110 protein-coding genes and 1 tRNA gene (2 of these 111 only partly in view) are annotated in these 112226 nt (G+C 62.2%); 48 read left to right on the top strand and 63 right to left on the bottom strand.

What is annotated here, in order from left to right; all coding sequences use genetic code 11:
• Together ACN5AZ_RS11470 and ACN5AZ_RS11465 are read right to left on the bottom strand one after the other, a co-directional pair.
• On the bottom strand, positions 1-1026 hold the 5' portion of the coding sequence (locus ACN5AZ_RS11470; RefSeq protein ID WP_419429021.1) for a calcium-binding protein. Its footprint begins 30 nt before the window's first position; only the first 1026 of its 1056 coding nucleotides appear in the window; its start codon is at positions 1024-1026; the stop codon falls past the left edge of the window.
• A gap of 77 nt (positions 1027-1103) precedes the next feature.
• Complete coding sequence (locus tag ACN5AZ_RS11465) at positions 1104-1634, bottom strand: DUF1643 domain-containing protein (protein ID WP_419429020.1); 531 nt, start codon at positions 1632-1634, stop codon at positions 1104-1106.
• Between the two features lie 103 nt (positions 1635-1737).
• Here ACN5AZ_RS11465 and ACN5AZ_RS11460 point away from each other — a divergent pair, with 103 nt between their 5' ends.
• The gene (locus tag ACN5AZ_RS11460; RefSeq protein WP_419429019.1) at positions 1738-2703 is read left to right on the top strand and encodes a threonine ammonia-lyase; all 966 of its coding nucleotides are present in this window, start codon (positions 1738-1740) and stop codon (positions 2701-2703) included.
• A gap of 2 nt (positions 2704-2705) precedes the next feature.
• Here the strand turns inward: ACN5AZ_RS11460 and ACN5AZ_RS11455 are convergent, their stop codons facing one another.
• The 7 genes from ACN5AZ_RS11455 to ACN5AZ_RS11425 all read right to left on the bottom strand — a co-directional run bounded on the left by ACN5AZ_RS11455 (position 2706) and on the right by ACN5AZ_RS11425 (position 8410).
• Positions 2706-2888, bottom strand: a complete 183-nt coding sequence (locus ACN5AZ_RS11455; protein WP_419429018.1) for a Trm112 family protein — start codon at positions 2886-2888, stop codon at positions 2706-2708.
• A complete protein-coding gene (locus ACN5AZ_RS11450) occupies positions 2885-3535 on the bottom strand; it encodes an LON peptidase substrate-binding domain-containing protein (RefSeq protein WP_419429017.1) in 651 nt (216 codons plus the stop codon). The genes ACN5AZ_RS11455 and ACN5AZ_RS11450 overlap by 4 nt, the downstream gene beginning before the upstream one ends.
• A 27-nt stretch (positions 3536-3562) precedes the next feature.
• On the bottom strand, positions 3563-4477 hold the full coding sequence (gene trxA / locus ACN5AZ_RS11445; protein ID WP_419429016.1) for a thioredoxin: 915 nt from the start codon (positions 4475-4477) through the stop codon (positions 3563-3565).
• 94 nt (positions 4478-4571) lie between these two features.
• Positions 4572-5360, bottom strand: coding sequence for an exodeoxyribonuclease III (locus ACN5AZ_RS11440; protein WP_419429015.1), 789 nt, complete (start codon positions 5358-5360; stop codon positions 4572-4574).
• Positions 5361-5390: 30 nt separating this feature from the next.
• Entirely contained in the window at positions 5391-6431 is a 1041-nt protein-coding gene (locus tag ACN5AZ_RS11435) for a succinylglutamate desuccinylase/aspartoacylase family protein (protein ID WP_419429014.1), read from the bottom strand.
• A gap of 184 nt (positions 6432-6615) precedes the next feature.
• Entirely contained in the window at positions 6616-7593 is a 978-nt protein-coding gene (locus ACN5AZ_RS11430; protein WP_419429013.1) for an MrcB family domain-containing protein, read from the bottom strand.
• 163 nt (positions 7594-7756) lie between these two features.
• Entirely contained in the window at positions 7757-8410 is a 654-nt protein-coding gene (locus ACN5AZ_RS11425; protein ID WP_419429012.1) for a peroxiredoxin, read from the bottom strand.
• Positions 8411-8610: 200 nt separating this feature from the next.
• Here ACN5AZ_RS11425 and ACN5AZ_RS11420 point away from each other — a divergent pair, with 200 nt between their 5' ends.
• Positions 8611-10050, top strand: a complete 1440-nt coding sequence (locus ACN5AZ_RS11420; RefSeq protein ID WP_419429011.1) for an aldehyde dehydrogenase family protein — start codon at positions 8611-8613, stop codon at positions 10048-10050.
• A 55-nt stretch (positions 10051-10105) separates the two neighbouring features.
• On the opposite strand, the gene ACN5AZ_RS11415 is transcribed toward ACN5AZ_RS11420, so the two are convergent.
• From ACN5AZ_RS11415 to ACN5AZ_RS11395, 5 genes are all read right to left on the bottom strand, one after another.
• Positions 10106-10750 (bottom strand): RluA family pseudouridine synthase, encoded by a 645-nt coding sequence (locus ACN5AZ_RS11415; RefSeq protein ID WP_419429010.1) that lies wholly within the window; start codon positions 10748-10750, stop codon positions 10106-10108.
• 44 nt (positions 10751-10794) lie between these two features.
• On the bottom strand, positions 10795-11685 hold the full coding sequence (locus tag ACN5AZ_RS11410) for a homocysteine S-methyltransferase family protein (protein ID WP_419429009.1): 891 nt from the start codon (positions 11683-11685) through the stop codon (positions 10795-10797).
• A 72-nt stretch (positions 11686-11757) separates the two neighbouring features.
• Positions 11758-12384 (bottom strand): LysE family translocator, encoded by a 627-nt coding sequence (locus ACN5AZ_RS11405; protein ID WP_419429008.1) that lies wholly within the window; start codon positions 12382-12384, stop codon positions 11758-11760.
• Between the two features lie 24 nt (positions 12385-12408).
• Positions 12409-12867: a GAF domain-containing protein gene (locus ACN5AZ_RS11400; RefSeq protein WP_419429007.1), complete on the bottom strand. Its 459-nt coding sequence runs from the start codon at positions 12865-12867 to the stop codon at positions 12409-12411.
• 58 nt (positions 12868-12925) lie between these two features.
• Complete coding sequence (locus tag ACN5AZ_RS11395; RefSeq protein WP_419429006.1) at positions 12926-14098, bottom strand: acetyl-CoA C-acyltransferase; 1173 nt, start codon at positions 14096-14098, stop codon at positions 12926-12928.
• An 87-nt stretch (positions 14099-14185) separates the two neighbouring features.
• On the opposite strand from ACN5AZ_RS11395, the gene ACN5AZ_RS11390 reads away from it, so the two are divergent.
• The 3 genes from ACN5AZ_RS11390 to ACN5AZ_RS11380 all read left to right on the top strand — a co-directional run bounded on the left by ACN5AZ_RS11390 (position 14186) and on the right by ACN5AZ_RS11380 (position 16011).
• Positions 14186-14515: an STAS domain-containing protein gene (locus tag ACN5AZ_RS11390; RefSeq protein WP_419429005.1), complete on the top strand. Its 330-nt coding sequence runs from the start codon at positions 14186-14188 to the stop codon at positions 14513-14515.
• Positions 14516-14539: 24 nt separating this feature from the next.
• Positions 14540-14986, top strand: coding sequence for an ATP-binding protein (locus tag ACN5AZ_RS11385; protein WP_419429004.1), 447 nt, complete (start codon positions 14540-14542; stop codon positions 14984-14986).
• A 452-nt stretch (positions 14987-15438) separates the two neighbouring features.
• A complete protein-coding gene (locus tag ACN5AZ_RS11380) occupies positions 15439-16011 on the top strand; it encodes a DUF805 domain-containing protein (protein ID WP_419429003.1) in 573 nt (190 codons plus the stop codon).
• Between the two features lie 18 nt (positions 16012-16029).
• Here ACN5AZ_RS11380 and ACN5AZ_RS11375 read toward each other — a convergent pair whose 3' ends face one another.
• The 4 genes from ACN5AZ_RS11375 to ACN5AZ_RS11360 form a co-directional block, all read right to left on the bottom strand.
• Positions 16030-17400, bottom strand: coding sequence for a glutamate--cysteine ligase (locus tag ACN5AZ_RS11375; RefSeq protein WP_419429002.1), 1371 nt, complete (start codon positions 17398-17400; stop codon positions 16030-16032).
• Positions 17401-17464: 64 nt separating this feature from the next.
• Entirely contained in the window at positions 17465-17986 is a 522-nt protein-coding gene (locus ACN5AZ_RS11370) for a hypothetical protein (RefSeq protein ID WP_419429001.1), read from the bottom strand.
• Positions 17983-18834 (bottom strand): GNAT family N-acetyltransferase, encoded by an 852-nt coding sequence (locus ACN5AZ_RS11365; protein WP_419429000.1) that lies wholly within the window; start codon positions 18832-18834, stop codon positions 17983-17985. Before ACN5AZ_RS11365 ends, ACN5AZ_RS11370 begins: the two co-directional genes overlap by 4 nt.
• A 35-nt stretch (positions 18835-18869) precedes the next feature.
• The gene (locus ACN5AZ_RS11360) at positions 18870-19595 is read right to left on the bottom strand and encodes a 16S rRNA (uracil(1498)-N(3))-methyltransferase (protein WP_419428999.1); all 726 of its coding nucleotides are present in this window, start codon (positions 19593-19595) and stop codon (positions 18870-18872) included.
• A gap of 18 nt (positions 19596-19613) precedes the next feature.
• Here ACN5AZ_RS11360 and ubiA point away from each other — a divergent pair, with 18 nt between their 5' ends.
• The 5 genes from ubiA (at position 19614) to ACN5AZ_RS11335 (ending at position 24578) form a co-directional block, all read left to right on the top strand.
• On the top strand, positions 19614-20579 hold the full coding sequence (ubiA, locus tag ACN5AZ_RS11355; protein ID WP_419428998.1) for a 4-hydroxybenzoate octaprenyltransferase: 966 nt from the start codon (positions 19614-19616) through the stop codon (positions 20577-20579).
• A gap of 62 nt (positions 20580-20641) precedes the next feature.
• The gene (locus ACN5AZ_RS11350) at positions 20642-22708 is read left to right on the top strand and encodes an OmpA family protein (RefSeq protein WP_419428997.1); all 2067 of its coding nucleotides are present in this window, start codon (positions 20642-20644) and stop codon (positions 22706-22708) included.
• Positions 22709-22730: 22 nt separating this feature from the next.
• Positions 22731-23060 (top strand): hypothetical protein, encoded by a 330-nt coding sequence (locus ACN5AZ_RS11345; RefSeq protein WP_419428996.1) that lies wholly within the window; start codon positions 22731-22733, stop codon positions 23058-23060.
• Positions 23061-23152: 92 nt separating this feature from the next.
• The gene (locus ACN5AZ_RS11340; protein WP_419428995.1) at positions 23153-24025 is read left to right on the top strand and encodes a TIGR01459 family HAD-type hydrolase; all 873 of its coding nucleotides are present in this window, start codon (positions 23153-23155) and stop codon (positions 24023-24025) included.
• Between the two features lie 109 nt (positions 24026-24134).
• Positions 24135-24578, top strand: a complete 444-nt coding sequence (locus ACN5AZ_RS11335; protein ID WP_419428994.1) for a MaoC family dehydratase — start codon at positions 24135-24137, stop codon at positions 24576-24578.
• Positions 24579-24582: 4 nt separating this feature from the next.
• Here the strand turns inward: ACN5AZ_RS11335 and ACN5AZ_RS11330 are convergent, their stop codons facing one another.
• Positions 24583-25623, bottom strand: coding sequence for an NAD(P)/FAD-dependent oxidoreductase (locus tag ACN5AZ_RS11330; RefSeq protein WP_419428993.1), 1041 nt, complete (start codon positions 25621-25623; stop codon positions 24583-24585).
• A gap of 47 nt (positions 25624-25670) precedes the next feature.
• On the opposite strand from ACN5AZ_RS11330, the gene mnmD reads away from it, so the two are divergent.
• Both mnmD and ACN5AZ_RS11320 read left to right on the top strand, forming a co-directional pair.
• The gene (gene mnmD, locus ACN5AZ_RS11325) at positions 25671-26345 is read left to right on the top strand and encodes a tRNA (5-methylaminomethyl-2-thiouridine)(34)-methyltransferase MnmD (RefSeq protein WP_419428992.1); all 675 of its coding nucleotides are present in this window, start codon (positions 25671-25673) and stop codon (positions 26343-26345) included.
• Complete coding sequence (locus ACN5AZ_RS11320; RefSeq protein ID WP_419428991.1) at positions 26342-27214, top strand: DMT family transporter; 873 nt, start codon at positions 26342-26344, stop codon at positions 27212-27214. The genes mnmD and ACN5AZ_RS11320 overlap by 4 nt, the downstream gene beginning before the upstream one ends.
• Here the strand turns inward: ACN5AZ_RS11320 and ACN5AZ_RS11315 are convergent, their stop codons facing one another.
• The gene (locus ACN5AZ_RS11315; RefSeq protein ID WP_419428990.1) at positions 27215-29179 is read right to left on the bottom strand and encodes a lytic transglycosylase domain-containing protein; all 1965 of its coding nucleotides are present in this window, start codon (positions 29177-29179) and stop codon (positions 27215-27217) included.
• Between the two features lie 144 nt (positions 29180-29323).
• On the opposite strand from ACN5AZ_RS11315, the gene dapA reads away from it, so the two are divergent.
• On the top strand, positions 29324-30199 hold the full coding sequence (gene dapA, locus ACN5AZ_RS11310; RefSeq protein ID WP_419428989.1) for a 4-hydroxy-tetrahydrodipicolinate synthase: 876 nt from the start codon (positions 29324-29326) through the stop codon (positions 30197-30199).
• Between the two features lie 76 nt (positions 30200-30275).
• Here dapA and ACN5AZ_RS11305 read toward each other — a convergent pair whose 3' ends face one another.
• The 7 genes from ACN5AZ_RS11305 to ACN5AZ_RS11275 form a co-directional block, all read right to left on the bottom strand.
• Complete coding sequence (locus tag ACN5AZ_RS11305) at positions 30276-31592, bottom strand: M16 family metallopeptidase (RefSeq protein WP_419428988.1); 1317 nt, start codon at positions 31590-31592, stop codon at positions 30276-30278.
• The gene (locus ACN5AZ_RS11300) at positions 31589-32926 is read right to left on the bottom strand and encodes a M16 family metallopeptidase (RefSeq protein WP_419428987.1); all 1338 of its coding nucleotides are present in this window, start codon (positions 32924-32926) and stop codon (positions 31589-31591) included. Before ACN5AZ_RS11300 ends, ACN5AZ_RS11305 begins: the two co-directional genes overlap by 4 nt.
• A 110-nt stretch (positions 32927-33036) precedes the next feature.
• The gene (locus ACN5AZ_RS11295) at positions 33037-33567 is read right to left on the bottom strand and encodes a DUF3035 domain-containing protein (protein ID WP_419428986.1); all 531 of its coding nucleotides are present in this window, start codon (positions 33565-33567) and stop codon (positions 33037-33039) included.
• 107 nt (positions 33568-33674) lie between these two features.
• A complete protein-coding gene (lspA, locus tag ACN5AZ_RS11290) occupies positions 33675-34145 on the bottom strand; it encodes a signal peptidase II (RefSeq protein WP_419429157.1) in 471 nt (156 codons plus the stop codon).
• Positions 34146-34395: 250 nt separating this feature from the next.
• Positions 34396-35997 carry a bifunctional phosphoribosylaminoimidazolecarboxamide formyltransferase/IMP cyclohydrolase gene (gene purH, locus ACN5AZ_RS11285; RefSeq protein ID WP_419428985.1) on the bottom strand — a complete coding sequence of 534 codons (1602 nt, stop codon included), beginning with the start codon at positions 35995-35997 and terminating at the stop codon, positions 34396-34398.
• A gap of 18 nt (positions 35998-36015) precedes the next feature.
• A complete protein-coding gene (locus tag ACN5AZ_RS11280) occupies positions 36016-37764 on the bottom strand; it encodes a heparinase II/III family protein (RefSeq protein ID WP_419428984.1) in 1749 nt (582 codons plus the stop codon).
• Positions 37765-37878: 114 nt separating this feature from the next.
• Positions 37879-39120, bottom strand: a complete 1242-nt coding sequence (locus ACN5AZ_RS11275; RefSeq protein ID WP_419428983.1) for an RsmB/NOP family class I SAM-dependent RNA methyltransferase — start codon at positions 39118-39120, stop codon at positions 37879-37881.
• 83 nt (positions 39121-39203) lie between these two features.
• On the opposite strand from ACN5AZ_RS11275, the gene ACN5AZ_RS11270 reads away from it, so the two are divergent.
• Positions 39204-39404, top strand: a complete 201-nt coding sequence (locus ACN5AZ_RS11270) for a DUF1674 domain-containing protein (protein ID WP_419428982.1) — start codon at positions 39204-39206, stop codon at positions 39402-39404.
• A gap of 76 nt (positions 39405-39480) precedes the next feature.
• Here the strand turns inward: ACN5AZ_RS11270 and dapB are convergent, their stop codons facing one another.
• A complete protein-coding gene (gene dapB, locus ACN5AZ_RS11265; RefSeq protein ID WP_419428981.1) occupies positions 39481-40293 on the bottom strand; it encodes a 4-hydroxy-tetrahydrodipicolinate reductase in 813 nt (270 codons plus the stop codon).
• A gap of 89 nt (positions 40294-40382) precedes the next feature.
• Here dapB and rbfA point away from each other — a divergent pair, with 89 nt between their 5' ends.
• The 7 genes from rbfA to lpxK all read left to right on the top strand — a co-directional run bounded on the left by rbfA (position 40383) and on the right by lpxK (position 46359).
• Positions 40383-40775, top strand: a complete 393-nt coding sequence (rbfA, locus tag ACN5AZ_RS11260) for a 30S ribosome-binding factor RbfA (protein WP_419428980.1) — start codon at positions 40383-40385, stop codon at positions 40773-40775.
• Between the two features lie 7 nt (positions 40776-40782).
• Complete coding sequence (locus ACN5AZ_RS11255; protein ID WP_419428979.1) at positions 40783-41538, top strand: phosphodiester glycosidase family protein; 756 nt, start codon at positions 40783-40785, stop codon at positions 41536-41538.
• 135 nt (positions 41539-41673) lie between these two features.
• Positions 41674-43020, top strand: a complete 1347-nt coding sequence (locus ACN5AZ_RS11250; protein WP_419428978.1) for a TldD/PmbA family protein — start codon at positions 41674-41676, stop codon at positions 43018-43020.
• Positions 43007-43780, top strand: a complete 774-nt coding sequence (locus ACN5AZ_RS11245) for an inositol monophosphatase family protein (protein WP_419428977.1) — start codon at positions 43007-43009, stop codon at positions 43778-43780. Before ACN5AZ_RS11250 ends, ACN5AZ_RS11245 begins: the two co-directional genes overlap by 14 nt.
• A gap of 133 nt (positions 43781-43913) precedes the next feature.
• The gene (locus tag ACN5AZ_RS11240; protein ID WP_419428976.1) at positions 43914-44153 is read left to right on the top strand and encodes a DUF4170 domain-containing protein; all 240 of its coding nucleotides are present in this window, start codon (positions 43914-43916) and stop codon (positions 44151-44153) included.
• 5 nt (positions 44154-44158) lie between these two features.
• Entirely contained in the window at positions 44159-45364 is a 1206-nt protein-coding gene (locus ACN5AZ_RS11235; protein WP_419428975.1) for a 3-deoxy-D-manno-octulosonic acid transferase, read from the top strand.
• Positions 45364-46359, top strand: coding sequence for a tetraacyldisaccharide 4'-kinase (gene lpxK / locus ACN5AZ_RS11230; RefSeq protein ID WP_419428974.1), 996 nt, complete (start codon positions 45364-45366; stop codon positions 46357-46359). Before ACN5AZ_RS11235 ends, lpxK begins: the two co-directional genes overlap by 1 nt.
• Here the strand turns inward: lpxK and ACN5AZ_RS11225 are convergent, their stop codons facing one another.
• The gene (locus ACN5AZ_RS11225; RefSeq protein WP_419428973.1) at positions 46360-47226 is read right to left on the bottom strand and encodes an N-formylglutamate amidohydrolase; all 867 of its coding nucleotides are present in this window, start codon (positions 47224-47226) and stop codon (positions 46360-46362) included.
• Positions 47227-47383: 157 nt separating this feature from the next.
• On the opposite strand from ACN5AZ_RS11225, the gene ACN5AZ_RS11220 reads away from it, so the two are divergent.
• Together ACN5AZ_RS11220 and ykgO are read left to right on the top strand one after the other, a co-directional pair.
• A tRNA-Val gene (locus ACN5AZ_RS11220) sits at positions 47384-47458 on the top strand.
• 110 nt (positions 47459-47568) lie between these two features.
• Positions 47569-47694: a type B 50S ribosomal protein L36 gene (ykgO, locus tag ACN5AZ_RS11215; RefSeq protein ID WP_007792261.1), complete on the top strand. Its 126-nt coding sequence runs from the start codon at positions 47569-47571 to the stop codon at positions 47692-47694.
• An 83-nt stretch (positions 47695-47777) separates the two neighbouring features.
• Here the strand turns inward: ykgO and ACN5AZ_RS11210 are convergent, their stop codons facing one another.
• The 10 genes from ACN5AZ_RS11210 to ACN5AZ_RS11165 form a co-directional block, all read right to left on the bottom strand.
• Positions 47778-49517, bottom strand: a complete 1740-nt coding sequence (locus ACN5AZ_RS11210; protein WP_419428972.1) for a peptidoglycan-binding protein — start codon at positions 49515-49517, stop codon at positions 47778-47780.
• Positions 49518-49667: 150 nt separating this feature from the next.
• Positions 49668-50840, bottom strand: a complete 1173-nt coding sequence (locus ACN5AZ_RS11205; RefSeq protein WP_419429156.1) for a phenylacetate--CoA ligase family protein — start codon at positions 50838-50840, stop codon at positions 49668-49670.
• Positions 50800-51867: a phosphatase domain-containing protein gene (locus tag ACN5AZ_RS11200; protein WP_419428971.1), complete on the bottom strand. Its 1068-nt coding sequence runs from the start codon at positions 51865-51867 to the stop codon at positions 50800-50802. The genes ACN5AZ_RS11205 and ACN5AZ_RS11200 overlap by 41 nt, the downstream gene beginning before the upstream one ends.
• Positions 51868-51889: 22 nt before the next feature.
• Complete coding sequence (locus ACN5AZ_RS11195) at positions 51890-52714, bottom strand: ABC transporter ATP-binding protein (RefSeq protein ID WP_419428970.1); 825 nt, start codon at positions 52712-52714, stop codon at positions 51890-51892.
• Positions 52715-52896: 182 nt separating this feature from the next.
• Positions 52897-54189, bottom strand: a complete 1293-nt coding sequence (locus ACN5AZ_RS11190) for an ABC transporter substrate-binding protein (RefSeq protein WP_419428969.1) — start codon at positions 54187-54189, stop codon at positions 52897-52899.
• A 118-nt stretch (positions 54190-54307) separates the two neighbouring features.
• Complete coding sequence (locus tag ACN5AZ_RS11185; RefSeq protein ID WP_419428968.1) at positions 54308-55384, bottom strand: branched-chain amino acid ABC transporter permease; 1077 nt, start codon at positions 55382-55384, stop codon at positions 54308-54310.
• Positions 55385-55490: 106 nt separating this feature from the next.
• Positions 55491-55748, bottom strand: a complete 258-nt coding sequence (locus tag ACN5AZ_RS11180; protein WP_419428967.1) for a hypothetical protein — start codon at positions 55746-55748, stop codon at positions 55491-55493.
• A 57-nt stretch (positions 55749-55805) separates the two neighbouring features.
• A complete protein-coding gene (locus ACN5AZ_RS11175; RefSeq protein ID WP_419428966.1) occupies positions 55806-56759 on the bottom strand; it encodes a branched-chain amino acid ABC transporter permease in 954 nt (317 codons plus the stop codon).
• An 82-nt stretch (positions 56760-56841) separates the two neighbouring features.
• On the bottom strand, positions 56842-57657 hold the full coding sequence (locus tag ACN5AZ_RS11170; RefSeq protein ID WP_419428965.1) for an ABC transporter ATP-binding protein: 816 nt from the start codon (positions 57655-57657) through the stop codon (positions 56842-56844).
• A gap of 79 nt (positions 57658-57736) precedes the next feature.
• A complete protein-coding gene (locus ACN5AZ_RS11165) occupies positions 57737-59725 on the bottom strand; it encodes an AMP-binding protein (protein WP_419428964.1) in 1989 nt (662 codons plus the stop codon).
• Between the two features lie 203 nt (positions 59726-59928).
• Between ACN5AZ_RS11165 and ACN5AZ_RS11160 the strand changes: the two genes are divergently transcribed.
• Both ACN5AZ_RS11160 and ACN5AZ_RS11155 read left to right on the top strand, forming a co-directional pair.
• The gene (locus tag ACN5AZ_RS11160) at positions 59929-61821 is read left to right on the top strand and encodes a PAS-domain containing protein (protein ID WP_419428963.1); all 1893 of its coding nucleotides are present in this window, start codon (positions 59929-59931) and stop codon (positions 61819-61821) included.
• Complete coding sequence (locus ACN5AZ_RS11155; RefSeq protein ID WP_419428962.1) at positions 61818-62516, top strand: response regulator transcription factor; 699 nt, start codon at positions 61818-61820, stop codon at positions 62514-62516. Before ACN5AZ_RS11160 ends, ACN5AZ_RS11155 begins: the two co-directional genes overlap by 4 nt.
• A gap of 12 nt (positions 62517-62528) precedes the next feature.
• Here ACN5AZ_RS11155 and fdhF read toward each other — a convergent pair whose 3' ends face one another.
• Positions 62529-65309: a formate dehydrogenase subunit alpha gene (gene fdhF, locus ACN5AZ_RS11150; RefSeq protein ID WP_419428961.1), complete on the bottom strand. Its 2781-nt coding sequence runs from the start codon at positions 65307-65309 to the stop codon at positions 62529-62531.
• A 213-nt stretch (positions 65310-65522) separates the two neighbouring features.
• Here fdhF and ACN5AZ_RS11145 point away from each other — a divergent pair, with 213 nt between their 5' ends.
• Positions 65523-66386, top strand: coding sequence for a branched-chain amino acid aminotransferase (locus ACN5AZ_RS11145; RefSeq protein ID WP_419428960.1), 864 nt, complete (start codon positions 65523-65525; stop codon positions 66384-66386).
• A 167-nt stretch (positions 66387-66553) separates the two neighbouring features.
• On the top strand, positions 66554-67009 hold the full coding sequence (locus ACN5AZ_RS11140; protein ID WP_419428959.1) for a universal stress protein: 456 nt from the start codon (positions 66554-66556) through the stop codon (positions 67007-67009).
• A gap of 16 nt (positions 67010-67025) precedes the next feature.
• Here the strand turns inward: ACN5AZ_RS11140 and gdhA are convergent, their stop codons facing one another.
• Positions 67026-68372: an NADP-specific glutamate dehydrogenase gene (gdhA, locus tag ACN5AZ_RS11135; protein WP_419428958.1), complete on the bottom strand. Its 1347-nt coding sequence runs from the start codon at positions 68370-68372 to the stop codon at positions 67026-67028.
• A gap of 135 nt (positions 68373-68507) precedes the next feature.
• Here gdhA and ACN5AZ_RS11130 point away from each other — a divergent pair, with 135 nt between their 5' ends.
• The 10 genes from ACN5AZ_RS11130 to ACN5AZ_RS11085 all read left to right on the top strand — a co-directional run bounded on the left by ACN5AZ_RS11130 (position 68508) and on the right by ACN5AZ_RS11085 (position 78429).
• The gene (locus tag ACN5AZ_RS11130) at positions 68508-69071 is read left to right on the top strand and encodes a NifU family protein (RefSeq protein WP_419429155.1); all 564 of its coding nucleotides are present in this window, start codon (positions 68508-68510) and stop codon (positions 69069-69071) included.
• Between the two features lie 84 nt (positions 69072-69155).
• Complete coding sequence (gene tsaB / locus ACN5AZ_RS11125) at positions 69156-69797, top strand: tRNA (adenosine(37)-N6)-threonylcarbamoyltransferase complex dimerization subunit type 1 TsaB (protein WP_419428957.1); 642 nt, start codon at positions 69156-69158, stop codon at positions 69795-69797.
• Positions 69787-70200 carry a GNAT family N-acetyltransferase gene (locus tag ACN5AZ_RS11120; protein ID WP_419428956.1) on the top strand — a complete coding sequence of 138 codons (414 nt, stop codon included), beginning with the start codon at positions 69787-69789 and terminating at the stop codon, positions 70198-70200. The genes tsaB and ACN5AZ_RS11120 overlap by 11 nt, the downstream gene beginning before the upstream one ends.
• Before the next feature lie 116 nt (positions 70201-70316).
• Positions 70317-71321: a BMP family lipoprotein gene (locus tag ACN5AZ_RS11115; protein WP_419428955.1), complete on the top strand. Its 1005-nt coding sequence runs from the start codon at positions 70317-70319 to the stop codon at positions 71319-71321.
• 107 nt (positions 71322-71428) lie between these two features.
• Positions 71429-73030, top strand: a complete 1602-nt coding sequence (locus ACN5AZ_RS11110) for an ABC transporter ATP-binding protein (RefSeq protein ID WP_419428954.1) — start codon at positions 71429-71431, stop codon at positions 73028-73030.
• 83 nt (positions 73031-73113) lie between these two features.
• Positions 73114-74211: an ABC transporter permease gene (locus ACN5AZ_RS11105; protein WP_419428953.1), complete on the top strand. Its 1098-nt coding sequence runs from the start codon at positions 73114-73116 to the stop codon at positions 74209-74211.
• Positions 74211-75176 (top strand): ABC transporter permease, encoded by a 966-nt coding sequence (locus ACN5AZ_RS11100; RefSeq protein WP_419428952.1) that lies wholly within the window; start codon positions 74211-74213, stop codon positions 75174-75176. Before ACN5AZ_RS11105 ends, ACN5AZ_RS11100 begins: the two co-directional genes overlap by 1 nt.
• A gap of 142 nt (positions 75177-75318) precedes the next feature.
• Positions 75319-76233, top strand: a complete 915-nt coding sequence (locus ACN5AZ_RS11095; protein ID WP_419428951.1) for a sulfite exporter TauE/SafE family protein — start codon at positions 75319-75321, stop codon at positions 76231-76233.
• Entirely contained in the window at positions 76233-76994 is a 762-nt protein-coding gene (locus ACN5AZ_RS11090; protein ID WP_419428950.1) for a TIGR02186 family protein, read from the top strand. Before ACN5AZ_RS11095 ends, ACN5AZ_RS11090 begins: the two co-directional genes overlap by 1 nt.
• 220 nt (positions 76995-77214) lie before the next feature.
• Entirely contained in the window at positions 77215-78429 is a 1215-nt protein-coding gene (locus ACN5AZ_RS11085) for an EAL domain-containing protein (RefSeq protein WP_419428949.1), read from the top strand.
• Between the two features lie 7 nt (positions 78430-78436).
• Here ACN5AZ_RS11085 and ACN5AZ_RS11080 read toward each other — a convergent pair whose 3' ends face one another.
• On the bottom strand, positions 78437-79051 hold the full coding sequence (locus tag ACN5AZ_RS11080; RefSeq protein WP_419428948.1) for a response regulator transcription factor: 615 nt from the start codon (positions 79049-79051) through the stop codon (positions 78437-78439).
• A 335-nt stretch (positions 79052-79386) separates the two neighbouring features.
• Here ACN5AZ_RS11080 and ACN5AZ_RS11075 point away from each other — a divergent pair, with 335 nt between their 5' ends.
• Entirely contained in the window at positions 79387-80043 is a 657-nt protein-coding gene (locus ACN5AZ_RS11075; RefSeq protein ID WP_419428947.1) for a sugar transferase, read from the top strand.
• A gap of 17 nt (positions 80044-80060) precedes the next feature.
• Positions 80061-81035, top strand: coding sequence for a glycosyltransferase family 4 protein (locus ACN5AZ_RS11070; protein WP_419428946.1), 975 nt, complete (start codon positions 80061-80063; stop codon positions 81033-81035).
• On the opposite strand, the gene uvrC is transcribed toward ACN5AZ_RS11070, so the two are convergent.
• The 5 genes from uvrC to ACN5AZ_RS11045 form a co-directional block, all read right to left on the bottom strand.
• Complete coding sequence (gene uvrC, locus ACN5AZ_RS11065; protein ID WP_419428945.1) at positions 81032-82903, bottom strand: excinuclease ABC subunit UvrC; 1872 nt, start codon at positions 82901-82903, stop codon at positions 81032-81034. The two genes, ACN5AZ_RS11070 and uvrC, sit on opposite strands and share 4 nt — an antisense overlap.
• Before the next feature lie 310 nt (positions 82904-83213).
• Complete coding sequence (locus tag ACN5AZ_RS11060; RefSeq protein ID WP_419428944.1) at positions 83214-83999, bottom strand: SDR family oxidoreductase; 786 nt, start codon at positions 83997-83999, stop codon at positions 83214-83216.
• Between the two features lie 16 nt (positions 84000-84015).
• A complete protein-coding gene (locus tag ACN5AZ_RS11055) occupies positions 84016-84963 on the bottom strand; it encodes a calcium/sodium antiporter (protein WP_419428943.1) in 948 nt (315 codons plus the stop codon).
• Positions 84964-85154: 191 nt separating this feature from the next.
• On the bottom strand, positions 85155-85967 hold the full coding sequence (locus ACN5AZ_RS11050; RefSeq protein WP_419428942.1) for a S49 family peptidase: 813 nt from the start codon (positions 85965-85967) through the stop codon (positions 85155-85157).
• Between the two features lie 106 nt (positions 85968-86073).
• Positions 86074-88263: a primosomal protein N' gene (locus ACN5AZ_RS11045; RefSeq protein WP_419428941.1), complete on the bottom strand. Its 2190-nt coding sequence runs from the start codon at positions 88261-88263 to the stop codon at positions 86074-86076.
• Positions 88264-88469: 206 nt separating this feature from the next.
• Between ACN5AZ_RS11045 and fsa the strand changes: the two genes are divergently transcribed.
• Both fsa and ACN5AZ_RS11035 read left to right on the top strand, forming a co-directional pair.
• Positions 88470-89123, top strand: a complete 654-nt coding sequence (gene fsa / locus ACN5AZ_RS11040) for a fructose-6-phosphate aldolase (protein WP_419428940.1) — start codon at positions 88470-88472, stop codon at positions 89121-89123.
• Between the two features lie 152 nt (positions 89124-89275).
• The gene (locus ACN5AZ_RS11035; protein ID WP_419428939.1) at positions 89276-90001 is read left to right on the top strand and encodes a PRC-barrel domain-containing protein; all 726 of its coding nucleotides are present in this window, start codon (positions 89276-89278) and stop codon (positions 89999-90001) included.
• Between the two features lie 65 nt (positions 90002-90066).
• Here the strand turns inward: ACN5AZ_RS11035 and ACN5AZ_RS11030 are convergent, their stop codons facing one another.
• Both ACN5AZ_RS11030 and parA read right to left on the bottom strand, forming a co-directional pair.
• A complete protein-coding gene (locus ACN5AZ_RS11030) occupies positions 90067-90915 on the bottom strand; it encodes a DUF6206 family protein (RefSeq protein ID WP_419428938.1) in 849 nt (282 codons plus the stop codon).
• A gap of 31 nt (positions 90916-90946) precedes the next feature.
• The gene (gene parA / locus ACN5AZ_RS11025; RefSeq protein ID WP_419428937.1) at positions 90947-91585 is read right to left on the bottom strand and encodes a ParA family partition ATPase; all 639 of its coding nucleotides are present in this window, start codon (positions 91583-91585) and stop codon (positions 90947-90949) included.
• Positions 91586-91760: 175 nt separating this feature from the next.
• Between parA and ACN5AZ_RS11020 the strand changes: the two genes are divergently transcribed.
• Positions 91761-92396 (top strand): hypothetical protein, encoded by a 636-nt coding sequence (locus tag ACN5AZ_RS11020; protein WP_419428936.1) that lies wholly within the window; start codon positions 91761-91763, stop codon positions 92394-92396.
• A gap of 16 nt (positions 92397-92412) precedes the next feature.
• Here the strand turns inward: ACN5AZ_RS11020 and ACN5AZ_RS11015 are convergent, their stop codons facing one another.
• From ACN5AZ_RS11015 to ACN5AZ_RS11005, 3 genes are all read right to left on the bottom strand, one after another.
• Positions 92413-94704 carry a right-handed parallel beta-helix repeat-containing protein gene (locus ACN5AZ_RS11015; RefSeq protein WP_419428935.1) on the bottom strand — a complete coding sequence of 764 codons (2292 nt, stop codon included), beginning with the start codon at positions 94702-94704 and terminating at the stop codon, positions 92413-92415.
• A 162-nt stretch (positions 94705-94866) separates the two neighbouring features.
• Positions 94867-95289: a DUF4864 domain-containing protein gene (locus ACN5AZ_RS11010; protein ID WP_419428934.1), complete on the bottom strand. Its 423-nt coding sequence runs from the start codon at positions 95287-95289 to the stop codon at positions 94867-94869.
• Positions 95290-95403: 114 nt separating this feature from the next.
• Positions 95404-96981, bottom strand: coding sequence for a lysine--tRNA ligase (locus ACN5AZ_RS11005; protein WP_419428933.1), 1578 nt, complete (start codon positions 96979-96981; stop codon positions 95404-95406).
• Between the two features lie 104 nt (positions 96982-97085).
• Here ACN5AZ_RS11005 and ACN5AZ_RS11000 point away from each other — a divergent pair, with 104 nt between their 5' ends.
• Complete coding sequence (locus tag ACN5AZ_RS11000; protein ID WP_419428932.1) at positions 97086-97508, top strand: tellurite resistance TerB family protein; 423 nt, start codon at positions 97086-97088, stop codon at positions 97506-97508.
• 54 nt (positions 97509-97562) lie between these two features.
• Complete coding sequence (locus ACN5AZ_RS10995; protein ID WP_419428931.1) at positions 97563-98048, top strand: L,D-transpeptidase; 486 nt, start codon at positions 97563-97565, stop codon at positions 98046-98048.
• A 21-nt stretch (positions 98049-98069) separates the two neighbouring features.
• On the opposite strand, the gene dacB is transcribed toward ACN5AZ_RS10995, so the two are convergent.
• The 3 genes from dacB to ACN5AZ_RS10980 form a co-directional block, all read right to left on the bottom strand.
• A complete protein-coding gene (dacB, locus tag ACN5AZ_RS10990; RefSeq protein ID WP_419428930.1) occupies positions 98070-99575 on the bottom strand; it encodes a D-alanyl-D-alanine carboxypeptidase/D-alanyl-D-alanine-endopeptidase in 1506 nt (501 codons plus the stop codon).
• A gap of 73 nt (positions 99576-99648) precedes the next feature.
• Complete coding sequence (locus ACN5AZ_RS10985) at positions 99649-100251, bottom strand: nicotinate-nucleotide adenylyltransferase (protein WP_419428929.1); 603 nt, start codon at positions 100249-100251, stop codon at positions 99649-99651.
• Positions 100252-100318: 67 nt separating this feature from the next.
• Positions 100319-102610, bottom strand: a complete 2292-nt coding sequence (locus ACN5AZ_RS10980) for a methyl-accepting chemotaxis protein (protein ID WP_419428928.1) — start codon at positions 102608-102610, stop codon at positions 100319-100321.
• A gap of 199 nt (positions 102611-102809) precedes the next feature.
• Between ACN5AZ_RS10980 and ettA the strand changes: the two genes are divergently transcribed.
• From ettA to ACN5AZ_RS10965, 3 genes are all read left to right on the top strand, one after another.
• Positions 102810-104465: an energy-dependent translational throttle protein EttA gene (gene ettA, locus ACN5AZ_RS10975; RefSeq protein WP_419428927.1), complete on the top strand. Its 1656-nt coding sequence runs from the start codon at positions 102810-102812 to the stop codon at positions 104463-104465.
• Between the two features lie 358 nt (positions 104466-104823).
• Entirely contained in the window at positions 104824-105030 is a 207-nt protein-coding gene (locus ACN5AZ_RS10970; protein WP_419428926.1) for a cold-shock protein, read from the top strand.
• Positions 105031-105322: 292 nt separating this feature from the next.
• Complete coding sequence (locus ACN5AZ_RS10965; RefSeq protein WP_419428925.1) at positions 105323-105529, top strand: cold-shock protein; 207 nt, start codon at positions 105323-105325, stop codon at positions 105527-105529.
• A 284-nt stretch (positions 105530-105813) separates the two neighbouring features.
• On the opposite strand, the gene ureG is transcribed toward ACN5AZ_RS10965, so the two are convergent.
• The 8 genes from ureG to ACN5AZ_RS10925 all read right to left on the bottom strand — a co-directional run bounded on the left by ureG (position 105814) and on the right by ACN5AZ_RS10925 (position 111113).
• Complete coding sequence (gene ureG / locus ACN5AZ_RS10960) at positions 105814-106425, bottom strand: urease accessory protein UreG (protein WP_419428924.1); 612 nt, start codon at positions 106423-106425, stop codon at positions 105814-105816.
• Positions 106422-107084, bottom strand: a complete 663-nt coding sequence (locus ACN5AZ_RS10955) for an urease accessory protein UreF (RefSeq protein ID WP_419428923.1) — start codon at positions 107082-107084, stop codon at positions 106422-106424. Before ACN5AZ_RS10955 ends, ureG begins: the two co-directional genes overlap by 4 nt.
• Positions 107053-107520: an urease accessory protein UreE gene (locus ACN5AZ_RS10950; protein ID WP_419428922.1), complete on the bottom strand. Its 468-nt coding sequence runs from the start codon at positions 107518-107520 to the stop codon at positions 107053-107055. The genes ACN5AZ_RS10955 and ACN5AZ_RS10950 overlap by 32 nt, the downstream gene beginning before the upstream one ends.
• 144 nt (positions 107521-107664) lie before the next feature.
• Positions 107665-109389, bottom strand: coding sequence for an urease subunit alpha (ureC, locus tag ACN5AZ_RS10945; protein WP_419428921.1), 1725 nt, complete (start codon positions 109387-109389; stop codon positions 107665-107667).
• A 66-nt stretch (positions 109390-109455) separates the two neighbouring features.
• Positions 109456-109761, bottom strand: a complete 306-nt coding sequence (locus tag ACN5AZ_RS10940) for an urease subunit beta (protein WP_419428920.1) — start codon at positions 109759-109761, stop codon at positions 109456-109458.
• The gene (locus ACN5AZ_RS10935) at positions 109758-109919 is read right to left on the bottom strand and encodes a hypothetical protein (RefSeq protein ID WP_419428919.1); all 162 of its coding nucleotides are present in this window, start codon (positions 109917-109919) and stop codon (positions 109758-109760) included. The genes ACN5AZ_RS10940 and ACN5AZ_RS10935 overlap by 4 nt, the downstream gene beginning before the upstream one ends.
• Positions 109920-109978: 59 nt before the next feature.
• On the bottom strand, positions 109979-110281 hold the full coding sequence (locus ACN5AZ_RS10930) for an urease subunit gamma (protein ID WP_419428918.1): 303 nt from the start codon (positions 110279-110281) through the stop codon (positions 109979-109981).
• A gap of 4 nt (positions 110282-110285) precedes the next feature.
• A complete protein-coding gene (locus ACN5AZ_RS10925) occupies positions 110286-111113 on the bottom strand; it encodes an urease accessory protein UreD (protein WP_419428917.1) in 828 nt (275 codons plus the stop codon).
• 373 nt (positions 111114-111486) lie between these two features.
• On the opposite strand from ACN5AZ_RS10925, the gene urtA reads away from it, so the two are divergent.
• A protein-coding gene (gene urtA / locus ACN5AZ_RS10920; RefSeq protein WP_419428916.1) for an urea ABC transporter substrate-binding protein crosses the window boundary here: on the top strand, positions 111487-112226 show its 5' portion. 550 nt of this gene lie beyond the right edge of the window; 740 of the gene's 1290 nt are visible here — the first part of the coding sequence; its start codon is at positions 111487-111489; its stop codon lies off the right edge, out of view.

Genomic DNA, 112226 nt, shown 5'->3' with positions numbered 1-112226 from the left:
TTCGCCCACCAGCACCATGGCCTGTGGATCGGGCAGGTCGAGGGTCGGCATCTCGGCCAGAACCTGACCATCCAGCACGATTTCCGACATCTCCGGATCATTGGCAGAGGCGCGGGTCGTCAGCTCGGGGTCGGCCTCTGCGTCGCTGTCATCATAGACGATCACAAGCTGGTCCTCGGTGCTGTCGAAATCGGCCAGCGCCGCGCCCTGCCCTGTGATCCAGTGACCCAGAACCATCATATCCGCCCCGGCCCCGCCATGCAGCACGTCCTCGGACCCTGCGAGCAAACTGTCGTCCCCGTCGCCACCGTTCAGGTAATCCGCGCCGTCCATATCCGCGCCAAAGACATTTGGCGCGACACCGACCACCAGATCATCGCCCCAGCCTCCGAACAGGGTGTCCTCCCCCTCGCCACCGATCAGCGTGTCCGCCCCTTCGCGGCCGTGCAGCGCATCATCGCCAGTACCGCCGCGCAGCATGTCGCCGCCAAGGCCCCCATCGGCCACATCCGCGCCTGCGCCACCGTCCAAAATATCTGCGCCGTCATGACCAAACAGCGCGTCATCGCCCGCGCCGCCGGACAGGCGGTCATTGCCCGCCTCGCCATGCAGCGTATCGGCCCCTGCCCCGCCATCCAGTTGATCCGCACCGCCGAAGCCGTGCATCAGGTCGTCACCGCCCAAACCGATCAGGCGATCAGCGCCCTCTGCCCCGTCCAGAAGATCGGTATCAGAGCCGCCGGATTGCATGGCATCGACGGGCAGATCCGGGTCTGCCCCATCCACATTGATCAGCCCCAAACGGGCAAACAATGTCCCGCCTTCAGGGGCTTCCGCCGCAACTGGATCGGTCGGTTCTGCCACAGGGTCCACAGACGACGCCGCCTCCTCCGGCAGAACGACGTCCTGCACCGCCGGTGCGACGCCTTCATCCTCGATATATTCATCATCGTCGGACACGCTCGTGCTGGCGATCACAACCGACCCCAGTGCCATCATGCCTAAAACGCCCGCCAGAAAGAACATCCGATCCACCCCTGAACACAATGGTAAGGATGATCACAGATCACCCGAGTCGCGACAACGAAATATCGGTAAACAGGTTAAGGAACCTTCTGCGCCGCAGCGTAGCGGTCCTCGGGCAACCAAGGGCGCGGGGCAACATCATACGACACATACAGCGGATGGCGTGGATGCCCGTCCCGCGTCAGCCCCAGATGGCGCACATCCCCCTGCAGCTCTGCCGCGACCCGCAAGCCCTGACCCTTCAACGCCCCATGCACGCCCCAAGCGGCCAGAACCATCGAAACCTGTTGCGACCATTCTACCAGCAGGCCCGCGTTCTCCGGCCCTTCCGGCTGTGCCGCCTTTCGCAAATCGCGCGGGTCGGTGGCGCGCCACGCAAAAAGGTTGGCAATCCGCATGCCCCCAAAGCCCAGCCGCACAGCGCGCCGCTGACAGCGTTCAATCGTTGGATCGTTGGCCAGTTCCGTCGCAGTCGAGGGGTTGAGCATGACGTACAAAAGCTCATCACCTGCGCCCCACACCCGCCGCAGGCCGTAGCGGTAGTGCTCGCACGGGGAGTAATAGGCCCAGCTTTGGGTGCCACTGTCTTCTGCGCGCCGTTCGATCATCGCCGCACCTTGGCCCCCGCCACAGGCAGGTGCAAGCCCCGCAGGTGATTGACTTTGGTCAGAATGTCGCGTTGCGTGCGCGCAACCAAGGATCGAGGCCACCATGAACATTGACATGATCACCGCCGCTGCGGACCGCCTGCACGGCACAGCACGCGTCACCCCCTTGCTGTCCTCCCCGGCGCTGGATGCGTTGGCCGGCAGGCGCGTTCTGGTGAAGCCCGAATGTCTGCAACGCACCGGCAGTTTCAAGTTTCGCGGCGCCTACAACGCCTTGGCCGCCATGCCCGCTGAAAAAAGGGCGAAGGGCGTTCTTGCCTACAGTTCGGGCAACCATGCGCAGGGGATCGCCCACAGCGCGCAGCTGTTTGGCGTGCCCGCGGTGATTATCATGCCCGCCGACGCGCCACAGCTAAAGATCGAAGGGACGCGCAGCTACGGTGCCGAGGTTGTTTTGTACGACCGTGGCCGCGAAAGCCGCGAGGAGATCGGGGACCGGCTGGCCAAGGAGCGCGGCCTGACATTGGTGAAACCCTATGATGAGCCGCAGGTCATCGCCGGTCAGGGCACCTGCGGGCTGGAGATCGCGGATCAAGCGCAAGCCATGGGCGTCACCGAGGCCGAAGTGCTGGTCTGCTGCGGTGGCGGTGGGCTGACGGCAGGGATTGCCTTGGCGCTGCAGGACCGCGCCCCCGGTTTCACGCCCCGTCCGGTCGAACCCATAGGCTATGACGACACCGCGCGGTCGCTGAAATCGGGCCAGCGCGAGCGCAACACCAGCGAAGCCGGCGGCTTATGCGACGCCATTCTACCCCCCACGCCGGGCGAATTGACGTTCCCGATCCTGCAGACGCTTTGCGGCAGCGGGATCACGGTCACCGATCATGACGCGATGCGCGCCATGGCTTTGGCGTTTCAACATCTGAAGGTGGTGGCAGAACCCGGCGGAGCGGTGGCACTTGCAGGGGCGCTGTTTGATCCCACGATCCAGTCGGACACGGTGATCTGCACCATCTCCGGCGGCAATGTGGACCCGCAGATTTTCGCACAGGCCCTGACACGGATGTAGGGTCAGGGCTCGAGCCGGCGCGCCTCGTCCACCAGCATGACCGGAATGCCGTCGCGGATCGGGAAGGCAAGGTTTGCCGCCTTGCTGACCAATTCCTCACGCTCGGCGTCATAATCCAGAACGTCGTGGCTGACGGGACAGATCAGCGCTTCGAGCATGCGGCGGTCAAATTCCGGTTCGGTCATTGCATTATGTCTCCTTCACCGCCGCGTAGGGCGTATTCGATCAATGTCACCAGCGTTTCCCGACGGGTCGACAGGCTGGGGGCCTCTAGCAGAGCCTGCTTATCCTCGGGGCTGAAGTCCATCAACATGGCCAGCGAATTGATCAGCAACTCGTCATCTGCCTCGCGCATGGTCTCCCAATCCGCTGACAGATCGCGCGCTGTAAAATACCGGTCCAAAAGCCGCATCAAACTGTCGCGGTCAAAATCACTGTCCCGCTCGGCAGATCCCTGATCCCGCTCGAACCCTGTCCAGTCGACGCGGAATTTGCGGTAGGGGTGAAAGCCGTCGATCTCTCCGGTGGTGCGGAACCGCGAGATCCCCGTAAGGGTAATCATATACCGCCCGTCCTCGGTTTCCGAAAACTGCGTGATGCGACCGGCACAACCAATACGGTGCACCGGCGGGATGTCAGCGTCACCGGCGTTGCGTGCTGGCTGTGGCTGAATCATTCCGATCAGACGGCTTTCCGTCTTCAGGCAATCGTCGAGCATCTGCAAATAGCGCGGCTCGAAGATATGCAGGGGCAACCGCGCCCGGGGCAGCAAAAGCGCGCCGGGCAACGGGAATACAGGAAGGGTCTGGGGCAAGTCGCTGATGCGTGTCATGACCCGCTACCTAGACCGCTGGACCGATTAGACAAATATCATCGACGTCAATTTGCGACGTCCGTTCAACACCACGGGATCATTGGGTTTCAGCGCGTCGAAAATGGTAAACAACTGCGCCTTGGCGGCACCGTCGTTCCATTCGCGATCCCGGCGGAACAGCTCCAGCAGCTGGTCTACCGCAGCCTCTGCATCACCATTGGCGTGCAGCGCCTGCGCCAGATCGTAGCGCGCCTGATGATCGTCGGGGTTTGCTTCGACCTGTGCGGTCAGCTCGGCCACGGGTCCTGCGTTGGACGCCTGCTTTGCAAGCTCCAGTTGCGCGTGCGCCGCTTCCAGTTCTGCCGCGGCGGAAATCTCGGCAGGTGCGCCGTTCAGGACTGCCTCGGCCTGATCCAGATCACCGGCGGCGATATGACATTTGACCATCCCGGCATAGGCACGGGCGTTTTTGTCATCCTCGCCCAGAACGGCGGCGTAGATCTCGGCCGCATCGGTGGCCGCGCCCTGTTCCAGCATCTCGTCCGCAGTGTCCAGCGCCTCGTCCAGACCGCCGGAGGCATCACCGCCCGCCGCCTGCACCACCCGCTCCACAAAGGCTTTCAGCTCGGATTCGGGCAAAGCACCTTGGAACCCGTCCACAGGCTGCCCCTTGAAAAAGGCATAGACCGTCGGGATCGACTGGATGCGCAGCTGGCCTGCGATCATCTGGGCCTCATCCACGTTGACCTTGACCATGCGCACCGCGCCGCGCGCCTCGGTCACGACCTTTTCCAGCGCCGGACCAAGCGTCTTGCACGGGCCGCACCACGGCGCCCAGAAATCGACGATGATCGGCGTCTCCTGCGAGGCATCGACCACTTCGGCCATAAAGTCCGCTTCGGTGATGTCCTTGACCAGATCGCCCGGCTGTCCGCCCTGCGGCTGTAGGTTGAGGTCCATGATCTTTCCCCTTTGGGCTTTTGCGCATTTGCCCGATTAGATGGCGCAGCCCCCCTCGGGATGCAAGGGGAGCGCGCCGCAGGCCTGCGTGGTTTTACAGATCGAAGCTGGCAAAGACCGGCGCGTGGTCCGAGGGCTGCTCCCATCCGCGCGCATCGCGCAGGACACGCGACCCATGCCCCGCCGCCGCAATGTCAGAGGTCGCCCAGACATGGTCCAGACGCCGCCCCTTGTCCGCCGCCGACCAGTCGCGCGCACGGTAAGACCACCACGAATACAGCTTGCCTTCGGGGACGTCCTGCCGTGTCACATCCACCCATTGGCCCGCCTCCATCACAGCATTCAGCGCGTCAACCTCCACCGGGGTGTGGGACACGATCTTGAGCAGTTTCTTGTGATCCCAGACATCGTCCTCGCGCGGGGCGATGTTCAGATCCCCCACAAGGATCGCCTTCTCGGGACGTTCACTGTGGAACCAGTCGCGCATCTCGGACAGGTAATCGAGCTTCTGGCCAAATTTCTCGTTGATCTCGCGGTCGGGTTTGTCACCGCCCGCAGGGACGTAGAAATTGTGGATCGTCACGCCGTTGTCCAGCTTGGCCGCCACATGGCGCGCGTGGCCCAGACCGGCAAAGTCACGGTCGCCCACATCGGTGATCGGTAGCTTGGACAGGATGGCCACGCCGTTGTAGCCCTTTTGCCCCCGCGCGACCATATGGCCATACCCCAGAGCGGCAAAATCGGCCAAAGGGATCTGGTCGACCGGCGATTTGCATTCCTGCAGACAGATCACATCGGGGGCCTCTTCGCCCATCAGCCGTGCGACCAGACCGGCCCGCAGCCGGACCGAGTTGATGTTCCACGTCGCCAGAGTGAACGCCATGATGTCTCCTTTCGGCCACGAGGCCCGTCTTTAGATAATTTCGTCTTCGTCAAAGAGCGGCTGCCCGTCGAGATGCGCGTCAAAGCCCTCTTCGGCTGCGGCCTCGGCGTGTTTCTTCAGCGCAGGCTCGGCAATGTGGAACAGGGCGTCGCCTTCGTTCACCACCGGCAGGTTCGTGCGCCCCACGACGATCCCGTCCGCCTCGGCCAAGATCTCGGCCTCTTGCTCGCCAAAGGGGTCAGAGACGATGCCCAGCACAGTCCCCGTCTCGACCCAGTCGCCGCAGGCCTTCAACGTGCGCAGCAGCCCGCCCGACGGCGCGCGCACCCAGTAGGATTTCTCGCAAAAGACCGACAGGCCACGCGCCTTTGGCACGCCGCGATGGCCGATCATCCCGAGCCGTTCCATCACACGCAGGATGCCGGACACGCCGGCGCGTGCGGCAAATTCGTCAAACCGCAGCCCCTCGCCCGCCTCGTACAACAGCACATCCACACCGGCGACACCGGCCTCCAGCCGCAAGGACCCCTCGCGCACTTTCGATGTCATGGTCACCGGCGCACCAAAGGCCGCGCCGAGCTCGCGCAGACGCGCGCTGCCCGGCGTCAGGCGGATCTGCGGGAAATTGTCGCGCCCGACGGCGGCGGAATGCAGATCGACGCCCACATCGCAGCGCGCCACCACCTCTGTCATGAACAGATGCGCAAGGCGCGCCGCCAACGATCCCCGCTCATGGCCGGGGAAACAGCGGTTGAGATCACGGCGGTCGGGCAGGTAGCGGCTTTGGTTCAGAAACCCGAAGGAGTTGACGATCGGCACCGCGATCAGCGTGCCTGAAAGACGGCTCACTGGGCCCGCGCGCAGCAAACGACGTACGATTTCAACGCCAATGACCTCGTCGCCGTGGATTGCAGCCGAGACGAACATGACCGGCCCCGGTTTGCGCCCGTGCACCACATGCGCCGACAGCGTCACCGGCGTGTGATCCGACAGGACCGATACGGGCAGATCGACAGTCTTGCGGCTGCCGGGAGCGATGCTCTTCCCCCCGAGAATAAACGGCTCGCGCATGGCTGTTCCCCTGACTGAGCGGGTCAAGCCAGCCCGCCGCGTTTGGGTATAGCGGGGCGGTGGGTGGAGGGGAAGAGTGAGCACCCGGGGATTGGTGCGGTGACAGCTTCGATCTCTCGTTGAATACAGCGCTATCAGGCGACGCTTTGCTATAAAATGACATAACAGTGACAGATCGCAATTATCATTGAGTGAAGTACGCTACTTCCCGAGCAATTTTGAAGCGCAGCATCTTTTGAAGCTTCTTGAGGTCAGATGGCGCGCCAATCTTGTGGATCATGCGATGGCAGGTTGGGCACAAAACCATGAAATCATCCGGTATCGTATAGCGGCGAGTTTCGCCCTCTGCCAAGCCATTCAACGGTGCTGCATGATGAACGTCGAGCGGCGCTTCGTGAGCAGGCCCAGCAAATCCGTAGTCACGTTTGGGATCCAGCCCGCAGCACTCACAGATTGGCGGCTTAGCTTTTAGCACCGCTTTCCGAACCCTGGGCGAACGTTCAATACGGCGGGAAAGGATGTAGCGTCGGGTTTCTTTAATATCCTTTCCCCCAGCCTCTTCCTGCATCACCTCGCTTGGCGTAGTACCGCCTCGATTCACCAAAGCTTCGTAGGCAAGCAGCATTTCGTAGAGATCCTCAGAAAGCTGATCATCCGTGAGGCTACCGGCTTTATAAACTTTCCCAAAAGAATGCCCAGCTTCATAACCAGCAGGAAGCCCAGCCTCTGAGCCGAGATCAATTGCCTCTTCAGAAAAGCGCTTTGCAAACTCTGGAACGCGATCGGCCATATCGCGCGCCCTTCGCTTAAGCACATCACGGCCACGAGACTGTCCGAAATCTTTGTAGATATTAGTGGTCCCTTGATTCATCGAAAGCGTAACTGTCTGCGCGTCCGGATTAATTAGGAAAACAACGTAAAAGCCCGCCGTTGCCGTTTCAGTAATCAAAGGATCGAAAAAAGCGAGCCAAGGTACAGAGGCCCAAACACCTTGGCCAACGCTCGCTTTCACCTTCAGTTCAAATGGCCAAAGCATCAAAACCTTCTTGGCCTCTACAGCGATGTCGTGTCGAACAAATTCACCGAATTTCGAACCGGTGAAGGATTTAGCACGCTCATAAGAGTATTCAGTCGCGAGCCGGGATAAATATTCGGCGAGCATAACAAAGCCTTTTCAGAAATCCGGGTAATTTGGGTAAGCGTTAAATTTTTGAGACCAGCGCGGCAAGTTTTTTCCGGCGGTCCGTAGGGCGGGGTTATACCCCGCCTGCCAATGAAAACGGGCGCCCAAACCGGACGCCCGCAAGATATACGCTGTGCCGCAATCAGCCCGGGTTCTTTGCAAACCGCAGGTAGGGCAACTTGATGTCGAGATCGCCGTATTTCTCGGTTGCGGCGTCGTTGTCCAGCGACAGCGCCACGATCACATCCTGGCCCACTTCCCAGTTGGCGGGCGTGGCCAACGGCTGCTGATAGGTGCGCTGCAGGCCATCGAGCGCGCGCAGCACCTCGGCAAAGTTGCGCCCGACGGACATCGGGTAGGTCATCATCAGCTGCACCTTCTTGTCCGGCGAGACGATGAACACAGACCGCACGGTGGCGCTGTCCGCAGGGGTGCGACCGTCGGGCAGATAGGCGTCCGCAGGCAACATATCCAGCGCTTTGGCAACCTTCAGGTCATTGTCCGCGACAATCGGAAACCCAGCACCGGTGCCTGCGACTTTCTCGATGTCGCCTTTCCAGCCCTTGTGCTCTTCGACGCCATCAACAGAGATCCCCATGACCTTGGTGCCGCGCTTGGCCCATTCGTCGGACAGCTGCGCCACGGCGCCGAATTCGGTGGTGCAAACGGGCGTGTAATCCTTGGGGTGCGAAAAGAAGATCGCCCAATCGTCACCGATCCAATCGTGCAGATCGTATTCGCCAAGGTCTGTCACCACGTGCAGGTTCGGGATCTGGTCGTTGATGCGCAAAGCCATTGTTTGTCCTTTCGATTGACGTGTTTCAATGCCAGTTCAGGCAAAGGGTTCATTGCAATTTTCGCAGCTCAAAGCCTGCTTGCACCGCTTTCGCGGCGGTGACAAGGTGCCGCCAGACACCGGCCTATATGCCGGAAAATGACCTTGTGGGACGGCACGCTGTTCTGGCGCGACCTAACCACTGATCAGGAGGATCGGCAATGCTCGAGAAACGGCAATTCTACATCGATGGCGCTTGGGTAGACCCCAAGGAAGGCCGCGACCACCACGTGATCGACCCCTCCACCGAGGAGCCCTGCGCAGTCATCTCTTTGGGTGGAACCGCCGACACCGAAGCGGCAGTCGCCGCCGCCAAAGCCGCCCTGCCCGGCTGGATGGCCACGCCGCCCGAACAGCGCATCGCCGCGCTGGAGCGCGTGCTGGCGGAATACGAAAAACGCACCGAGGATCTGGCACAGGCCATGTCCACAGAGATGGGCGCCCCCATCGCCATGTCGCGCAGCTCGCAGGCCACGGCAGGCAGCTGGCATTTGGCCAACTTCATCAAAGCGGCCAAAAGCTTTGAGTGGGAAAAGCCGCTGGGCGATCATGCCCCTGACACGCTGATCCGCCACGAGGCTGTCGGCGTCTGCGCCCTGATCACACCGTGGAACTGGCCGATGAACCAGATCACGCTCAAGGTCGGCGCGGCATTGGTGGCGGGCAACACGATGGTTCTCAAACCGTCCGAGGAAAGCCCCATCGACGCGATGATCTTTGCCGAGATCATGGATGCCGCAGGCCTGCCCAAGGGCGTGTTTAACCTTGTGAACGGCGATGGCGCGGGCGTGGGCTCGCAACTGTCCGCGCATAAGGACGTGGATATGGTCAGCTTCACCGGATCGACCCGCGCAGGCACCGCGATTTCCAAGGCGGCAGCCGACACGCTCAAGCGGGTGCATCTGGAACTGGGCGGCAAAGGCGCGAACCTGATCTTTGTCGATGCTGACGACAAGGCGGTCAAGCGCGGCGTGTTGCACATGATGAACAACACCGGCCAGTCGTGCAACGCGCCCTCGCGCATGATGGTCGAGGCCCCGCGCTATGACGCGGTCGTCGAAGAGGCCGCAACCGTGGCGGCAGGCGTCACCGTCGGCCCCGCGTCTGACGATGGCCGCCACATCGGCCCCGTGGTCAACGAATCCCAGTGGAACAAGATCCAAGATCTGATCCAGAAGGGCATCGACGAGGGCGCGCGCGTCGTCGCCGGTGGCGTTGGCCGTCCCGAAGGGTTGAACAAAGGCTTCTTTGTGCGCCCCACGGTCTTTGCCGACGTGACCCCGGACATGACCATCGCCCGCGAGGAGATCTTTGGCCCTGTCCTGTCGATCATGAAATTCGACAGCGAAGAGCAGGCGGTCGAGATGGCAAATGATACGGTCTACGGCCTGACCAACTATGTGCAGTCCTCCGACCCGGAACGCCTGCGTCGCCTGTCGCGTCAACTGCGCTCCGGCATGGTCGAGATGAACGGCCAGTCGCGTGGGGCCGGTGCGCCCTTTGGCGGTATGAAACAGTCCGGCAATGGCCGCGAGGGCGGCGCATGGGGCATCCATGACTTTGTCGAGGTCAAAGCGATCTCGGGCTGGGTCGCGGAATAAACCGCCCACCATAACTCAGATCAGCGGCGCGCCCTCCGGGGGGCGCCGTTTTCGTCTAGAACGGCGCCTTGGCGCGAAAGCTCATGCCTTTGCCGTTTTCGGGGTGGTTCACGCGCAGCTCTTCGGCGTGCAACATCATGCGCGGATATTGATCCGCCGTCTCCGGCGCATAGAGTTCATCGCCAAGGATCGGATGGCCCAGCGCCAACATATGCACCCGAAGCTGGTGACTGCGCCCCGTATGCGGAAACAGCCGCACCCGCGATTCCAGATCCGAGGATTTCAGCACCTTGTATCCGGTCAGCGCCGGTTTGCCCGTGTCATGACAGACCATCTGGCGCGGGCGGTTGGGCCAGTCCACGATCAGCGGCAGCTCCACCTCTCCGGTCTTGGGCTCCAGCCGCCCCGTCACACGAGCCACATAGGTTTTCTTGGTTTTGCGGACCTCGAACTGCTGGCCCAGATGGCGCTGCGCATGGGCGGTCAGCGCAAAAACCATCACGCCAGAGGTATCGCGGTCCAGACGATGCACCAGCCGCACCGTGGGAAAGGCCCGCTCCAGCCGCGACAGCAGGCAATCGGCCAGCTCCGGCCCTTTGCCCGGCACGGACAACAGGCCGGACGGTTTGTCGACGATCAGCAGATCGCTGTCTTCATACAGGACGGGGATATCACCGGAGGGGGGGGCATAGTCACTCATGCCCCGCGCCTACCGCATCTTTGACGCGCTGCAAAGCCTGGAGCTCAGACGATCTCGTGCCCTGCTGCGCGCAACCGGCGGGCAAGCTCTGCGATATGGGCCGGGCCGGTCTCGCAGCAGCCGCCCAGAATCGTCGCGCCGTGATCGATCCATGACATGGCGTGGTCCGCATACCGCTCCGGCCCCAGATCACGGCGCGCGCTCAGCGCATCCACCGTCGGCGCATCCGCAAGAAAGGCCTTCGTAATCTGGGTGAAGGCATTGGCATAAGCCCCAAGCGGCAGCCCAGCAGGCCGCAGGATATCAAGCGCGGCAGGCATCGCCTCGGGGGCCGAGCAGTTGACCAGAACCGCATCCGCCCGCCCGTCCAGCATTGGTAACACATCGGCCAAAGCCTCGCCCGAGCGCAGGCGGCTGCCGTCCTCATCGTCCACAGACAGACCAAGCCAGATCGGCCGGTCGATCTGTTCCCCCGCCTGCAAAGCGGATTCGACGGTCAGCAAGGAGGCGGCCGTTTCAATCAGGATCAGATCGACACGCGGGGCCATCAGGCGCATCTTTTCCGCATAAAGCGGCACAGCCTCAGTCAGGCTTGGGTGTTTGTCGGTCCGGTAGCTTGCGCCCAGCGGGCCGGTGGCCCCCGCGATCCGGCCTGTTCCCGCATGCAGTTGTGCGGCCTCTGCCTCGTCCAGCGCGGCGGTGATCAACGCCTCATAGCGGTCTTCGGCACCGGCAAACGCCAGCCGGTCACGCAAAATGGCATAGGTGTTTGTCGTGGCCACCGTGGCCCCGGCGGCGAAATATTCGGCGTGTATCTGCTGCACCAGACCGGGGCGGTCGATCATCACCTGCGTCGACCACAGCGGCGTCGGCTGGTCCCCGGCACGATGGATCAGCTCTTGCCCCATGCCACCGTCAAGTAACGTAATCTGCATCTGTCCGGGGCTCCTGTGGTGTTGCGTTGCGCGGCGATCTAGCACGGCATCCGCACATCGCAAGCCTTCGTCTCAGAAGGGCAGTGCGGTCGCCCCGAGTGCCAGCCCGTAAAAGATGAAACACCCCGCCAGAACGCGCCGGATGGTGGTATTGGCCACCGCCGACATCGCCCGTCGGCCCAACCAAGCCCCAAGTCCGGTGTACATCGCATAGCTCATGGCCGTGATCGTCAGCGCTGTTGGCACGATGACCCACATCTGCTGGCCGATCGGCACGTCATCCATCACGAATTGCGAAAACGCGGCGAGGTAACCCGCCACGGATTTCGGATTGATCGTGGCGACCATAAAGGCGCGCAGCCAGATCAGCCGCGCCGGCTCCTGTGCGGCAACCTCATTCGCGGCCAATGGCTGTGCCGCCCGTCGCCAATTGCGCAAGCCCAGCCAGATCAGCAAAGCCGCGCCTGCGAGTTTGCCAATGAAAAATGCCGTGGGCGAGGCCGCAATCAGCGCGGTGATGCCCACTGCCGACAGCCCCAGAAACAGCGCCGCCTGACACAAGATCCCAAGCACGCCCCACAAGGCGCGTATAAATCCGTGGGTCATGCCGGTTTGAATACAGTTCGCCGCATTTGGTCCGGGCGATGTTACGAACAGCACCCAGAATGCGGCAAAGACCAACCACGCGTGAAACGTCATGACAGGCGCCCGGACTCGCGGCGTTTAGCGCGCTTCGGCAAAAACATCGTCCAGAATGGCCTGAAGGCGTATGGCGTCTTCCTGCGTGAAGGCCGCCGGATGATCGCTGTCGATATCAAAGACCCCCAACAACGTGCCCGCGGCGTTGCGCACGGGCAAAACCAGTTCGGACTGTGTGCTGCTGGCGCAGGCGATGTGCCCCGGAAAGGCATCAACGTCATCGACCAGCTGCACCTCTTGCGTGCGGGCACAGGCCCCGCAGACGCCACGGGCAAAGGGGATGACCAGACAGCCATGCCCGCCCTGATACGGGCCGATCTTCAAAAGCTCCGGGGCGACCACGCGGTAAAATCCGGTCCAGTGGAAACGCTCATCCGCGTGGTGCACTTCGCAAGCGACGGTGGCCATCAGGGCCACGCTGTCGGTCTCGCCCTCTGTCAGAGCGGCGATGGTTTTGGTCAAGGTATCGTAATCTATGCGCATGTGCCTGTATTGGCACGGCGCGCAGACGGGGACCAGCCCCCACCTGCGCGCGTTGTGCCTACATCCGCTCGATCGCAATGGCGGTGCCCTCCCCACCTCCGATACAGATCGCGGCCACGCCGCGTTTCAGGCCGCGCCGCTCCAGCGCGTTGAGCAATGTCACGATGATCCGCGCGCCCGATGCGCCGATGGGATGTCCCAGCGCGCAGGCCCCGCCGTTTACGTTGATGATGTCACGCGGCACGCCCATCTCGTGCATGAAGGCCATCGGCACCACGGCAAAGGCTTCGTTCACCTCCCACAGGTCCACATCGGACACCGACCAGCTCAGGCGATCCAGCAATTTGCGTGTGGCGGGAACCGGCGCGGTTGGGAAATCCTTTGGCGCCTGTGCATGGGACGCATGGCCAAGGATGCGCGCCCGTGGTGTTGCACCCCGTGCCTCTGCCGCTTCAAGGGTGCTTAGCACCAAGGCCGCGCCACCGTCGCTGATCGACGATGAATTGGCCGCCGTCACAGTGCCGTCTTTCCGAAAGGCCGGTTTCAACGTCGGGATCTTTTCCGGTCGCGCCTTTGCGGGCTGTTCATCGCGGGTGATAACGTCCTCGCCGTGGCGGCGGTGCAGGGTGACAGGACAAATTTCCGCGACAAAGGCGTCAGAGCGCTCTGCCTCCAGAGCGTTCGACAGTGAGGCCAAGGCATACTGATCCTGCGCTTCGCGGGTGAATTGAAATGCCTCGGCGCAATCTTCGGCAAAGGTGCCCATCAGCCGCCCTTTGTCATAGGCGTCCTCCAACCCGTCGAGGAACATGTGATCAACCACCGCGCCGTGGCCGATGCGTGCGCCACCGCGCATCTTGGGTAGAAGGTAAGGGGCTTCGGTCATCGACTCCATGCCGCCCGCGACCATGGTGTCCGCCTGCCCCAAGGCCAGCCTGTCCCACGCCATCATCGCGGCCTTCATCCCCGAGCCGCACATCTTGTTCAGCGTGGTTGCGGGGACCTCTTCGCCCAAACCGGCGGCAAAGCCCGCCTGACGGGCCGGGGCCTGCCCCTGCCCCGCGCCCAAAACGCAGCCCATCAGCACTTCATCCACCTGCGGTTGTTCCGCCTGCGCCAAGGCCGCCCGGATTGCCGCACCGCCCAAGGTCGAAGCCGCCACACCGTCAAAAACCCCCTGAAATCCCCCCATCGGCGTGCGGGCCGCGCCCGTGATAACCACATCTTTCATGATCTCTCTCCCATCTCCTGACACTTGCATACCGAATGGTAAGGAATGGCGTCTAGGGTCTGCGCCAAGCTGAAGGACAAGACCGCCATGCAACTCATCAAACAATCCGATGCGTCGGTCACCGTGATCACAGTGGACGCATCCCGTATCGACGCCGCCATCGCCATCCAGTTCAAGGACATGATGCGCGCGGAGCTCGCAGATGCGCAGGGCCGCCATATCCTGAATCTGGATCGCGTGGATTTTATTGATTCGAGCGGGCTGGGCGCCATCGTTGCCGCGATGAAGCTGATGCCTGCGGAGGAACGACTGGAGCTCGCCGGGTTACGCCCCGCCGTGGACAAGGTTTTTCGCATGACCCGCATGGATTCGATTTTTCAGATCCATCCGACGTTGCAAGTCGCACTGGACGCCTGACCCGTCCCATCGGGGAGACCCTGCATGCACGTTGATCGCACACCGTCCGGTGACATTGTGATCCAGGCACGCTTTGACGGAACTCCCCTCGCGGTGCGGGGTGCCTTGCTGGACCTACGAAAGGTTCTACACGGCACTGCGGCCGAACACTGTCCGCTTTGGGAAATCGTTCTGGCAGAAGCGCTGAACAACGTCGTTGAACACGCCTACCGCGATAGGACCGACGGCCAGATCCGGTTGGACGTGATCCTCAGAGGGCGGAGTTTCCACGTCACGCTCAAGGACACGGGCGCAGAGATGCCCGGGGGATCTGTGCCATCTCATCCAGACCCACAGATCGACAAACTCCCCGAGGGCGGCTTTGGCTGGGGACTGATTCACAAAAGCGTGGAGAATCTGAGCTACCGTCGACATGCTGGCGAAAACATCCTGCGCTTCGATCTTCACTTGGACGCAAATGACCCTGCCTGAGAATGGTCTTTCCCAGGTCGCATTTGCGCCGGATTCCACCAATAGACACGGTCTTGTAGCTGCATATGGCTTCACCTCGGTGTCGGGCGTTATTTGCCCCCACCCAGTGCCCGGCACCGAGGTTACTTCTTTCAGCGCCCCAAATCGGGGCGCTTTTTTGTTTTCCTTACAGCGAAGGAATGCGCGTCTGGCCCGACCCAAACCCGCCAGATTCCATCCCGGAATTGCCCTATTCACTCCCTATTACCGCCCCTCTTGGAAACGATACCTGCGCCTGTAGCTGCATATGGCTTCACCTCGGCACCGGACGTTATCAGCCCCCACCCAGTGTCCGGTGCCGAGGTTCTTTCCCTCCCAGACATAAACAGTTCATTAAGTTTTCCCGCCGCGGTCGCAATTATGCCGCGAACACGATGCAACCTGTGGGTGACAGGATCTTTCGGAGAAAGCAGATGGCGGGACCAATCGCGGCAATTCATCACTACGTCACTTCGGCGCTCGACCTGCGGGGGCGTGCCACGCGGTCGCAATTCTGGTGGTCGATGCTGGCGGTCTTTGCCCTAAGCGGCCTCTGCGCCTATTCTGATGGGCAAAGTCTGTTGAACGATCCCACAGCATTTGGACCGGATCAGATGTGGAAGCTGTCCACGATCTGGCTGTCCTTGCTGACGCTGGTGCCCACATTCACCATCACAATCCGCCGCTTGCATGACACGGGGCGATCCGGCTTTTGGTATCTTATCGTCTTTGTGCCGTTGATTGGCGGGATCTGGATGCTGATTCTGATGCTGACCAAATCGGATCACAGCAATCGCTGGGGGCCCGCGCCCGGTGTCGATCTGCGCCCCTTGCACGAGCCACAGCAACAAGCCCGCACATCTAAGAACGGTCGAAAATCCTCTCCCTGGGACAGCTACGCCGCGCTCGAACAAGCGGACCAAAGCATCACGCCCGAAGCACAGGCCGCCCGTAAGGCAGAGATCAGCGACTATTACCGCCGCCACATCCTGAAACAGCCCGCCTGATCCGACGGGCCGTCAGGCTTAGTAGGAATAGGCGTCGTAAATGCGGCTCAGATCGCCGCCCCAGTCGCCGTGATAGTGCTCTAGCAGTTCATCGCTGGGCACCTTACCGCTGTCGACGCTTTCCTTGAGCGCGTTGAGGAAATGCGTCTCGTCCGGGACCAGCCCGCCAGACCCGGCGCGCGCCCGTGCGACCAGTCCGGCCTCGGCAATCGACAGCACCTCGCGAGCGAGATCGTGCATCTTGATACCGCCGACCTCGGCCTGTAGCGCCTGCCGTGTGGCCGCCAGACGCAGGCCTTCGCGAGTTTCCGCATCCCAGGTCTTGCAAAGATCCCACGCCGCATCCAATGCGCCCTGATCGTACATCAGTCCGACCCAAAGCGCCGGAAGTGCGCAAAGCCTGCGCCACGGGCCACCATCCGCCCCGCGCATTTCGATGTATTTCTTCACACGCGCGTCAGGGAATGCCGTCGTCAGGTGATCAGCCCAATCCGACAGGGTCGGAATTTCGCCGGGCAACGCGGGCAGCTCGCCCTTCAGGAAGTCGCGGAAGGACTGGCCCAGCGCATCCACATATTTCCCGTCGCGGTAGACGAAATACATCGGCACATCGAGCGCATAGTCCACCCAAGCGTCGAACCCGAAACCCTCCTCGAACACGAAGGGCAACATGCCGGTGCGCGCATCGTCCAGCGTTTCCCAAATCTGCATACGCTTGGATTTCACGCCCACGGGTTTGCCGTCAAAGAAAGGGGAGTTGGCAAACAACGCGGTGGCCACAGGCGACAACGCCAGCGCGACCCGCATCTTTTGCACCATATCCGCCTCGGACCCGAAATCGAGGTTCACCTGAACCGTGCAGGTCCGCCGCATCATCTGTTTGCCCGTGGTGCCCACCTTGTCCATGTAGGCATCCATCAACTTGTAACGGCCCTTGGGCATCAGCGGCATGTCATCGTGCGACCACTGCGGTGCCGCGCCCAGACCGATAAAGCCTACGCCGATCTCGTCGGCCACGCCTTTGACCTCGCGCAGGTGTTCGTTGACCTCGTCACAGGTCTGGTGGATCGTCTCCAGCGGAGCGCCGGACAGCTCCAGAGCGCCACCCGGCTCCAGCGAGACATTGGCACCGTCCTTGGTCAGCCCGATCAGATAGTCGCCCTCGGTCACCGGTGCCCAGCCGTGCCGGTCGCGCAGCCCTTCGAGCACCGCGCGGATCGAGCGTTCGCCGTCATAGGGCAGCGGTTTGTACGTGTCCTTGCAGTAGCCGAATTTCTCGTGCTCGGTGCCGATGCGCCAATCGTCCTTCGCCTTGATCCCCGCCTCTAGATAAGCTGCAAGCTGGTCCCGGCTTTCGATTGGCCCGCCGCCGGACTGAGGAATGGACATGAGGGCGCTCCCGCAAAATTCGTATCGTGTGCAGGTAACGTCCTGTCGGCATAATTCCAGACTGTCAATGCAGCCGCGTCACCGCATCCTGCGCAGCGGCTGTGCGCCAGATCACCACAGGACCGGCAGGCGTGTGGTCAACCTGCCGTAACATATGGTCCACCTGCAGCCCCGGCAGGCTGGAAAAGGCATCGAACAGCGCATCAGCCCCCTTGGCGGTCAACGGAATGTGAAGCGGCGGCTGCCCTGCACTGCGCAACACCCAATGCGGCGGCGTCCCCGACGGGTCCAGCACAAGCGAGGTCAGCGCATCGAGATCCAGCACCCCGCCGTCCAGCGGGCCAAAGTAGCTGACACGCCGTTCCACCACCTGCACCACGCCCGGACCTCCGCCGCCCTGCCGGAACCGCGCCCGTTGCACGCCCGCAATCGCCAATGCACCGCCCGCAAGAACCACGGCCGCACCGATCCAGCGCAGCAGCCCACCGGAGAAAACCAGCCAATACAGGCCTAAGGCCGCCACGGCCACGCCTGCGAGCAGCTCTTGATACCGGCGCAACAGCGCGGCCACCTCGGGGCGGATCATGAGAGCACCGCCAGCGTCAGCGGCGCGCTCAGCAAAGCGATCTGGTAGCCGCCGCAGGGCGTGAATCCGATCCGTTTGTAGCTCGCCTCCGCCGCGGGGGAGGCGGCAAACAGGATGGCACGTGTAGCACCGTGATCTTTTTGCTCGGCCAGAAGCGAGCGGGTGACGGCGCCACCGCGTCCCTGCCCCCGCAAGCCTTGCGGGACAAACACGCCGCCCACCTGAACCACCGCACCGACGCGGGCGTTGATCCCCGCCATGGCGACCGGCACATCGTTTTCGATCAGCAGGCGTGTTTTGGGCGACCCCACCACCGCGCGGGAACGCTCGGTCGCCTGTTTTTCCAAGGCAGCACCTTCGCCGCCAAATCCGGTCTCTGCCATATAGTCGGCAAACCAGCTGACCAACATATCTACATCTGCGTCACGCGCGACACGCACTTCGCCAGCGGCTGTCACGCCGTCCAGGTCACAGGTCAAAAGCGGCTCCACCCGATCGACGCGCCATGCATCGTCTGGGACCGGCAATGCCTGTAACGCCACCGCGACCTGACGGGCCTCGCCGGTCATGCCCTGAATGGACCGGCCCGACAGGGCTTCGGCAAAATCCTGCGCCGCCCCGTCATCGATCTGCGGCGACTGACACAGCAAAAAGCCGTCGTTCGTCACACCAAAGACGCCAGTCAGCGCGCCGCTGTCTTCGGTCAGGTAGAACGTTGTGCCATGGGGCGCCTGCGTCTCGTCCACGCCGTGGTCCAGAAGGTTGGACAACAAAAACATCGACGTCTCGATATGCGCGGACAAAAACGCGCGCATGGCGGGAATGTCGGCTTGGGTCGCTTTGCGCATCACGTCACCTGTTTTGTCCTGAGTTGAGGCGGGCGTCAGCTCCAGTCGCCCACCGCCATTTGCCACGCGGTCATGGCCGCCACTGCCGCTGTCTCGGCCCGCAGGATACGCGGCCCCAGACTGATCGGCACAGCATGGTCCAGCCCCCGCAGGCGATCCCGCTCAGCGCTGGAAAAGCCCCCCTCTGGCCCTATCAGAATGGCCCATGGGCCGGGTGTCACCGCAGTCAGCGAAACTTTCGCGCCAACCGCGCTTTCATCGCAAAACAGGATACGCCGCGCCGGGTCCCAATCTGCCAACAGGCGGTCCAGCCGTTGCAACGGCTCTACGGTGGGAACGAAGGTCGCGCCACATTGTTCCGCCGCCTCGACCGCATGCGCCTGCTGTTTGTCCACGCGCAAGCGTTCCGAGTTTGTGAATTCCGTTTGCACCGGCACGATGCGCTGCGCGCCCATCTCCACCGCCTTTTCGACGATAAAATCGGTGCGCGCCTTTTTGACAGGGGCAAACATCAGCCAGACATCAGGCGGCGTGCTTTGTGGTTGGGTCTGCGCGACACATTGCAGCGTCCCGCCGCGTTTGCCCGCCTGCGTGACCTCGGCGCGCCATTCGCCATCGCGCCCGTTGAACACGGCGACCGCAGCGCCAGCGTCCAGCCGCATGACACCAAACAGATAATGCGCCTGTTCGCGTTCCAGCGGGATGGCCTGTTCCTCGCCCAACGGGTGGTCTACAAACAGCCGAGTTTTGGGTTTTTCCATATCCATGAGGCGGACCATATGACCGGCACAGACCAGACGCCAGAGGCAGAGGGCCAAGTTTCCGACGCTGTGAAAGGGAATTGGGTGGATAGCCACGCCCCGGCCTTTGCCCGCCCCTATCTGCGGCTGTCGCGTGCCGATCGCCCGATTGGCACATGGCTTTTGCTGCTGCCTTGCTGGTGGGGGCTGACGCTGGCCATGGTGGCGGACGGGCGCGCCGGGTGGTTCGATCTGTGGATCTTTACCGGCTGTGCCATCGGCGCGGTCCTGATGCGCGGCGCGGGCTGTACATGGAATGACATCACAGACCGCCATATCGACGGATCTGTGGCGCGCACCGCCTCGCGCCCGATCCCGTCGGGTCAGGTCAGCGCCAAACAGGCCTTGGTCTGGGCCGTGGTGCAATGTCTGATCGCGTTTGCCATCCTCATCACCTTTCCGCCTGCGGCGATTGTCTTGGGCGTGGTCTCCCTTGTCCCTGTGGCGATTTACCCCTTTGCCAAGCGGTTCACGTGGTGGCCGCAGGTTTTTCTAGGCATTGCCTTCAACTGGGGCGCTTTGCTGGCTTGGACCGCGCACAGCGGCCGTCTGGAGTGGCCTGCCGTCGGCCTGTATCTGGCGGGCATGGCGTGGACATTGTTCTACGACACAATCTACGCCCATCAGGACAAAGAGGACGACGCCCTGATCGGGGTAAAATCCACTGCGCGGCTCTTTGCCGACGACACGCCGCGCTGGCTGTCCTACTTTCTGGCGGCCACCGTCAGCCTCATGGGGCTGGCCGTCATCAGCGCCGCCCCTGCAGGAGAGCCTTTAAAACTTGTGATCTTGCTGATGGGACCATGGGCCATGGGCTGGCACATGGTCTGGCAGCAAAGACGCCTGCTACTGGATGATAACGAAAGGCTTTTACAACTATTCCGGTCAAATCGGGATGCAGGCCTGCTGCCCGTGCTGTTTTTCGCCGCTGCCATCATCGCTTGATTGCGCAACCGGGTCCGCGCGCGTATCAACCCTTAACCGATAATATGGAACTATCGCACCACATGCGGCTGTCATCGCTACTCACCATCGCCGGAGCCTTTGCCACTGCAGGCGGGGCCAGCCTGCTCGCGGCCTATTTTTCCGTCCAGATGATCGAAAACGGGTCGAAGTCCGGGGTGTTGAACCAGCTCGACAGCGAAGGGCTGACCTGGGCCGAAGTGGACACCAACGGCCTGCAGGTGTTTCTGATCGGCACCGCCCCGGATGAAGCCGCACGCTTTCATGCGCTGTCCGCGGCGGGTCGGGTGGTGGATGCCTCACGCGTGATCGACCAGATGCTGGTCGAAGAGGCCGCCGACATCGCCCCGCCGCGCTTTTCCATCGAAATCCTGCGCAATGATGCGGGCATTTCGGTGATCGGTCTTATTCCTGCCGCAACCGACCGCGAAGAGCTGATCGAGCAGTTCCAGCAGATTGCGGGCAGCCTCGAGGTATCGGATCTTCTGGAATCCGCCGATTTCCCTGTCCCCGACGGGTGGGACCAATCGCTGCGCTTTGCCACACAGGCGCTGCGGGATCTGCCCCGGTCCAAGATCTCGATCGACGCGGAACAGGTCCAGATCAAGGCCATGACCGAAAGCGCCGAGGCGCGCAGCCGTCTGGAAACCACCCTGAACCGCCGCAAACCCGAAGGGGTCGCGCTGGCGCTGGATCTGTCGGCGCCGCGTCCGGTGATTTCCCCTTTTACCCTGCGCTTTATCAGCGATGAGGACGGCACACGGTTCGATGCCTGCTCTGCCGATACCGAAGCCTCGCGTGATCGTATTCTGCGCGCCGCCGAACGTGCGGGCCTTGAGGGCAATGCCACCTGCACGCTGGGTCTGGGCGTGCCGTCGCGCCGCTGGGGCGATGCCGCCGATTTTGCCATCACCAAGCTGAATGAGCTGGGCGGTGGGTCTGTGACCTTTTCCAACGCGGATGTCACGCTGGTCGCCTTGGAAGGCACCGCGCAAGCGACCTTTGACCGCGTGGTCGGCGAGCTGGAATCCGTCCTGCCGGATGTGTTTGTTCTGAACGCCGTGCTGCCAAAGCCCCCAGAGGCCGAGGCCGAAGGCCCGCCGGATTTCACCGCCACCCTGTCACCCGAGGGCAAGGTCCAGCTGCGTGGCCGGATGAATTCGGAAATCGCACGGCAAACCGCCGACAGCTTTGCCCGCGCGGCCTTCGGGTCCGAGGACGTCTACACCGCCGCCCGCGTCGTCGAAGGCCTGCCGATGGACTGGAGCGTGCGCACCCTCGCCGGGCTGGAAGCGCTGTCGATGCTGGCCAATGGCACAATCGTCGTCACCCCGGACGAGGTCACCGTCAAAGGCAGCACCGGCAACAAGGAAGCCAGCGCCCAGATCGCCACCCTTTTGGTCGGCAAACTGGGGGAGCAGGCGACCTTCGACATCGATGTGGATTATGTCGAACGGCTAGACCCGTCGCTGGGCATCCCCTCGCCGCAGGAGTGCGAAGCGCTGATCATCACCACCGTCGGCAGCCGCAAGATCAGTTTCGAGCCGGGATCGGCCACGCTGGACGGCTCGGCCCGCGGGATTCTGGACGATCTGGCTGATCTGCTGAAAACCTGCGGGGATATTCCGCTCGAAATCGGCGGACACACCGACAGCCAAGGTCGCGAGACCATGAACCAGCAGCTTAGCCGCGACCGCGCCCAATCCGTTCTCGAAGCGCTGCGCCTGCGTCTGGTGCCCGTGTCCAGCTACACGGTCGTGGGCTATGGCGAGACGCAGCCGATCGCGACCAACGACACCAACGATGGGCGCGAGGCAAACCGTCGCATCGAATTCAAACTGGTCGGCGACGCCGCAGCCTCTGCAGATGCGGTCCCGACCGAGGGGGAAGCCGCCGCGTCCGAGCCTGCCGCAGACGCGGCCGAGACCACAGAAGACGCACAAACCGCGCCCGAAGGTGAAACCGACGATAGCGCCGGGGCGCAGACCCCGCTACAAGACCCCGAAGCCACCGAAGCCGCCGCCGCCATCGGCGCGGACAAGGCCGTGCCTGCTGGTGCGGTACGTGGTGCGGATTTCAAGCCGGAGACAACCGGCAACGACGGCGAATAAGCCTGAGGGACAGAACGAACACATGGACAGAACGCAGTTCATCATCACCACGGCGATCATTCTTTTTGTCGCCTTTTGTCTGGGCTGGTTTGCACACTGGCTGATCCATCGTTTCAAACGCGTCAGCCAAGCTGACATGGATCAGCTGGAACGCATGAGCCAGGAACTGCATGAAGCCGAGGAAACGCGCGATCAGGCGATCACCTATCTGCAGCAGCGCGAGGCGGAATTGACCAACCAGCTTGCCCAGACAGAGGCGGAGCTGTCCGCCGCAATGGACGGTCTGCGCGAAGCCCGCCAAGAGGCCGAGGAAATGCGCGTCTACGTCGAACGCGTCCAAGGCAAAGCCTGAAAAGCCGCCTGACCACAGGTTGAACGGGAACCCTGTCCTTTGGCGATCATTGCGCTTATGCATTGCGCAACGCCAAAGATCACGAGGTTCCCATGACGCAACTCATCACCGCATTGTCCGAGGTGTCGGATCGCTACGACGCCCTGTTTGTCGATCTTTGGGGCTGTGTCCACAATGGCATCACGGCCATTCCCTCGGCGGTCGCAGCGCTGCAGGCCTACCGCGCCAAGGGCGGCATTGTCGTTTTTGTCACCAACGCCCCCCGCTCGCGCCACGAGGTCGCCAAGCAGCTTGAACGCTTTAACGTGCCCACCGACGCCTATGACGCCATTGCGACCTCGGGCGATTCGGCACGCGCGGCCATGTTCACCGGCGCTGTCGGCCAGAAGGTCTGGTTCATGGGCCAGGAATTCGACGAGACGTTTTTCGAGCCGCTTTCCCTGATCAATGATCCCGTCGACATCCAGCGTGTGGAGCTTGACGAGGCAGAGGGCATCGTTTGCGCCGGTCCCTTCGATCCCCATGCCGACCCCGACGTGAACCGCCCGCAGTTCCTGTATGCCAAGGAAAAGGGCCTGAAACTGCTGTGCGCCAACCCAGACATCGTGGTGGATCGCGGCGAGACCCGTGAATGGTGTGCCGGTGCATTGGCGCAGCTTTACACGGAAATGGGCGGCGAGAGCCTGTATTTCGGCAAACCGCATCCGCCGATCTACGATCTTGCACGCCGTCGTCTGAACCAGATCCGTCAGGGCATTCCCGACAGCGCCATTCTGGCCATCGGCGACGGGCCGCACACCGACATCGACGGCGCCATGGGCGAGGACATCGACTCCCTGTTTATCACAGGCGGTCTGGCGCGGGCAGAAACCAACACGACAGAGCAACCGGAGCCCGACGCTCTGAACGCCTATGTCGAAAAGGAAATGATCTCTCCGACCTATAGCATCGGGCAGCTGCGCTAAGCCGCCCCTTGCCAATGCCGCAATTGCGAAGTAATAAAATTTCCCGAAGCCCGTCCGGGCGATGGTTTTATTACCTCGCGATTGCCGCGTGAGGATTCAGGAGGGCGAGATGTTGGACAACCTGCCGCGCGGAACAATCTGCATCGAAGACATCGAAATGGGCATGACCCGCCACCTGCGCAAACAGGTGACGGATCAGGACATCGAAATGTTCGCCGAGGTGTCGACCGACCGCAATCCTGTGCACCTTGATGACGCCTACGCCCAAGAGACCATTTTCGAGGGCCGCATCGCCCATGGTATGCTGACCGCCGGGTTGATCTCGGCAGTCATCGGGGAACAGCTTCCCGGTCATGGCACGGTGTACCTTGGCCAGTCGCTGAAATTCTTGGCCCCCGTGCGCCCCGGCGACATGGTCTATGCCGAGGTCAAGGTGGTCGACATCGATCCCGCAAAGCGACGCGTAACGCTGGAAACCCATTGTGCCGTTGATGGCAAAAAGGTTCTGGTGGGCGAGGCCAAAGTGCTGGCCCCGTCGCGCAAATTCGACTGACCCGCTACTCGGGTCCGCCGATCCGGAACCCCTCGGGAATGCCCCCCCACTGGTCGTTTAGGATCAGATCCGCCATCACATCGGCGATCTTGGGGGCCATGCCAAAGCCGATCTTGAACCCGCCATTGGCAACGTAATGCCCTGCGCGGTCGGGCCAGCGCCCCAACAGAGGCGCGCGGCTGCGTGCGCGAGGACGTACCCCCGCCCAGCGTTCGATCACCTCGGCCTTGCGCAGCGCGGGCAAGGCATCGCGCGCCCGTTCAATCAAGCCTTCGCACTGCGCGTCTGTCGCGGTGGGGTCATCGAACGTACGTTCGGACGTTGACCCGATCGCCACGGTGCCATCCGCGTGCGGCACGATGTGCAGACCGTCCACAAACAGTTGCGGCGCGTCGGCGCCCGCGTCAAACCGCATCGCGACCGCCTGCCCTTTGACGCCATCGCCAACTTTGCGCCCTGTGGCCTCCGTCAGATCCAGCAGGCCGCGCCAGCCGGTCGCCCACAGCACGGCGCCTGCATCCTCGGCCTGCGCCAACACCGGCACCCCACGGGCCGCCAAGGCTGCCACCAAAGCCGCGCAGGCATGTCGCGGGTGCATGCGGGCGGTCAGCGTATCACGGATCAGCCAGCCTGTGGGCGATGCCGGTGCCAGCGGACCTGCGTCCTTGACGACCTCCCACACCGCTTGACCGCGCCATAGCTGTGCGGCCCCCGTGGCCCGTTCCCGCGCCAAGCCCAGACCGTTGTCATCCATCACCGGTTGCAGCCTGCCGGTCCGCCCGTAGCCCGCGCTCTGCCCACCGGCCTGCTCCACTTCGCGCCAGAACGTCTCTGCCATCAGCAGGCTGTCGAGTTGAAAGGCTTTCTTCTCGTTCCAGTTCTCGGGCACATGCGGGGCCAAGGCACCGACGATCCCGCCAGAGGATCCGGCCCCCGCCCCATGAGGATCGACAACCTGCACCCGCGCGCCCCGCTGCGTCAGCGCCCAGGCAATGGACAGGCCGAAAATTCCCGCCCCGCGAATGGTCACGTCCACGCTTGTCATTGCCGTCTCCTCGCGTCATGTCTGTGACATCTTTAAGGAAATCCCAAATGCCCGACCAGAGCCCTCCGCTTGACTGGCGGGACGAAATTCCCGTCTCGACCCGTTTTGATGACCCCTATTATTCGCTTGAGAACGGTTTGGCCGAAACCCGTCATACCTTTCTGGCGGGCAATGACCTGCCCGCGCGGTTTTGCGATGGCTTCACCGTGGCCGAACTGGGATTTGGCACCGGACTGAACCTGCTCGCCGCGCTGGATCTGTGGCGTGCGTCCGGCATTGCAGGGCGGCTGCGGTTTACCACCTTCGAGGCCTTTCCCCTGTCGGGCGCCGACATGATCCGTGCGCAGGCAGGCTTTCCCGAGTTGGCAGCGCTCGCGGCAGAGCTGGCCCCCCATTGGCAAACCGACACCCGCAGCTTCCAGACCGATGATCTGGAATTCACCATGATCGAAGGGGATGCCCGCCAGACGCTGCCCGCGTGGGATCAGGCGGCAGACGCATGGTTTCTGGACGGGTTTGCCCCCGCCAAGAACCCCGAACTCTGGTCGCCTGACCTGCTGGCCGAGGTCGCCCGCCACACCCGCGATGGCGGGACCGCTGCGACATACACCGCCGCAGGTCACGTGCGGCGCGCCCTGTCAGACGCGGGGTTCACCGTCACACGCCAGCCCGGATACGGGCGCAAACGCCATATGACCACTGCCACAAAGGCCAGCCTATGACCGAACAGAACACCCGCCTAGGCATCGCGTTGATGGTGGCCACGACCTTCGTTTTTGCCCTGCAGGACGGGCTGTCGCGTTATCTGGCCAGCGAATACAATACCATGATGGTAGTGATGGTCCGCTACTGGTTCTTTGCCGCCTTTGTGATCTCGCTCGCCGCGCGTCACAAAGGCGGGTTGAGACAAGCCGTCCGCAGCGGCCACCCGCTGCTGCAGATGTTCCGCGGCATCCTGCTGGTGGTCGAAATCAACGTGATGGTTCTGGGGTTTGTCTACTTGGGCCTTGTGGAAAGCCACGCGGTCTTTGCCTGCTATCCACTGTTGGTGGCTGCGTTGTCGGGCCCTGTGCTGGGCGAACAGGTGGGCTGGCGTCGCTGGGCGGCCATTGGCGTGGGCTTTGTCGGGGTGATCATCATTCTGCAACCGTCGGGCGGCGTGTTTTCCCCTTACGCGGTTATCCCGCTGGGCGCGGCGCTGATGTTTGCGCTCTATGCGTTGCTGACGCGCTACGTGGCGCGCACGGACACCGCTGCCACGTCGTTCTTTTATACCGGCACAACGGGTGTTTTTGCCGCCACCGCCATTGGCATGTGGTCCTGGAATCCGATGGTCGGCACGGATTGGCTGTGGATGGCCGCGCTGTGCGTGTCTGGCGCGATGGGCCATTACTTGATGATCCGCGCCTACGAGGTGGCCGAGGCCAGCGCCGTCCAGCCCTTTGCCTATCTGCAACTGGTCTTTGCCAGCACGCTGGGGCTGGTGGTGTTCGGGGAAACCCTGCGTGCCAATGTCATGATCGGCGCCGGTTTGATCGTGGCCGCGGGGCTGTTTACCCTGTGGAGGCAACACCGCGCCGCCACAGGCTGATCAGTCGATGGCGCGCAGGGTGTTGCCCAGCAGCTCTTGGGTAAACGGCACCGGATGCGGATCACGCCCCAGACGCGCGCGATAGACCGGCAGGCTTTCGGTGACCCGCATCACATAGTTGCGGGTCTCGTCAAAGGGGATCATCTCGATCCAGTCGATAATGTCGATGTCACCGGCGCGCGGATCACCAAACAGACGCATCCAGCGGTCCGGGCGCGACGGCCCCGCATTATAGGCCGCTGCCATCATCACCGCATTGCCATCGTAGCGCTGCGCCAAACCGGCCAGATAGGCAGAGCCCAGCGTGGCGTTATAGGCGGGATCAACCAACAGCCGCTGTGCGTCGTAGGGCAGGTCAAGCTGCCCCGCCACTTCGCGCGCGGTCGCAGGCATCAACTGCATGAACCCCCGCGCGCCCGCACCTGAAATCACCTCGGGGTCAAACTCGGATTCGCGGCGGGCGATGGCCAGCACCATCTCTTTGGGCACCGGATACTCGGTGGCCACAACCTCGGGGTGAAGCGCGTAATACGGCCCCGGCAGTTCGATCCCGAACTGTGCCGCACGTTTGCCCAGCATGACGCCGATATGGGGCAGTTTCATCTCCGCCAGCATTTGGCCCATGCGCCCCATCTGATCGCGGTCAAGGCTCTCTGCCAGATGGGTCAGGAAACGCTCGGCAAGGTCCACCTCCCCCGCTGCAAGCAAAAGGATTGCCGCCTCAAAGACGCTGGACCCGGTCCATGTGGCCTCGCGCCAGTCGCCGAAATCCTCGGTGCCCGCCAAGGTGGGATCAACGGGCAAGCCACCGCGTTCCGCCGCCAGAAGCCCGTAGAACGACGTCTGGTATTCCGCCCCGCGCTGATACGCCTGTTTGGCTGCGATGGTGTCGCCGGTTTCCTCCAGAGCACGGCCCAGCCAGTATCCGCCGCGCCCGACCGAAATCGGCGTCCAGACCGCATCAAGGAAATTGGAGAAATGCGTCACAGCCTGTTCCGGCTGGTCCAGATAGCGCAGGGCCAGAAACCCCGACAGCCATTCGAGCGCCGCGTAATCCGACCCCTCGATCAGATAGTGTTTGGAGGCGATGTCATAGGCGCCGCTGTGATCGCCTTCCTGCATCTGGTGGCGGGCCAGATCTTGGCGGTGCTGCGCCCAGGCCCAGGGTTCGCCCAAGCTGTCCAAAGACGTCGACCGCGCGTTGAGCAGCGAAATGGCGTCCGCGCGCCGCCCCTTGCGTACCCGCCAAAAGAACCGCTCATAGGCGAGGCCGGGATCATCCTGCAACGCCTCCGGCACCCGCGCGATCAGCCCGTCCACATTGCCTGCCGCAGCCCGCAGACCCATGCGCGCCTCGGCCAGCGCGGTCCATCCGTCATCGACAAGCGACAGCATCCCGCGCGCGTTCTGCGCCCAGCCGTTCCACAGCGCCATGTCCAGACGGGCCGTGTGATGTGGCGTCAAAATCCCGCCCCACTGGTCAAGGAAGGCCCGCCGCTCGTCCGCAGACATCGACAGGGTGCGCCACGCCAGAACGATATCCGCCTGCGCCAGCCCCTCCTCGCCGCGCGCGGCATGGCTGCGCGCAAGGGCCAGCGCCCCTGCCCCGGTCTGCGGCTGCGCATCGGCAAAGAAATCCTGTATCTGATCGGGCGTGGCCTCGTCCGCAACGATGGGTTCGGCCTTTTCGCGCAAGTACGGCAGCCCCGGCCAGTCGGGGTGACGGTCAAGAAAATCCAGCACTTCGCGGGCGTCACCACGCCCGTTGCGCAACGCGTGCCACAAAATGATATCGACCGCGACCTGCCCATCGCCGCGCGACTCGATCTGGGCGGCGGCCCAGTTGCCCTCGCGCAGGTAGGCCATCGCACGCGACAACGATTGCCCCGCCTCCCCCACCTGAGCGGCAACCGGTGCGGCCACAGAGAACGCAATGAACAGCAAAACGGCAAGAAGGCGCGACATCGGCTTGCATTTCCCGCGTGAAAAGTGAAAAGACCCAACCCGGAGGATATCGCCCGAAGCCTTGGTATCAACACACATTCCCGTCGGGTCGGCGGAAATCCTCCAAGACGTGCAATACCCGAAGACACAGCAAAGGAGCGTGAAATGTTCAAGGGATCAATGCCTGCCCTGGTCACGCCGTTCAAGGACGGCGCGGTGGATTTCGCCACGCTCAAACAGCTGGTCGACTGGCACGTGGATCAGGGATCGCACGGGCTGGTGCCCGTCGGCACCACCGGCGAAAGCCCCACGCTGACACACAAGGAACATGAGGCCGTCATCGAGGCCACGGTCGAAGCCGCCGCTGGCCGCATTCCGGTGATTGCCGGTGCAGGGTCGAACAACACCGACGAGGCGGTGCGCTTTGCCGTGCATGCCCGCGAAGTCGGCGCCGATGGCGTTCTGATCGTCACCCCCTACTACAACAAGCCGACACAGGCGGGCATGATCGCGCATTTCACAGCCGTGCATGACGCGGCCCAACTGCCGATCATCATCTACAACATCCCCGGCCGGTCAGCCGTGGACATGTCCCCCGCCACCATGGGCGAGCTGTCAAAGCTGCCCCATATCGCGGGCGTGAAGGATGCGACAGGCGATCTGGCGCGGGTCTGCCAACAGCGTCTGACCTGCGGCACCGATTTCATCCAACTGTCGGGCGAAGACGCCACCGCGCATGGGTTCAACGCCCAAGGCGGGCGCGGCATGATCTCTGTCACTGCCAACGTCGCACCGGCGCTGTGTGCGCAGATGCAAAACGCCTGTCTGGCCGGTGATTTCGCCACCGCGTTGCAAGTGCAGGACCGGTTGATGCCTCTGCATCAGGCGATCTTTGCCGAACCAGGTCTGTGCGGCGTGAAATACGCCATGTCCCGTCTGGGCCTGTGCGAGAACAGCGTGCGCCTGCCGCTGGTTCCCGTGACCAAACCTGTCGAGGACCGCATCGACGCGGCCCTGCGCCACGCGGGCCTGCTGAACTAAAACCGGCACACACAGAGAAACAAAAGGCTTCTGTCCCGCGACAGAAGCCTTTTTCTTTGCACCGCTATGAAAGGCGTCAGTGGATGATGCCGCCATCCAGCCCCTTGGGATCACCGACCACGACAAAGGTCAGCTCGTCGGGTTTGATGATCTCGGCGGCCACGCGTTTGATATCCTCCAGCGTGACGGCATTGATCCGGTCGTTGCGTGTGTTGATGTATTGCGGCGTCAGCCCGTCCATCTGCATGCCCACAAGGATCTTTGCGATCGGGCCATTGCCATCGAACCGCAGCGCATAGGCACCGGTCAGATAGGTCTGCGCCTGCGTCAGCTCTGCCTGCGTCACGCCGTTTTCCGCCAGCTTTGCCCATTCGTCACGAATGACATCCACCGCCTCGGAGATACGGTCATTGGCCGATGCCACCTGCCCGATCAGCAGTTCGGCATGATCCTTTGGCAGCAGATAGGAATAGACGCCGTAGGTCAGGCCGCGCTTTTCACGCACCTCTGTCATCAGACGCGATTCAAAACCGCCCTCGCCAAAGATGGTGTTCATCACATAGGCGGCAAAGAAATCAGGGTGATCGCGCGGCAGCCCGCGATGCCCGAACAAAGCCACCGATTGCGGCGTCTCGAAGGGCAGCACAGTGACGCGCGCCGTGGTTTCGACCTCGACCCGTTCGGGCAGCGGCGCGCCGGTTTCAGGCAAGTCCGACAAGAGCAGATCCATCACCTCGCCCAGTTCCTCGGCCGTGATGTCACCGGCGGCGGCCACATAGGCGCGGTCCTGCGCCAATGCGTTGCGCCATGCCGTCACCACATCGTCACGGGTCAGGGCCTGTACGCTGTCAACGGTGCCCGCGTAATCGCTGCCATAGGGGTGATCACCAAAGACCTGCGCAGAAAAGGCATTGCGCGCGATCTGGTCCGGGTCAGTCTTGTCCGACCGCAGGCTGGTCAGGATCTGCTGGCGCACACGGTCCACGCTGGCCTGATCAAAGGTCGGATCATTCAGCGAGGCCCGCAGCAAGGCAATCGATTCGTCTTTCTTCTCCGTCAGGTATTTGGCGGAAATCTGCACCGCATCATCGCTGATGGAATAGCCGAACTGGGCGGCAATCGCCTCCGACTGTTCGGCAAAGCCGCGTGCGTCCAGATCACCGGCGCCCTCTTCGAGCAGCCCGATCATCAGGTTCGACGCGCCCCGTTTTCCCACCTCGTCAAGCGAGGCACCGCCTTTGAACCGCAGCTCCAGCGCAACAAAGGGGATGGCGTGATCCTCGACCAGCCACGCCTTGAACCCTTTGGGGCTTTGCACCTCTTGGATGTCGATTTCCGCATGGGCGACAGTGGCCCCCAACATCAAACCAAGCGCGAGTACGAAACGCTTCATTGGCTTACCTCCTGCGGCATCAGATAGCCCGTGACGGATTTTCGTTTGTCAAAGACCATTTCGGCGGCGGCCATAATGTCATCAACCGTGACCGCATCGACGATATCGGGCCATGCTTTGACGTCTTCGATGGTCAGACCGGCGGTCAGCGCATTTCCGTAGCGCCGCGCCAAGGCGCTGACATTGTCCTGCGCGTAGATCTGCGATGCTTTCATCTGGAACTTGATCCGCTCCAGCTGCGCCTCGTCAAACCCGTTTTCCATGAAGGAGGCCACGACATCGTCCATGGCGGTCTCTGCCTCCTCCAGCGTGACGCCAGCGGCGGGGACCACAAACAGGCCAAAGCTGCTGTTATCCAGTGAGGTCGAGTTATAGAAGGCCGCGGTATAGACCGCCTTTTTCTGCTCGAATTGTAGCGCTTGGTTCAGAACAGAGGTCTGCCCCCCGCCCAAGATCTCTGCCAGCAGCGTCAGCGCTGCGGCGGTTTCCTGCGCCCCGCTGTCGCGTTCCGGCGCAAGGTAGAGACGGTTCACATAAGGGGTCGAGACGCGCGGATCACGATAGGTGATGCGACGCTCTGCCAGTTGCGGCGGCTCGGACGGACGGCTGCGTTCGCCAAGCTCGGGGTTCGCCGGAATGGGGCCGTAGTGTTTTTCCGCGAGACGGCGCACCTCGTCCGGCATAACATCGCCGGCCACGATCAGAATGGCGTTGTTGGGCGCGTAATAGCGTTTGTAGAACGTCATCGCCGCATCCAGATCAAGCTGCTCCATCTCGTGGCGCCAGCCGATGATGGGTGTGCCATAGGGATGATTCAGATACAGCGCCGCCTGCATTTGTTCGCGAAACAGGCCACGGGGCGAATTTTCCACGCGCATGTTGCGCTCTTCCAGAATCACATCCCGTTCGGTGGCAATATCGTCATCGTCAAGCCGGATATTGACCATTCGGTCGCTTTCCATCTGCATCATCAGATCCAGACGGTCGGCCGCCACCCGTTGGTGATAGGCGGTCTGGTCATAACTGGTGAAGGCGTTGTCAGAGCCACCGTTGGCGGCGACAACCTTGGAAAATTCGCCCGGCGCCAGCGTATCGGTGCCCTTGAACAGCAGGTGTTCCAGAAAATGCGCCACACCGGACACGCCGCGACGCTCATCCGCTGATCCGGCGCGATACCAGACCATATGTTCCACAACGGGGGCGCGGTGATCTTCGATGACGACGACCTCCATCCCGTTGTCCAGTGTAAAGCTGGTGACTGGGGCTTCGGCGCTGGCGACGACCGCTGCGGGCGGTGTCAAAGCTAAGGCCAAGGCGAGAGAGAGTCGGCGCATGTCGTGTCACTTTCTGCTTACTCGGACGCATCCATTGGACCGCGAGGCCAAGCCAACTTCAAGCCACGTCACGGCGGATCACGATCTTCTGACCCGACGTCGGCGAAAGTTCACTCAGCCGGAGGCGCAGCGGGCGTTCTGGCCCCTGCCTGCCGATAACGGTTCAGCCAAGCATAAGGATCCAAAGTTTCCCGCCGGTAAGCGTTTGTATAATTGTCCTGCGGCACAATCGACCAGCTGAACAATCCACGCCGTTTGCGCAGGGCGGCATCCTCGGTGGCCAATGTCTGGCGGATCGCGGGATCGGTGCCGAAACGCGTGGCCTGCTGTACCAGCGCCCCGTCACCTGCCCCGATGCCGGTGCCGGCCTGCAGACGCGCGGGATTGCCCCCAAGCGCTGCGACCGCATCGGCCTGCGGGTTCTGATCCGTCCGGTTGCTGCCGCCCGGCGTGGGGGTGGGCAGTGCCGCAAGGCTGTCCGGCACGGTCAACGGCTTGTTGGGAACGATGGCGAATTCTTCGGGCTCGCCGCTGTTGGAGCGCAGATCGTGCAGCGGGCGCACGCCATCGCGGGACTGCGAACAGCCCGCCAGCGCCAATGCGCCAAGGATCAAACCGGTTGCCAGACGCGCAGATCGCATCACACCCTCCAACTTTCGTGTCGCGATGGTTCTAACCCATTGTCCGCATGGCGTCACGGGGCGTTTTGCATTCCGTCCGCGAACAGGAGACGAGCCGCCGATCTGCTTTATTTCGACGGCTTCACGCCGGGAAACAGCACAAGACCCAAGGCTCCTGCAAAGATCGCGATATCGGCTACGTTAAAGGCAAAGGGATTGTTGAAACCGCAGCAGGACATGTTCAGGAAATCAGCCACCGCGCCATAAAGCACGCGGTCCACCACATTGCCCAGCGCGCCGCCGATCAACAGACCTGCGCTGATCAGACCCGCCTTGCCCGGCGGTTCGCGGCGCATCCAGACCACGACGAACAGCACAATGCCCAAGGCCACAGAGATCAAAATCCAGCGAGTCAGCGGCGCTTCGCCCGCCAGCAGGCCGAAGTTAATCCCGTAATTCCATGCCATGTGGAAATTCAGATAGGGCGGCAGCACTTCGAGCCGCAGCACGTTTTTCAGATCCAGAACATGCACGACCCAGACCTTGGTGATCTGGTCGATCACAAAGATCCAGAATGCCGCCCACCAGACCAGTCTCATGGAGGGGGACGAAAGATGAGGCTGTTTGCCTGCCACTGCTGTCTCGCTCATAAATGCCCGCGCCTTCTAACGTCTTTTCCAGTCTAACGGTACCTGCCCTGCGCACCCAAGTCGGGCTAGTGGCGGATCGTTGCCGGATTTATCTTTACCAAAAGATTATGCGCCCCCGAAGGAGCGCACAACCATAGGCACAACGAACCCTGCGGTTCAAAAGTATAGCCCGCCGCCAGAAGCCGCGGACCGGGCCGCTTTAGTGGCGGAAATGACGCATTCCGGTGAACACCATGGCCAGACCGGCATCGTCGGCGGCTTTGATCACCTCTTCGTCACGCATGGAGCCGCCCGGCTGGATCACGCAGGTCGCGCCTGCAGCCGCCGCTTCAAGCAGCCCGTCCGCGAAGGGGAAGAACGCATCCGACGCCACCGCCGATCCGATGGTCAGCGGCTGCGGCAGGCCCAGCGCCTCGGCCATACGCTCGGACTTTTTGGCCGCGATCAGCGCGCTGTCCACACGGCTCATCTGGCCTGCCCCCACACCCACGGTGGCCTTGTCCTTCACGTAGACGATGGCGTTGGATTTGACGTGTTTGGCGACTTTCCACGCGAACAGCAGGTCCTCCATCTGGGCGTCGGTGGGGGCAACTTTGGTCACCACCTTCAGGTCGTCGACCGTCAGCGCGCCGTTGTCGCGGTCCTGCACCAACATGCCACCCGACACCTGTTTGTAGGCCAGACCGGCCTCTGCGGTGTTGGCCAGACCGGGGGCAAGGATCAGGCGCAGGTTCTTTTTCTTGGCAAAGATATCGCGGGCGTCCTGATGGATCGCGGGCGCGATGACCACTTCGGTGAAGATCTCGGAAATCGCCTCGGCGGTGTCGCCGTCCAGCGCACCATTCAGCGCCACGATCCCGCCAAAGGCCGAGGTGCGGTCACAATCAAAGGCGTTCTGATAGGCCTCTTTCATGGTGGCACCCTTGGCCACGCCACAAGGGTTGGCGTGCTTGATGATCGCACAGGCTGGGCCGTCATCGGGCAGGAATTCCGACACCAGCTCGAACGCCGCATCGGTGTCGTTGAAATTGTTGTAGGACAGCTCCTTGCCCTGCAGCTGTTCGGCCACGGCCACACCGGCGCGGTTCGATCCATCCACGTAGAAGGCCGCCTTCTGATGGCTGTTTTCGCCGTAACGCAGGGTTTGCTTCAGCTCGCCCGCGATCACGCGACGGCGCGGTGCCTCTTCTCCGATAGCGTCGGCCATCCATGTGCTGACCGCCGCGTCATAGGCACCGGTGCGGGCATAGGCGATCTGGGCCATCTTCTGACGGAACCCGTAAGATGTCTGCGCCTCGTCGCCGTGGGATTTCAGCTCCGCCAGCAGGGCGTCATAGTCCTGCACATCGACCACGGTGGTGACAAAGGCATGGTTCTTGGCCGAGGCGCGGATCATCGCAGGGCCACCGATGTCGATGTTCTCGATCATCTCGTCATAGCCTGCGCCACGCGCCAGCGCCGCCTCGAACGGATAGAGGTTCACCACCAGCAAATCGATCGGCACGATGCCATGTTCCGCCATCGACGCCACATGCATCCCGTTGTCGCGCAGCGCCAGAAGACCGCCGTGCACTTTGGGGTGCAGCGTCTTCACCCGCCCGTCCATCATCTCGGGGAATTCGGTCAGATCGCTGACATCGCGCACGGGAATGCCCGCATCGCGGATCGCCGCCGCCGACCCCCCGGTGGACAGGATCTCGATCTTCATGGCGTCGAGCGCACGGGCCAGATCAATCAGGCCGGTCTTGTCAGAGACGGAAATCAGCGCGCGGCGCACAGGGGCGAGGTCTTGGACGGTCATCAGGGGACTCCAGAGCGGTTAAACGTTCAGCTCCGCCTCATCCCTGTTCAGGTCGCGCACGGCCAGTGCCGTGTCCTGCGCCTTTGCCAAAGACCAGCGGATGCGGGTCGCATACTGCATTGCCCGCCCGGATAGAACCACCTGCTTGGCCGCACGGGGCCGCAAACGCCCCTTTTCGAGATAAACAGAGGCATCCAGACGCATGTCGACCCCGCCATCAAAGCGAAACACCCAGATTTCACCGCTTTTAAGCGCGAGTGACGCAGCAGCGCCCCCCATATCCACCGCCACATCCACGTCAGGATGCAAATGGAAACGAATCTCGAACGGAAGGCCCGCCAGCTTGACCTGATCCATCGCCGCGTCGAAGCGCTTTTTCGCAGCCCCGTCCAAGGCGACGAGGTAATCCTCCCCCCGCAGGCTGCGCCCATCCAGCGAAAGCTCCAGCGACCGGGCATGGGTCAGCCCCTGCAGCGTGACATAACCGTCATGCCCGCCCTCGAAGCGGACGCTTTCCGACAGCTCGGAGATATGGGTCGGAACATCTGTTGGCGTATCTTCCAGCAACTCGCGACGCGCCTGCCCGACCCAGCGTTCCGGCGCCAACCGCGCCGAGGAATAGCCCTGCAGGCAAAGCGCCGAATGCGACAGCGTGGCCCGCCCTGCCCGCCGCCAGTCCTCGCCAAAGCCGCCGCCCGATCCGCAGGACACGATCACGGGCCGCCTGCCGGAGGTCAGCTCGAACCCGAGGGTCGAGGCATGCGCATTCGCCGAGGCAGCCCCCGTGGGCGGCACGCTGGCATCAATGATGACGCTGGTCCGCCCTGCAGACAGACGCGCAAACCCCATCGCAAGCCCCTCGCTGCGACGGGGTTTCACCCCCGAGGCCGCAAGCGCCTGATCCAGCCGCCCGTCCAGCCCGCGCCCACCGCCATGAAACCGGGCCAAGCCACCATCCGCATGGCGCAGGGCGCGCAACGTCGGCGCAATACGTGCAATCGCTGCGGCGTGATCCTGATGCGGTGTCAGATTGCCCTCGACCAAGGCGGCCTGCGCCCAGGTCAGCAGGGTGAAAACTTCCAACAGTTCTTCGGGGTTGCGGGTGGGAAGGCCGCCCTGCGCGTCGATCTGGCGCGCGCAATCGGCGCCCACAGCCTGTCGCGCCGGTTCGATGTAGGATTGCATCCCGTCCAGCGACAAACCCGCATACAACAGCCCTGTCATCGCTTCGAAACGCGGCAGCCCCGGGGCCGCCGATTGTCCACGCTTGGCCAGAAACCGCGCCTGCGCCGCCAAGGCCGCATAGAACGCCTGCGATTCCTCGGCGGACCGCCCGCGCAGCAAAAACAGTGCGTGATGGATCCAGCGGATCACCCGCCGCCCCGTCAGCTCCGGCGTCCAGCCCGGCCCATGCCCACGCCCGTAGCGGTCAATCCATGCCCAAAGCCAATCCTGTGCCAGTTTGCGCGCCTTCAGATCACCGACGGCGGCCAGATCATCCAGCCAGCCAAAGCCATGGATCTCTTCAGCAAAAACCTCGTCGGGCGGGGTGATCTCCCACAACAGGGTGTTCGGCGCCTCCACCAGATGGCCGGCAAACATCAGGTTACCGGCGATCAACTGCCGGCCACGGGCGAAAAAGCCCACGGTTCTGGGTTCAGGTTGCGATACAAAACCGTCCGCGGGCCGCGCACGTGACGCCAGCCGCGCGTGAACACGGTTCATGACTCGCACAGGCGCAGTGCGCCAGTTCGCTTGCGTTGCCATCTCTGCCTTGCCTCTTGTCCCGTGGGTCGGGAATGGCCCTTGTCGGGCGCTTTGGCGGCATCATACAGCGCAATGCAGGCTAAGTCATCTGTCGAGTTCGCATCGCCCGCAGGGTCACCCTTTGGTCAGGACCGCCATGTAGAAACCGTCCATCCCACCGTGTTGCGGCCAGAAATCGGGACGCAGACGCAGCCCGCCTTCTTCGCTGCGCCAGCGATCCTCGATCCAATCGGCCTCGGGGCGGATCACCTTTAGGTCAGGATGACGCTCCAGCGCCTCTTCGATCTGGCACTCGCCCTCGTCGGGGATCAGGCTGCAAGTGGCAAACACCAGACGCCCACCGGGCTTCAGCAGGGACAGCGCATGGTCCAGCATCCACGACTGCAACCCGATCAGCTCGGCGATTTTCTCGCCCTGATGGGCGTGGGGCAGATCCGGATGGCGGCGAATGGTGCCCGTGGCAGAACATGGCGCGTCCAACAAAATCGCATCATAGCTGCCGCGATGTTCCAACGCGTCGCCCGCCACCAGTTTGGCGCGCAGCCCACAGCGGTCAAGGTTCTCCTGCACGCGCTGCAGGCGCGCCTCGGACAGATCCAGCGCGGTGACCTCTGCCCCGGCTGCGGCCAGTTGCAGCGTCTTGCCGCCCGGCGCCGCACACATATCCAGCACCGACAGGCCGGACACATCACCCATCAGCTTGGCAGGCAGCGCGGCTGCCGCATCCTGCACCCACCACGCGCCGTCCTTGAAGCCGGGCAAGGCGCTGACCTGCCCCGCATCCCGCAAACGCAGCGACCCTGTGGGAAGCACCTGCGCCTCCAGCCCCTCAGGCGCGGTGCCCTTCAACGTCAGATCCACCGGCGCGCCGTTGAAATGCGCGCGCTCCATTTCTGCCATCACATGCGGGCCCCAGGCATCCACCAGCGGCTTGCGCAGCCATTTCGGCAGGCGCGGCACGCGTAGTTTGCCCCACACGGCAGGCCCTTCGGCGGCGACCTTGCGCAACACCGCGTTGATCAGCCCCTTGGCCCCTTGCGTGGCCTTGCCGGCGGCGGCGATGTTCACACAATCGGACACAACCCCATGGGCCGCACCGCCTGTGCACAGCTCCAGACAGCCCAGCCGCAGGATGTTCATCACCCGAAGCTCGGGCGTTTTGCGCAGATAGTTCTTCAGGATCTTGTCGCAGCGTTCCAGCCCACGCAACACATCTGCCGCCAACCGCCCCGCAGCGGCCCGATCTGCCGGGGCCAAACGGTCCAGCCGGGCGTCTTCGGACAGCGGCAAACCACGGTCCAGAACCTGATCCAACAGGTCCACAGCGGCCAGACGGGCGGGGCTTGGTGCGCTCATGTTCTCTCCTGATGTTGCGGGCCGACCTTGCCGGGACCGGACCCTCGGGCCTATATCAACACCACCCCACAGAGGAAAGCCTCATGACCGACAGCCCAGACACGCCCGACACACAGACCGATCTGCCCCCCGCCGCCCAACGCGCCCTAGCCGAAGCCGCCGAACGCCGCGCCCAACTGGAGGCCGCCGAACAGGCCCGCCCCAAGGAATACGGCGGCCGCGACGGGCTGGACCCCGCCCGCTACGGCGACTGGGAGAAAAAGGGCATCGCCATCGATTTCTGATGCGCCAGTCGGGTCGGCGGGTGGGCGAATTGCCGCAGGGCAAGAGAGCCACCCACCGGACCGCCCGGCCAAAGCCTCAGGTCAGGCCAAGCACATCCAGCATGTCATAATGGCCCGGCGCCTTGCCCTGCGTCCACAGCGCGGCCTTCAGCGCGCCACGCGCAAACAGTGCCCTGTCGGATGCCATGTGCTTCAGCACGATCCGCTCGCCCGGCGTGGCAAACATCACCTCGTGTTCCCCGATGATGTCCCCGCCCCGAATGGCGTGAAAGCCGATATCGCCCCGCCTGCGAGCGCCGGTGATGCCGTCCCGCCCGCGATCCGACACATCAGACAGCGCCACGCCGCGCCCTTCGGCAGCCGCCTCGCCCAGCATCAAGGCTGTGCCAGAGGGGGCATCTACCTTGTGGTGATGGTGGCCTTCGATGATCTCGATGTCCCAATCCGCGTCCAGCGCCTGCGACACCTGTTTGACCAGACGGGTCAACAGGTTGACGCCCAGCGACATATTCCCCGCCCGCACGATCACCGACCGGTCCGCCGCCTTGTCGATGGCGGCAATGTCTTCGTCGGTCAGCCCGGTCGTGCCGATCACATGGGCGATACCCGCCTCTGCGGCCAGCGCGGAAAAGGCCACGGTCGCCACGGGGGCGGTGAAATCGATCACCGCATCGGCGCGCGCGAACACCGCTGCCGCATCATCCTCGACCGTTACGCCCAGCGCCGTGCCGCCCATGGCGGTGCCCACGTCCTGACCCACCCAGTCATGGCCCGACCGCTCCAGCGCGCCGACAAGTTCCAGATCCTGCGACGCGGTGATCTCGCGCACCAGCATCTGCCCCATGCGTCCCGAAACGCCTGTTACCACCACGCCCGGCTGTTTGGTCATCGCTTTGTCTCCACATCCTTTTGCTGCCCATCCCTTACAACCCCGCGTCCCGCTTGGCAAAGCGGCACTGACGCTCTAACTGTCACCCTATGGCAAAGAACAGATTCCACGACGGCCCCGGCCCGTCCCAAAGACAGCTCCGCGTCTCCGAGGTCATCCGGCGACAGCTTTCCGACGTGCTTTCGCGCGGCGAGGTGCATGACCCCGAACTCAACCGCATGGTCATCACCGTGGGCGAGGTCCGCGTCTCCCCCGATCTCAAGGTGGCAACCGCCTATGTGGTGCCCTTGGGTGGGCAGAACGCGGACGAGATGTTCGAGCTGCTCAAGCGTAACCGGAACGAATTGCGCCGCGCCGTCGCCAAGGGGCTGACGATGAAATTCTCGCCCGAGCTGCGGTTCCGTCTGGATGAGACATTTGACCAGCTCGACGAAACCCGCCGCCTGTTTTCGGACGACACCGTCCGCCGCGACGTCGAGTAATCGCCCCATGTTGCGCCAAGCGTTGCCCGCTGTGATCGTGGCCGGCCTGTCGCTGTTGGGTCTTGCCCCTGCGGCGGGGGCGGTCAGTTGCGAAAACACCGAATTTGACGACAACCGCTTCACCGTCTGCACCGTGGATGCCACCACCGAAGAGCTGGGCCTTTACCGTGCCAAGCCCGATGGCGCACCTTATGGCCATTTCACCTTTCTCGATCAGGCGCTGGCCGATGAAGGCAAGACATTGGTCTTTGGCATGAACGCCGGCATGTATCACGACGACCGCTCCCCCGTTGGCCATTATGTGGAGAACGGGCGCGAAGAGATGCGGGTGATTGCCTCCGCCGGTCCGGGGAACTTTGGCCTGCTGCCCAACGGTGTGTTTTGCATCGCCGACGACAGCGCGCGTGTTTTTGAGACGGGCGATTTCCTGAAGCAGGCCCCGAGCTGCAATCACGCCACGCAATCCGGCCCGATGCTGGTGATCGACGGCAAACTGCATCCGCGCTTCCTGCCCGATTCGACCTCGCGCTATATCCGCAACGGTGTAGGCACGACACAGGACGGCAGCCGCGCGGTCTTTGTGATCTCTCAGAACACGGTGACCTTCCACGAATTTGCCCGCTTTTTCCGCGACGGGTTGCAGCTGCCCAATGCGCTGTTTCTCGATGGCAATATCTCGCGGCTGTACGCACCGGAACTGGGACGCAATGATCTGGGCCGCCGCATGGGGCCGATCGTGGCCGTGACAAAACCGCTGGATTGATCCTGCCCGCCCCGACATCGGGCGGTCATGTGGTCGCCCATGGGGCTGCGCAAAGGGCCGGGCGCGACGCGTGAAAGGCTTGCACGCAAGCCGCCTGCAGCCTACCTCGGTACAAACCACTACGGAGGCCGTCCCATGTCCCAGTCCCCTTCCGATCTGACGCGCGCCCTGCTGGACGCCGCCCGCAAGGCCGGGGCAGATGCCGCCGATGCGGTTGCCATTGATGGCACCGCCGTGTCCATCGACGTGCGCGCGGGCGCGCTAGAACAGGCGGAACGGGCCGAGGGCTGCGATCTTGGCCTGCGGGTTTTTGTCGGTCAGCGGGTTGCGTCGGTGTCCACGTCGGACACCCGCCCGGACACCTTGGCGATGCTGGCTGAACGCGCGGTCGCCATGGCCCGCGAAGCGCCCGAAGACGTCTACGTGGGGCTGGCCCCCTCTGACGCGCTGGCCCGCGACTGGGATATCGCCGCTTTGGAACTGGCCGATCCGACACCGGAACCCTCTGCCGCCACGCTCGAAGACGATGCACGCCGGGCCGAGGCCGCCGCATTGGCCGTCGCAGGTGTGACACAGGTGCAATCCGCATCGGCCACCTATTCGGCACAGGATGTGGCCATCGCTGCCACCAACGGGTTCGAAGGCAGCTACCGGCGCACCTCGCGGTCGCGGTCCTGCGTGGCCAGCGCGGGCGAAGGCCTGAAGATGGAGCGCGATTACGACGGCGACGGGCGGACCTTTCAGGACGACCTGCGCAGCGCCGAGGACATTGGCCGCGTCGCCGGTGAGCGTGCGGTGGAACGGCTGAACCCGCGCCGCCCCAAGACCGGCGCCTACCCCGTACTGTTCGATGAACGCATTTCCGGCTCTCTTATCGGGCATCTGGCCGCCGCCTCCAACGGGGCGGCCATTGCACGCGGTTCTTCGTGGCTGCTGAATGCTATGGGCGAAGACGTCCTGCCCAAGGGGATCGACCTGATCGAAGACCCCCACCGCCCGCGCGCGGCCTCTTCCCGACCCTTCGATGGCGAGGGGCTGCCCACCCGTCGGCGTGCACTGGTCGCGGACGGGGTGTTGCAGGGCTGGACGCTGGATCTTGCCAATGCACGCAAGCTGGGTCTCGACAGCACAGGCAACGCGGCGCGCGGCACGTCGGGCGGGATCAGCCCGGCTTGCTGGAACCTTGAGCTGACCCAGGGCCAGAACAGCCGCGCCGAGCTGATGGCGCAGATGGGCACAGGCCTGCTGGTCACCTCGATGATCGGATCGACCATCAACCCCAACACCGGCGACTATTCCCGTGGTGCTGCGGGTTGGTGGGTGGAAAACGGCGTCGCGGCCTATCCGGTGTCCGGCGTGACCATCGCGGGCAATCTGCGCGACATGCTGCGCAGCCTGATCCCCGCAAACGACGCCCGCCCGTGGCTGTCGCGTGTTGTGCCGTCGCTTCTGGTCGAGGGGCTCACGCTTGCGGGAGACTGATCTGGACCTGCTGATCCGCGCGGCCCGCGCCGCCGGACAGACGGCCTGCGCCTTTGTCGGCCAAGAGCTTGGCGTGCGTGACAAAGACGATGGGCAAGGCCCGGTGACTCAGGCCGATCTGGCCGTGAACGACCGGCTGGAACAGATCCTGCGCGACGCCCGCCCCCATTACGGCTGGCTGTCCGAGGAAAGCATCGACGACCCCGCACGGCTGACGCAGGACACGGTCTTTGTAATCGATCCCATCGATGGCACACGATCCTTCATTGAAGGCGCGCGCACATGGGCGCATTCGCTGGCCATTGTCCGCGACGGCGTGACCACCGCAGCCGTCGTATTTCTGCCCTTGCTGGACCGGCTTTATTCCGCGCAACAGGGCATGGGCGCACAGATGAACGGGGCGCCGATCGCGGCCTCTGCGCGGGGTGATATTGAAGGTGCGGATCTGCTGGCCACCAAACCTGTGATGGCGGCGGAACACTGGCGCGGTGCCGTCCCGCAGGTGACCCGCCACCACCGCCCATCGCTGGCCTATCGGCAGTGTCTGGTGGCCGAGGGGCGGTTTGACGCCATGCTGACCCTGCGCGCCACGTGGGAGTGGGACATCGCCGCCGGCGCGCTGATCCTGTCAGAATCCGGCGCGCGTGTCAGCGACCGGCGCGGGTCCGCGTTGCGGTTCAACGCGCCGCATCCGCAGACAAACGGCATGGTGGCCGCCAACCCCGCCCTGCATGACGGGCTGTTGCAACGGCTGGCGTGAAACCGCTACTGTTCTGGCAAGACATTCTTGACCCGGGCGTGGCAGTTTACGGCGACCGCGGCCTTGACCCTCGGGGCGGGATGGATACTTACGCGGCACTATGCGCCACCCCCTGCTACACAGGAGTACGGAAATGCAACGTCTTCACCTTGTCTTCGGCGGCGAATTGACCGACCCGACAAAAACCGTGTTTCGCAACGTCGATGACATTCACATCGTTGGCATCTTTCCCAACTATGAGGCGGCCTATGACGCGTGGAAAGAGAACGCCCAGAAGACCGTAGATAACGCGCATATGCGCTACTTCATCGCGCACCTGCACCGCCTGCGCGAAGAAGGGGCAGAGGCGTCTTCGACCGAGGAGTTGGGTTAACCCTTATGTCAGGTCGCGCGCTGTCGTTGCAGGCGTATCTCGCCACGGCGCGCAAGGGCGCGGCCACGGACATGCCTGCCCTGCCGCCACGGCCTGCGGGGCCGTTGGTTTGGGCCTATGCCACGGGCAAGGCGCGGGGCCGCGCCATGGCGGATCTATGCGCGCGGCTGGACAACCAATATCCTGACGTCACGCTGGCCATCTCCGGCGACATTCCCGCACAGCCCGACATGCTGAGCCTGCCAGTCCCGCCAGAGCGCCTGTCGATGTGTTCCACCTTCGCCACCGACATTGCACCCGATGTGGTGCTGTGGGGTGGCGGCGAATTGCGCCCTGCGCTGCTGTTTGCCCTGTCGCAAGCGGGCACACGGCTGATGGCGCTGGATATTGACGCAGAGGCGCCGCAAGCCACCAGCGCCGCGCGATGGCTGCCCGACCCTTCGGCGGCGACGCTTGCGTTGTTTGACCAGATCTACGCCACGGGCGAGGCCGCCGCACGGCGGTTGCGGCGCATGGGGCTGGACAGCGCACGCATCCATGCCGCCACCCCGCTGACCGAAAGCGCGATGCCCCTGCCCTGCCCCGAGGGGCTGCATGACGAGCTGAGCGGCTTGCTCGCGGGCCGTCCCGTCTGGCTGGCCGCGCGGCTGCGCGGACTAGAGGCGCGCGACGTGCTTGCCGCGCACAGGCAAGCGATCCGGCTCAACCACAGGCTTTTGCTGGTGATTGTCCCCTCGGACGAGGATGAGGCCCTGCGCATCACCCGCGCCGCCGAAGCCTCGCAGATGCGGATCTGCAACTGGGATGCGGGCGACACGCCCGACGAGAACACCCAAGTCATGCTGACCGAAGGGCCGGAAACGCTGGGCCTGTGGTATCGCGTGGCCCCGCTGGCGTTTCTGGGCGGCTCTCTGCTGACAGGCACAGGCGGGGAAAACCCGTTCGAGGCGGCAGCGCTTGGCACCGCGATCCTGTACGGGCCGAACGTGGGCAAACATCTGGGCAGCTACTCGCGACTGGTCGAGGCAGGCGCCGCCCGCATTGTCCGCGATGCCGATTCGCTGGCAGCCGCCGTGCTGCAACTGGTCGCCCCCGATCAGGCCGCGCAGATGGCCCATGCGGGCTGGGATGTGATCACTTCGGGGGCCGAACTGGTCGATCAGGTGATCGCCGATGTGTCGGATTTTCTGGATAAAAAGGACGCAAGCTGATGCATGCCCCGAAATTCTGGGCAACCGCGCCCGACGCGCCCAGTTGGCAATCGCGCCTGCTGGCACCGCTTGCCGCGCTGACCGCCCGCGCCACTGCTGCACGGGTGGCCCGCGCGCCTGACGTGCGCCCCGATGTTCCGGTAATCTGTATCGGCAACATCAACGCAGGCGGCACCGGCAAGACACCCACCGCCATCGCTGTGGTCCAGTTGCTGCAAGCGCGCGGGCTGACGCCCCATGTGGTCACGCGCGGCTACGGCGGCAAGCTGGCGGGCCCCGTGCAGGTCGATCCATCGACGCAAACCGCCGAAGAGACGGGGGACGAGCCGCTGCTGCTGGCCGCCTTTGGCCCCACGTGGGTGGCCAAGGACCGTGCCGCAGGGGCCCGCGCGGCCCAACAGGCCGGTGCGGATGTGATCGTGTTGGACGACGGTCTGCAAAATCCGGCGATTGCCAAGGATCTGACAATCGTGACCGTGGACGCCCATATGGGGTTTGGCAACGGGCGCTGCCTGCCGTCGGGGCCGCTGCGCGAACCGGTGGCGGCGGGATTGGCGCGCGCCGATCTGCTGGTCTCGATCGGGCCGCCCCATGCGCAGGACCGGTTTCGCGCCACATGGCAGGATGCGCTGTCTGTGCCCCAGCTGAAGGCCGCGCTGACGCCGCTGCAAACCGGCATGGATTGGCAGGATATGCCGGTGTTTGCCTTCGCGGGCATCGGCCATCCGGAGAAGTTCTTCGCCTCCCTGCGGGCCGAGGGCGCAGACCTGCGTGGCACAGTCGCCTTGGGCGATCACCAGCCCTACACCACCGCCATCTTGCAGCGCATCGTGCAGGATGCGGCCAAACACGGGGCGCAACTGGTCACCACAGAGAAAGACGCGGTGCGGCTTCCAGCTGGCATGCGGCGTGCGGTGCTGACCCTGCCTGTCAGGCTGACCTTCGACGACAGCGCGCTGCTGGACGCTGCACTGGACCGGGTCCTGGGGCGGTAATCACTCTGCCGCCAGCGGCTTTTGCGCCTCGTCCATCCCGATTCGTGCCAGCTCGGCCACGACGCCACGCAGACGCGTCTGAAGCGGGCCGAACTGCTCTGTGCGCTGAATGGTCCGTTCGTTCATGTAAAGCGCGCGGTCGATCTCGATCTGAACCGCGTGATAGCCGCGCGACGGGCGGCCATAGGCCTGCGTGATATAGGCTCCGGCAAAGGGGACATTGCGCGCCACCTCGAACCCTGCATTAACAAAGATCGCTTCGATCTGGTCGACAATCGCGGGGCTCGCCGATGCGCCAAAGCGGTCACCGATCACGATCTCCGGACGCCGCGCGCGGTCGCGCATGACATTGTGCAGCGCCTCGTGCGGCATCGAATGGCAATCGATCAAAACCGCCTGCCCGAACCTTGCGCGCGCGCCTTCCATCAGCAGGGCCAGTTTGGCGTGGTAGGGCTTCCAGATCTGTTCGATCCGGCGCTCCGCCTCTTGCCGCGACAGCTTGCCGCGGTAGATGGCCCGCGCGCCTGCGACGACCCGAGGGACGACCCCCAGACCGCTGGCGATTCGCGGATTGTGACCGGCGCGGCGGACGCCTTCGATCAGCGCGGGGTCCAATTCATCCGCCGCGCGATTAAGGTCGACATAAGCACGCGGCGCACCGGCCAAAAGCAACGGCGCACCGTGGTCGGGCGCAGAATCATAAAGCAAATCAACCCACGCGTCCTCGGACGAGCGAATCAAACGGGTGTCGAGAACCGAGCTTTTGAGAAATTCGGACGGATAATCCCGCCCCGAATGCGGCGACGCAAAAACCGCGCAGGACCGCAACGCATCAGGTAAATAAAGATGATAAGGTATACAGGCCATAAACAATCCTTTGCATGGCACAATGAACGAAATCTTTCTCTGCCAAAAGCCCTTGATCCCACCTGAGAACCTATTTATAGACCCCTCCACCGGCGCGGTCATCCCGCGCTTCTTTCTTCTGAAAGAGGCGGGAACGGGGCAGCAGCGCAGGCCATATGGGTGATTAGCTCAGCGGTAGAGCACTTCGTTGACATCGAAGGGGTCACTGGTTCGATCCCAGTATCGCCCACCATGAATTCACCCTCCGGGGCACGGGCGCGTCCGAACAGAACGCGCCCTCCGTGTTCCGGAGACAGGCATGCAACTGGCGCTCGCGCGCCGCGAAAGACGAAGGAGAGACCCATGAAGGTCGCTAACTCGCTCCGCTCGCTCAAGAAGCGCCACCGCGACTGCCGCGTTGTGCGCCGTAAGGGCCGCGTTTACGTCATCAACAAGACCCAGCGCCGCTTTAAAGCACGTCAGGGCTGATACGCCCAGGTCTTCGCGATAGCGAACACAAAGAACCCCCGCAGGCCAGCGCCTACGGGGGTTTTTGTGTCTGCCGCTGGCCTTTAGTTGCTGCGCATACGGTCAATCACCATCAGCATCTGCCTTGCCCGCGTGGATTGCGCCCCGTTGGGAAACATCCGCAGATAAGAGCGCACGGCCTCTTCTGATCCCAGCCGCTCCACCTCTGCCCACATGACAGCATCGGACGGTCCCGGCGCGGCTTCGGGTGCTGCAGCCTGCGCGTTGCGCTGGCGTTCTGCGGCGGCGCGCGCGTCAGCGGCGGCACGGGCAGCGGCATCACGTTTGCGGCGTTCTTCGGCGGCACGGGCCTGATCACGGCGGATCCGCTCCTGACGGGCGGCTTCGCGGATCTCCGCTGCGCCCTCGTCCAGTTTGGCAATCTGGTTGAGGTCGAGATAGCCGGTGGGTTCCAGCCCCTCGGCCGTCTGCCAAGCACGCACGGCATCGCGGGTCCCCTCGCCAAAGATTCCGTCAACGCCCCAGTGGTAGACGCCCAAGGCATCCAGATCGCGCTGGATGTCACGACGGGCATCGCGATCCAGACGCAACTGTTCCTCTGCGCGACGCAGGTCATAGAACGGATCGGCCTTGATTGCCTTGAGCCGCTGGTTCGCGGCATTGGCATAGGTGCCATTGGGTTGCGCCGCCAGATAGGCGTCATAGCTGCTTTCGCTGTTCTGGATACGCGCGGCGCGCCACGCGGCCTCGTCTGCGGCGATCTCCACCTCAGAGCGGGTGTCTTCCGGTGCGGTGTCCTCCGCCTCGGCGGTTGTGTCGGGCGTGGCGCTGTCCTCGGGGACCTCGGTTGTGGTGGTTGTATCCGGCGTAACATTGCCCTCAGCTGTGGTTTCCGCGATGTTCTCCTCAGCCTCAGCCTCAGCCTCAGCCTCAGCCTCAGCCTCAGCCTCAGCCTCAGCCTCAGCCTCAGCCTCAGCCTCAGCCTCAGCCTCAGCCTCAGCCTCAGCCTCAGCCTCAGAAACCGGAGCTGTTTCCGCCTCTGCGATCAAGGCCTCTGCCGTCTCTACCGCCGCGTCCGTCTCCGCCGTATCCTCTGGCGCGTCCTCAACCGCTGGCGGGATCGGCGTAATCTCGACCGGCGCATCCTCTGGTTCTTCCGGCGCCGACGTAGCCGCCTTTGGCACGACCACCAGATCGTCTGGCGCGTAGCCTTCGACCACCAAACCCGCTGCACGGGCGGCAGCCACCACAGGTTGCCCCTGTGTCGTCATTTGGCCAGCCGCAAAGCGCGACACAGCCGATTCAGGCCCGCGCAACACGGTCACGCCCGATGGCACCGACAGCGCCCCCGGACCCGCAGACAAGAAGTCCCCGAAATCCGCCGCAACCGCGCTTTCGCTCAGCACCAGAAACCCGCGCCCGGGGTATTTTGCCAGAACGCTGAGCGCGGCGTCGATGGGAAAGGCTTCGACCATGACAGCGGAATCGCTTAACGCGGCTCCGTCCGAGGCGGGCAATAAATAAGCCCCCGCCGGACCATGCAAAAATGCGCCCGCCAGCATCACCAGCACAGGACCATCATCGTCCAGCCCGCTGACGAAATCCGCAAACCCCTGCGACATGGCAGGTCCCGTGGCATCCCGCGCCTCGGTCACGTCAAAGCCCTGATCGCGCATGGCCTGTGATGTCTCGTCCACCTGGGTCGCTGAAAACAGCGTTTGCACCCCGTTGTAGACGCTATTGCCGATGACCAAAGCGTCACCGTTTGCCTGCGCAGCTGTGCCCGTAATTAGCCCTGCGATGGCAAGTGTCAGAATCCGCATAACAAATCCTCCTTTTGTCCAAGCCTACAAGGCTGCGGCACTATCTCAAGAAAGGATTGCACCCGTTACAAAAGGATCGCGTCAGGGTCTGTCAGTCACGCCTTGTGCGAGATCGGAATTCTGCACGTGTTAACATATGCTTACCTCGCGTCAGTCATAGCTGCGCTGATCCTCGATCACGACGCCGTCGCGCGGCAGGGAACCCGGCGCGACCAGCTCCACCGCGCCTTTCAGCTTCAGAACATCGGCAATCGAGCCTTCGATTCCCGAAATTTCCGTGGCTGCGGTTTCGATTCGCACCGTCATCACATCCCGCTCTCCCACGCGGCTGGCAACGATGCGCGCGCGGTCGATCTGGGGGTGCTTGCCCACCAGTTGGGCGACCTGTTCGGGGCGCACAAACATGCCCTTGATCTTGGTTGTCTGATCGGCGCGCCCCATCCAGCCCTTGATCCGCGTGTTGGTCCGCCCACAAGGCGACGTGCCGGGCAGCACTGCGGACAAATCGCCAGTCGCAAAGCGGATCAACGGGTAGTCGGGGTTCAGCGAGGTCACCACGATCTCGCCCACCTCGCCGTCGGCCACCGGCGTGCCGGTGCCCGGCGTGACCAGTTCAACAATCACTTGCTCGTCAAGGATCATCCCCTCCATCGCGGCGCTTTCATAGGCGATATTGCCGAGATCCGCGGTGGCGTAGCACTGCAGGCAGCGAATGCCGCGCTCCGCGTAATAGGTGCGCAGTGACGGGAACAAGGCTCCGCCCCCTACAGCCGCACGATCGATCCGCAGACCAAGGCCCAACTCATCCGCCTTTTCCAAGATGACCTTTAAATAATCCGGTGTGCCCGCATAGGCGGTGACCCCGATGTCTGCCGCCGCGCGCGCCTGTAGTTCGGTCTGCCCCGTGCCCGCAGGCAGAACCGCCGCGCCCACGGCACGCGCGCCGCTCTCAAAGATCATTCCGGCGGGGGTCAGATGATAGCCGAAACAGTTCTGGACAATGTCCCCCTCTCCGATCCCGCAGGCATGCAGAAACCGGCCCATCCGCCACCAGTCATGGCTGACCCCGCCGGGTTCATAGATCGGACCGGGCGATTGAAACACATGCGCCATGTTGCGCACCAACGCCCCGCCAAAGGGCGGCTGCTGCGCCTGCCGGGCCGCCAGATCGGATTTGCGCAACACCGGAAGCGCAGACAGACCGTCCAGCGTTTCAACCGGCCCCTGCCCTTGCTCCGCCAGAAGCGCGTTTAGCGACTGCAGTTGCGCCGCTTGGCGTTCGTCATGACTGCGCGTCTCCAGCGCGTCGTAATAGCTCGTCATCGCCTGATCCTCCTGACCCGTCGGGGTGATTTGCATCGGCTGCCCCCAAAGGCGGCAGCACGTTTTCGTCAATTTCATCAAAGCTGTTCACCACCGCGACCGGCAGATCAGCCTGCCGGATCTGGTCCACAGCCGTTTGCGTCTCGGACGACACGGACGAGGACGCCTGCCGCAGCACCACGCCGCCAATCCGGCCCGCGTGGCGCAGCACCGCATCGCGGTAGACCATCGCATCCTTTTGTCCGGTGTCCCCGAACAGCCAGAACCGCAGGCCCGGGTTCGCCGAAAGGATCCGATCGATCGAGGCACCCTTGTGGTCCCCATGCCCTGCCCCGATCAGCCCCTGTTCCGACACGCCCAGATCACGCAAAAACATCGGGCCGATCACCAATCCCGCGCGGTCGAACACCTTTTCAAGAAAGGTAAACAGGTTCCACGGTGACGAGCTGACATAGAACACCGGGTTGCGGCCTGCCTCGTTCAACCGGCCCATCAGACGCACCGCGTCGGGAAAGACCTGACGGGTCAAGGCGTTGCCGGTAAAGGTGGTCCACAGATTGCGCAGCAGCGAATAGGCCCCCGTCTGCATCATCGTGTCATCAATGTCCGAGATCACCCCGAACCGCGCATCCGAAGGCGGCACCAGAACCGGCATGGCAACAGCCCCGTCCACGGTGTCGGGCAGCTCTGCGGCCACATCCACCCACCCCGCGTGATCGGGACGGCGAGGCACCGTTAGCCGCAGATAGCCCTCCGCGTCTGTCTGCCCTTCGACACCACCGGCGCGGACGGTGACATCGCGCACCTCCGAGGTCAGGAACAAGGACACCATCTGCTTGAAATTCACCCAGCGGCTCTGGTCCGCCTCCGGCGCGCTGCGCCGCACCGCACTGACCACACGCCCCTGCACCACCAGCCCGTCGGGATCGGCAAACCCGCGATACGCCTTCAACATCGGCGGCCCCGTGCGCCGGAACAGATGTTCGACCAATCTTTCGACGCCGCGCGCCGCCCGTGTCACAGCCATGACATGCCCTTTCGCAATTGCTTCAGGCAAGCCAACGCTTGCGACGGCGATAAGATCGCACATCCCGAAAACTCTTGCGGCCATCCTCGGACATACCAAGGTAGAATTCCTTGACGTCGGGGTTCTCGCGCAGCTCTGCGGCAGGGCCTTCCATCACCACACGACCGTTTTCCAGAATATAACCCGAGTGGGCATAGCGCAGCGCCACATTGGTGTTCTGTTCAGCGAGCAGAAAGGACACGCCCTCCCCCTCGTTCACAGCCTTCACAATCTCAAAGATCTGTTCCACCAGCTGCGGCGCCAGACCCATGGACGGCTCATCCAGCAGGATCGTTTCCGGACGCGACATCAGCGCCCGCCCGATGGCCACCATCTGCTGCTCCCCGCCAGAGGTATAGCCCGCCTGCGATTTCCGCCGCTCCTTCAAACGAGGAAAATAGGAATAGACCATCTCCAGATCCGCCGCGACAGCCGCCTTGCCGTCACGCCGCGTATAGGCGCCGGTCAGCAAGTTCTCCTCGACGGTCAGATGCTCAAAACAATGCCGCCCCTCCATCACCTGAATGACGCCCCGCCGCACCAGCGCCGCCGGATCCAGATCCTGCACACGCTCCCCCTTGTACAGGATCGACCCCTTGGTCACCTCGCCACGCTCAGAGTGCAGCAGATTGGAAATCGCCTTCAAAGTGGTCGTCTTCCCAGCGCCATTGCCCCCCAGCAAAGCGGTGATGCCGCCCTGCTTCACCGACAACGACACCCCCTTCAGCACAAGGATCACGTGGTTGTAGATCACCTCGATGTTGTTGACCTCCAACAGGCTGTCCTGCGTTTTTACCCCGTCCAGCATCTCGCTCTCCCTGTCCAACCCGGCCACGATCACGCCGCCCGCATCCGGCGCGCGCCACCTCGGGCTTTTTCTTAGCTCAAATACCTGAAATCCTGCGGCATCAACCGCACCGGCCCGATGTTTGGAACCGACACCATGCCGTGCAACGGGCAGCCCGACAGGGCCGCCCGCGCCTTGGCCGTTTAGCCCGCGCAGTCCTCGTTCACCGCCCAAGGCTGGTTGGCTTCGGCATATTCCGCAGCTTTTTCCGCCACGATCCCCGCATAGGCATCGGTGTTGGCTTTCATCAGCTCGGACGCCTTGACGAATTTCTCGCCATCCCATTCCAGCATCCAGCCACCGGAGTTTCCGGTATGGTCGGAACACGACGTGCTGAACGGCGGCACCATTCCATCCAGACCCAGCTCAGAGATACGCTCTTCGGTCATGTTGATATTCTCCAGCCCCCAGCGCAGCTGTTCGGCGGAAATCTCGGCGGTCCCGAACTCCTTTTGCGCGCTGGCAATACCCTCGCCGAGAATGGCCGAGATGATGATGCCACGGCTGTAGAACACGCCTTCCATTTCCTCGGCGTTGGACTTGCTGTTGCCCGCGTCCACGACATGCTTCTGGATGTCCGCCATCACAGGGGCATCCGCATTCGGGAAGGACCAGGAAATCGACTTATAACCCTTGCCAGCCTCCCCCACGATCTTGAGGTCCGCATCATGTCCGGCCCACCAGACGCCAAGGAAATTCTCCATCGGGAACTTGGTCTTGACCGCTTCGGTGATGGCGCCGGCGTTCATCGCGCCCCAGCCCCACATCACCACGTAATCGGGGCGTTCACGGCGGATCTGCAGCCACTGTGCCGACTGGTTTTGCATCTCTTTCAGCCCCACGGGGATCGGCACCAGATCAAAGCCCTTTGCCTCGGCGTGCATTTCCAGCACCGGAAGCGGCTCCTTGCCGAACGGATGATCCAGATGCAGGAAAGCGATCTTTTTCCCGCTCAGGCTTTCCTGCCCTTCGAGGTACTGGATGATCATATCCGCCGCATCCCAGTAGCCCGCCGGAATGTTGAACGCCCACTGGAACGTCGTGCCATCCATCATCGGCGAGAACCCGTACCCCGGCGCAAGGATCGGGATATTATCTACGTTGGTTTTCGGCAGAACCTGCAAGGTAATGCCCGTGGACCACGGCTGTGTCACGATGGCACGGCCCTTGGTCTTCTCGTAGCACTCCACGCCCTTTTCGGTGGAATAGCCGGTCTCGCATTCCTCGGCGTTGATCATCATGCCGCCGATGCCGCCATCGCGGGCGTTCAACATGGCGAAATAATCCGCCTGACCGTTCATCAGCGGGATGCCCGTGGCGGCAAAAGGACCCGTCCGGTAGGCAAGGTTGGGGGTATACAACTCTTGTGCCAGCGACGCCGTCGCGGTCACACCGGCCACCATCACGGCCACGGCCAACTTGGTAAATTGTTTCATCTCGTCTCCTCCCTGAGATCATGTTCGTCTTGGTGATCTGCCTGAGCGACCGGTCTCCTCCCCCCGCCGCGCAGACAAACTGTCGTAGGGCGGGGCTGTGCCCCGCCGCCCCCACCGCTTAATGCGGGAAGGGCCAAAGGATCAGTTTTTCACGGATCAGCCGCCACAGCTGTGCCAGACCATGCGGTTCCACAATCAGGAAAAACACGATGAGGCTGCCCACGATCATGATGTTGAGATGCTCGACCGTGGCGCTGTCGATCGGAATGCCCAGCGCATTGGGCGCAAGGTTCAACACCACCGGAAGGCCCACAATCAGAATGGCACCCAGATAGTTGCCCATGATCGATCCCAGCCCGCCAATGATGGCGATGAACAGGATGCGGAAGGACAAAGGAATATCGAACAGGTTGGGCTCTGCCGCGCCGCGCCACATGAAGACGAACAAGGCCCCCGCAACCCCCACGATATAGGACGAGATAGCAAAGGCCGTCAGCTTGGACTTCATCAGGTTGATGCCGATCAGCTCTGCGGCGATGTCCATGTCACGCGTCGCTTTCCATGTCCGCCCAAGCGTGCCCCGCGTAAGGTTGATGCACACCCACGTCAGCAGACAGACGATAAACAAGACGACATAATACTGGACCACCGACGACGCCTGCGGCCCCGCCACATAGACGCCGAACATCTGCATATTGGGCACCTGGATCGCGCCGCTGGCGTTGTAGTTGTACAGCCAGGCCCATTTTTCGAACAACCACACCAGAAAGAACTGCGCCGCCAGCGTTGCAATCGCCAGATAGAACCCTTTTATCCGCAAGCTCGGGATGCCGAACGCCACCCCCACACCGGCGGAGAACACCCCCGACAACAGGATCGCCACAATGGGGTTCATCCAGGGCATCAGCGTGATCAGCTTGTAGCAGGCATAGGCCCCCACCCCCATAAAGGCCGCCGTCCCAAGGCTCAGCTGCCCTGCATAGCCCGTCAGGATATTCAGCCCCAAAGCGGCCAGCGAATAGATCAGGATCGGGATCAACAGCGTCTGAAAGGCAAACTCGCTGGCCGTCAGCGGAAAGATCAGCCAGGCAAAGGCAAGGATCACCGCCAGCAGAACCGCATCCTGCCGCACCGGGAACAAAGCCTGATCGGCCTGATAAGTCGTTTTGAACTGTCCTGCGGTGCGATACAGCATCCGCGCTCCTCCCCTGTTTGCCCGGACCTTGGCCGGGCCTTGTGATACGTGCTGCAGCGCCGCGACATCCTCCCCGATGCGTGGCGCTGTTCCCGCGCGGGCGGGATCAGCTTGTGTCGTCGTCCTTGCGCGGCTTTGGCAGGGTCTGCGCCCAAAAGGCGGCGGCTGCCTGCCACGTGCTGGCCGTTGCGGCCATGACCGCGCTGACGGCCTCCATATTGGCGCGGATCATACCCTCGGCCGCTTCCTGCTGCGCGTCGTATAGATCGCTCAAGCCATTCGCCCCGCGCGCCAGATCGGCGGTTTCCTCTGTGGGGGTCGTCTTTGCTTCAGACCGTGTGTGCCCGCTGCGTGTTTTGCCCATGACGGGGCCCTTTCCGTGTTTGTCGTCCTGAACGGGACCGCCGCGATGCGGCCCCCTCTACACCCTTTCGATAATACGTTCCCCGAACAAGCCCTGTGGGCGGAACAACAACACCACCAGTGCCAGAACAAAGGCAAACCAGGTCTCGGTATTGCCGCCCATCAACGGCTGACCCCAGTAGATCTCGAACAACTTTTCCAGCAGCCCGATCATCAAACCGCCAATGATCGCGCCGGTGATGCTTTCCAGCCCGCCCAGCATCAGAACCGGCAGCGCCTTGTAGGCGATCACCTCCAGCGCAAAAGACACACCGGCCCGCGCGCCCCATGCAATGCCGGTCACCAGCGCGATGATCCCCGCGATGAACCAGACCAGCACCCAAACCGTCTGCAACGAGATGCCAACCGACAAAGCCGCCTGATGGTCATCGCCCAAGGCTCTGATCGCACGGCCCATCTGCGTATAGTTCAGGAACGCCAGCAAAGCCGCCACCAGCGCCCCGGCCACCACAACCACCGTGATGTCCAGATGCTGCAGAATCAACAACCCGCCCCATGGCTCCAGAACAGTGTCGCCGGTGGGTATGCCCAGCTCCTCGGTGATCATCTGCTTGTTCTCACCGCCAAAGATGATCTCACCGCCGCCAATCAGAAACAGCGTGATCCCGATGGTGGCCATGAACAAAATGATGTCCGGCTGCCCCACCAGCGGGCGCAGCACCACCCGTTCGATGCTGACCGCCAGCACGAACATCACCCCCAGCGTCAGCGCCACGGCGATCCACGCGGGCACGCCAAAGCTGTGCAGCCCCACCAAGGTCAGCGCCGCAAAGACCACCATGATCCCTTGGGCAAAGTTGAAAATCCGGCTCGAACGAAAGATCAGCACAAAGCCCAGCGCAATCAGCGCATAAAGCACGCCCGACACCAACCCTTCCCACAGCACCTGCAACAGAAAGTCCGGCGCATCGATCATATCCGCGAACGGCGTGATAAAGATGTCCTTCAGCATGGCCCCGCCCCCTTGCTTTTTTCTGTGTCAAAATACTCTGGGGAGTCTTCGCAGGAGACGGGGCAGCGCCCCTTTTGCCCGCTCATGACGACACACCCAGATAGGCGTCGATCACATCCTGATTGCCACGCACCTCATCGGGCGTGCCGTCGCCGATCTTCTTGCCGTAATCCATCACGACCACGCGGTCCGACAGATCCATCACCACGCCCATGTCATGCTCGATCAGCGCAATCGTGGTGCCGAACTCGTCATTCACATCAAGGATAAAGCGGCTCATGTCCTCCTTCTCCTCGACGTTCATCCCCGCCATCGGCTCGTCCAGCAACAGGATCGACGGCTCCGCCGCCAAGGCCCGCGCCAGCTCCACCCGCTTCTTGAGGCCATAAGGCAGCCGCCCCACCGGGGTCTTACGGATGTTCTGGATCTCAAGGAAATCAATGACCTTCTCGCAGATCTCTCGGTTGGCGATCTCCTCGCGCTGCGCGCGCCCAAACCACATGGCCTGCGCCGCCACCCCAGCCTTCATATGCGTCAGCCGACCCGTCATGACGTTGTCCAGCACCGTCATCCCTTCGAACAGGGCAATGTTCTGGAACGTCCGCGCCACGCCCATCCGCGCCACCTCGTAAGGTTTCATCGGCGGCCGCTGCGCGCCCTTGTACCAGACCTCGCCCATTGTCGGCGTGTAAAACCCCGAGATGATGTTCAGCATCGACGACTTGCCCGCACCGTTCGGCCCGATGATGGCGCGAATTTCGCCCTCGCGGATGTCAAAAGAGATATCAGAGATCGCGGTCACCCCGCCGAACTTCAGCGTGATATTGCGCATCTCCATCAACGTCCCGCCAATCTGGCGCCCGTCGGCGGTGACGTATCCTTGCGATTGATCCAGCATCACGCCCCCTGTTTTTCCTTGGCCAAAATACCTTGCGACATCTCCGCCACCGCGCCGGTCCGCGTGCGCGCGCAGCCGTTCATTGCGCGGCCACCGCATGCGGGGCAACGGCCGCAACGGCTGCATCGACCAGCTGCAAGGTCGCTTTGATCTTGCCCTTGCGCCCGTCCTCGTATGTCACTTCGGTTTCGGTGTAGATCTGGTCGGACCCGTCATAAAGCGCGCCCACCAGATCCTCGAATTTCTCGGCGATCACCTTGCGCTTCACTTTTCGGGTGCGGGTCATTTCACCGTCATCCGCATCCAGCTCCTTATGCAAGATCAGGAACCTGTGGACTTGGCAGCCCGACAGCATCTCGTCCTGTGCGACGCTGACGTTGACCTCTTCCACATGCGCCTTGATCGTCTCGATCACCTGCGGGTGCTGCGCCAGCTCCTGATAGCTCGCGTAGGCGATATTATTGCGCTCTGCCCAGTTGCCGACCGCTGTCAGATCAATGTTGATAAAGGCCGTGCAACGGTCGCGCCCGGCGCCGAACAGCACCGCCTCCAGAATATTGGGAAAGAACTTCAGCTTGTTCTCGACATACTTGGGCGCAAACAGCGACCCGTCTGCCATCTGGCCCACGTCCTTGGCGCGGTCGATGATGCGCAGATGGCCTGACCCTTCCTCGAAAAAGCCCGCATCCCCGGTGGCGACCCAGCCCTCTGCATCCTTGGTCGACGCGGTGCTTTCGGGATTTTTGTAGTACTCCACAAAGGTCCCCGGCGAGCGATAGAACACCTCGCCATTGCCTTCGATCTTGATCTCGACCCCCGGCGCAGGCACCCCCACCGTGTCAGAGCGCACCTCGCCATCGGGCTGCACCGTGATAAAAACGGAAGCCTCGGTCTGACCGTAGAGCTGCTTGAGGTTGATCCCCAGCGAGCGGTAGAAATCAAAGATCTCCGGCCCGATCGCCTCCCCCGCGGTGTAGCCCACGCGAACGTTGGAGAACCCCATGGCGTTTTTCAGCGGGCCATAGACGAGAACCTCGCCCAAAGCGTATTTCAGCCGGTCGAACGGCCCGACGCGCTTGCCGTCCAGAATCTTGGGGCCGACCTTGCGGGCATGTGCCATGTAGCGGTCGAACAAGGCTTTCTTGAACCGGCCCGCGTCTTCCATACGGATCATGATCTGTGTCAGCAGCGTCTCGAAAATGCGCGGCGGTGCGAAATAATAGGACGGCGCGATCTCGCGCAGGTCCGTCTGCAGGGTGTCGGCGCTTTCGGGGCAGTTGACGCAAAACCCCTTCCAGTAGGCCTGCCCGATGGAAAAGATGAAATCCCCCACCCAGGCCATCGGCAGATAGGCCAGCACCGCATCGTCGCGCTTGAGATGGTCGAACTCTGCCGAGGAACGCGCTGCCTCGATGATATTGCGGTTCGAGAGGACCACGCCCTTGGGCTTGCCCGTTGTACCGGATGTATACAGCATGACGCAGGTGTCGTCATACCCCAGTCCCGACCGGCGGGCCGTGAGCGTGGGCATAAATTCATCGCGCGCTGCACGGCCCTGATTTTGCACATGGGCAAAGTCATGCAGATGGCTGTGGTCGTATTTGCGCAGGCCGCGCGGGTCGACATAGATCATATGTTCGAACTGGTGCAGATTTTCCTGCACTTCGATCACCTTATCGACCTGTTCCTGATCGGCCACCACGACGAACCGCGCACCGCAATGGCCCAGCACGTATTCCATCTCTTCGGCCACGGCGTCCTGATACAGCGGCACGGGCACCGCCCCACACATCTGCGCCGCCACCATGGACCAGTACAGGGTCGGCCGGTTGCGCCCGATCACAGCGACAAAGTCCCCCGGCTGCACGCCAAGGTTCAAAAGGCCCAGCGCGAAGGCCTCGATTTCCTGTTCCGCTTCGGCCCAGGTCCAGCTTTGCCAGATGCCGTATTCCTTTTCGCGATAGGCCGGCGCGGTCCCGAACTCGGTTGCATTGCGATGCAACAAAGCAGGGATCGACCGCAGGCCTTCGACGCCCTCGACGCGTGAAGCCAATGTATTTCCTCCCATGCCTGACCGGCACTCCCGTGGGGTCCTCTCCTCCTCAAGAGGGACCGCAACCGCTGACGCGATTCTGGAACCGATTAGGACTGACGCTAGGCTTACGGTCAACTTTTTCGTGAAATTTTCCGAAATCTAACGAATTGTAACAGCGCGGGTTCGGGGCGTTTCCGCTCTGGCGATGGGGGCGCGGCGCGGCTACCGTCAGCGCTATGCAAGCCCGTTCCGACACCACGGCCTACACGCTGGCCGGCCTGAACCTGATCCAACAGGCGTTGTCGATCTTTGACCGCGATCTGCGGCTGGTGCTGGTCAACCGCCGCATGCAGACGATGTTCGCCCTGCCCGACACGCTATGCGCACCCGGCACCAGCTTTGACCGTGTGATCCGCCATCTGGCCGCGCGCGGCGAATACGGACCGATCGAGGATCTAGAGGATTTTGTGCGGGTGCGCGTCGATCTCGCCCGTGCGTTTGAGCCCCATTACATGGAACGCACCCGCGCCAACGGGCGCACGATTTCCGTCGAAGGGGCGCCGCTGCCGCAGGGGGGCTGGGTCACCGTCTATACCGACATCACTGCGATCAAGCGCCAAGAGGCGCTGCTGCGCACGCGGTCCGAGACCCTGACCGAAGAGGTGCTGGCCCGCTCCGAACAGCTCAGCGCGACCAACCGGCAACTGGCCGCCACCATCACCGCCCTACAAGAAGCCCGCCGCCAACTGACCGAATCCGAGGCGCGCACGCGGGCGACGACGGAAATGATGCCCGCCCATATCGCGCGGGTCGATGAGACGGGGCATTACACCTACTCCAACAACCGGCTGGGCGATGTGATGCCCGGACGGCCCACCGACATTGTGGGCCTGCACGCGCGCGACGCTTTGGGGCCCGCCTATGACCGTGTCGGGCCGCATATGGACCGCGCCCTGCGGGGGGAGCCCTCGCGGCTGGAATTCACGGACGAGACCTCTGGCAGGCGCATCCGTTCGGCCTTTACCCCCGATCCGTTGGAGCCGGGCGTCTATATCCTGTCCCAAGACGTCACTGAAGAGACACAGGCCCGCGTGGCGCTGCAACAAACGCGACGGCGCGAATTGGCCGCGCAAATGACATCCGGGCTGGCGCATGATTTCTCGAACCTTTTAACGATCATTCTGGGGCAACAGGCCAAACTGGCGCAGATGGATCTGCCGCCCGAGGCGCAGGCGAGCATTGCGGCCACCCAATCCGCGGCGCGGCGCGGGGGCAGCCTGTTGAACCGCATTGCCGATATCACCGGCCCGCGCCGCTGGACGCCGGAACCGCTGGATCTGGCGCGTTTTCTGGCGGATCTGCGCCAGATGGCCGGGCCGACCCTGCCGCCAGAGGTCAGCATCCACGTGGACAACCCGATCAGCGCGCCGCTGATGATCGACCCCGGCATGTTGCAGGACGCCTTGTTGAACCTGCTGCTCAATGCCTCCGCCGCTTGCGGACCTGTGGGGCAGATCTCGATCACCACCCGCGCGGTGCGCGACACTTGGCTGGAAATCACCGTGGCCGACAGCGGGCCGGGCTTTAGCGCCGATGCGCTGGAAAATGCGCTGACACCGTTCTTTACCACCAAGGGGGCCGAAGGGTCGGGGCTGGGCCTTGCGATGGTGTATGACATGACCAAGCTGGCGGGCGGCTCTGTGCGGCTGTCCAACAGCACGGCGGGCGCTGTGGTCACCCTGCGGCTGCCGCTGCGCACCGCGCCGGATCTGCCGCAAAGCGGGCTGGTTTTACTGGTCGAGGACAGCGACGATCTGCGCCCCGCCATCCGCGATATGCTGACCACGCAGGGTTTTACCGTGATCGAGGCGACCTCGACCGATGAGGCATCGGCGCTGATCGACACGCTGGACATCGCGCTGATCCTGTCGGACGTGAATCTGAACGGATCGCAACCGGGCTATGTTCTGGCCGACCGCCATCCGCATGTGCCGCTGCGCCTGATGACCTCGCTGCCAGCGGGCCACCCCGACCACAGCAAGGCCAGCCGCCATGCGCCTGTCATCGCCAAACCCTTTGACGCGGACAGCCTGTCCACATTTCTGAGCCCAAGAAAGACGCCGCTATGACCGATGCGCCGCTTGTCACCGTGCTAGACGATGAACCCGCAATCCGCGACATGCTGACAGAGGCGCTGGAGCAGGCCGGTTTCCGCACCCGTGCCTTTTCCCGTGCCACCGAATTCGAGGCCGCCCTGCGCACCACCACGCCGGACGTGGCCTTGGTCGATCTTGGCCTGCCGGACCGCGACGGGCTGACGCTGGTGCACCGTCTCGCGCTGGAACAAGGGGCAAAGGTCATCATCATTTCGGGGCGCGCGCAGGTGCAGGACCGGATCACCGGACTGGAACTGGGGGCGGATGACTACGTCACCAAACCGTTCGAGGCGGCAGAGGTCATTGCCCGTATTCGCGCGCGCCTGCGCAAACCGGCGGCCCGCCCACAGGCCACCACCGCGCATTTCGGCACTTGGGTCGCGCATTTCGACCGGTTCACGCTGGATGACGGCACGCAGGAAATCCCCTTTTCCCAAGCCGAGGCAGAGGTGCTGCGCCTGTTTCTTGAGGCGCCCAAACGGCTGATCACCCGCGCGCAAATGCAAGAAAGCCTTGGCGGCACGGCGGGCGACAGCTTTGACCGCGCGATGGATGTGCGCATTTCGCGGCTGCGCACGAAGCTGGGCGAAGATCCCAAAAACCCGCGCCTGATCAAGACGATCTATGGCGCGGGCTATATCTTTCTCGGGGACGTCCGCTGGGCATAAGCCCTTGCGCCATCACTCGGCGGCGACGGATGCTTTGGGGTTTTCCACCCGCACGGCGGAATATTTGAACTCCGGGATCTTGCCATAGGGATCCAGCGCCGGGTTGGTCAAAATGTTTGCCGCCGCTTCGACATAGGCAAAGGGCAGGAACACCATATCGGGAGCCACCGCACGGTCGGCGCGGGCCATCACCTCAACCGTGCCGCGACGGGTCACCAGCCGCACCATCCCACCGGGGGCAACCCCCAGCTTGCGCAAGGTCGAGGGATGCAGCGAACAATTCGCCTCCGGCTCCACCGCGTCCAGAACCGTGGCGCGCCGTGTCATGGACCCCGTGTGCCAGTGTTCCAGCTGCCGTCCCGTGGTCAGGATCATCGGATACTGCGCATCGGGGCTTTCGGCGGGGGCTGTGACCTGCGCCGGAGTGAACCGCGCCCGCCCTGCCTCACGCGGGAAGCCGTCCCCAAAGACCACCGGCTGGCCGGGGTCCTGAGGCCCCGTCGTGGGGTAGGTCACCGCACTTTCGCGGGCCAAGCGGTCCCATGTGATATGATCAAGGCTGGTCATCGACCGCTTCATTTCGGCAAAGACCTGATCGGGACCGGTGTAGCCCCAGTCCAGCCCCAGACGCTGCGCCAGATCGACGGTGATCTGCCAGTCCTCACGCGCTTGCCCCGGGGCGGGCACGGCCTTGCGCATCATCTGCACCTGCCGGTTGGTGTTGGTCACCGTGCCGGATTTCTCGGGCATGGCAGCGGCGGGCAGGATGACATCGGCGTAATTCGCGGTCTCGGTCAAAAAGATATCCTGAACCACCAGATGATCCAGACGGGCCAGCGCCTGTCGTGCATGTTCCACATCGGGATCGGACATGGCGGGGTTTTCGCCCAGCACATACATGCCAAGGATCTCGCCGGCATAGGCCTTGTCGATGATCTCAACCACGGTCAGGCCCGGCGTCGGCTGGATTTCGGTGCCCTGCCAGATCTCTTTGAACAGATCGCGCACCTGAGGGTTTTCGACCGACTGGTAATCCGGCATCACCTGCGGGATCAGCCCTGCGTCCGACGCGCCTTGGACGTTGTTTTGCCCGCGCAACGGATGCAGCCCGGTGCCCGGACGCCCCACGTGACCGCACAACATAGCCAGCGAAATCAGGCAACGGGCATTGTCCGTGCCGTGAATGTGCTGCGACACCCCCATGCCCCAGAAAATCATCGCCTTTGGCGCGGCGGCAAAGCTGCGCGCGACCGCACGGATGGTGTCCGCATCGATCCCGCACAGGGCAGCCATCTGCTCTGGCGGGAAGGCGCGGATATGATCGCAGAAGGCGTCGAACCCTTCGGTAAAGCCGTCGATATACTGACGGTCGTACAGAACCTCTTCGACGATGACATGCATGATCGCATTGAGCAGCGCCACATCGGTGCCGGGGCGGAACTGCAACATATGTTTCGCATGGCGCTGCATGGCCGTGCCACGCGGGTCCATGATGATCAGCTCGCCGCCACGCTTGGCAAACTGCTTGAAATAGGTCGCGGCGACGGGGTGGTTTTCGGTCGGGTTGGACCCGATCACGATGGCCAGATCGGCGTTCTCGATCTCGTTAAAGGTCGCGGTGACCGCACCGGAGCCTACGTTTTCCATCAGCGCTGCCACGGAGGACGCATGGCACAATCGTGTGCAGTGATCGACGTTGTTGTGGCCAAAGCCCTGCCGGATCAGCTTCTGGAACAGATAGGCCTCTTCATTCGTACATTTCGCAGAACCGAACCCCGCGACACAGGCGCCGCCACGCTGGTCGCGCAAACCGGCCAGACCGCTTGCGGCACGGTCCAGCGCCTCGTCCCATGTGGCCTCGCGGAAATGGGTCCAAGGGTTCGCGGGGTCCACGTTCAGCCCCTTTTCCGGCGCGTCATCGCGGCGGATCAGCGGCACGGTCAGCCGATGGGGGTGGTGGATGTAATCCATGCCAAAGCGGCCCTTGACGCACAGGCGCCCCTCGTTGGCGGGACCGTTGATGCCTTCGACGTATTGGACCTTACCGCCTTTGGATTTGATCGACACCTGACAGCCGACCCCGCAAAAGGGGCAGACGGATTTGGTCTCTGTGTCGAAATCCGCGCGGTCGCCTTGTTGCTGTGCGTCCAAGATGGACGAGGGCATCAGCGCCCCTGTCGGGCAGGCCTGCACACATTCGCCGCAGGCCACACAGGTCGACGCGCCCATGTCATCGTCAAAATCGAAAACCGGATAGGCGTCATGCCCGCGTCCGGCCATGCCGATCACGTCGTTGACTTGCACCTCGCGGCAGGCCCGCACGCACAAGCCGCATTGAATACAGGCATCGAGATTCACAGACATCGCCACATGGCTGTCATCAAGCAGCGGGATACGCTCCACCTCGAGCGTGGGAAAGCGCGAGCTGTGCAGCCCCTGCTGGTCGGCCATGTCCCACAGGTGCGACGACCGGTCATGCGCTGCGGGCTGTTCCGGCTGATCGGCCAGCAAAAGCTCCATCACCATGTTGCGCGCGCTTGTGGCGCGGGCCGAGGCCGTGTTCACCACCATGCCGTCGACAGGTTCGCGAATGCAGGAGGCGGCCAAGGTCCGCTCGCCCTCGATCTCGACCATGCAGGCGCGGCAGTTGCCATCGGGCCGGTAGCCTTCGGCGGGCTTGTGGCACAGATGCGGGATCTTCAGACCACGGCCATGGGCGACCTCCCAGATGGTCATACCGGCCCGGGCTTCGACCTCCTGGCCGTCGAGCGTGAAACGGATGATGTCTGACATGCGGGCCTCCTTGACGTAGAGAGACTAAACCACGCGCAACACGATTTGCGTACACCAATGCCGACATTCAGGTGCATTTTTGCGCCGTTGCGTGTTTCCGATCCGCGTCGCAGCCACCATTGACGGCGCAACCAAACAATGGCGCGCGGGCGCTGGACCTTTGGCGGAACGCCCCATACCTTCGCGCCGAACAATCAGACAGTGAGGCCCCCGATGGCGACCGGCACCAACATCCGCACCTATTTCAACGGCCAGTGGCATGATGGCGATGCCATGGTGATGCGTGCCGCCGATCACGGCGCATGGCTGGGCAGCACGGTTTTTGATGGCGCGCGGCTGGCCAAGGGCGTGACACCGGATCTGCGCGCCCATTGTGCGCGGGTCAATGCCTCGGCCAAGGCGCTGATGCTGACGCCGACGGTCAGCACCGACGATATGGTGGATATGGTGCGCGAGGGGCTGTCGGCGTACGGGGCCGACAGTGCGGTCTACATCCGGCCCATGTATTGGGGCATTCTGGGTGATGCCACTGCCATTGTTCCGCAGGCGGATGAGACAGGCTTTGCCATCTCGCTGGAAGAAATCCCCATGGCGCCCGAGACCGCAAGCGTCACCCTTGGCAAAACCCGCTTTCGTCGCCCGACGCTGGACAGCGCCGTCGTCAATGCCAAGGCGGGCAGCCTGTACCCCAACAACGCGCGCATGCTGGCCGAGGTCCGCAACCGCGGGTTCGGCAATGCGCTGGTCACCGATGCCATGGGCAATGTCGCGGAAAGCGCCACCGCCAATGTGTTCATGGTCAAGGACGGCGAGGTGTTCACCCCCATTCCCAACGGCACGTTCCTGTCCGGCATCACCCGCGCCCGCCATCTGGCGAACCTGCGCGCGGACGGGGTGACCTGCCATGAAACGGTGCTGACCTACGCCGATTTTGAACAGGCCGACGAAGTCTTCCTGACCGGCAATATGAACAAGATCACCCCCGTTACGGGCTTTGAGGATGTGACCTATCAGGTTGGCCCCGTGACCCGGCGTGCGCGTGATCTGTATTGGGACTGGGCCCTGTCAGAGCGCTGAAATGGGGGCCACGGGGATCGTCATCGTCGTGCTTGGAGCCTTTTGCGCCGGTGTGTTCGCCGTCGTCTGGGTGAACTACCGGCGCGAGATGCGCGGGCGGCGCGGCGACAAGCGGCGCTAGACAGGGCGGCAGTGCTCTGCCAGTGTTCGCGCGTAGGAGGACCCGAATGCGTAAATTCCTAGTGGTGCTGGATGACAGCCGTGAATGTCTGAACGCCATGCGCTTTGCCGCGATGCGCGCCGCGAAATCCGGTGGCGGCGTGGCGATCCTGTCGGTGATCGAGCCCGAGGAATTCAACCACTGGATCGGCGTGGGCGACATCATGCGCGAAGAGGCACGCGAACGCATCCACGCCCATTTCGAGGTCTTCGCCAAATGGATGCGGGACAAACAGGGCGTGGACCCCGAGCTTGTCATTCGCGAAGGCGATCCGGTGCAGGAGATTCTGGCACAGGTCACCACGGACCCCGACATCGGCATTCTGGTGCTGGGGGCGGCCGTGGACAAAAAGGGGCCAGGCCCCTTGGTGACACAGCTGACCCGCAGCGCAGGCAGCCTGCCGGTGCCGGTCACCATCGTGCCCGGCGACATGTCCAAGGAACGGCTAGAGGCGATCACCTAAGGTCGCCCTACCACGCTCAGATCGCACCAAAGGCGCTGATGGCCTGCGCCACCTTCCGGTAGCCTGCGATATTGGCCCCCTGCCGGTAATCCGGCACGCCGTTGCGCGGATCTGCTTCGGCCAGAACCGTCTGGTGGATGTTGCCCATGATGTCTTTGAGCCGGCTGCGCACGGTCTCGGCTGACAGGTATTGACCGTGGGCGTTCTGGCTCATCTCAAGGCCCGAGATCGCCACACCACCGGCGTTGGATGCCTTACCCGGCGCATGGACCAGCCCCTTTTGCTGGGCCAGTTTGACCGCCCCGCCGGTCAGCGGCATGTTTGCGCCCTCGGCGATCATCTTGGCACCGGCGTCGATAGCATCCTGCAACGCGTCGCGATCCAGTTCGTTCTGTGTCGCACAGGGCAGCAACAGCTCTGCCTCCACCGCGCCCCATGGCTGGGCACCGGCATTGTAGCGCAGACCATCGGGCGCATCATCCAGCCCCTGCCCGCTTGCCTTGGCCTGTCGCACCCAGTTGATGTGATCCTGTGACATACCCTCCTCGGCCACCAGCGCGCCACCGCTGTCGGACAGGCTGACCACCTTGGCGCCTTGGGCCAGCGCCTCTTCGGCGGCATGTGTGGCCACATTGCCCGCCCCCGACACGGCCACGCGCAGCCCGTCCTTCTCGCGGTTTTGCTGCGCCAGCATATGGCCCGCGAAATAGACCAGACCATAGCCCGTCGCCTCGACCCGCATGGCAGAGCCGCCAAAGCTCGGCCCCTTGCCGGTCAGCGCCCCGTGAAACTGGCCGCGGTGCTGTTTGTACGCACCAAAGAGATAGCCGATCTCGCGCGTGCCGACATTGATGTCGCCTGCGGGAACATCATGGTCCGGCCCGATGTATTTGCACAACTCCGCCATCAGGGCGTGGCAAAAGCGCATGATCTCCGCATCCGAGCGCCCTTTGGGATCAAAGTCCGACCCGCCCTTGCCGCCGCCCAAAGGCAGCCCTGTCAGCGCGTTCTTGAAGACCTGCTCGAAGCCCAGAAATTTCAGCACCGACGGGTTCACCGTAGGGTGAAACCGCAACCCGCCCTTGTAGGGGCCGATGGCATTGGAGGTTTGCACCCGCCATGCGCGGTTGATCTGGATGGCACCTGTGTCGTCCTCCCAGACCACGCGAAACGCCACCACCCGGTCCGGTTCGCTCAGACGATCCAGCACGCGGGCACGCGCAAAAGCGGGGTCGTTCTTTTCAACGGTGATCGTGTCATAGACGACCTCCTCGACCGCTTGGTGGAATTCGTCCTCCTGCGGCGTGCGGTCCCGCAGGGCCTGCATAAAGGTTTCGGTCAGGGCGGCGCGTCGGTCGGTCATGGGCATCTCCTGTTGTGCAGCTTTCCAACCCGACAGGCACAGGCGGGTTCCCGCCCTCACTTTAGAACGGTTCCAAACCTTGACGTTTGAACAGCGCATCCGCATATTGCACGCAGATCAATGAAAGTGCCCGATATGTTCATCCAGACCGAATCGACTCCTAACCCGGCGACGCTGAAATTCCTGCCCGGCCAGACAGTTCTGGAGATGGGCACCGCCGATTTCCCAACAGTAGAGGCCGCCGCCGCCTCCCCCCTTGCGCAGCGCTTGTTCGCTGCGGAAGGCGTGACCGGCGTGTTCTTTGGTAACGACTTTGTCACCGTGACAAAGGCCGACGGCACCGATTGGGACCACATGAAGCCCGCCATTCTGGGCGCAATCATGGAGCATTTCCAGTCCGGCGCCCCCGTCATGTCGGACGGCGCGGCACAGGCCGGCGGCCATGCGGAACACTCTGGCGAAGACGGCGAGATCGTCGGACAGATCAAGGAACTGCTCGACAGCCGCGTACGTCCTGCCGTGGCTCAGGACGGCGGCGACATCACCTTTCACGGGTTTGATCGCGGCGTTGTCTACCTGCACATGCAAGGCGCCTGCGCGGGCTGCCCGTCTTCGACCCTGACGTTGAAAATGGGCATCGAAAACCTGCTGCGCCATTACATCCCCGAAGTGACCGAAGTCCGCCCCGTCGCGGTCTGATCACCGGTTACCGTGGTTCAAAGGCCGCTCTTCGGGGCGGCCTTTTGCTTTGCGCCTGCGCGGATCTCGCGGCATAAGGCGGCCATGATCCTCGCCTTTGATACATCTGGTGGCCACGTCGCCGCCGCCCTGCTGGACCGCAACCGCGTGAGCCTCCGCTGCGAAGCCATGGCTCGCGGACAGGCCGAACGGCTGATGCCCCTGCTCGAAGAATTGCTGGCCGAGGTCGGTGCCCAATGGGCCGATATCACCCGTCTGGGCGTGGGCGTGGGTCCGGGAAATTTCACCGGCATTCGTATCTCAGTGTCCGCCGCGCGGGGGCTGGCGCTCGGGCTGGATATACCAGCCGTTGGCGTGTCGAGCCTTGAGGCATTGGCATTTGGCGCGTCCTGCCCTGTCACCACCCTGGTGCAGGCGCCCCGCGACCAGCTGTATATGCAGCGCTTTGACGGTGGTGCAGCCACGGACGCCCCTTCCCTGATCCCGATGGACCAAATCGGTGATCTTTGCCCCGGTGGCACAGTCTTTGTCGGGGCCCGTGCCGAGGACTGCGCCAGCCGCTGCGACGGGCAGAGCCAGACAGCCACATTCCCGCTGGCCGAGGCCATCGCCCGCGTGGCCGCCGCGCGTGACGATACAACCAGCCGCCCCGCGCCGCTGTATCTCAAACCTGCCGACGCGGCCCCGTCGCGCGATGCGCCGCCGACGATCCTCGATGACGCCTGAACAACTGGCCGAGATCAGCGCACGCGCCTACCGCCACATGACCCCGTGGACGGCCCGCGCCTATGCGGAGACTCTGGCGCGGCCACATGCGCTCTTGGCCGCCACAGATCATGCTTTTGTCCTTGGGCTGGTGATTGCAGATGAGGCAGAAATCCTTGCCGTTGCGTCAGATCCCGACCACCAACGCTGTGGCCAAGCCTCTGCCGCGCTGGCGCAATTTCTTGGTACTGCGCAAAAAAGAGGCGCTGCACAGGTTTTCCTCGAAGTCGCCCGGAGCAACATTCCGGCCATAGCCTTTTATGAAACAAAGGGCTTTGCCCATGCGGGAACGCGCAAAGGATACTACCCGCAGGCCGAAGGCCCTGCTGTTGATGCGCTTGTGATGACCCGCACGCTGGGGTGACGACACGCGACGTCTTGGCAAAAAGCGCCTTGACCCTTATTCGGCGCTGCGTCTTGATACCTCTATCAAAAAAACCAAGGGGCCGAAGCGCCTCGAACCACCTGGGAGCTGAATCCATGACATTCATGCAAAAAACGCTTGGCACGGCCGCTGCGCTGGCCCTGACCGCCGGTGCCGCACTGGCGGACCCCGCGCTGATCTACGATCTGGGCGGCAAGTTCGACAAATCGTTCAACGAAGCGGCCTACAACGGCGCAGAGCGTTGGGTGGCTGAAACCGGTGGCACCTATCGCGACATCGAAATGCAGTCCGAAGCCCAGCGTGAACAGGCGCTGCGCCGCTTTGCCGAAGCAGGGTTCAACCCGGTCATCACCACCGGCTTCTCCTTTGCCGAGCCGATCAAGAACGTCGCAGGCGACTACCCCGACACCAAATTCGTGAACGTCGACGGCTTCCTGCCCGAGATCCCCGAAAACGTGCTGCTGATCAACTTCCAGGAACATCAGGGGTCGTACCTGGTGGGCATGATGGCTGCGATGGCGTCTGAAACCGGCACCGTGTCCTTTGTCGGTGGCATGGACATCCCGCTGATCCGTCACTTTGCCTGCGGCTACGCGCAAGGTGCCAAGGCGGTGAACCCCGACATCAACGTCATCGCCAACATGACCGGCACCACACCCGCCGCATGGAACGACCCGGTGAAAGGGTCGGAACTGGCCAAGGCGCAGATCGGCCAAGGCTCTGACGTGGTGTATGCCGCTGCCGGTGGGACCGGTCTGGGCGTTCTGCAGACCGCCGCTGACGAAGGCATCAAATCCATCGGTGTCGACAGCAACCAGAACTACCTGCACCCGGGTTCGGTCCTGACCTCCATGCTCAAGCGTGTCGATAACGCGGTTTACGAATCGATGATCGGCGGCGCGGATCTGGAAACCGGCAAGTTCATGACCCTCGGCCTTGCCGAAGAGGGCGTGGGCTACGCGATGGACGAGAACAACGCAGACCTCGTGACCGAAGAAATGACCGCTGCGGTTGAAGAAGCCAAGCAGAAGATCATCGCTGGCGAGATCGAGGTGGTGTCCTACTACGCAAACGACAGCTGCCCCGCGCTGGATTTCTAATTCGACGTCGCGACAGACTGCACGACACCAAATTCGTGTGATATGACACGATGCGCCTGCCCCCGTGGCGGGCGCATCCCTTTGAACTCCTCCGCGAGAGCCGCTTCATGACAGACGCCCCCGCCATCGAACTGAAAGGCATTTCCAAAGCCTTCGGCCCTGTACAGGCCAACAAGGATATCTCGATCCGCGTGATGCCCGGCACGATCCACGGAATCATCGGCGAGAACGGCGCGGGAAAATCCACGCTGATGTCGATTCTCTATGGTTTCTACAAAGCCGATTCGGGTGAAATCTGGGTTAACGGCGAAAAGAAAGATATTACCGACAGCCAGGCCGCCATCGCCGCCGGTATCGGTATGGTCTTCCAGCACTTCAAACTGGTGCAGAACTTCTCGGTTCTGGAAAACGTGATCCTTGGCGCCGAAGACGGTGGCCTGCTGACGCCCAGCCTGAACAAGGCGCGCGGCACGCTCAAACACCTTGCCGAAGAATACGAACTGCAGGTCGATCCCGAAGCGCTGATTGAAAACCTCAGCGTCGGTCACCAGCAGCGGGTCGAAATCCTCAAGGCGCTGTACCGCGAGGCGGATATTCTGATCCTCGACGAGCCGACCGGCGTTCTGACCCCTGCCGAAGCCGACCACCTGTTCCGCATTCTCGAAGGTCTGCGCCGCGAAGGCAAAACCATCATCCTGATCACGCATAAACTGCGCGAAATCATGGACATCACCGACACGGTCAGCGTCATGCGGCGCGGCCAGATGACCGCCACGGTCAAGACCTCTGAAACCTCGCCCGAAGAGCTGGCCGAGCTGATGGTGGGCCGCAAGGTTCTATTGCGCGTCGACAAGGAACCCGCCCAGCCCAAGGCACCTGTTCTGGAAATCGAAAACCTGCGCCATGTGGACAGCCACGGCGTTGAACGGCTCAAGGGGATTTCCCTGAACGTGCGCGCGGGCGAGATCCTTGGTATTGCGGGTGTTTCCGGCAATGGCCAGTCGGAATTGCTGCATGTGCTGGGGGGCATGACCGATGCCACCGGCACGATCCGCGTCAACGGCGAGGAGATCGACCTGACCGGCAAGCTGTCCGACGGGCAATCGCGCCGCGCTCGGGGCATTGCCCACGTGCCTGAGGACCGGCACCACGAAGGTCTGATCCTCGACTACACCGCGTGGGAAAACACGGTCTTCGGCTATCACAAGGCCCCAGACATCCAGTCCGGTCCTTTCATGGACAACGCCGCCATCCGCGAAGAAGCACAGGCCAAGATGGACCGCTATGATGTGCGTCCGCCGAACCCCAACCTCGCGGCCAAGAACTTCTCCGGCGGCAACCAGCAAAAGATCGTGCTCGCCCGTGAAATCGAAAGCGATCCGGACATCCTGCTGATCGGCCAGCCCACACGCGGCGTCGACATCGGGGCCATCGAGTTTATCCATCAGGAAATCGTACGTCTGCGCGATGCGGGCAAGGCCATCTTGCTGGTGTCTGTGGAACTCGACGAGATCCTGTCGCTGTCCGATCGCATCGCGGTCATGTTCGACGGACAAATCATGGGTGAACGTCTGCCGTCCGAGACCAATCAAACCGAACTGGGCCTGCTGATGGCAGGGGTCACCGACACCGGCGGCAAATCCCCAATCGCGGCAGTTGACGAACAACTGCACGCCCAAGCACAGCGCGAGGCCGCCCAGCATGACTGACCGGCGTTGCACGAAAATTGTTGAAATACGGCCCCAATCCCCCGCTGCGGGGAGAGTCGCCATGATCCAAAGGATTGCGTTCCATGGATAAGATGCCCGCATGGGCGGACGCGGTGCTCGTCCCCCTTATCTCCATTCTTATCGCTGCCGTGTTGTCGGCTTTGGTGATTGCCGCGCTTGGCATGAACCCTTTCGAGGCCTTCCAACTGATGGTCGAAGGCGCCCTGATGAAGTCGACCGGCTGGGGCTACACGCTTTACTACGCGACCAATTTCATCTTCACCGGCCTTGCGGTCGCGGTGGCCTTTCACGCACGGATGTTCAACATCGGCGGCGAAGGTCAGGCGCAGATCGGCGGTCTGGGCGTGGCGCTGGCCTGCCTGTTCATTCCGTGGCCCCATTGGTCACTGGCCCTGATCGGCGCGATGATCTCTGCTGCGGCCTTCGGCGCGCTTTGGGCCTATGTCCCCGCGATCCTGCAGGCGAGGCGCGGCAGCCATATCGTGATCACCACAATCATGTTCAACTTCATCGCCGCAGCCGTCATCAACTACGTTCTGGTGAACCTGCTCAAACCGACCGGCAGCATGGAACCGGCCACGGCCAGCTTTCCGGCGCCCACACACCTGCCCACGTTCCAGGATATGTTCTCCACCGCTGACACCGTGCTGTTCCGCGGCTCGCCCGCAAACATCACCTTCTTTGTGGCCGTTCTGGCCTGTATCGGGGTCTGGCTTCTGATCTGGCGCACCCGTCTGGGCTATGAAATCCGCGCCTTTGGCCATTCGGAAACGGGGGCGAAATACGCAGGCATCTCTCCGGTCAAGATCACCGTGGTGTCGATGCTGATCTCCGGCGGTCTGGCAGGCATGATGGCGGTCAACGCCACCATGGGCGAGGCCGAGCGTCTGGTCCTGAACGCCTCCGAAGGGGCGGGCTTCATCGGGATTGCCGTGGCACTGATGGGCCGATCGCACCCCGTCGGCGTTTTCCTTGCCGCCCTTCTGTTCGGCTTCCTCTACCAAGGCGGGGCCGAGCTGGCCTTCTGGGCCAACATCCCGCGTGAACTTGTTACCGTGATCCAGGCCCTTGTGATCCTGTTCACCGGCGCATTGGACAACCTTGTGCGCTGGCCGCTGGAGCGTGCCTTTCTCGCCTTCCGCCCGAAAGGAGCCCAGTGATGGATTTTGCAACTCTCGTCCAACTGCTGGAATCCACCGTCCGCATGTCCACGCCCCTGCTGTTGGCCTGTCTGGCGGGGCTGTTCTCGGAACGCTCGGGGATTTTTGACATCGGCCTCGAAGGCAAGATGCTGATCTCCGCGTTTTTCTCGGCGGCCATCGCCTTCAACACAGGCAATGTCTGGCTAGGCCTGCTTGCAGGGATCGCAGCCTCCATGGTGCTGTCTGCAATCCACGGCCTCGCCTCGATCACCTTTCGCGGCAACCAGCTGATCTCCGGCGTCGCGCTGAACTTTCTGGCCTCCGGCATCACGGTCCTTATGGCCCAAAGCTGGTACCGGCAGGGGGGCAAAACACCGACCCTGACCGGCGACGCGCGCCTGTCGGAAATTAACCTGCCCTTCGCCGAAGCCTTGCGCGATGTCCCCTTCGTCGGCCCGATCTACGCTGATGTCATCTCCGGTCACGCGCTGTTGGTCTATGTGGCCTTCCTCGCAGTGCCCCTGACATGGTGGGTGCTGTTCCGCACCCGTTTCGGCCTGCGCCTGCGCGCGGTTGGCGAGGCACCCGAGGCGGTCGACACAGCCGGCATCTCCGTCACCCGCCTGCGCTTTACCGCCGTGGCCATCTGCGGCGTGCTTTGCGGCATTGCAGGGGCTTACATGGCCACAGGCCTGCAACCCTTCTTTGGCAAGGAAATGACCGCAGGGCGTGGCTACATCGCGCTGGCCGCCCTGATCTTTGCAAAATGGCGCCCTTGGTACGCGCTCGGCGCCTGCCTGTTGTTCGGCTTCCTGCAGGCGCTGGCCATCCGTTTCCAGAACTTCGATATCGGACCGTTCACGGTCCCGGTTCAGGTCATGGACGCCCTGCCATACATCCTGACAGTCGTGATCCTCGCGGGCTTCATCGGCAAGGCCATCCCGCCCCGCGCGGGCGGCGAACCCTACGTCAAGGAGCGCTGACCCAGCCTGTCGTTTTTCCTTGGAGAAATACCTCGGAGGGGGTTTGGGGGAGGCAGCGCCTCCCCCTTCTTTTTGCGCGCAAACACCCCTTCCCGCCCCCGCTGCGCTTGCAAAGGCCGGCAGGCTGCGGCTACCAATAAACATGCAGATCTACCTTCCCATCTCCGAAGTTGCCGTGAACGCTTTTGTCCTTCTGGGCCTTGGCGGGCTGGTCGGTCTGTTGTCCGGTATGTTCGGCGTCGGAGGCGGCTTCCTACTGACCCCGTTGCTGTTTTTCATCGGTATTCCCCCCGCCGTGGCGGTGGCCACGGGGGCCAACCAGATCGTGGCCGCGTCCTTCTCGGGGCTGTTGGCCCATCTGCGGCGCAAGACGGTGGATCTCCGGATGGGCTGCGTGCTGCTGGTGGGCGGGCTGATCGGGGCCGCCATCGGGGTCTGGCTGTTCAATATGCTCAAGGCACTGGGACAGGTCGATCTGCTTGTGCGCCTGTGTTACGTGGTCTTTCTTGGCATAATCGGCGGGCTTATGTTCGTCGAAAGCCTCAACGCCCTGCGCAAGGCCCGCCGCGGCGCCCCGCCAAAGCGCAAGAAACACCTCTGGATCCACGCGCTTCCGCTGAAAATTCGCTTTCGCACCTCGGGGCTGTATATCTCCGTTATTCCTCCGGTCCTCGTGGGCCTGTCCGTCGGCGTTCTGGCGGCGATCATGGGGGTCGGCGGCGGGTTTATCATGGTGCCCGCGATGATTTACCTGCTCGGCATGCCAACCAAGGTTGTGGTCGGCACCTCGCTGTTCCAGATCATCTTTGTCGCCGGGTTCACGACACTGCTGCATGCAACCACTAACTATACGGTCGACGTGGTGCTGGCTGTTTTGCTGATCCTCGGCGGGGTGATCGGGGCGCAATTCGGCACAGAGATCGGCACACGACTGAAGGCCGAACAGCTGCGCATCCTTCTGGCCACCATGGTGCTGCTTGTTTGCGGCAAGATCGCGCTGGAACTGCTGATCCAGCCGTCCGAGCTATATTCCCTGTCCAAACCCGGGGGCGTGTGATGCGGGCCCTGCTTCTCAGCCTGACGCTGTGGGCCTGCGCGGCCATTGCCGCCGCCGAAGACGTGGTGCTCGGTCTGTCACAGGACAGCGTGCGCATAGCCACCGACTTTGACGGATCGGATATCCTGATTTTCGGGGCGGTCAAACGTGAGACCACCCTGCCCGAAGACCCGCTTCAGGTGATCGTCACCGTGGCAGGTCCGCGTCGCCCTGTGACCGTACGGCGCAAGGAACGCGTGGCCGGGATCTGGGTCAACACGGCCTCGGTAGAGGTGGATGCCGCGCCGACGTTCTATGCCGTGGCCACCTCTGCCCCTTGGTCAGAGGTTATCAGCCACACCGAGGATCTGCGCCACGGGATCTCAATACCTCGGGCCATCCGCTCTGTCGGCGCGCCCATGGATGTGCAGGACAGCCAGTCCTTTTCCGAGGCCGTGATCCGCATCCGCAAGGATCAGGGCGCTTACCAATTGCTTGAAGGCGCGGTGACGCTGCGCGAACAAACCCTGTTTGACACCCGCGTCTCCATGCCTGCGAACCTGACCGAAGGCGCCTACCCCGCGCGGATTTTTCTGACCCGAAATGGCCGCGTGGTGTCGCAATTCGAGACCGAGATCGACGTGCGCAAGGTCGGACTGGAACGCTGGCTGTTCACCTTGGCTCAGGAAAATCCCCTGATTTACGGGTTGATGTCTATTGCCATCGCCGTGTTCGCAGGCTGGGGCGCATCGGCGGCCTTCCGGATCATTCGCGCATCATGATTGGTTGGTCAGAGCCGAAAGAGTGAAATAAAAGTTAACCCTTTAGTTGACACAACAATGTAACCGCATAAGTTGAAGATGCGTAGCAGCCTTTGAATGCTTCCTGAGATCGGGTGTGGCGCAGCCCAAAGCGCCTACACCTCGAATATCGGTTGAACTTCACTGATACGGCTCTGACTATGAGACCTGTATGCAGTGATCTCACAGAAGGGTCCGCGCTATGCGCATCGCCGACACGGTCAATGCCCAGCCTCCAAAGCTCCGCGCTGCCAACGGCCAGCGTAACGATATCCTTCGTGGACTTTGCAACATCTTTGATCTGGACGTCGCTTTTGTGTCTGCTTTCGAAGGCTCCAGTCGTCGCGTCGTGTCGTTGGTCGAACGCAGACAGCTGTTTGACGAACCGATCCCCGAGAATATCACCGATCCGCTGGATGAAAGCTATTGCTATCAGATCGCTTCGGGGCGGGCCGATACGCTGATCGTTGATGCACGGCTGGTGCCTGCACTCAGCGCCCTGCCCGCCACAGAATGTTTCTCGATCCGCGGCCATATTGCGGCGCCGATCGTGCTGGCCAGCGGTGACATCTATGGCATGCTCTGCGCCTTTAGCCAGATCCCACGGCCCGATCTGGACGCACGGGATCAGGCGGTCGTGGCGCTTTTGGCCGACTTGATCGCCAAAGACATCGACGCCAATCAAGGCCCGAACAGGGATCCCGATCTGATCAATGTGCTGTCTGACGCGCTGCAGGACGCGCGTTTCGATGCGATGCTGCAGCCGGTCTACTGCCTGTCAGCCCATGATATTATCGGCTACGAAATGCTGACCCGGTTTCCCGACGCGCCTGCGAGCACCGAACAGGTCTTCAGTGCTGCGGCGGAAAATGACCTCGCCGTCAGGCTTGATGCGGCGATCCTGCGCAATGCCGCCAAGATCGCCAAACAGCTACGCGGGGACACCTTTCTGGCGGTCAATATGTCGGTTGCGTCGGTCACGGCGCTGGACCTGACCGAGATCTTTGACGCCACCTGCCGCGACCGGATTGTCCTGGAGATCACGGAGCATCAGGCCGTCACGAACTATCGCAGTTTCGCACCTGTGCTCAAACGCCTGCGCGGTCTCGGTTTCCGGATCGCCATTGATGACGTGGGCGCGGGCTATTCCAGCTTTCGCCATGTGCTGCAACTGCGGCCAGATTTCATCAAGCTCGACCGGTCTTTGGTCTCGGGGATTGATATGAACCACGAACAGGCAACGCTGGTGTCAGGTCTGCAGCAATACGCCAGCGCCCATGGTGGTCAGATCATTGCCGAGGGGATCGAGACGCTCGAAGAGATGGACCGCCTGTCGCAGATCGGAATTTGCCGAGGCCAGGGCTTTGTCCTTGCCGCGCCGCAACCCTGGCAATCGGTTCTGGACAAAGCCGGATAGGCCGCGCTTAGAACAGCTCGGCCTCATGGGCGATGATGGCAGCCTGCGTGCGATTGTTCACACCCAGTTTGCGATACAGGGTCTTCATATGCAGCTTGATCGTGGGCTCTGTCAGGTCCAGATCGCGCGCGATTTCCTTGTTCGATTTGCCCGCTGTCAGACCGCCCAGAACCTGCAGCTCGCGCTGGGTCAGTTTTTGCGCCAGCGGGTGTTGGTCCGCCTCCTCGGGCGCGGTCATGAAATCGATCGGCGCATATTGCTCGCCCATGGCCATAAAGCGCACGGCATTGACCAAGGATTTCGCAGGCAGGGTTTTCGGAACAAACCCCGCAGCCCCCAGCGCCAGCGCCTGTTCCGCGATTTCCCGCGTGGCGGTGCCCGAAATCAGCGCAACCCGCTGGCCGCCACGCAGCTCCAGCGCGGTTTTCAGCCCCTCCAGACCGTTCATCCCCGGCATCTTATAGTCGAGCAACACAAGGCTGTAAGGCTCGTCCTTTTCGATCCGCTCGACAGCCTCGTCAAAGCTGGACGCACTGCCCAGAACGATCCCCGCCTCTGCGCCCAGAAAGGCGATCAGAGTGTCTCGCAAAAGGTCGTGGTCATCGGCAATCAATACACGCATCGCGGGATAAGGCCTTTCAAAATTGACTGACCAGATCATTCTGGTTCTGGCGTCCAAGGTAAAGTGTTTCTTGGACATTATCATGGGGAAGTGATCCGGGAAATTCTACCCCTTCGGGTACGCCTTGCCAATTAAGTATGAAAATTTCCAGCCTTGGGACATCGAACTGTCACAACGGACTGCCTGTCGCAGTCATTTGGGACGCTGATCCGCCCCGACGCGAAATTGAAAGGTCACGGCCCTTGGACGATGACTAGATCATCCTTAACCAAACCTTTGGGGTGATCAGAATGGAACCACTTGCGATTGTATCTTGTGCGGCAAAGCCTGCACCGATGCGCCCCAATGACTGTGACGCCCAACGGGTCAGTGCCCTTATCGAGCGCATGACCTATCGATGCTACGTAAAGCGTCTGGTGGACGTCATCGTCACGCTGATGGTTCTGTTTTCGGCCCTGCCGTTTTTCATCGTCCTGACCGCGCTGGTCCGCCTGCAAAGCAAAGGGCCCGCCTTGTACAAACAGACCCGCATCGGTCTGAACGGTGTGCCCTTCACCATCTACAAATTCCGCAGCATGTATCAGGATGCGGATGCGCGGCTGGCCGAGATGGTGGCCACGTCGGATCGTGACGGCCCATGCTTCAAAATGCGCAATGATCCCCGCATCACCCCCGTGGGACGCCTTTTGCGCCGTACATCGCTCGACGAGCTGCCGCAGCTGTTCAACATTCTGCGCGGCGATATGTCTTTGGTCGGACCGCGCCCTGCTTTGCCGGTCGAAGTCGCGCAATATTCCGACTGCGCCATGAAACGCCTGCTCGTGCGGCCCGGCCTGACAGGGCTGTGGCAGGTCTCCGGGCGTGCGAACCTCAGCTTTGACGAGATGATCGCGCTCGACCTTCAATACATCCGCGACCTCAGCCCCGCTTTGGATGCAAAGATCCTTCTGCGCACCTTGCCCGCCGTCACCATCGGCGAAGGCGCCTACTGAGCCTAAAGGAGAGCGCCATGTCCCGCCCGTTCCGTATCCTGCATCTGGTGGACGCCGACGCGTCCGAGGACACGCTGCGCGCCATCGACCATCTGGTGCGTGGCCAGTCCCAATCGGACTGCGTGCACATGCTGCACAGGATGGATGGCGGCGGGCGGTTTGCCACCGTGTCCTGCGATATCCGCGTGTCGCACCTGCAGCTTACGGGGCGCAGTGTTTCCTCGCTGTTGCGGATGCGCGCCTTGGGGGGCGCTGCGCCGCTAGCCCATATGGAGCACACATTCTCGAAGTCCTATTTCGACCACACCTGCAGCGGATGGGCGCCAAGGTCCGGCCTGTTGAAGATGGCCTATAGGCTTTTTGATCGGGTGCTTGCGGTCAGCAAAGCGCAATACACGTGGTTGCGCGATACGCAGCTGGTCCCGCAGGACCGCCTGTATGTGATCCCGCCCGACAGCTGCCGCGCGGCCTACCGCGCCTTGCCACGTCCCACGGGACCGGTGCGCGTTGTCGGTGCAATTGGCCGCTTTCACGAGCAGCAAGGCTTTGACATTCTGGTCAAAGCGTTCCGAAGCCTGCCGCAGCCAGATATCCGCCTGATGTTATGTGGCGAGGGGCCGGACAAGCCGCGGCTTCAGGATTTCGCCAACGGCGACCCGCGCATCCGGTTCCACCGCGGCACCTACCCCGTCACCAGCATGGCAGAGATTGATTTGCTGGCCATTCCGGCGCGCTGGCAGCCGTCGGGATCGCCCGCGCTGGATGCGCGTGAGGCGGGTCGTCCGGTGCTGGTCTCTGACACCGACGCCCTGCCCGATCTGGCCATTGGCCGCATCGTACGCGACAACACACCAGACGCGTGGCGAGTGGCCCTGTCAGAGGTGCTGCACGCGCCAGCGCAAAGCGTGCCGTTTCGCACCACCCCTGCCCGCGCCGGGCCTGCGTGGGATGTGATGGCGCGCTACCTGCTCAGCAGGGTGGAAGCCGCCTAACCCTTTTCATGGAAGAAAGCGTAGATCCGTTCGGCCAGCGCCTCTGACACGCCTTCGACGGCCTTCAGGTCGCTCAGGTTCGCGCGGCTGACCGCCTTGGCCGAGCCGAAATGCTGCAACAGGGCCCGCTTGCGCGATGCCCCGACGCCTGCGATCTCGTCGAGAGGGTTGGCCATCTGTGCCTTCGCACGCTTCGCGCGGTGCGTGCCGATGGCAAAGCGGTGCGCCTCGTCGCGCAGCCGCTGCACGAAGTACAAAACAGGATCGTTATGGCGCAGCGCAAAAGGGCGCTGTCCGGTCCTGTGGAATTCCTCTTTGCCGTGGTCACGGTCCACGCCCTTGGCCACGCCCACAAAGGGCAGATCATCCACCCCGTGGGCGCGCATGATTTCCGCCACCGCAGACACCTGCCCCGCGCCACCGTCGATCAGCATCAGATCCGGCCACAGCCCTTTCTCCCGGTCGGGATCATCCTTTTTCAAACGCGACAGGCGGCGGTTCAGCACCTCTTTCATCATGCCAAAGTCATCGCCGGGCGTCAGATCATCGCCCTTGATGTTGAACTTGCGGTACTGGTTTTTCATGAACCCGTCCGGACCGGCGACAATCATGCCACCCACCGCATTGGTGCCTTGAATGTGCGAGTTGTCGTAGACCTCGATCCGCGCGGGCGGTTCGTCCAGATCAAAAGCCTCTGCCAGACCGCGCAGCAGCTTGGCCTGCGTGGCGCTTTCGGACATTTTCCGCGCAAGGCTTTCCTTGGCGTTGCGCAGGGCACCATCGACCAGCTCGGCCTTCTCGCCGCGCTGGGGCACGGTGATCTCGACCTTGCGGCCGAGTTTCTCGCTCAGCGCCGCGCACATCAGGTCCTCGTTCTCGATCCCGCTGGACAAAAGGATCAGCCGCGCCGGTTCCTTCTGGTCGTAGAACTGGCCAACGAACGCCTCCATGACCTCTTGCGGGCTGACGTCGTCGCCCACACGCGGGTAGAAATCCTTGTTGCCCCAGTTCTGGTTCGCGCGGATAAAAAACACCTGTACGCAGGCTTGCCCGCCTTCCATATGCAGGGCGATGACATCCGCCTCGGCGGTCGATTGCGGGTTGATGCCCTGCGCGGTCTGCACCTGCGTCAGCGCGCGGATCCGGTCACGTAGAGCGGCGGCGCGCTCAAACTCCATATCCTCGGAAGCCTGCGCCATCTCCGCGCCGAGCTTTTCCTGAATCTCCGTTGATTTGCCCTGCAGGTAGCGCGCCGCATCCCGCACGGAGGCGGCGTAGTCCTCTTCCGAGATCCGGCCCACGCAGGGCGCGCTACAGCGTTTGATCTGCGCCTGCAGACAGGGGCGTGTGCGCGTCTCGAAATCGGAATCCGTGCAGTTGCGCAGCAAAAACGCCCGCTGCAACTGGTTCAGCACGCGATTGACCGCGCCCGCGCTGGCGAAGGGTCCGAAATACTGCCCCTTCTCCCGCTTGGCCCCACGGTGTTTTTTGATCTGCGGGTAGGCGTGATCGGAGACGAGAATGTTTGGAAAGGATTTGTCATCCCGCAGCAGCACGTTGAACTTGGGCTTGAGCTGCTTGATGAGGTTCTGCTCCAGCAGCAGCGCCTCTGTCTCGGTGCGCGTGGTCAGGAACATCATCGACGCGGTTTCCGAGATCATCCGTTCGATGCGGCGTGAATGGCCGTTGAGCCGCGCATAATTGGACACACGGTTGCGCAGGTTGCGCGCCTTGCCGACGTATAAAACGCGGCTTTGGTCGTCGAGCATGCGGTACACGCCCGGCGAGCCATCCAGCGTTTTCAGGTAGGATTGGATGACCTCCACCCCTTTGGCGGGCGGCGCTGTGTCTTGCGGCGTCTCGTCCATTTTGCCTCTGCCCCGCTGATCCGGGATCCCCTAATTCGATTCTCGATTTGGCTGCAATGCGCCGACGGTGTGTTCAAGTGTGAATACATCCACCGAATATGTGGATAACTCTGGGTGCAATTTATAAACAGTCGTGATTTTCTTAAGGAAACAGGCCACTTCGTGGCGCTGCTTAATTTTTAGGCGCGAAAATAACTAACTGTTTTAGAACAAAATTTTTCCAGATCGCAGCAACTCTATGAGTTTGTTAAGTTTTTCGTAACACTTCTGTTAACGTGACGTGACAGGTGCACAAGTCAGCCGCCAACCGCTATTCCACCCCGGTCACATCGGGCGTTTCCCAAGCCAGATGTTGGCCGCCATCGATGCAGATCATCTGTCCGGTGACGCTTTTGGCGGTCAAAAGGTATGTAAGCGCGCCGCAGATATCCTCGGCATCCGCGCCCCGCTTCAGGACTGTCGCCGCACGCTGGGCCGCGAAATCATCCTCGCTTTGACGGCCGCCTTTCAGGGTCGGACCCGGCCCGATCCCGTTGACCCGCACGCGCGGTGCCAAGCCTTGTGCAGCGGTGCGCGTCATCACCCACAGACCAGCCTTAGCGATCGTATAAGACGCAAATTCCGGCGTCAGCTTGTGTACCCGCTGGTCGATCATGTTGACCACCAACCCTTGGGCCAAAGGCTCCCCCCGGGCGTCGGTCTGCGGCTCTGGCACTTGGCGCGCGAAATTCTGGGTCAGGACAAAAGGCGCGCGCAGATTGCTTTCGATGGCGCGGTCCCAACTGTCCCGCGTGGCCGTGCCAAAGTCGTCGTGTTCAAAAATCGAGGCGCTGTTGACCAGAACCGTAAGCGGCCCGCCCAATGCCTGCGCCGCCTGAGCAACCAGCGCCTGTGCTGCGTCTTCCTCCAGCAGGTCGGCCTGCACAGTGGCGGCGGTGCGCCCCATGGCACGGATCTCGGCTGCGACCTCTTCTGCGGCCTCCTGCGATCCGGCGTAATGCACGGCCACATCATAGCCCTGCTGCGCCAATTCCAGCGCCATCGCGCGGCCAAGCCGTTTGCCCGCGCCGGTTACCAAAGCTTTGCGTTCGGTCATGTTCATGCCTTCGTTGTCAGACGATCACCATGACAACATAGCCGATATAAAGCGCAGACAAGATCACGCCCCAAATCCGGTTCAAGTCCTTCTTGAGGAAGACAAACGGGATCAACAGCAAGGACGCGCCCAGCATCACCGCCAGATCAAAGGCGAGGTTCGGCATCTCAAAGGGCATCGGCGCGATCATCGACGCCACACCGATGATGGCCAGCAGGTTGAACATATTCGACCCGATCACGTTGCCCAGCGCCACATCCGCCTGACGCCGCAGCGTGGCCATCACAGTGGTCGCAAGCTCCGGCAGCGATGTGCCCACCGCAACCAGTGTCAGGCCGATCACCTCGTCCGAGACATTGAACATGCGGGCAATTTCCGACGCGCTGTCCACCAGCAGGTTCGCCCCCAAGGGCAGACCGATCAGGCCCAACACCAAGAACAGCCCGATCTTCCACCAAGCCATGTCGGGGTCTGCGCCTTCCGGCTCTTCAAGCTCTTCGTCCAGATCACCGGCGCGACGATGGGCCAGCGCATCGCGGATCTGGTCCCCAAGGATAAAGGCCAGCGCCGCCAGCAGCACCACACCGGATTTCCAATCAAAGGTCTCGCGCAGGGCCAGCGCAATGAACAGCACAGAGGCCGCGATCATCTGCAGATAGCTTTTGCGCGTGTCATGCGCCGAGGTATGCATCACCGTGATCAGCGCCGGAATCCCCAGCACCATCAGCACGTTGGCCACGTTCGACCCGATCACATTGCCCAGCGCGATCCCCGGCGCGCCCCGCAATCCCGCCTCGACCGAGATCAGCAGTTCCGGCGCGGATGTCCCGAACGCCACGATGGTCAGCGACACGATCAGCGCGGGAATGCCCACCCGCAGCGACAGGTTCACCGCCCCTTTGACCAAAGCATCCCCAGCCAGAAGCAGGATCAACAACCCCAGCACCGCATAGACAAAAACCATTCAGTGAGTTCCCTTTTCGCAGGCACAGGGGCCCTTGCCGATGGAATAGCGCCCGCATCGCGGACATTTCTTTGCATCAAGCCGCAGCTTGTCCCGCGCGGATTTCAAACGCCGCGCGGTTTTGGTTCTCCAGCCGCCGAACATGCCGATAACGCCCATGACCAGCAAGAACAGAAGAACCAGTTTCGCGATCACGACAGGCCAAACCTTGCGTAATCCGCACGTTCCTCGATCTCGTTGAGCGCGCCGCGCGTGGCATCCTGCGCCGCGGCAGATAGGCCAAAGCGCGGCATAAGCGGGCGCTTGGCCTCAAAGCGTTTGAACGACACCTTGTCGCCGTAGATCTCTTTCATTTTTGGCACCAGATGGCCGACCCCATCGGCCAGCCCCTGCTCCACCGCGCCCTGACCAACCCAGATTTCGCCGGTGAACAGGTCGGGGTTCTCGGCCAGCTTGTCGCCACGGCGCGCTTTGATCTGCGCGATGAACGTCTCGTGCAACTGACCCAACAGCCGTTCCAGCCGCGCCACGTCTTCTTCGGTTTCAGGGCGGAACGGATCCAGCATGGATTTGGATTTGCCTGCGGTATGCACCCGCCGTTCAATGCCCTGCCGCTGCAGGAACACATGCGCCCCGAACCCCGAGGAAATCACCCCGATCGACCCAAGGATCGAGGAGGCATCGGCCCAGATATGATCCGCTGCCGAGGCGATCCAATACCCGCCAGAGGCCGCCACATCCTCGACAAAGGCGTGGACGGGGATGTTCTTGTCCTCGGCCAGCCGCCGGATGCGCGCCCCGATCAGCGAACTTTGCACAGGCGAGCCACCGGGCGAATTGATCTCCAGCGCGATGGCATCGGGCTTGGCGGCAAAGGCTTTTTCCAGCAGTGGCGCAATTGACCGGTCGCTAAGATTGCCACGCGCAGGCACGGAAATCGCCCCCTGCAGGCGCACGACAGCGACCCGGGGCGGGCTTTTGACGAAAGGGATCCAGCGTTTCATAGCATCGCATGTAGACACGCCAGCCCCGCACGACAAGCAGTCCGCCGCAATTACGTGGCACCCTGCGACCCGAATACCATGCCGGACACACGCACCTGTCACGGGATCAGAAAAACGACTGCGGATCAATATCGATGGCCAGCCGCGTCTCGCCGCGCAGCTTGACCTGCCGGGTCCAGGCGACAAGGGCCTGCTGCAACATCACCTCTTTCGGGCCACGCACCAGCATCCGCACGCGGTGACGCCCCCGCACACGGGCGATGGGGGCGGGCGCGGGGCCGTAGACCTGCGCGTCGATTTTGCGCAGCGGCGCATCATTGCGCGCCAACTGGTTGCCGATGTCGAACAGTTCCTGCGGCTCCGGCCCCGACAGGATGATTGCTGCCAACCGGCCAAAGGGCGGCATCCCGCCAATACGACGTTCATCCGCCTCGGCGCGCCAGAACGCCTCTTCATCTCCGGCCAAAATCCCCCGGATCACGGGATGCTCCGGCTGGTAGGTCTGCAACAAAGCCTGCCCGGGCTTTTCTGCCCGGCCCGCGCGCCCCGCCACCTGCCGCATCAATTGAAAGGTCCGCTCGGCCGCCCGCAGATCCGACCCCTGCAGACCCAGATCCGCATCAATCACCCCGACGAGTGTCAGGTTGGGAAAGTTATGCCCCTTCGCCACCAGTTGCGTACCAATGATAATATCGGCCCCACCGGCGGCAATGCTTTCGATATGCGCCTTCAGCTCGCGCGCGGTGCCGTACAGATCCGATGACAGAACCGCGATCCGCGCATCGGGAAACAGCTCGCCCGCCTCCTCGGCCAGACGCTCCACACCGGGCCCCACAGCGGCCAGCTTCCCCTCCACCTCGCACGAGGGACACACCTCCGGCATCGGTTTGCTTTCGCCACACTGGTGGCACACCAGTCGCTTGAGAAACCTGTGCTCCACCATACGCGCGTCGCAATGGTCACAGCCGATCTGCTGCCCGCAGGCCCGGCACAAAGTCACCGGCGCATAGCCACGACGGTTGATGAACAACAAGGCCTGCTCATCCCGCTCCATCCGCAGCTTCACCGACGCCGCAAGCCGCGGAGAAATCCACCGGTTTGACGCAAGCTCCTGTCCGCGCATGTCGATGGGCTTCATCTCGGGCAACACCGCAGCCCCGAAACGCGATGTCAGGATCAGACGCTTGTACTTGCCCAGATCCGCATTGACCCAGCTTTCCAACGACGGCGTGGCCGAGGCCAGAACAACCTGCGCTCCAACGATAGAGGCGCGCAAAACCGCCATGTCGCGGGCGTTGTACAACACCCCCTCTTCCTGCTTGTACGAGGTGTCATGTTCCTCATCGACAACGATCAGCCCAAGGTTCTGAAAAGGCAGGAACAAGGCCGATCGCGCCCCCACCACCACCTGTGCATGCCCTTCGCCCACCATACGCCAGACACGTCGCCGCTCGGTCATGGTCACACCGGAATGCCACTCTGCCGGACGGGCGCCGAACCGCGCCTCAAGCCGCTGCAGAAACTCGCCGGACAACGCGATTTCCGGCAACAAAACCAACGCCTGCCGCCCTTGGCGCAATGCCTCGGCCACAGCTTCCAGATAGACCTCGGTCTTGCCCGACCCGGTCACCCCCTTCAGCAAAGTCGTGCCGTAAACACCCTGACGCAGCCCCTCGCACAAGACCGCCGCCGCCGCCGCCTGATCCTCCGTCAGCGTCTTGCCACCATAGGCCGGATCAAGACGCGGGAAGGGCGTATCACGCGGGCTTTCCTCCTCGACGATCGCGCCAGAACCCACCAGCCCTTTCACCACCGACGACGTCACCCCTGCCGCCTCCGCCAACTCCTTCAATGTCAACGCCAACCCGCCAAGATCCTCTGACGCGGCCAGCACCCGCCGCCGCGCATCGGTCATCCGATCCGGCTCGGATGTGCCCCGCCGATACACCTTGCGCATGGACGGACCGTCGCCCAACCCCGGCGCACGCGTGGCCAGACGCAACATCGCGGACAGCGGCGTCAACGTGTAAGCCCCGGCCCGCTCCAGAAACAGACGCATCTCATCACGCATCAAGGGGGCATCCAGAACCCGGATCACCGGGCGCAACTTGGCCGCATCGAAATCGCCCGCCCCCGGCCCCCAGACGACCCCAAGCACCTTACGCGGCCCCAAAGGCACTTCGACAAAGGCACCAACCCGACAGCCCCCCGAACAGGCACGGTAATCCAGCACCCGGTCCAGCGGCTGCGTCGTCAGAACGCCAATGCGCTCACCTTCGTCGAAAAACTCCTGCATGCCTCTCAGATGGCGCAAAGCGCGCGCCCTTGCAACGCGGCCCCGCAATTTTCCTGGACTTGCGTTTTTCCTTGGTCCAAATACCTATCCCCGCTGCCCGCCTGTCGCCACCCCCGCAGGGGCGCACACCACCCCGATCAGGCTTTCCGCCACCCCCTATCTCGGCTACAAGGCCGCAGACTCAAACCCAAATGGGGGACCATCCGATGAAATTCTTTGTAGACACCGCTGACATCGACGCCATCCGCGAGCTCAACGACCTCGGCATGGTCGATGGCGTGACAACCAACCCCTCACTGATCAAGAAATCCGGGCGCGACATTCTCGAAGTGACCAAGGAGATCTGCGAACTGGTCTCCGGTCCTGTCTCCGCCGAGGTCACCGCAACAGATGCGGACAAAATGATCGAAGAGGGCCGCAAACTGCGCGAAATCGCCGAAAACATTGCCGTCAAAGTCCCGCTGACCTGGGATGGTCTGAAAGCCTGTAAGGTCCTCAGCGACGAAGGCACCATGGTTAACGTCACCCTGTGCTTCTCGGCCAATCAGGCGCTGCTGGCGGCCAAGGCGGGCGCGACCTTCATTTCGCCCTTCATCGGTCGCCTCGACGACCTGAACCTCGACGGCTTGCAGCTGATCGAAGACATCCGCGAGATCTACGACAACTACGGTTTCGAAACACAGATCCTTGCGGCCTCCATCCGCACCGCGAACCACATGTCCGACTGCGCGGCCATTGGCGCCGACGTGGCAACCGCCCCGCCCGCAGTGATCAAGAACATGGCCAACCACGTGCTGACCGACAAAGGGCTGGACCAGTTCCTCAAGGACATCGCAGAGGCCAACATCAAGATCGTCTGATCCCGACCGCTTTATGCGTTTTGCCCCCGGTCGCTTGGCGGCCGGGGGTTTGCATGTCCGGCGTCAGGGAACGAAGCAGACGGCAAACACGTTACACCGGCAATCGTCGCGCGGCCGCCCGTGTCGACAGAGCAACCAAAAGGACCGCCGGTATGACATCACGCATGACACGCAAAATTCTGGGCTCCGCAGCCTTCGCCCTTGCCGGTTCCGCCGGGATTGCCTTTGCCCAATCCAGCGACACCGACGCGGACGAAACCGCAACCTGCGCCGAGCTGAACGAAGTCCTCACACAGGCCGACGTGCCCGAGGCCGTCACCGCCGAGTTGCAACGCACCATTGATGCCGGTGACAATGACGAATGTTCCGTCGTGCTCGAAGATCTCGAATCCGCAGGCGGCTTGCACGGCTATGTGCTGATCGAGGACGAATCGTCGGAGGATGCAGGCTCCGGCGAGATCGACAACACCCCCTACACCACCGCCGCCCAAGGCGAGGTCATGCCCGAATCCAACGGCGACGGTGATGCCAAAGGCGCTGGCGCCTATTCCGCAGCGGCGGACGCGGACCCGATCCCCGACACCGTGCGCAGCACCCCTGCCGACCTCGCACAACCGCTCAAGGTCGAGGACGTGATGGGCCTGCCCGTCTATGACGCGAACGGAGAATCCATCGGCGAAGTCGAGGACGTTGTGACACGTGATGACGGCAGCATCGACCGTGTCATCATGGACATCGGCGGCTTCCTTCGGCTTGGCACACATACCGTCGCCCTGCCCTTGGTGGATCTGTTCGTCGATACGGAAAACGGCGATCCCCGCGCTACCGCGGACTACACAGAGGACCAGTTGCGCGACATGCCTGAATACGAGGGCTAACCATGCAAAAAGCCCCGCCACCATATCCGGTGCGCGGGGCTTTGGCTGTCTGGCCAATCGTGGCGTTAGACGTTCGGCTCGCCCTGCAGGCCCAGAACCTTGCGAAAGCCGGTCCAATAGCCCGGCAGCTTGGGAGCGTGCTGCAGATCCGGCATGGCCTCTTCGGCCCAAGGGGCCATGGCGCGCGGCATAAAATCCCGCCCCCATGACAGATACGCTTCGGCGTCGTTGGGGCGCAGGCGGCAGGCCGAGCCGACCATGCCGACCAATGTTTCTGCCGGCGAATACCATTCGTCCTGAATGCCGGTCACTTTGCGCTGCAAGAACGGCCCCACCACCCGCATCAGGCGCTTTTCGGAAAATTGCAAAAGCATCTTCCCCATCTCGTCACGGCTGTAGTGGATCAGCGGCGGGAAAGTGTCGAAAAAGACCGCCTGCCCTTCGACAATGGCAAAGTTGCGGATCGAAGGGTGAAAGCCGATGCGCCCGTCAAACCCTTCGGCCCAATGCCAAAAGCGCGCGATCACCTGACCGGCGGCTTCCAACATCTCCAAGGTTTCATCCAGCGTCCCGCTTTGCATCAAGGGTCGCATCAGGGAGCTGGTGTCCAGCGCCTCTTGCACCACCACCGGCGTCACCTCGCCATGCAAATCCACCAGATGGAATTCGGTCTGCGGCAGCGGCACCCCCGCATCATTCAGCGCGGTGACGTAATCCGCATGACACTGCGCCAGCCTGTTGGTGGCCTCCGGCGTGGCGGCACCGCGATAGACCTTGATCACGCGGTCTGCCAGTGGCCCCTGCGCAGGCCGGAAGGGCGCCGTGAAATACCCCAGTTTGGAAACCGGCTGGCCTTCGGCCTGACGAAAGGCGGCAATCGCCTCGCGGATGTCATCGTGCGCGTTGGTGGTCATGTGGTGCCTCTTTGCTCGTCTGGGGCGGGACTTACCCCGCTTTGAGCCGCTCCGCCACCTCTGCAACGAGCGCGCTGACTTCGTCGCGGGCGGGGCCTTTGGTCTCGATGGCGGCCCGCCCCTGCCCCATCGCTTCGGCATAGCCGACACGCTGTGCCAAAACCGCCTTGGCCACTGGCGCGCCCAACTCCTTGGCCGCAGTGGCCACCTCCGCCCCAAGGCGGGTCCCCGCGCGCGTCCGGTTCATGATCAACAGGACCGGCTTGTCCTCGCGCGCGGCCAGATCCATCACGCCCTCAGTGGCCCATAGATCCATATGTCCAACCGCCACAGGCACCGCGACCAGATGCGCCACCCGCAAGGCCGGGCGCAGATCGCTGTCGACCTTTGGCGGGGTGTCTACGATCACGATATCGCATGAGTTGGCCATCTTGCGCACTTCCATCGAGATGCCCCACGCGCTGGACGTCGCAAAGTCCAGCCCTTCGCAGGCGGCCTCGTCGCGTTCCAGCCGTGTGACATACCACCGGCCAAGCGATCCTTGTGGGTCCAGATCGATCAGTCCGACGGTCTTGCCCTCGGCCCGAAATCCCAGCGCCAGATGGGCTGCCAATGTGGTTTTGCCAGAGCCGCCCTTTTGCTGGGCCACAGTGATTACCTTGCCTGCCATATCACGCTCCCGTGGTCTGTCTCGACAATGCCTGCAGGCACCGCTCATGGCCAGCACAAAGCATAAAAACGCCCCTTAACGACGGTTTAACCAAGATTGAGCATTCTGACACCACCCCAGCAAACACCCCGTCCCCATGTGCAAACCCCTACGGCCCTTCTTGCTCACTGCCTGTTTGGCACTGCCCTGCGATCCTGCGCAGGCGGGGGCATGGCCGCGCGAGGCGGGCACGGGCTTTGCACTGGTGTCAGGGCGTGTGGCTTGGCCGCAAAACCTGCAACATTGGACATCTTACGCTCCGACAGAAGACTATCAGACCCTGTATCTCGAATACGGGCTGACCGATTCATGGACACTTGGCATGGACTTCGGACGCTCGGTGTCTGGTGAAGGAAAGCTTGTCGGTTTTCTGCAATACCCGCTGCGCAACCGTGATCGCGGACCAAAAGTGACCGCTCAATTAGGGTTTGGCGAGATTTCGGGCAACAGCGTTCTGCGCCCCGGCCTGTCTGTGGGCTGGGGGCTGAACCGGGGCTGGCTGTCGTTCGATGCGCTGGCCGAGATGCAAGCGACAGACGACGTCATCGACTACAAACTGGACGCCACATGGGGCCGCAACCTGCCCAACGACTTCAAAGTGATCTTTCAGGTTCAGACAGGTCTGGAACAGGATGACCCGCCCTTTGTCAGGCTTGCACCGTCGGTTGTGACACCCTTGGGCGAGCGCACAAAGGCCGAATTCGGCCTGACATGGGGGCTGACGGGGGACAGCTCCATGGGGCTGATGTTCGGCCTTTGGCGTGATTTCTGAAGTGAAGCCTTCTACCTTAACGATCTGACCGCATCGTCACCGCCACATCCCCCAGAACCGGGCGGGAAAAGGTCAGCTGAACACGGTCATTGTTCGGACCGGTGCCCGCCTGCGTGTAGGGCAGGTCATACTCCGACACATTGCTTTCATTGCGCAACCGCGATGTGGCCACCACGCTGTCGACCTGCTGGCTGTACCCTTCAAAGGGCAGCCTGTTGCCGCTGTCGACCTCCCAGACCTGCGCATGGGTGTTCTGGCTATGCGTCACCATCAGCGGGTTCTGCGCACCGTATTCGATGTTGTGATAGGTGTTCCCGACAAAGCTCACATCGCGAAAGCTGCCCTTGTCCATATCCGCAAAGGAGGTGTCGATCCGCTCGGCCCGATCGATGGCCACGCCCACCCCGCGAAACGTATTCCCGGACACGTTCAGACCGTTCAGCCGGTGATTGATGCCGTATGGCTTCACCACGATAAAGCTGAACGACGTGGCCACATTGGAACACAGCATCACGTTGTTGGTGATCGACAATCCCGCGAACCCGAAACCGCCGGTAAAATCCGGTTCCGGCTCTCGCTCATTCGTCCATTCAATAAAGCAGTTGTCGATATAATTGCCGCTGATCTGGGCGTTGCAGGCCCGCAAGGTCAAAACAACCCCCGCACTGCGCACACCGGCATTCGCGGGATCGCCTTGGAAAAAGTGATTGCCCGTGATGATGCTTTGCGCGCCGCTGACCACCGCGAAATGCCGGAACTGCGAGGCACGACAGTTGCGGATTTTAACATCATTGGCATTGGTCACAATCGCCACGCTCTGCCGGTTCTGCGTCAGCTCACAGCCTTCATGGCTGATGAACTGGCACAGATCGATCAGCGCCCCCTGACAGCCGTCGCCACTGGACACAAGACCGCGATGGCCGGGGCGGTTGAACACGCAATTGCGCACCACGTTTACCGTGCCAAACGCAGGCCACAAGACACCGCTTGCCAGCTCATTACACTGGAATTCGATACCCTCTAGCTCGAACACATTGAGCCGCTCGAAGCCCGTAAAATCCAGCATGAATTTGAACCGGGTAAAGGTATAGGTCTGCACGCCGACCGCATCCGACAGCGGCTGCGACAGGGTCAGCTCCTGAGCGGCCACATTCACGTCCTTGACGTAAATCTCTCGGCCAACGCCCGCACCTGTGACCAGACTGCCCTGCTGGATATTTGCGATATTGGAGACATTGGTCAGCTTCCACGGCGTGCCCGCACTGTAGGTCGCAGTGCTTGTGACCGTTTCCGGGGACCAATTGCCACTGTCCTCGGCGCGCAGCTGCCCGTTGCGAATGACGCGCCGCTGTGCGTAGGTCGTGCGGTTCGGCACCGCTGCCTGCACATCAATCGGACCATAGACCGACACGCGCCGCCCGCCCAGATCAAGGCTCTCGTGATCCGCCCCGTTCAACAACGACTGCAATGCCTTCTTAAAGGCCAGCTCTTCATCACCACCAAAGGCGTCGATATAGACCGGCAGGCTGAAATCCTTGGCCAGGGACAGGATGGCCTCGGTCGGCATGCTCAGGGTGCCCTCGAACTGCACGCGGCTTTCCAAGGTCAGCGACTGCTCCAACCGATAAACACCCGACGACACCAGCACCCGGCGCCCCGCCGCCGCGGCATCCGCCGCCTCAAACGCTGCGGTGTCATCGGTGACGCCATCCCCCACCGCGCCGTAATCGCGCACGTCGACCCAATTCATCATGTCACGCAGAAAGACGTTTGTGACGTCCTCGATCTGCAGATCGTCGATGCGCAGGACGCCGCCGTTGATCCCGATCATATCAATGCCAAAATGGCCATAGGTGGCCGACGTCCCCCAGACAAGGTCCACACCATCGCGGTTCCCCGACCCGACGATGGCGCTGATCTCGACCACCTCGCCATAGCTGGTCAATTGGGTTGTCGGGCCAGCGGTCACAATGCCGCTCGCGGCAGACCCGTTGGCCTGCGCAGCATATCCGGCGATCCGGATCTCCGGCAGCGCTCCGGAGACCGCTTTGACCCGCGCGGTGATCTTCAGATAGCAGCCCAGCGGCAGCGGTGTCTGCCCCATATAGCGCAGCTTTTGCGTCGCATCGGTTTTCTGAACTTCCAGACAGCCACCAAAATCCTGATCCGCCGGCACGAAAGCCGCAGTCGCAATCCCGTTGTAGGTATCCGACCCGGGTGTCCCGTCACCGCGCGAAAACTGTCCCAGATTGCCCGCAGCAAAAGCCACCGGCATAAAGACCAGACCGTCCGTGATCGCCTTGTTCATTGTATTCCCTTTCGACGCCAGTGGGTCAAAGACCCGATCGGCCAAGGGAAATATCAACGCCTTCTTAACGCTTTTGGACACCACCGTACGCTAAGGCACCGACACAGGGATCGCATAGGGCGGGCGGGGCGCCTTTGGCGCAGCCAAACAGCTCCGCGCGCCCTAGACCGCCACATCCGGTGCGGGAATGACCTGAACGCCCCCGATGCGCCAATCGCCATCGATCTGTTCCATCCGGTAAGCCAAGCCAAAACGCCGCCCCGCCTGATCGGTGATCAGGACCTCCTGCCAAAGCGTGTCATCCACCTCGCGCAGCAGACCAAAATTAACCTCTCCGGGACGCCAGACCATGGGATAGCCGTCGCGCACCATCGCGCCAAACCGCTCCGGCGATCCGAACATGCGCTGAATGCCGGGGCTGGCAAAACCAAACGCCGTTCCAAAGTCATCCACACGAAATGCCTCGATCTGCTCTGCGATCACCGCTTCGATGTCGGGCTCCGGCGGCACCACTTCTTGAGCCTGCGCCCGATATCCGCCCAAGCTCAACGCGACCGCTACGACAAAAACCCAGATGATCCGCATGACAAAGCCCTCCATGGATTGACCATAGGTAAGCCACGTCCGGACCCTGTCAAAAGTTTCGCCCGCCGCCTTTTCAGACGACGGGCGTGTTTTTCATGCGCGAAGATCACACACTCAGGACAATTCGCCCGCCAGACCCGCGTCGATCAAAGCCGCTGTTTCCGACACGCCGTACAGCGCGATGAACCCACCGAACCGCGGCCCCTGGCTTTGACCCAAAAGAACCTCGTAGAGCGCCTTGAACCACTCACGCAGGTTTTCAAACGCATGCGCCTTGCCGACAGAGAACACCAAAGACTGCAGCGTTTCGTCATCAGCCACACCGTCAAAGGCTTTCAACTGCGCCGAAAGATCTTCCATCGCGGCACGCTCCTTGGCGTCCGGCGCGCGGAAGGTCTTCGACGGCTTGACGAAATCCTCGTAGTATTTGACCGCAAAGCCCGCAGCCGCGTCCACATCGGGATGTGTCTCCGGCGTCGCATCCGGAGCATAGCGCCGGATAAAGGCCCACATGGTCTCTTTGTCCTCGGCCCCTGCCGCACTGGCAAGGTTCAGCAACATAGAGAACGGCACAACCATGGTGCTTTCCGGCGGCGTTCCGTTGTGGATATGCCAGACGGGGTTGTTCACCTGTGCCGCCACATCCTGCGTCGGGAAGGCACGCAGTTGCTGGTGATATTCATCCACCGCTTTAGGGATCACATCGAAGTGCAAACGCTTCGCCGTCTTGGGCTTTTGGAACATGAAATACGACAGGCTTTCGGTCGACGCGTAGCTCAGCCATTCGTCAATCGAAATGCCATTGCCCGACGACTTGGAAATCTTGGCACCTTCGGCGTCAAGGAACAGCTCATAGCTGAAATGGTTCGGAGGCGTACCGCCCAGCGCCCGACAGATCGAATCATAGATCTTTTCGTTGGTCGCATGTTCCTTGCCATACATCTCGAAATCGACGTCCAACGCTGCCCAGCGCGCCCCGAAATCTGGCTTCCACTGCAGCTTCACGTTGCCGCCGGTCACAGGCAACGTCCACTCGCGCCCGTCCTCGTCGTCAAACGTAATCTCGCCCTTCTGGCCATCGACGTGCTTCATCGGCACATACAGCACCCGCCCTGTCTCAGGATGGATCGGCAGAAAGATCGAATAGGTCGCCGCGCGCTCATCACGCAGCGACTTCAACATGATTTCCATCAGCTTGTCATAGCGCTTGGCCGCCAACAGCAGGATGTCGTCGAACTGGCCGGACTTGTAGAACTCGCGCGCCGAGTAGAACTCGTACTCGAACCCGAAAGTATCCAGGAACCGGCGCAGCATGGCATTGTTGTGATGACCAAAGCTTTCGTGCGTGCCAAAGGGATCGGGCACCGACGTCAAAGGGCGCTGGAGATGGTCCTGCAGCATCTCCTGCTGCGGCACGTTCCCGGGCACCTTGCGCATGCCGTCAAGGTCGTCCGAAAAACAAACCAGCTTCGTGGGAATGTCCGAGATCGCCTCAAAGGCGCGGCGGATCATCGTCGTGCGCAAAACCTCGCCGAAGGTGCCGATATGGGGCAGACCCGACGGGCCATATCCGGTCTCGAACAGCACATAGCCCTTCTCGGGCGGCTTTTTTTCGTAGCGTTTGAGGATCCGGCGCGCTTCTTCAAACGGCCAGGCCTTGGCTTTCATGGCGGCTTCGCGCAGTTCGGACATGTCCACAGACTCCAGAGGGGAATAACGAACCGCTTCCTATTGCCCCATGGGCCAAGCGTCAATAAATTGCGCTGCAACGCCGCATTTATGGACGGAAAAACAACATGACCGACACGCCCCAACCGCTCAGCCCCCAAGATTGCCTTGTCGCGATCATGTTGGCGGTCTCCATGTCCGACGAAAACATCCGTACCGCCGAGCTGGTCAAAATCGATTCGGCGGTGAACATGCTGCCGGTTTTTGCCAATTTCGACACCGACCATGTGCGCACCATGGCCTCTCTCGTGGCAGATCTGTTCGAACAAGAAGACGGGCTCGACGCGCTGTTCGGTCTGATCCGCGACAACCTGCCCGAACGTCTGTTTGAAACGGCCTATGCGCTGGCCTGCGATGTCGCGGCAGCCGATGGCACGCTGCAGGAGACCGAACTGCGCCTGCTTGAGGAAATCCGCTACGAGCTCAACATTGACCGGCTCCATGCGGCGGCCATCGAACGTGGGGCTCGCGCGCGGCATTTGTCGCTGTAATCCGCGCCCCTGAAGGTCAGGTTTCCCCGACTGCATTTTGCAGCCTTTGATGCTATGCTGGCATTGGCAATTTTCGCCAATGCGCTGCCACGCATACGTCGGAGGAATATTATGCATCGCGTTACTACAGCCGCATTTGCAGCGGCATTTTTATGTTTACTATCGTTGGCCGCACAGGCGGCCCCCTTGATCGCCAAGGTCGATATATCCCGCCAAACCATGACGGTGATTTATCACGGGCAGGTGACCTACGAATGGCCGGTGTCCACCGCGCGCAGTGGCAAATATACCCCGCGCGGCAGCTGGTCAGCCAAGTGGTTGTCGCGCCACCACAAATCCAGCCTCTACAACAATGCGCCGATGCCCTACTCGATCTTTTTCAATGGCAACTACGCCATCCACGGCACGAACCAAGTGTCGCGTCTGGGCCAACCTGCATCGGCCGGTTGCGTGCGCCTGCACCCCGAACATGCTGCCGTGCTGTTCAGCCTGACCCAACAGGTGGGCAAACAGAACATGCAAGTGGTCATCCAGAATTGAGACCTGTGACGCGGCCACGCCTTAGGCCGCGTACATCACGCCCCAGCGTTCGATCAGCTTTTGCTGAAGCGTTTTGGCCCGCCGGTTCCACGCGGCACCGCCCGGCGGGCGCTCCCGCTCTTCGACGGACAGCGCATTGCGCCGATCCAGATCAGCGGCAAAGATCGCAAAAACCACAGTTCTGCCGTCTGGCAGTTCAGCAAAGCCCGCAAGCCCGCTGACAAAATTCAACGTTCCGGTTTTCGCCGCCACATCAATCGGATGGTTCTTGATTCTGCGCCCCTGCGCGTCGCGCATTTCAAACGCTTTCAGCAGCGGCCGCAGCGCAATATCGCGGTGGATTGCAGCCAGCGCGGCCATCATATCTGCCGCCGACACGCGGCTCCTGTCTCCCAGCCCCGAGTGGTCAACAAGCGCAATGCCTCTCACGCCCAAACGCTCTGCCGCCCATGCGTTCAATTCTTTGGCTGACGCGACCAAAGAGGCTGGCCTGCGACCCGTGCGCGCTGCTGTCGCCGTCATGCCCACCACCTCTGCGGTCAGGTTTGTCGACCACTTCAGCATGTCGCGCAACACATCTGTCAAAGCTGCGCTTTCGATCCGCGCCAGCTCGACCACGTTGGTTGGCAGACGGTCCACCACTTCTATCGCGGCGACCGAAATGCCCTCCGCGCGCAGAAAGCTTTGGAAGACCTCGCCCGCGTACAGTTCCGGCTTGCGCACCGGCAGCCAACGCGCCCCTGCCCCACCCAAGGCATTGCGCGCCACGGTCCACTGGTCCCACGCACCCGCATCGGAATAGGTATAAATCGGCGCGCTGCGCGGCTCGACCGACATACGCGCCATACGCACATCCGGGCGATAGCTGGCGGAACGCGCATCCATCGTCACGGAATAACTGCTGCCCGTTTTGCGCCATTCAAAATGCACACGGTTGTAGTTCAGATTCAGTCCGGACACAGCCGGGTTATAGCCCACATGCTCTGGCTGGGCGGTGTCGATTTCCGCCACATGAGGCAACGCGCCGCCCCAAAGTTTCAGCCCACCGCGGACTTCACGCACCCCCGCGGCGGCAAGCTGTTTTGCAAGCCCCGCCAAACCGTCGGTATCCAATGTCGGATCGCCGCTTCCGGCTAGGACCAGATCGCCATCCACAACCCCATTCGCCACGCCCGAGGTCGTCAAAACACGGGTTTGAAAGCGATAACCGCCCCCCAAATGCGCCAAAGCGTAGGCCGCCGTCAGCGCCTTTGCCACGCTGGCAGGGGGTAAACCCTTAGACGCCTCGTTTTGTTCAAGCACGTCACCGGTTGCCAGATCCGCAACGCTCACGCCGACGACACCGCCCAGCTGCGCCGCCGAAATCAATTCGTTCACACTTGGCTGCGACGCCTTCAGCAGATCGTCCGCCCGCGAAATCGGTCGCAGCGAACGGTCAGGTGCGTTCGCACAGCCCGCAGTTGGCAAAAGAGCAGCCGCCGCAGAGGCCGACATCAGAAAAGAACGTCTTGAAATGCTGTGTGTCATGTCGCGATCTAAGCCAAAGGATGGCCACGCTGCAACAACGTAAAGCTCGTCGTCCGTTCACATTTTAAACGGCTCACCATTCCCCTCTTGCACGAATGGCGGAACTGCTTTCGGCGCGCATTGGCATATTGACGAAACACCACGCTGGGGCATCCCGATGCCCCAACAAATGCGAGGATGCCGCAGGGATACGCGCGGCCCGCATGATACGTGCCGCTTTCCCACCGAGGGCTGCACTGCGCGCACCCGGTCGCGCCAAAACGCCAATCGGCACCTGGGCGGCAATACTCTCCCAATCTTCCCAACGGTGAAATTGGACCAAGTTGTCAGCCCCCATCAGCCAAGTAAATTTCACCTTAGGAAAGGCATGGGTTAAGGCAGCCAAGGTCTCGGCCGTGTAGCGTGTCCCAAGATCGGCTTCGATTCCGCTGACCTTGATGCGCGGATGATCCACAAGCTCTTGGCATGCTTGTATACGGGACTGCAGCGGCGCAGGGGCGTTTGGTTTGAGCGGATTGCCCGGGCTCACAAGCCATACAACCGAGTCCAGCCCGAACCGCTTCAGCGCTTCTGTCGACAGATGCAAATGGCCGGTGTGCGGTGGATCGAATGAGCCCCCCAACAAACCTATGCGCGCATAAGGTGTGAATGTCGTGGTATCAGCCCGTCCCGGCATTCAGATCTCCGCCCCCGTTTTGGCCGGACACTATCCATGGCCGGCCAAAGGGACAAGGTTTCGGCGGTTAAGCCGCCCCTGATTCAAGCTTGCCTGGCCCGCCCGCTTCGACACTCCAGGTCTCGCTCCCACGGGCAGAGGTTCGGAAACGCCCGACGATCGTTGACAGGCCATCCGCTTTCTCCTGCAAGGACCGCCCGGCATCCGCGCTTTCATTGACCATTGCCGCATTCTGTTGTGTCACCTGATCGAGAATATTAATCCCGCTGGAAATTTCGGAAACGCCTTGTGACTGCTCCGACGCGCCATTCGCGATATCGCGCGCAAGGGTAGAAACAGATGTCACATCCGCCAGCAAAGCCGCCAAGACATTGCCCATCTCCAGAACCAGTTTGACGCCATTCTCCACGTTATCCCCGGACGTGTTGATCAAATTCTTGATCTCCGCCGCACTGTCAGACGACCGGCGCGCAAGTTCGCGCACCTCACTGGCCACAACGGCAAAACCGCGACCAACCTCACCAGCGCGCGCAGCCTCGACCCCCGCATTCAGGGCCAACAGGTTGGTTTGGAAAGCGATGTCTTCGATCACCTTGATGATCTGGCCAATCTGCTTGGAGGACGTCTCGATCTCGGTCATCGCCGTCACGGCCCGTCCGCGCACTTCCTCGCCACGTTCAGCTTTCTCGCGGGCGGCACCGATGGCGTGGACAATTTCGTCGGCACCGTCAGATGTTGCCCTCACACTCGACGAAATTTCCTCCATGGCTGCAGCCGTCTGTTCCAGCGTCGCAGCTTGGCTTTCAGTGCGTTGAGACAGAGAGTGCGCCCCATCGCTCAGCGTACGCGCATCTTGGTCAATCATAGTTGCCGTATCACGCAGCTGTCCGATGATATTGGACAGGCTGGAAGCCGTTTCATTGAAATGCTCGCGCAATTCTTCGTAAGCTTCCGGCCAAGCATGCTCGATATGGCAGGCAAGATCCCCCGCCGACAAGCGCTCCAAGGCCGATCGCAGATCTTCGACAACCCTCGACTGCTCCTTTGACGCGGTTTCTATCTGCATAGCGGATCTCTGGCCAGCTTCGAGGTCGCCCTTCAACCGCTGAAGTGCGCGCGCAATATCGCCAATTTCGTCACCCGTCTTGATCTGGGCGACGTCATCTTCAAACATCTCCGCCGCAACTTTTTTGACGCTTTCGTACAAGGCCATGATCCGGGTCGAGATCAGCCGCGCCACTGCAAAAGCCAGTGCAAGGGTCAGAGCCAGCACCACCAACATCTCTATGACTTTCATGGTAAACATCGCTTCCTGGACGACTAGAACCTCGCTCATGTCCTGTTCTGCGACGATGACCCATTCCTGCCCCGCCACTTCAGCTGTGATTGCCACAGCTTCAACCATCTGCCCATTGATACCCTCGACATTTTCCAAACCCGCGTATCCGGTTTGAAATGCTAAATCGATTTGCTCCAGACGCGGCAATGTCGATAATTTCTGATAGCCCGGACCCTGCACGATCTCGGTCATTGCACGCAGTTGCTCATCCAGCGCATAGACATGGCCGGTATCGCCCAACAGACCGTGACTGGATATGATGCGCTTGAACGTATCGATATTCATCTGCAATGCGACCACGCCGATCCGGTCCCCGTTTTGATCAAACACGGGGGATGCAAGGAATTTGGCCGGCAGCCCCGCACTTGGGGCGTAGGCGTTAAATTTCGAGAAATTTGCTCCGATCGCATCCGCGGCTGCGGCCTTTTGATAGGCTGCGCCCAAGCCACTGTCCGCAAGCGCCCCTGAGACGAAATTGACCGCGAAGTCGGCCTCTTTCCAGACAGAGTAAATCAGGTTGCCATCATTATCGAAAAGGAACAGGTCGTAATAATCGCCGCTGTGTTGGAATGTTCGGAATGTTTCATGATACATCGCGTGCGATGCCGACCACGCAGAGCCGTCTCCTGCATCCAGCAGCTCGTATTTTTCTCCTGCCGGTCTTGGGTTATCGTCAATGTACAGGCGCGTCAGCGTCTCCTGAGCAGTTGGGCCCATCATATCCCAACCCGCAGTGAACGCGGCAATCGATTGCTGTGTGACCGGACTTTCAGCGAGAATCTCAAGATCTCGCACGGCGCCATTTATCCACTCCTCAAGCCCTGCCGCCTTTTCCTCAAGCAAGGTCTTTCGCGACATAAGGCGCTGATCCTCAAGCGCCACTTTCGCCTCGATGTAGCCTGTGACGGAAACCGCCAAAGCCAACAAGACCGTTGGAACCGCGATCAGGATCGGGATTTTGTAGGTCAAAGATAACCGCTTCCACGGGTTTCTCCGGTAGGGCCTGCGTACTCGTGCCATTTAACAATCCCTCCTTCGGGAACCCATTGCGTGATGGCTTTCATCCCTGACCGGAAACAATTGACATACCACTAAGGTGACAGATCAACAAAATGTGGAAAGCAATGCATGTCGCCACCTACAGCCACGGAGATTGCACCAAACGATCAGACAGGGTACGTGGCTTGCCAAACCAGCTTGACCCAGGGGAGCGATCAACATGGCCTCTTATCAATATGTGTATCACATGGATGGCGTCTCGAAGACCTATCCCGGCGGTAAGAAAACTTTTGAGAACATCCGCTTGTCCTTCCTTCCGGGGGTCAAGATCGGTGTCGTCGGCGTCAACGGTGCTGGTAAGTCCACGCTGATGAAAATCATGGCCGGCATCGACAAGGATTTCACCGGCGAGGCCTGGGCCGCCGAGGGGGCAAAGGTGGGCTACCTGCCGCAGGAACCCCATCTGGATGAGACCCTGAGCGTGCGCGAAAATGTCATGCTGGGCGTCGCCGAAAAAAAGGCAATTCTAGATAAATACAACGAACTTGCCATGAACTACTCGGACGAGACCGCCGAGGAGATGGCAAAGCTGCAAGACCAGATCGATGCCGAGAACCTCTGGGATCTCGACAGCCAGATCGACGTGTCGATGGAGGCCCTGCGCTGCCCCCCCGATGACGCCAATGTGGCCACTTTGTCGGGCGGTGAGCGTCGCCGCGTGGCGCTGTGCAAACTGCTGCTCGAAGCGCCTGACATGCTGCTGCTCGACGAACCGACCAACCACTTGGACGCCGAAACCATCGCTTGGCTGCAACAGCACCTCATCGACTACAAGGGCACGATCCTGATCGTCACCCACGACCGCTACTTCCTCGATTCCATCACCGGCTGGATTCTCGAGCTCGACCGTGGCCGCGGCATCCCCTACGAAGGCAACTATTCCAGCTGGCTGGAGCAAAAGGCGAAGCGTCTGGAACAGGAAGCCCGCGAAGACAAGGCCAAGCAGAAGACGCTGGAACGCGAACTCGACTGGATTCGTCAGGGTGCCAAGGCGCGTCAATCCAAATCCAAGGCCCGTATCGCCGCCTACAACGATCTGGCCAACCAGTCCGAACGTGAAAAGCTGTCGCGCGCCCAGATCATCATTCCCAACGGTCAGCGTCTTGGCCAAAAGGTTATCGCCGTGGATGGCCTGTCCAAGGCGATGGGCGACAAGCTCTTGATCGAGAACCTCAGCTTTGATCTGCCGCCGGGCGGCATCGTCGGTGTGATCGGCCCGAACGGCGCCGGTAAATCGACCCTGTTCAAAATGATCACCGGCCAAGAGACCCCCGACACCGGCTCCATTGAACTGGGTGACACGGTCCAGCTGTCCTACGTCGACCAGTCGCGCGACGACCTCAGCGACAATGACAACGTCTGGGAGGCGATCACCGGCGGGGCCGAAGTCATCAAACTTGGCGATGCCGAGATGAACTCCCGCGCCTATTGTTCCGCCTTCAACTTCAAGGGCGGTGACCAGCAGAAGAAGGTTGGCCTGCTTTCGGGCGGTGAACGCAACCGTGTGCATATGGCGCGCTTGCTGAAGGAAGGCGGCAACGTCATCCTGCTCGACGAACCGACCAACGATCTGGACGTCGAAACCCTGCGCGCGCTTGAAGACGCGCTGGTCGACTTCGCCGGCTGCGCTGTGGTCATCTCGCACGACCGTTTCTTCCTCGACCGGATCTGTACCCATATCTTGGCGTTTGAGGGTGAGGCCCATGTGGAATGGTTTGAAGGCAACTTCGAGGACTACGAAGAAGACAAGAAACGCCGTCTTGGCGCAGATGCGCTCGAGCCTAAACGCCTGAAGCACAAGAAATTCACGCGCTGATCCGATCCAAGGGTGGGTTACAAACCCACCCTACGGAACCGGAATGCCACTATTGATTGTCAAACCAAGGGCTGAGCGTCTGCTCGGCCCTTGGTCCGTTTGGGGCGGAGGAATATCCGCGTGCCGTGCTACCCATGTTTTCGCAAAGGCTGGGGACCAGGACCAAAGATTCCAGCGCGCTTTGGGGTACTGAACAATTCGCCCCCTTGTCTCGACTCACCAAACCTGTCACACGGCCCTCGCTACCGTTACCAGACTCGCCTCCCTGTCTCCCTTACCCGGCGACAGAGCACCGACTTTGCTCTGACCGACGCCGACCCGCAGCAATCAAGCGTGCGGACATTTTAGGAGACACACGATGGCCACTGGCACCGTGAAATGGTTCAACACCACCAAAGGCTACGGCTTCATTCAACCCGACGCAGGCGGCAAAGACGTGTTTGTGCACATCTCCGCGGTTGAGCGCTCCGGCCTGACCGGCCTGGCGGACAACCAGAAGGTGGAATACGAACTGCAGACCGGCCGTGACGGCAAGGAATCCGCAGGCAACCTCGAGCTGCTCTAAGCCCGAGGCGGGCCAAGCGCCCGACCTGAACAAAAGGTGGTCCGCATTAGGGCCACCATCTCCCGGATCAGGGTGCACGCGCAGACAGCGATTAACCGCTTCTGTGCCAACGTTTACACAACGTTTACGCAATCCCTCTTGCCCAGAATCACCCTATCTGCGATACGCTGGGAACGCTACGTTACCACGATCGCCTACCTGTCTCCCTTACCCGGCGACAGAGCACCGATTATGCTCTGACAAACGCCGGGCCGCTGCACTTCCGCGAGCGGCAACTGACAGGAGACACACGATGGCCACTGGCACCGTGAAATGGTTCAACACCACCAAAGGCTACGGCTTCATTCAACCTGACGAAGGCGGCAAAGACGTGTTTGTGCACATCTCTGCGGTTGAGCGCTCGGGTCTGACCGGCCTCGCCGACAACCAGAAGATCCAGTACGAGCTGCGCGAAGGCCGCGACGGCAAAGTGTCCGCATCGGACCTCGAACTGCTGTAATCTTTAGAAAGATGGGCGCTTGCCCGATCAAAGGCCCCCGTTTCGGGGGCCTTTTGCGTTTCATACGCAGGATTTGGCCCAAAGCAGAGAGCCGGAGCGCTGTTTCCTGCCGCCTGCGGTTTTGGCGCGCATTTTCCCATTGGCGGAACGATTCATTCCGGCAAGTGTTGGGTACGCTAAGGAGGCGCCATATGGCTCGCAAATCGCCAGAACCGCAGAAATCCAAACCCATCGTCAAGAAACCGCACACGTGGCGGTTCACAGATTGGGCCGCACTGTAGCCCTCACACGCCGGTTAATTGCTGGATCTGCGCCACCACCGCGTCCGCGCCACTGCCCTCTTTCAAGGAAGTAAACACAAAGGGTCGCCCATCGCGCCCTTTGGTGGCGTCACGCTCCATCACTTCCAGCGATGCCCCCACATGCGGGGCCAGATCCGTTTTGTTGATCACCAGCAGGTCAGAGCGCCGGATCGCTGGCCCACCTTTGCGCGGGATCTCTTCTCCGGCGGCGACATCGATCACGTAGATCGTAAAGTCCGCCAGCTCCGGTGAGAATGTCGCGCTCAGATTGTCCCCACCGGATTCGATCAGCACGATCTCGACGTCCGGGTGCCGCTCCCGCATCTCCGACACCGCTGCAAGGTTGATTGACGCGTCTTCGCGGATCGCCGTATGTGGACACCCGCCGGTTTCGACCCCGATGACCCGGTCCAACGGCAGGATCTGCATCCGCATCAGCGCCTCTGCATCTTCTTGCGTGTAGATATCATTGGTGATGACACCAATCGAATACTGGTCCTTCAGCCGCTCCGCCAGACGTGCGGTTAACGTGGTCTTACCGGCCCCGACGGGTCCGCCAATTCCGATACGCAACGGCCCATTCATCTTGGTCATGTCTGGAAAATCCTTGGTTCCATCGTTTCGTGACACATCGCAGCGATATCCGAGGCGAAACAGTTGGCGAAGATATCGTCACTGTCCGCATCCATCGCGCGGGCGGCGATATCTCCACACAACGGCGACAGCCGCGCCACAATGCCTTGCGCGTCGGTCTGCCCAAGCGGCATCAGCCGCTGAGCCGCCGCCACAAGGTTGCTGACAAAGCTCTGCAAATATAGCGCGATCACCGCAGAAGTATCCAAGCGCAACTCCGCCGCGGCCTCCCCGAAAACCACCGGCAGCATTTGCGCGGTCAGCTCTGTGTGCCAGACATCCTGTGTGATCTGGCGAAAGGCCGCGCCTTGCCGCTGCGCCTCGCGCAGACGCTCTGCCGAGGCCGCAAAAGCCCGTGCCAAGGCGTCGACCTCCGCCACGGGACGCGCGCCACGCGCAGCCTCGGCGATCCAAACCGCATCCGCCCATCCCGACCCCTGCTTTAGCAGATCCGCCAGCCAGCGCTCCAGCGCCGGCGCGTCCGTGATCTGCCCGGCGTCCACCGCATCTTCGATCCCGTGCGAAAAGGCAAAGGACCCCACCGGATAGGCCGGTGACAGCCATTGCGTGATGATCAGAAGCCGCGGATCAATGGGCATGCGCGCTGTGCCCGTGGTCATGGCTGTGGGTCCGCCCATGGCCATAAGCGCCGCCCTCCGGCGTAAAGGGGCGCTGCGCCTCGCAAATATCGGCGTGTAGATGCTCCAGCATGTGACGGATCACCGGATCCTGCTGGATCAACAGGTGATCGCCGCACATCTGACAAGGCGTGTGCCGGTTGCCAATATGCCAGGCCAGACGAGGCAGATCCCCGCGCACCTCAAGCACGGCCTCGCTCGCAGCAACAACAGCAATCCGCCCGCCATTGCTCAGCTCAAGCACATCGCCATCGTCAAGCGAAGTGGTCTGCTCAAGATCGACAACGAAGGCCACGCCCTGCGCCGATGTCAGCTTTTTGCGTCGCAGGAAACGTGCATCGTAATCCAGTGTTACCGTATCATCCGTCGCGCAGGCCGCTGCGCGCTGCACCTGTTGCGCCAAGGGAAGGTCGCTCATCTCGCCGTCACTTCTTTCTTCTGACCACGCCGCTTTCGCAAGACAGTGGCCCCCGTATTACGTCACCCAAGTAGCGCCGCGAAAGGCCGCCCCCTCCCGATCACGCCACCAACCAACAGCCCCGAAACAGAGCCTGCCTGTCACTTAGAACATGAAATATCGCTGCGCCATCGGCAGTTCGGTCGCCGGCTGACAGGTCAGCAACTCGCCATCTGCACGGACCTCATAGGTCTCGGGGTTGACCTCGATCTGCGGCAAAGCGGTGTTCAGCTTCAGGTCCGCCTTTCCGATCCCGCGCGTGTTGCGCACCGACAGCGTATCTTTCGCCAATCCCAATGCCGCGCCGATCCCCTCGGCCTGCGCCGCCTCCGACACAAAGGTCACGGCAGACCGTTCAACACTGCGGCCATAAGCGCCAAACATCGGACGGGAATAGACCGGCTGCGGCGTCGGAATAGAGGCGTTCGGATCCCCCATCTGTGCCATGGCGATCGTGCCGCCCAGCAGCACCATCTCCGGTTTGACCCCGAAGAACGCCGGGCTCCACAGCACCAGATCCGCGCGTTTGCCCACTTCAATCGATCCGATTTCATGGCTCAGACCATGGGCCACCGCCGGATTGATGGTGTATTTCGCAATATACCGACGCACACGGAAGTTATCGTTATCGCCGGTCTCTTCCGGCAAACGACCGCGCTGCTTTTTCATCTTATCAGCAGTCTGCCATGTACGGATCAGAACCTCACCCACACGCCCCATGGCCTGACTGTCAGACGCGATAATGGAAAACGCCCCCATATCGTGCAGGATATCCTCGGCCGCGATGGTCTCGCGCCGGATCCGGCTTTCGGCGAAAGCTACATCCTCGGGGATCGATTTGTCGAGGTGGTGGCACACCATCAACATATCCAGATGCTCGTCGATCGTGTTGACCGTGAAGGGACGTGTCGGGTTGGTCGACGAAGGCAAGACATTGGCGTCGCCGCAGATCTTGATGATATCGGGGGCATGCCCGCCGCCCGCCCCTTCGGTGTGAAAGGCGTGGATGGTCCGCCCCTTCATCGCCGCGACCGTGTTCTCGACAAACCCGCTTTCGTTCAGCGTGTCCGTGTGGATCATGACCTGAACGTCCCAATCGTCCGCCACCCCCAGACAGCAATCAATCGCGCCGGGCGTGGTGCCCCAATCCTCATGCAGTTTCAACGCGCAGGCACCGCCTTTGATCTGCTCTTCCAAGGCAGCAGGCAAAGACGCGTTCCCCTTCCCTGCAAAGGCAAGGTTCATCGGAAAGGCATCCGCGGCCTGCAACATACGTCCGATATGCCACGGCCCGGGCGTACAGGTGGTGGCCAGCGTACCATGCGCCGGGCCGGTGCCGCCGCCCAACATCGTGGTCAAACCGGAATGCAGCGCGTCCTCGATCTGCTGCGGGCAAATGAAATGGATGTGGCTGTCAAAGCCCCCGGCCGTCAGGATACGTCCCTCGCCGGCAATCACTTCGGTCCCCGGCCCCACGACAATATCGACCCCCGGCTGGGTATCGGGATTGCCCGCCTTGCCAATGGCAGCGATACGCCCGTCGCGCAAACCAACATCGGCCTTATAAACGCCGGTCCAGTCGACGATCAGCGCATTGGTAATGACCGTATCGACAGCGCCTGCAGCACGGGTGGTCTGGGCCTGCCCCATCCCGTCGCGGATCACTTTGCCCCCGCCGAACTTGACCTCCTCACCATAGCCACCGGCCGCCTCGACGGTCAGGTCCCGCTCCACCTCGATCACCAGATCGGTATCGGCCAGACGCAAACGGTCACCGGTGGTGGGGCCGAACATCGCGGCATAATCAGAACGTTTGATCCTAGCGGGCATGACGGGTCTCTCTTGTCAGAATAGGAAGGGAACAGTCAGCGTGACACGCACGCCAACCCAAAGGCGCTAGAGCGCGCCCATCACCTGTTGATTGAATCCATAGATCTTGCGTGCACCACTGATCGGCACCAGCGACACCTCGCGCCGCTGCCCCGGCTCGAAACGCACCGCCGTACCAGAGGCGATATCCAACCGCAGCCCGCGCGCCGCAGCCCGATCAAACTCCAGCGCCGGATTGGTCTCCGCGAAATGATAGTGGGACCCGACCTGCACCGGGCGGTCGCCGGTATTGGCCACCATCAGAACGGTGACCTCACGCCCGGCGTTCAACTCCAGCTCGCCATCCGCTGGCAACAGCTCACCGGGGATCATTTCTGGCGCCACGCGATAAAGCCCGCCAACACCATCAACCCCACGCCCAGGGCCATCCACCCTTCGGTTCCGTGCGGATGCACATGCACGCCCGCCTCATGCGCACGCGCGGACCCTGCCACCATGGCCACAGCCATTGCCAAACCCAAAGATCTCATCACGCCACCTCCTTGTTTTTCCTTGGTCAAAATACCTGATCCCGAACCATCCAAACCGATCACCGGATCGGGTTGTGCACTGTCACCAGCTTTGTCCCGTCGGGGAACGTGGCCTCGACCTGCACTTCGTGGATCATCTCCGGGATGCCATCCATGCACTGCTCGCGCGTGATAACCTCTGCGCCAGCCACCATCAGATCGGCCACAGACCGGCCATCACGCGCGCCTTCGACGACTGCATCGGTGATCAGCGCAATGGCCTCGGGGTGGTTCAGCTTCACGCCGCGCGACAGCCGCTTGCGCGCCACTTCCGCTGCCATCGCCACCATCAGCTTGTCTTTTTCACGGGGGGTCAGTTGCATATCGTCACAATCTCCAGGAAATCGGCAACCCGTCACCGGACAAACGGTCCAGCGCAGGAAGTAAGACCTGTCGCAGGGCAAAGCCATCTTCGGCCAGCACACGTGCGACAAGCACATCATCAGACAAAAGCGACGCACCCGCCGTGCGGGGCAAAACCCGCCGCAAGGCATCGCGTTGCGCCTCGGCATCGGCACCGACGTAGACAAGGCTCGCCATGGCTCCGGCACCACCGCCGACAGCCGCCCGCCCCATCACATCGACCAGATCACCCTCAAGCCGGATGGAATCGCAATAGATCGGCACGCCGTCCCGCCAGACCTCGATCCGGTCGCGCAGACAGGCGTCGTGCAACCGCTCGCCCATCGCCGCGCGGCCAAAGATCACCGGCTCCACCAACAGCAGACGCGCATCCGCATCCAGATCGGCGCGAAGACGCCGCGACAGGCGCGCGCCCTCGAACAGGATCAATTCCTGCGGCAACCAGTCAATCCGCCCGCCTGCCGCGACCCTTAGCTGGGTCGTCACATTGGCCCAACCCTGCGCTGACCGATAGGCACGCTCGGCGGCTTGCGTGGTCAGCACCAATCGCGAACCCTCGCCCGCCGCGCAGTTCAGCGAAAGACGGTCACCGCCGGTCAGACCGCCTGAGGTATTGATGACAATCGCCTCCACACCCTCCGCGCGCCGCGGAAACAGCGCCTTCATGCAGCCTTGCGTGCGGAACCGGTCGATGGCGGACAGCGGGCCACGGGCTTTGGACGACAGCTGCAGATCACCGACCGCACGCGGTTGCGCCTGAACATCTGCCGATATGTGCTGCTGTACTGTCACAACGCCCCCGTTCACTTCTTGCCCATTGCTTAATCGTCACCGCCACCGAACAACAGGATTCGCGGCCAATTACCCCAAACACCCGCAAATTACGCACTAAAATTGTGCAGTTCGAGTGATTAACGATGAAAAAGCAGTCAGTCGAGCGCGTCACCTGTCAGAACCGACACCCCCGATTGACCTAAAGCCACCCTACGGCGCGTGATGTCGCTGCCCGCTGCGAGAGAGTCGCAAGACCACAAGACAGCCGGGTGTGTGACGACCTGACGAATTGGACCTCGGATCAGGCCGCCACACGGGATGCAACCAACGTTGCGGGGGGAGTATGGCGCATGTTTTGCGCCTGAAACACCCTCGCAAGAGGGAGAAAACGATGAACAAGTTCACCAAACTGCTGACCGGTGCTGCTGCGACCGCTCTGATTGCGGGCACCGCGCAGGCACAGGATTGTGCAGACCCGATCAAGGTCGGCGTGCTCCATTCGCTGTCGGGCACCATGGCGATTTCGGAAACCACGCTGAAAGACACCATGGAAATGCTGGCCGCAGGCCAGAACGAAAAGGGCGGCGTCATGGGCTGCGAGCTCGAGGCCGTGGTCGTCGACCCCGCCTCCGACTGGCCGCTGTTCGCCGAAAAAGCGCGCGAACTGCTGACCGTACACGAAGTCGACGTGATCTTTGGCAACTGGACCTCCGTGTCGCGCAAATCCGTGCTGCCGGTGATCGAAGAGCTCAACGGCCTGCTGTTCTACCCGGTCCAGTACGAAGGCGAGGAATCGTCGAAGAACGTGTTCTACACCGGTGCTGCGCCGAACCAGCAGGCGATCCCTGCCGTGGATTACTTCCTCGAGGAACTGGGCGTCGAGAAGTTCGCTCTGCTGGGCACCGACTACGTCTACCCGCGGACCACGAACAACATCCTTGAATCCTACCTGCAGGAAAACGGCATCGCCGCCGAGGATATCTTTGTGAACTACACGCCCTTTGGCCATTCCGACTGGGCGACCATCGTGTCCGACGTTGTGGCGCTGGGTGAAGACGGCAAGCAGGTTGGCGTGATCTCGACCATCAACGGTGACGCAAACATCGGCTTCTACAAAGAACTGGCCGCCGC

The sequence above is a fragment of the Sagittula sp. SSi028 genome, assembly GCF_048553715.1.
Taxonomy (GTDB): Bacteria; Pseudomonadota; Alphaproteobacteria; order Rhodobacterales; family Rhodobacteraceae; genus Sagittula.
The sequence above is the reverse complement of the archived record's forward strand: the minus strand, read 5'-3'. Positions and strand labels throughout refer to the sequence as shown.

Coding starts and splice junctions, on each gene's coding strand:
- ACN5AZ_RS11465 (WP_419429020.1), bottom strand. CDS start 1,634: ATGATCGAACGGCGCGCAGAAGACAGTGGCACCCAAAGCTGGGCCTAT.
- ACN5AZ_RS11460 (WP_419429019.1), top strand. CDS start 1,738: ATGAACATTGACATGATCACCGCCGCTGCGGACCGCCTGCACGGCACA.
- ACN5AZ_RS11455 (WP_419429018.1), bottom strand. CDS start 2,888: ATGACCGAACCGGAATTTGACCGCCGCATGCTCGAAGCGCTGATCTGT.
- ACN5AZ_RS11450 (WP_419429017.1), bottom strand. CDS start 3,535: ATGACACGCATCAGCGACTTGCCCCAGACCCTTCCTGTATTCCCGTTG.
- trxA (WP_419429016.1), bottom strand. CDS start 4,477: ATGGACCTCAACCTACAGCCGCAGGGCGGACAGCCGGGCGATCTGGTC.
- ACN5AZ_RS11440 (WP_419429015.1), bottom strand. CDS start 5,360: ATGGCGTTCACTCTGGCGACGTGGAACATCAACTCGGTCCGGCTGCGG.
- ACN5AZ_RS11435 (WP_419429014.1), bottom strand. CDS start 6,431: ATGCGCGAGCCGTTTATTCTCGGGGGGAAGAGCATCGCTCCCGGCAGC.
- ACN5AZ_RS11430 (WP_419429013.1), bottom strand. CDS start 7,593: ATGCTCGCCGAATATTTATCCCGGCTCGCGACTGAATACTCTTATGAG.
- ACN5AZ_RS11425 (WP_419429012.1), bottom strand. CDS start 8,410: ATGGCTTTGCGCATCAACGACCAGATCCCGAACCTGCACGTGGTGACA.
- ACN5AZ_RS11420 (WP_419429011.1), top strand. CDS start 8,611: ATGCTCGAGAAACGGCAATTCTACATCGATGGCGCTTGGGTAGACCCC.
- ACN5AZ_RS11415 (WP_419429010.1), bottom strand. CDS start 10,750: ATGAGTGACTATGCCCCCCCCTCCGGTGATATCCCCGTCCTGTATGAA.
- ACN5AZ_RS11410 (WP_419429009.1), bottom strand. CDS start 11,685: ATGCAGATTACGTTACTTGACGGTGGCATGGGGCAAGAGCTGATCCAT.
- ACN5AZ_RS11405 (WP_419429008.1), bottom strand. CDS start 12,384: ATGACGTTTCACGCGTGGTTGGTCTTTGCCGCATTCTGGGTGCTGTTC.
- ACN5AZ_RS11400 (WP_419429007.1), bottom strand. CDS start 12,867: ATGCGCATAGATTACGATACCTTGACCAAAACCATCGCCGCTCTGACA.
- ACN5AZ_RS11395 (WP_419429006.1), bottom strand. CDS start 14,098: ATGAAAGATGTGGTTATCACGGGCGCGGCCCGCACGCCGATGGGGGGA.
- ACN5AZ_RS11390 (WP_419429005.1), top strand. CDS start 14,186: ATGCAACTCATCAAACAATCCGATGCGTCGGTCACCGTGATCACAGTG.
- ACN5AZ_RS11385 (WP_419429004.1), top strand. CDS start 14,540: ATGCACGTTGATCGCACACCGTCCGGTGACATTGTGATCCAGGCACGC.
- ACN5AZ_RS11380 (WP_419429003.1), top strand. CDS start 15,439: ATGGCGGGACCAATCGCGGCAATTCATCACTACGTCACTTCGGCGCTC.
- ACN5AZ_RS11375 (WP_419429002.1), bottom strand. CDS start 17,400: ATGTCCATTCCTCAGTCCGGCGGCGGGCCAATCGAAAGCCGGGACCAG.
- ACN5AZ_RS11370 (WP_419429001.1), bottom strand. CDS start 17,986: ATGATCCGCCCCGAGGTGGCCGCGCTGTTGCGCCGGTATCAAGAGCTG.
- ACN5AZ_RS11365 (WP_419429000.1), bottom strand. CDS start 18,834: ATGCGCAAAGCGACCCAAGCCGACATTCCCGCCATGCGCGCGTTTTTG.
- ACN5AZ_RS11360 (WP_419428999.1), bottom strand. CDS start 19,595: ATGGAAAAACCCAAAACTCGGCTGTTTGTAGACCACCCGTTGGGCGAG.
- ubiA (WP_419428998.1), top strand. CDS start 19,614: ATGACCGGCACAGACCAGACGCCAGAGGCAGAGGGCCAAGTTTCCGAC.
- ACN5AZ_RS11350 (WP_419428997.1), top strand. CDS start 20,642: ATGCGGCTGTCATCGCTACTCACCATCGCCGGAGCCTTTGCCACTGCA.
- ACN5AZ_RS11345 (WP_419428996.1), top strand. CDS start 22,731: ATGGACAGAACGCAGTTCATCATCACCACGGCGATCATTCTTTTTGTC.
- ACN5AZ_RS11340 (WP_419428995.1), top strand. CDS start 23,153: ATGACGCAACTCATCACCGCATTGTCCGAGGTGTCGGATCGCTACGAC.
- ACN5AZ_RS11335 (WP_419428994.1), top strand. CDS start 24,135: ATGTTGGACAACCTGCCGCGCGGAACAATCTGCATCGAAGACATCGAA.
- ACN5AZ_RS11330 (WP_419428993.1), bottom strand. CDS start 25,623: ATGACAAGCGTGGACGTGACCATTCGCGGGGCGGGAATTTTCGGCCTG.
- mnmD (WP_419428992.1), top strand. CDS start 25,671: ATGCCCGACCAGAGCCCTCCGCTTGACTGGCGGGACGAAATTCCCGTC.
- ACN5AZ_RS11320 (WP_419428991.1), top strand. CDS start 26,342: ATGACCGAACAGAACACCCGCCTAGGCATCGCGTTGATGGTGGCCACG.
- ACN5AZ_RS11315 (WP_419428990.1), bottom strand. CDS start 29,179: ATGTCGCGCCTTCTTGCCGTTTTGCTGTTCATTGCGTTCTCTGTGGCC.
- dapA (WP_419428989.1), top strand. CDS start 29,324: ATGTTCAAGGGATCAATGCCTGCCCTGGTCACGCCGTTCAAGGACGGC.
- ACN5AZ_RS11305 (WP_419428988.1), bottom strand. CDS start 31,592: ATGAAGCGTTTCGTACTCGCGCTTGGTTTGATGTTGGGGGCCACTGTC.
- ACN5AZ_RS11300 (WP_419428987.1), bottom strand. CDS start 32,926: ATGCGCCGACTCTCTCTCGCCTTGGCCTTAGCTTTGACACCGCCCGCA.
- ACN5AZ_RS11295 (WP_419428986.1), bottom strand. CDS start 33,567: ATGCGATCTGCGCGTCTGGCAACCGGTTTGATCCTTGGCGCATTGGCG.
- lspA (WP_419429157.1), bottom strand. CDS start 34,145: ATGAGACTGGTCTGGTGGGCGGCATTCTGGATCTTTGTGATCGACCAG.
- purH (WP_419428985.1), bottom strand. CDS start 35,997: ATGACCGTCCAAGACCTCGCCCCTGTGCGCCGCGCGCTGATTTCCGTC.
- ACN5AZ_RS11280 (WP_419428984.1), bottom strand. CDS start 37,764: ATGGCAACGCAAGCGAACTGGCGCACTGCGCCTGTGCGAGTCATGAAC.
- ACN5AZ_RS11275 (WP_419428983.1), bottom strand. CDS start 39,120: ATGAGCGCACCAAGCCCCGCCCGTCTGGCCGCTGTGGACCTGTTGGAT.
- ACN5AZ_RS11270 (WP_419428982.1), top strand. CDS start 39,204: ATGACCGACAGCCCAGACACGCCCGACACACAGACCGATCTGCCCCCC.
- dapB (WP_419428981.1), bottom strand. CDS start 40,293: ATGACCAAACAGCCGGGCGTGGTGGTAACAGGCGTTTCGGGACGCATG.
- rbfA (WP_419428980.1), top strand. CDS start 40,383: ATGGCAAAGAACAGATTCCACGACGGCCCCGGCCCGTCCCAAAGACAG.
- ACN5AZ_RS11255 (WP_419428979.1), top strand. CDS start 40,783: ATGTTGCGCCAAGCGTTGCCCGCTGTGATCGTGGCCGGCCTGTCGCTG.
- ACN5AZ_RS11250 (WP_419428978.1), top strand. CDS start 41,674: ATGTCCCAGTCCCCTTCCGATCTGACGCGCGCCCTGCTGGACGCCGCC.
- ACN5AZ_RS11240 (WP_419428976.1), top strand. CDS start 43,914: ATGCAACGTCTTCACCTTGTCTTCGGCGGCGAATTGACCGACCCGACA.
- ACN5AZ_RS11235 (WP_419428975.1), top strand. CDS start 44,159: ATGTCAGGTCGCGCGCTGTCGTTGCAGGCGTATCTCGCCACGGCGCGC.
- lpxK (WP_419428974.1), top strand. CDS start 45,364: ATGCATGCCCCGAAATTCTGGGCAACCGCGCCCGACGCGCCCAGTTGG.
- ACN5AZ_RS11225 (WP_419428973.1), bottom strand. CDS start 47,226: ATGGCCTGTATACCTTATCATCTTTATTTACCTGATGCGTTGCGGTCC.
- ykgO (WP_007792261.1), top strand. CDS start 47,569: ATGAAGGTCGCTAACTCGCTCCGCTCGCTCAAGAAGCGCCACCGCGAC.
- ACN5AZ_RS11210 (WP_419428972.1), bottom strand. CDS start 49,517: ATGCGGATTCTGACACTTGCCATCGCAGGGCTAATTACGGGCACAGCT.
- ACN5AZ_RS11205 (WP_419429156.1), bottom strand. CDS start 50,840: ATGACGAGCTATTACGACGCGCTGGAGACGCGCAGTCATGACGAACGC.
- ACN5AZ_RS11200 (WP_419428971.1), bottom strand. CDS start 51,867: ATGGCTGTGACACGGGCGGCGCGCGGCGTCGAAAGATTGGTCGAACAT.
- ACN5AZ_RS11195 (WP_419428970.1), bottom strand. CDS start 52,714: ATGCTGGACGGGGTAAAAACGCAGGACAGCCTGTTGGAGGTCAACAAC.
- ACN5AZ_RS11190 (WP_419428969.1), bottom strand. CDS start 54,189: ATGAAACAATTTACCAAGTTGGCCGTGGCCGTGATGGTGGCCGGTGTG.
- ACN5AZ_RS11185 (WP_419428968.1), bottom strand. CDS start 55,384: ATGCTGTATCGCACCGCAGGACAGTTCAAAACGACTTATCAGGCCGAT.
- ACN5AZ_RS11180 (WP_419428967.1), bottom strand. CDS start 55,748: ATGGGCAAAACACGCAGCGGGCACACACGGTCTGAAGCAAAGACGACC.
- ACN5AZ_RS11175 (WP_419428966.1), bottom strand. CDS start 56,759: ATGCTGAAGGACATCTTTATCACGCCGTTCGCGGATATGATCGATGCG.
- ACN5AZ_RS11170 (WP_419428965.1), bottom strand. CDS start 57,657: ATGCTGGATCAATCGCAAGGATACGTCACCGCCGACGGGCGCCAGATT.
- ACN5AZ_RS11165 (WP_419428964.1), bottom strand. CDS start 59,725: ATGGGAGGAAATACATTGGCTTCACGCGTCGAGGGCGTCGAAGGCCTG.
- ACN5AZ_RS11160 (WP_419428963.1), top strand. CDS start 59,929: ATGCAAGCCCGTTCCGACACCACGGCCTACACGCTGGCCGGCCTGAAC.
- ACN5AZ_RS11155 (WP_419428962.1), top strand. CDS start 61,818: ATGACCGATGCGCCGCTTGTCACCGTGCTAGACGATGAACCCGCAATC.
- fdhF (WP_419428961.1), bottom strand. CDS start 65,309: ATGTCAGACATCATCCGTTTCACGCTCGACGGCCAGGAGGTCGAAGCC.
- ACN5AZ_RS11145 (WP_419428960.1), top strand. CDS start 65,523: ATGGCGACCGGCACCAACATCCGCACCTATTTCAACGGCCAGTGGCAT.
- ACN5AZ_RS11140 (WP_419428959.1), top strand. CDS start 66,554: ATGCGTAAATTCCTAGTGGTGCTGGATGACAGCCGTGAATGTCTGAAC.
- gdhA (WP_419428958.1), bottom strand. CDS start 68,372: ATGACCGACCGACGCGCCGCCCTGACCGAAACCTTTATGCAGGCCCTG.
- ACN5AZ_RS11130 (WP_419429155.1), top strand. CDS start 68,508: ATGTTCATCCAGACCGAATCGACTCCTAACCCGGCGACGCTGAAATTC.
- tsaB (WP_419428957.1), top strand. CDS start 69,156: ATGATCCTCGCCTTTGATACATCTGGTGGCCACGTCGCCGCCGCCCTG.
- ACN5AZ_RS11120 (WP_419428956.1), top strand. CDS start 69,787: ATGACGCCTGAACAACTGGCCGAGATCAGCGCACGCGCCTACCGCCAC.
- ACN5AZ_RS11115 (WP_419428955.1), top strand. CDS start 70,317: ATGACATTCATGCAAAAAACGCTTGGCACGGCCGCTGCGCTGGCCCTG.
- ACN5AZ_RS11110 (WP_419428954.1), top strand. CDS start 71,429: ATGACAGACGCCCCCGCCATCGAACTGAAAGGCATTTCCAAAGCCTTC.
- ACN5AZ_RS11105 (WP_419428953.1), top strand. CDS start 73,114: ATGGATAAGATGCCCGCATGGGCGGACGCGGTGCTCGTCCCCCTTATC.
- ACN5AZ_RS11100 (WP_419428952.1), top strand. CDS start 74,211: ATGGATTTTGCAACTCTCGTCCAACTGCTGGAATCCACCGTCCGCATG.
- ACN5AZ_RS11095 (WP_419428951.1), top strand. CDS start 75,319: ATGCAGATCTACCTTCCCATCTCCGAAGTTGCCGTGAACGCTTTTGTC.
- ACN5AZ_RS11090 (WP_419428950.1), top strand. CDS start 76,233: ATGCGGGCCCTGCTTCTCAGCCTGACGCTGTGGGCCTGCGCGGCCATT.
- ACN5AZ_RS11085 (WP_419428949.1), top strand. CDS start 77,215: ATGCGCATCGCCGACACGGTCAATGCCCAGCCTCCAAAGCTCCGCGCT.
- ACN5AZ_RS11080 (WP_419428948.1), bottom strand. CDS start 79,051: ATGCGTGTATTGATTGCCGATGACCACGACCTTTTGCGAGACACTCTG.
- ACN5AZ_RS11075 (WP_419428947.1), top strand. CDS start 79,387: ATGCGCCCCAATGACTGTGACGCCCAACGGGTCAGTGCCCTTATCGAG.
- ACN5AZ_RS11070 (WP_419428946.1), top strand. CDS start 80,061: ATGTCCCGCCCGTTCCGTATCCTGCATCTGGTGGACGCCGACGCGTCC.
- uvrC (WP_419428945.1), bottom strand. CDS start 82,903: ATGGACGAGACGCCGCAAGACACAGCGCCGCCCGCCAAAGGGGTGGAG.
- ACN5AZ_RS11060 (WP_419428944.1), bottom strand. CDS start 83,999: ATGACCGAACGCAAAGCTTTGGTAACCGGCGCGGGCAAACGGCTTGGC.
- ACN5AZ_RS11055 (WP_419428943.1), bottom strand. CDS start 84,963: ATGGTTTTTGTCTATGCGGTGCTGGGGTTGTTGATCCTGCTTCTGGCT.
- ACN5AZ_RS11050 (WP_419428942.1), bottom strand. CDS start 85,967: ATGAAACGCTGGATCCCTTTCGTCAAAAGCCCGCCCCGGGTCGCTGTC.
- ACN5AZ_RS11045 (WP_419428941.1), bottom strand. CDS start 88,263: ATGCAGGAGTTTTTCGACGAAGGTGAGCGCATTGGCGTTCTGACGACG.
- fsa (WP_419428940.1), top strand. CDS start 88,470: ATGAAATTCTTTGTAGACACCGCTGACATCGACGCCATCCGCGAGCTC.
- ACN5AZ_RS11035 (WP_419428939.1), top strand. CDS start 89,276: ATGACATCACGCATGACACGCAAAATTCTGGGCTCCGCAGCCTTCGCC.
- ACN5AZ_RS11030 (WP_419428938.1), bottom strand. CDS start 90,915: ATGACCACCAACGCGCACGATGACATCCGCGAGGCGATTGCCGCCTTT.
- parA (WP_419428937.1), bottom strand. CDS start 91,585: ATGGCAGGCAAGGTAATCACTGTGGCCCAGCAAAAGGGCGGCTCTGGC.
- ACN5AZ_RS11015 (WP_419428935.1), bottom strand. CDS start 94,704: ATGAACAAGGCGATCACGGACGGTCTGGTCTTTATGCCGGTGGCTTTT.
- ACN5AZ_RS11010 (WP_419428934.1), bottom strand. CDS start 95,289: ATGCGGATCATCTGGGTTTTTGTCGTAGCGGTCGCGTTGAGCTTGGGC.
- ACN5AZ_RS11005 (WP_419428933.1), bottom strand. CDS start 96,981: ATGTCCGAACTGCGCGAAGCCGCCATGAAAGCCAAGGCCTGGCCGTTT.
- ACN5AZ_RS11000 (WP_419428932.1), top strand. CDS start 97,086: ATGACCGACACGCCCCAACCGCTCAGCCCCCAAGATTGCCTTGTCGCG.
- ACN5AZ_RS10995 (WP_419428931.1), top strand. CDS start 97,563: ATGCTGGCATTGGCAATTTTCGCCAATGCGCTGCCACGCATACGTCGG.
- dacB (WP_419428930.1), bottom strand. CDS start 99,575: ATGACACACAGCATTTCAAGACGTTCTTTTCTGATGTCGGCCTCTGCG.
- ACN5AZ_RS10985 (WP_419428929.1), bottom strand. CDS start 100,251: ATGCCGGGACGGGCTGATACCACGACATTCACACCTTATGCGCGCATA.
- ACN5AZ_RS10980 (WP_419428928.1), bottom strand. CDS start 102,610: ATGGCACGAGTACGCAGGCCCTACCGGAGAAACCCGTGGAAGCGGTTA.
- ettA (WP_419428927.1), top strand. CDS start 102,810: ATGGCCTCTTATCAATATGTGTATCACATGGATGGCGTCTCGAAGACC.
- ACN5AZ_RS10970 (WP_419428926.1), top strand. CDS start 104,824: ATGGCCACTGGCACCGTGAAATGGTTCAACACCACCAAAGGCTACGGC.
- ACN5AZ_RS10965 (WP_419428925.1), top strand. CDS start 105,323: ATGGCCACTGGCACCGTGAAATGGTTCAACACCACCAAAGGCTACGGC.
- ureG (WP_419428924.1), bottom strand. CDS start 106,425: ATGACCAAGATGAATGGGCCGTTGCGTATCGGAATTGGCGGACCCGTC.
- ACN5AZ_RS10955 (WP_419428923.1), bottom strand. CDS start 107,084: ATGACCACGGGCACAGCGCGCATGCCCATTGATCCGCGGCTTCTGATC.
- ACN5AZ_RS10950 (WP_419428922.1), bottom strand. CDS start 107,520: ATGAGCGACCTTCCCTTGGCGCAACAGGTGCAGCGCGCAGCGGCCTGC.
- ureC (WP_419428921.1), bottom strand. CDS start 109,389: ATGCCCGCTAGGATCAAACGTTCTGATTATGCCGCGATGTTCGGCCCC.
- ACN5AZ_RS10940 (WP_419428920.1), bottom strand. CDS start 109,761: ATGATCCCCGGTGAGCTGTTGCCAGCGGATGGCGAGCTGGAGTTGAAC.
- ACN5AZ_RS10935 (WP_419428919.1), bottom strand. CDS start 109,919: ATGAGATCTTTGGGTTTGGCAATGGCTGTGGCCATGGTGGCAGGGTCC.
- ACN5AZ_RS10930 (WP_419428918.1), bottom strand. CDS start 110,281: ATGCAACTGACCCCCCGTGAAAAAGACAAGCTGATGGTGGCGATGGCA.